The following is a 115,343-nucleotide window of genomic DNA, read 5'->3' as shown; positions in this document are numbered from 1 at the left end:
CGGAGCCGATTCGCGGAGACAATCCGCTGCTGAAAGCGAAGAACTGCATCATTACCCCGCATATCTCCTGGGCGGCACAGGCGGCGCGTCAGCGCATCATGGATATTACGGTGGGCAATGTGAAGGCATTTATTGAGGGGAAGCCGGTCAATGTGGTGAATCTCTGAGCTGCCCTGGAGACGGCAGGACTATGCAGTCAAAGACTGCCTGATACAGTGCAGCTGTAGTTTTGACGACAAAATCCATCGAGCGGCAGCGAGATGGTATCAGGTGTTTTAGAAAAGCTTGGATTATCAATTGCAGCGGCAGTTTTTGGGCACAGAGCTGTGCTTATGAAACTGCCGCGATATTTTTGCGCAGCGATGAAAGCCAAACGGAATAATATGCTATATTTATAGAATTGGTATAGAATAAGCGGTACAGAGTGATATCTGACAGCCGGGATATCTGATATGACAGAGAAAGGCGGGTTCGGCATGAAATTTTTGTTTGCGAGCGATTCCTTCAAGGGAACACTCACGAGTGAGCAGACAATTGCGCTGCTTAAGAAGGCGGCGGGGGAAATATTTCCGGGCTGCGAGACAGGCGGGGTTCCGGTGGCAGACGGCGGTGAGGGAACGACAGAGGCAGTCGTGAAGGCGCGGCAGGGACAGCTCGTTCCGGTGAAGGTGCAGGGCCCTCTCGGCGAGGAGACGGAGGCGTTTTACGGCATGCTCTCGGAGCGGGAAGCCATACTCGAGATGGCGGCGGCTTCCGGGCTGCCTCTGCTGCCGGAGGAGCGCCGCGATCCGCGCATCACGACGAGCTATGGCACAGGAGAGCTGGTGCATGCAGTGCTCAAGGCGGGCTTTCGCGATATCAGCATTGCGATTGGCGGTTCCGCGACGAATGACGGTGGCATGGGCTTTGCGCGTGCGCTGGGAGTGCGTTTTCTGGATCAGGCGGGACATGAACTCATGGGCCGGGGCGAGGATCTGGCGAAGGTTTCGCATATTGATGTGACGGGGCTCGATCCGCTTGCCCGGGAGGCACACTTCATCGTGATGTGCGATGTGACGAATCCGCTCTGCGGGCCGGATGGCGCGACCTGGACCTTCGGAAAGCAGAAGGGCGGGACGCCGGAGATGCTTGAACAGCTGGAAGCCGGAATGCAGAATTACCGCGATGTGATCCGGAGAGAGTTTGGCATAGATCCGGACAGGATCAAAGGCGGAGGTGCTGCCGGCGGTCTCGGGACGGCGCTCATGGTATATCTGGGAGCGGAGATGAAATCCGGAATTGAGACAGTGCTGGATCTGATTCATTTTGATGAGGAGCTCATCGGAGTGGATGCGGTGATTACCGGAGAGGGACGAACAGACTGGCAGAGCTGCTTCGGCAAGGTGATTCAGGGAGTTGGTGACAGAGCAAAGCGGCACGGGATACCGGTTTATGTGCTGAGCGGCTCGCTGGGACAGGGCTATGAGCAGATTTATGAGCATGGAGTAAATTCTGTTATGACGACGGTAGACGGGCCCATGCCGCTCTCGGAGGCATTGGAGCGGGCAGAGGAGCTGTACTACAGAGGTGCGGTGCGACTGTTCAGATTTTTGAGCAGGCCGCAGGCGCAGCTTAAGCTCTGGAGAGAGCCACACCCGGAGCCTTCGTGAGTACGGGCTTTGCGAAGCACGGGCAGAGCCGGAGTGGTATAATGGCGGCGGAGGAAGCATATGAATATTCCAGAGTCAGTAAAAGATATCTTGGCTGTGCTGAACACAGCGGGATTTGAGGCCTATGCGGTCGGGGGCTGCGTGCGGGACTCTGTGCTCGGAAGAGAGCCGGAGGACTGGGACATTACGACAAATGCCTCGCCACAGGAAGTAAAGAAACTGTTCCGGCGGACTGTAGATACAGGAATTGCGCATGGCACAGTGACGGTGCTGCAGGGGGGACAGGGGTTTGAGGTCACGACTTACCGTCTGGATGGGAGCTACAGCGATGGCAGACATCCGGATTCTGTGACATTTACCCCTGAGCTCTGTGAGGATTTAAAGCGCCGGGATTTCACGATTAATGCGATGGCCTGTGCCGCAGATGGTGAAATTGTGGATCTGTTTGGCGGCAGGGAGGATCTCAGGCGGAGGCTGATACGCTGCGTGGGCAATGCGGATGAGCGCTTCCGGGAGGATGCGCTTCGCATACTCCGGGCGCTGCGCTTTGCCGCGCAGCTGGATTTTCACATCGAGGAGGGGAGCTGGGAGGCGCTGAAGCGTCACGCACCGAATCTCATCCATGTCAGCAAGGAGCGTATTCTGACAGAGCTGAACAAACTGCTGCTATCGCCTCACCCGGAGCGCATCTCTTTGATTTACGAGGCGAAGCTTTCGGCCTATCTCGCGGAAAGCTTTCCGCGGCTCTGCTGTGCGCCCTGGGCGGCGGAGCTTCCGGAAAAAAAGCATCTTCGCTGGGCGGCTGCCGCGAAGGCGCTTGACGTGACAGAGCTCAGAGAGCTGCTTCGGGAACTGAAGAGCGATCTTGATACAGTAGACTGCGCATCGCTCCTTCTGCAAAAGTGGAAGAAGCCGCTCCCGGACACAGCGGCGGGGGTGCGGGTGCTGCTCTCGGAGATAGGCGCTGAGCGCTTTGATGAGCTGCTGCTCTTAAAACAGCATGAAGCGGCTGATGCAGCCGCGCGCGCCGCAGAGCTCAAGGCGGCAGTGATGGCGGCGGGAGACTGCATCAGTCTAAAGACGCTCGCGGTCAGCGGTCGCGATCTGATTCAGGCGGGAGTACAGCCCGGGCCGGTACTGGGACAGAAGCTTAAGGAGTTGTTTCAGAGCGTGCTGGAGCGGCCGGAGCTGAATCAAAGAGAGATTTTGCTTGAAATGCTGGAAAAATAAAAAGGAGCATCCGCTGCGAGTCGGATGCTCCTGTCCGGCCAGGGGATGACCGGAACCGTCAAAGATCAAAAAGAGGGGGTCTCATGATCTGAAGATGGTAAGGGGGGGGCGGACAGCCCGAGGACTGCCCGGTATGAGTATGAAAAAGCTTTTTGCAGTTCCGTTGTATTGGAACTCTGGTGGTCTCTGTCACCTGCTCTTTCCTAGTGACAAGTACATCATAGCGGATATTTGTGTCGAAAATATGGCGCCCTTCTAAAAAAAAGATAAAGATAATGAAGCCTGAATGAAGAAAAAAGGGCTTTCATTCGTCTGTGCTTTTGGCTATAATAATTCTGCACTATGTCTTATAACAGGAAACGCGGAGAGGTACTCCGCTGGAGGATAAATATGTTTGGCTTCTTCGGTATGAGCTCCAATGATATTGGTATTGACCTCGGTACGGCCAGTATCCTTGTTTATATTAAGGGAAAGGGCGTGGTTCTAAAGGAGCCGAGCGTCGTGGCGATAGACCGCGACTCAAACCGCATCCTTGCAATCGGTGAGGAAGCGCGGCTTATGATAGGCAGGACGCCGGGAAATATCATTGCGATACGTCCCCTGCGTCACGGCGTCATCTCGGACTACACTGTCACCGAGAAGATGCTGAAATATTTTGTGAATAAGGCAGTTGGCAAGAAGACGCTGCTTCGCCCCCGCATCGCAGTCTGCATTCCGTCCGGCGCCACAGAGGTGGAGCGCAAGGCGGTTGAGGATGCGACCTATCTGGCGGGTGCCAAGGAGGTCTCCATTATCGAGGAGCCGGTCGCGGCAGCCATCGGCGCGGGTATCGATATTTCCAAGGCATGCGGAAACATGATCGTCGATATCGGAGGCGGTACGACGGATATTGCTGTTATTTCTCTCGGCGGTCCGGTGGTATCCACCTCAATTAAGGTCGCGGGAGATGATTTTGACGAGGCACTGGTTCGTCATATGCGGAAGAAGCACAATCTCCTGATCGGTGAGCGCACCGGTGAGGATATCAAGATTCAGATCGGAGGCGCGTACCGCCGCCCCGAGGCGCTCACCATGGAGGTGCGCGGACGCAATCTGGTCACAGGTCTGCCGAAGACCATCGTTGTGACCTCGGACGAGACGCTGGAGGCGCTGCAGGAGCCGGCGATGCAGATCGTGGACGCGGTGCACAATGTTCTGGAGCGCACCCCGCCGGAGCTGGCTGCGGATATTTACGACCGGGGCATTGTCTTCACAGGCGGCGGTTCTCTGCTCTACGGCCTGGATCAGCTCTGCCAGGAGAAGACAGGCATCAACACAGTGATTGCGGATGCTCCGCTCACCGCTGTGGCGATCGGAACCGGAAAATTTATCGAATTCCAGAATGGAGACAGTCAGGAAGCCAGAAGAGAATTTTGACTGAAAGGCAAGAGGTGCGGCACGCTTCATGGCAGTGGTTGCAGGCTTTGTTGAGAAAATAAAATACCGGAATGAGGAGAATGGCTACTCGGTGCTCGATGTATCGGGCGAAGGCGAGGAGTATATTCTGGTGGGGAATTTCCCTGTGATTTCAGAGGGAGAGTACATCCGCGCAGAGGGCAGCATGAAGGTCCATCCGGTATACGGCGAGCAGCTTGCCGTCGAGACATATGAGATCAGGACACCGGAGGACAGTGTTGGCGTAGAGCGCTACCTGTCCTCCGGTGCTGTGAAGGGGGTTGGGGAGACCCTCGCGCGGCGCATCGTGAAGAAGTTCAAGGCAGACACGCTGCGCATTCTGGAGGAGGAGCCGGAGCGGCTTGCAGAGATCAGGGGGATCAGCGAGCGCATGGCCGCAGAGATCGGTGCGCAGATAGAGGAGAAGCGGGAGCTTCGCAGCGCCATGCTCTTTCTCGCGGGCTATGGCATCAGTATGAATCTCGCGCTGCGTCTCTACCGTCAGTTCGGTGACGGGATATACAGCATTATCCGCGATAATCCGTATCAGCTCGCGGATGATGTCAGCGGGATCGGTTTTAAAATCGCGGATGAAATCGCGGCGAAGGCGGGCATCCGCGTGGATTCGGAGTACCGCATCCGCAGCGGAATACTCTATGAGCTCTCTCGCGCGGCGGGACAGGGGCATCTCTATCTCCCGGAGGAGCTGCTCATGGCGTGCACCTCGGAGCTGCTGGGTATCCCGATTGAGGGGATGCGCATGGTGCTCTCCGACCTGCAGATGGACCGGCGCGTCGTGGTGAAGCGTCTCTCTGCGGAGGAGGATCACTATGCGGTGTATCTCTCTTCTTATTATCATGCGGAGCTTCGAACCGCCGCTATGCTGCATGATTTGGATCTCCGCTCCTCAGAACAGCCGGAGCGCATTGAGGCAGTGCTCTCCGAGATGGAGGAAGAGGAGGGCATCGCTTTTGATGAGCTGCAGAAGCGTGCAGTTATGGAGGCGGCCCACTCGGGACTTCTGATTGTTACGGGCGGTCCCGGTACGGGAAAGACGACGACGATCAACGCCATCATCCGCTACTTTGAGCATCAGGAGGCGGAGATTCTGCTGGCGGCGCCCACGGGGCGTGCGGCAAAGCGGATGGAGGAGACCACAGGCTATGAGGCAAAGACCATTCACCGGCTGCTGGAGATAAACGGCGCACCGAAGGGGCAGGAGAAGGGAGGGGCTGACTTTGGAGACGGCGAGTGGAATGGAATGTATTTTGAGCGAAACGAGACCATGCCGCTGGAAGCGGACTGCATTATCATCGATGAGATGAGCATGGTGGATCTCAGACTGATGCATGCATTGCTCAAGGCTATCAGCGTCGGTACACACCTCGTGCTGGTGGGCGACAGCAATCAGCTGCCGAGCGTGGGGGCGGGCAATGTGCTTCGTGATCTGATCGATTCCGGCTGCTTTAATGTGGTGCGGCTGAACCGGATCTACCGACAGGCAGCGGAGAGCGATATTGTCATGAATGCGCACCGCATGATTTCCGGAGAGAGTATAGACCTCGGGAAGCGAAGCAGAGATTTTCTCTTCATCCGGCAAAACTCTCCGGAGGGGATACTTCACACGATGCTGACGCTTGTGCGGGATAAGCTCCCGAACTATGTGGGGGCGGAGGTGAATGAGCTGCAGATTATGACGCCCATGCGGAAGGGGCCGCTCGGCGTGGATAGTCTGAACCGCAGCCTTCAGGCGGTGATGAATCCTGCGGACCCGCGGCGCGCGGAGCGGGAGCTGAACGGAACTCTGTTCCGGGTGGGCGATAAGGTCATGCAGATACGGAACGACTACAATCACGGCGTCTACAACGGTGATATAGGCATACTCTGCGGGATCAATACCTTCGCTGAGACGCTGACTGTACGCTTTGATGACGCGCGCGAGGTGGAATATGCGTTTGGGGACGCCGAGGAGCTGGAGCTTGCCTACGCGATTACCATTCATAAATCGCAGGGCAGTGAGTATCCCGCGGTGATCATTCCGGTCTGGCAGGGGCCCAGGATGCTGCTCACGAGGAATCTGATCTATACCGCGGTGACCAGAGCCAGGAAATGTGTCGCTATGGTGGGGATCCCGGAGAGCTTTTTTGATATGGTTGGAAATACCGCGGAGCTGCGGCGTTACACGGGGCTTGCAGAGCGCGTTCGGGAGATATACTCCGCGCCTCAGGCGGATGGCGAACTCTTCTGATCCGTCTTTTTCTGCACTTTTTACTGATATATGAGCTTCTCGATTCATTTCATGCTTCGCTCTGTCTTCCTGCGCGCTGCGCAGGAAGACCGTCTGCATTTCTCTCTCAATTTTCCGGAAGAAATAAAAGGATATCATGATGAATATGACAAAGATGATGGCTGCGACGATGGCAAAGTGGCTGCCTGTCCTGATCGACGCCGCTTTTCCGCGGCGCTGCCCGGTCTGCGGAGAGCCTGTGAGGCCGACGGGGCATACGATCTGCACAGACTGTCTTCCGCGTCTGGATCTTGTCCGGGAGCCGCGCTGCATGAAGTGCGGGCGGGAGCTATCTGACGAGACAGAACGGCTGTGCGCAGAATGCACTGTCCGGGAGCGGAGCTTTGTGCGCGGGCTTGCACTGCTGCATTACGATGATATCATGCGCCGCACGGTGGGGCAGATCAAATACGGAAACCGGAGAGAGTACATAGAGCCGCTTGCGAGACTCATGTACCTGAAGTTCTGCAGAGAGCTGCAAAGCATGGATCCTGATTGCCTCATTCCGGTTCCGGTACATCGCTCGCGACTCAGGCGCCGGGGCTTCAACCAGGCAGCACTGCTTGCGCATGCACTGGGAGCTCAGGCGGGACTTCCTGTCCGCGAGGACATCCTGTTTCGCAGCAGGCGGACAGAAGCCCAGAAGGAGCTGAGTCCGGATGAGCGCATCCGGAATCTCAGCGAGGCGTTTTCAGCCTGCATTGCGGATGAGGGCTCCACTCCCGGCAGGGTGGTGCTTGTGGATGATATCTACACGACCGGCAGTACCATTGAGGCGTGTGCAAGGGCGCTGCGCGCGGCGGGAGTAGGACAGGTGTATTTTCTTGCACTCTGTATTGTTCCGGTGGAGTAAAATGTTCCTCATTATGAACTTCTTCACGTTACTACTGCAATTGGAAGAAGTACATAAAAAAGGCAATACTAACTTATGCGATTTTAAAGCAGGAAAGTGCTTTGATAGACTGCGGTATAGAAGATTTAACTTTAATTTGCCCCTATTTTGGCTAAAAAATATAAAAGATATACATAAAACTGTGAAAATTAACAATACTTTAGAATTGAAGTTCTGTGGATTTTATTATATACTTGTAAAGTACAAAACCGGATATGCTTTACAGAACAAAGCCGGTAAAAGAATAGGGAGGATTTGGCGATGAGAAACAGATTTATGGCATTTACTGCACTTGCACTGGCGTCTGCAATGGTTCTTGGCGGATGCGGCGGTTCCGGAACAGCTTCCACGACCGCAGCTCCCGAGACAACTGCGGCGGCAGAGGGCGCTGCGACCGTTGAGACCACTAAGGGCGGCATGGAGGGCGGCACGAGCCTGAACTTCACCACCGGTGGCGATCAGGGTACTTACTACGGCTTCGGCGGCGTGATCGCAGGAAAGGTCGGAGAGAGCACCAGCACGACTGTTACGGCTATCACCTCGGGCGGTTCCCAGGCTAACATCGAGGCTATGGACGCGGGCGATGCACAGATCGGCTTTGTGCAGTCTGACGTCGAGGCTTATGCCTACAATGGAACGCGTCTCTTTGAGGAGGCGGGCAAGGTTGACAATTTCTCCACGGTCTGCGACCTCTACATGGAGCAGGTACAGATCGTTACGCTTGATGAGAATATCAAGACTATCGCTGATCTGAAGGGCAAGAACGTCTCCATCGGCGCTGCGGGCTCCGGCGTTTATTTTAACGCAATGGACGTTCTGAATGCCTATGACCTCACTGAGGCGGATATCAACCCGACTTACCAGTCCTTTGGCGATTCCGCAGAGGCTCTTCAGGACGGCAAGATCGACGCTGCATTCCTTGTTGCGGGTGCTCCGACCACAGCTATTACCTCTCTCGCTGCTACGAAGCAGGTTTACCTCGTAAGCCTTGACGACGAGCACGTAGAGAAGCTCATCGCGGAGTCTCCGTACTACAGCAAGACCTCCATCCCGAAGGATGCCTACAACACTCCGGATGATATCCAGACTGTTGCGGTCGGCGCCGTTGTGATCGCGAGAGATGATGTATCTGAGGCAGATGTTTACAACTTCCTCTTTGGTGTCTATGAGAACCTCGATGCGATCACCGCTGCACACGCAAAGGGCGCAGAGCTGAATCTCGAGTTCGCAGCTTCTGTTACGGCTGTTCCGTATCACCCGGGTGCTGTGAAGTACTTCAAGGAGAAGGGAATCGACGTTCCTGCGAAGTAATTCAGCTCAATCCTGAGTGAGGACAGGCGGCTGTCCAAAGCTTCTTCCGCGGCGGAGCTCTCCTCCGCCGCGATTTTATGGTAATTTTTTGAACTTTCCGGAGGGGAATGAACAACATGAGTAAAGAAGATAAGATCAAAGAAGAGGTGAGTACCGCACAGATCGACATGTCTACCGGGACGGCAGAAGATGTCGAGGCGGTAATGAAAAAATACGATCGTGAGTCCAATACCCGTGTCTGGGAGGGAAAGCCGAAGACCGCGATCCGTTTTCTTTCCGTAGCTTTTTCTCTGTACTGCATCTGGGTGACACTGTTCAGTACGGCGATGCCGGAGATCAGACTGAATGTGTTCCTTGGCCTGATCCTGATTCTCGGCTATCTGAACTACCCGCTTAAGAAGGGCAGTGAGAAGGTCAACTATATTCCGTGGTATGACATTATCATTATGGTTGCAGGCTCTGCGCCGTTCTTCTACTTTGCGGCAAATGCAGAGCGCATCATCAAGATGGCCACCCGCGTCACCAAGAATCCGATCATGGTTGTGATGGCTGTGATTGCAGTTCTGGCGTTTATGGAGCTGTGCCGTCGCTGCGTGGGTATCCCGATACTCTGTGTGGTTGGCACGCTGCTGGTCTATACCTTTGCAAATGTTCGCTTCGGAAAAGTGATCTATGACCTTTTCTATACGACTACGGGACTGATGAACACCCCGATCAATGTCTGCGCAAAATATATCGTTGTCTTCATTATATTCGGCGCCTTTCTGGAGAGGACCGGTATCTCGGCCTTCTTCATTGATCTCGCAAACTGTGTTGCCGGAGCATCTGCCGGCGGCCCCGCAAAGGTTGCTGTTATCTCCTCCGCACTCTGCGGAATGGTTTCCGGTTCCTCTGTCGGTAATACGGTTACAACCGGTTCTGTCACCATCCCTATGATGAAGCGCACCGGCTATAAGCCTGAGTTTGCGGGTGCAGTAGAGGCGGCAGCTTCCACCGGCGGACAGATCATGCCTCCGATCATGGGTGCTGCGGCATTCCTGATGGCAGAGTACATGGGTATTCCCTATGCACAGGTCGCGCTGAAGGCAGTGCTTCCGGCAGTGCTCTATTTCACCGGTATCTATATCGCAGTACACCTTGAGGCGAAGAAGCTCGGTCTCCGCGGCATTCCGAAGGAGGAGCTCCCGAAGGCGTCCAAGCTTCTGCCGAAGATCTATCTTCTGCTTCCGCTCATTGTTCTGGTTGTGCTTGTTTCTACCAATATGTATACGATGCAGTTCTCCGCGACCGTTGCGATCTTCATCACGATCGCGGTCGGTATTATCAACAAGGACAACCGCATCACCCCGGAGAAGATACTCGATGCGCTTGAGGCTGGCGGAAAGGGCGCTATCACGGTGGCGGTCGCCTGCGCTATGGCGGGTCTCGTTGCCGGCTGCATCACCTCTACGGGACTTGCTTCCAAACTGATCACTGTTATCGTAAGTGTTTCCGGCGGACGTGCGATCATAGCCCTCTTCCTGACCATGCTCTGCTGCATTGTCCTTGGAATGGGCGTTCCGACCACCGCAAACTACTGCATCATGGCGGCGACCTGCGCACCGATTCTTATGAGCCCGGAGATCGGAATTCCGCGCGTATGCGCACACTTCTTCGTGTTCTACTTCGGTATCGTTGCGGATATCACACCGCCGGTTGCACTGGCTGCCTATGCGGGATCTGCCATCGCAAAGGCTCCGCCCATGAAGACCGCCTTCAACGCGACGAGACTTGCAATCGCAGCATTCGTGGTTCCTTATATCTTTGCTTTCAGCCCGCAGATGCTCTTTGAGTTCGCGGCCGGCAGCAGCGGCGCTGTGATTGCCTTTGAAGTGGTTCAGATCATCGTTACCTCTCTGCTGGGCCTGTTCCTGATCGCAGCGGCCCTGAACGGCTTCTGGATGTGCATGATCAATCCGCTGATCCGTGTACTCATGATCGCCGGAGGACTGTGCATGATGATTCCGGGAACACTGACCGATGTCGGCGGACTGGCGATCTTTGCGCTGGTTCTGGTGTTCCAGAAGGGGATGGCAAAAAAGAAGGCTGCACAGGCGGCCTGAATATAGTCCGTGACGGATCATCAACTGTGAAATAAAACCTGAACTTACGGGTCGGAGAACTCCGGTGTTACTGCTGCCGGAAGACTCCGGCCCGTTTTTATGCCGCTTTACAGGCTGCATTTACGCTCCTTTTTGGAGCGGTATTTACGCTTTTTCTATTTGACAGCTTGACAGCGGCATGCTATAGTAGTCTAGCGACAAAAGATGAAGAGGTCTTTTTTTTTTGACTTCAAGGCGACAAAAAAGATATATCGGAGGTGGAGACCATGCGTACTAGAATCACTCTTGCCTGCACGGAGTGCAAGCAGCGCAACTACAATACGACGAAGGATAAGAAGACGCATCCGGATCGTATGGAAGTTAAGAAGTATTGCAAGTTCTGCAAGCAGCACACGGTTCACAAGGAAACTAAGTAATGACTGAAAGGAATTGACGATGGCTGAGTCTGATAAGACGAATTCTAAGATTCAGGAGTTCTACAAGGGCCTGAAGGCCGAATTCAGAAAGATCGTCTGGCCGACGCAGGAAACTCTGACGAAGCAGACCATTTCGGTGGTTTCCGTGTCCGTATTTCTTGGCTTGGTGATTGCACTCTTCGACTGGGCATTTCAGCTGGGACTGACCCGCTTATTTCAGTGAGATCGGGGGAGCGCATGGCTGAAGCAAACTGGTATGTAGTCCATACCTACTCGGGATACGAGAATAAGGTGAAGGTCGATATCGAAAAGACGATTGAGAACCGCCAGCTGGAGGATCAGATTCTGGAGGTTTCTGTTCCCACGCAGCCGGTGGTGGAGCTGAAGAACAATGTCGAGAAGACGACAGAGCGCAAGCTGTTCCCCGGCTATGTACTCATTCGTATGATTATGAACGATGAGACCTGGTATGTAGTCAGAAACACGCGCGGTGTCACAGGCTTCGTGGGCCCGGGCAGCAAGCCGGTTCCGCTGTCTCCAGAGGAAATGGCAAAGCTCGGCTTTGGTGTTCCGGAGGGCACAGTGCTTCATGAGAAGAAGCTGGTGCTGGACTTCGAGCTCGGAGATACTGTTTCCGTAGTCAGCGGCCCGTGGAAAGATACAGTCGGAAAGATCATTGAGCTCAATGAGAAGAAAAAGACTGTTTCCATGATGGTCGAGATGTTCGGGCGCGAAACAAAGGTGGAGCTTGACTTCGCCGAAGTAAAGAAGTTGTAAGCATACTCCTCGCGGAGTGTGATTACGTGGAAGGGTATAAACCCGCGATTACCACATAGGAGGTGCCACTATGGCAAAAAAAGTAACAGGTTTTATTAAATTACAGATCCCTGCAGGCAAGGCAACCCCGGCTCCACCCGTAGGTCCCGCTCTTGGCCAGCACGGTGTGAACATCGTAGAGTTCACAAAGCAGTTCAACGCAAGAACTGCGGATAAGGGAGATCTCATCATCCCCGTCGTTATCACTGTTTACGCAGACAGAAGCTTCAGCTTTATCACCAAGACCCCGCCGGCTGCGGTTCTTCTGAAGAAGGCCTGCAAGCTGCAGAAGGCTTCCGGTGTTCCGAACAAGGAAAAGGTCGCTACGATCTCCAGAGCAGAGGTTCAGAAGATCGCAGAGATGAAGATGCCGGATCTGAACGCAGCAAGCATTGAGGCAGCTATGAGCATGATCGCCGGCACAGCCCGTTCCATGGGTATCGTAGTCGAGGACTAATGGGGAGGAGATGAAATAATGAAGCACGGAAAGAGATATGCAGAGGCGGCGAAGCTGATTGATCGCAGCCAGTATTATGATGTAGCAGATGCAGTTGCGCTGATCAAGAAGACTGCAAGTGCCAAGTTCGACGAGACCGTTGAGATGCACATCCGCACCGGCTGCGACAGCCGCCATGCAGACCAGCAGATCCGCGGCGCAGTTGTCCTCCCGCACGGAACCGGCAAGAAGGTGCGCATCCTCGTATTCGCGAAGGGACCGAAGGAGGAGGAGGCCAAGGCAGCCGGCGCAGATTATGTTGGCGGGCAGGAGCTCATTCCGAAGATTCAGAATGAGGGATGGCTGGACTTTGATGTCGTTGTGGCAACCCCGGACATGATGGGCGTTGTCGGACGTCTCGGTAAGGTGCTCGGACCGAAGGGCCTCATGCCGAACCCGAAGTCCGGAACTGTTACCATGGATCTCACGAAGGCAATTGCGGATATCAAGGCCGGTAAGGTTGAGTACCGTCTGGATAAGACCAATATTATTCACTGCCCGGTCGGCAAGGCTTCCTTCTCTGAGGAGGCGCTCACGGAGAACCTTCAGACTCTTCTGGATGCACTGAATAAGGCGAGACCCAGCACGCTGAAGGGCGCCTACATGAAGAGCGCGATTCTCACCAGCACCATGGGCCCGGGCGTAAAGCTGAATACTGCAAAGATCACCAACTGATCAAAGCTGTATAAAGCTGTTGACAGCTCCGCTCCGGAGTGATAAATTTTATGGGTCAGTATTGTTTTGCCGAAGACAGCAGGTGCCGAGAGGCGTAAGAATTCCGCCTGCCGAGGGAAAGCATTCACATCGTGTGAATCTTTGAACTCCGTCTGTCTTTGGACAGGCGGAGTTTTTTCGACAACAATACTCCTGCTTCCGGGTCACCGGAAGAACTATTTAAATACTGGAAGAAGGAGGAAAAAAGATGAGAGATTCAAAAATCGCTGAGAAGCAGCCTGTGATCAAAGAGATTGCAGAGCTTCTGGACGGCGCGCAGTCTGCGGTTGTTGTTGACTACCGTGGTCTCACTGTTGAGCAGGATACCCAGCTCAGAAAGCAGCTGAGAGAAGCTGGCGTTGTCTACAAGGTCTTCAAGAATACGATGGTGCGCATCGCAGCGGAAGGAACAGATTTCGCACAGTTCGATCCCTATCTTGAGGGACCGACCGCACTTGCAGTCAGCAAGGAGGATGCAACTGCTCCGGCAAGGCTGCTCGCAAAGTTCGCGAAGACTGCTCCGAAGCTTGAGATCAAGGGCGGTGTCGTCGAAGGCACTGTCTATGATGCAAAGGGCATGGCTGCAATTGCTATGGTTCCGTCCAGAGAGGAGCTTCTCGGAAGACTCTTTGGCAGCATGCAGAGCCCCATCACCAATATGGCGAGAGTGCTCAAGCAGATTGCGGAGAAGGATGCCGCTCCGGCGGAGGCCGCAGAGGCCGGCGCAGCAGAGTAAGCTGCAGAAGCTTCACACAGTGTAATATCCCGCGGTACAGGCCGCGCAGACAGGAAGTCACAGATGGCTGCTGTCCGATTCTGAAAATGATCAGAAATATGAATTTAAGCTTAAACAGGAGGAAAATACAATGGCAAAGTTAAGCACCCAGGAATTTATCGATGCGATTAAGGAGCTCTCCGTACTTGAGCTCAACGAGCTTGTAAAGGCTTGCGAGGAGGAGTTTGGTGTATCCGCAGCAGCAGGTGTTGTTGTGGCTGGTCCGGCTGCCGGCGCTGCTGCAGCTGAGGAGGAGAAGACCGAGTTTGATGTTGAGCTGACCGAGGTTGGCGCAAACAAGGTTAAGGTTATCAAGGCGGTCCGTGAGGCTACCTCCCTCGGACTCAAGGAGGCGAAGGAGCTGGTTGACGGCGCTCCGAAGATGGTTAAGACCGGCATTTCCAAGGAAGAGGCTGAGGCTCTTAAGAAGGCTCTTGAGGAAGTTGGCGCGAAGGCGACTCTTAAGTAATTCAGGTGATATTCATACAGAAGGCTCCTGCCCTGCGGCGGGAGTCTTTGTGCTATTCTATAGGAAATCCCTTTGGACTTTCTATAGGACGAAACCCTCCGGACGCTCTCTTTTCTTGACACTGCTTTGGAAAGCCGATAAACTGGATTCAGACGGCAGAGGGGCCCGCAGTGCTTCCTGCCTGAGGGCTGAAATGAACAGAGGGAAAGGCGGAGTGCAGTATGTATCAGACAGAGTATAAGCGTTGGCTGGAGGCGGAGCTCATAGATTTTGATCTGAAAAAGGAGCTTCAGGATATTGCCGCGGATGATGATGCCATCAGGGAGCGCTTTGCGGTAGCGCTGAAGTTTGGCACGGCAGGACTCAGAGGAACTCTGGGCGCGGGAACGAACCGTATGAATATCTGGGTGGTGCGCCAGGCGACCCAGGGGGTTGCGGACTGGGTGAAGACCCAGGGCGGAACACAGACGGTGGCGATCAGCTATGACAGTCGCTTAAAGGGCTGGAATTTTGCACGGGAGGCGGCGGGGGTGCTCGCGGCCAATGGCATCGCGGTGAGAATCTATGATGAGCTCATGCCGGTTCCGGCCCTGAGCTTCGCGACGCGCTACTATCACTGCAATGCGGGAATTATGGTCACAGCCTCGCATAACCCGGCGCAGTACAATGGCTATAAGGCCTACGGACCGGATGGCTGCCAGATGACGGATGATGCGGCCTCTGTGGTTTATCAGTCTATTCAGAAGACGGATGTTCTGAGCGGCGCGAAGTATATGCCCTTCCCGGAGGGTGTCGAGAAGGGGCTTATACGCTTTGTGGGCGAGGACTGCAAGGAGGCGCTCTATGAGGCGATTGAGAGTTGCCAGGTGCATCCGGGCGTCTGCAGAAGCGCGGGACTGAAGCTTGTCTACTCGCCTCTGAACGGCACCGGACTGGCTCCGGTGACGCGTGTTCTGAAGGATATTGGAATCACAGATATCACCATTGTTCCGGAGCAGGAATATCCGAACGGTTACTTCACGACCTGTTCCTATCCCAACCCGGAGATATATGCGGCATTGGAAAGAGGGCTGAAGCTTGCAGAGGAGACCGGAGCGGATCTCATGCTTGCCACAGACCCCGATGCAGATCGCGTCGGCATTGCGATGAAGTGCCCGGACGGAAGCTATGAGCTCGTATCCGGAAATGAGATGGGGGTGCTGCTGCTGGATTACATCTGCGCGGGAAGAAGAGCGCGCGGCACCATGCCGGAGCACGCAGTGGCTGTAAAATCGATCGTATCCACCCCGCTTGCGGATGCCGTTGCGGCGCACTACGGCGTGGAGCTGAAGAGTGTGCTCACAGGCTTCAAGTGGATTGGAGATCAGATTGCCCGGCTGGAGGAGAAAGGGGAGACGGAGCGCTTTATCTTTGGCTTTGAGGAGAGCTATGGCTATCTCGCGGGGGCCTATGTGCGGGACAAGGACGCTGTGGTCGGCTCCATGCTGATCTGCGAGATGGCGGCCTACTTGAGGAGCATCGGCTCCTCTATCAAGCAGCGCCTGGAGGAGATCTATCAGCAGTATGGGCGTTACCTGAATCAGGTCGACAGCTTTGAGTTCCCGGGTCTCTCCGGCATGGACAAGATGGCTGCGATCATGGAAGGGCTTAGAGAGAACCCGCCGCAGGAATTTGCGGGGCGTAAGGTTGTGAAGACAACAGATTATGAGAAAACCGGGGAGACGGGACTTCCGCGCGCGAATGTCCTGATTTACAGTCTTGAGGATGGGGCGACTGTGGTCGTGCGTCCCTCCGGAACAGAGCCGAAGATCAAGACCTATTTTACGACGCTTGGAAAGGATCTTGCGGAGGCCAAGGAGGAGAAAGATGCGCTTGCAGAGGCGCTGAAGCCGATGCTTGCCTGAGAAGAGAGCTCTTGGTATTTGTGACAGTAGAATAAGCGGTATTCCGCCTCAAAAAGATGCTTTTGTGCAATGCCACCAGAGCGGCTTTTAAATTGCACAGAATTATGCGGATAAACATAAAAATAAATGTGAAAAAAGCTAAAAAAATAATTGAAAATTGATTGACAGACGAAAAACGGTTTGCTATACTCGCAATGTGATTTGAGTGGACTCTGATTCGCGTATCGGCAGATCGTGCGGTTCCATCCATGCTCTGTAGGTATGCGTATTTTTTTGCACCGAATCACCGAACATTTTTTTATATTTTTATGGAGGCACAACAAATGCACAACGGAACAGTTAAGTGGTTTAATGCAACTAAGGGATACGGCTTCATCACGGACGATGCTGATAAGAGCGAGATCTTCGTTCACTTCTCCGGAATCAATTCCGATGGATACAAGACACTCGAGGATGGCCAGAAGGTTACCTTCGATGTCGCAGATGGCAACAGAGGTCCGCAGGCCGTTAACGTTACCGCTGTTCAGTAATCATATACCGCAAAAGGATACGGAATCTTTGAAATAAGAATCGATGGAACGAGGAGAGCTGCCGGATGGCGGCTCTCTTTTTGTGCGGCAGGCCGCGCAACTGTCTGTTAAAATCCGGAAAACTGTGGTACGATGAGCGTATATCTATCAGAGCTTTGCATATGCATCTTATCTCAGGAGGAGCTTGAAATGCAGGAATACAGACCCGTAAAAGAAGGAAAAGTGCGCGAAATCTATGATATCGGCGGAGAACTCATCATGGTCGCGACAGACCGTATCTCCGCCTTTGACGTGATTTTGAAAAACAGGATCACCAAAAAAGGTGCGGTGCTCACCCAGATGTCACGCTTCTGGTTTGACTTCACCGGGGACATCGTTCCGAATCATATGATCAGCATCGACGGGAAGGATATGCCGGAGTATTTCCGCCAGCCGGAGTTTACGGGCAACAGCATGCTGTGCAGAAAGCTGACCATGCTGCCGATCGAGTGTATTGTCCGCGGCTATATCACAGGCAGCGGCTGGGAGAGCTACAAAAGGGAGGGAACCGTCTGCGGCATTGGCCTCCCTGCGGGGCTTAAGGAGTGCGATAAGCTCCCCGAGCCGATCTTCACCCCGAGCACCAAGGCTGAGATCGGAGATCACGACGAGAATATCAGCTTTGAGCAGAGCGTCGCGGTGCTCGAGAAGGAGTTCCCCGGAAAGGGACAGCAATACGCGGAGCAGATCCGGGACTACACCATAGCTCTGTACAAAAAGTGTGCGGACTACGCGCTGACGAAGGGCATCATCATTGCGGATACAAAGTTTGAGTTCGGCATCAATGAGCGCGGCGAGGTGATACTTGCGGACGAGATGCTGACCCCAGATTCCAGTCGTTTCTGGCCGCTGGAGGGCTATGCGCCCGGGCGCAGCCAGCCCTCCTTTGACAAGCAGTTTGTCCGCGACTGGCTCAAGGCGCATCCGGACAGCGATTATCTGCTGCCTGATGAGGTGATAGAGAAGACAATAGCAAAATATAAGGAAGCATATTTTATGCTGACCGGAAAGGAGATTGTCTGAGACACGCTCCGCATGGAGCATGTTTCAGCTGTTATGGACTGTAATCAATCAGGAAAAAATGCATTTACCTTTCGCCCGTTACTGGCAAAGGATCTGGAGCACTATGCGAAGTTCTATAATCTTCGCCCCAACAAGACTGCGGATTCCGTGCCGCTTGAGAGCTTCCTGTGGAAGGATTATTTCCATGCGCGGGCGGCTGTGACCTGCAGGAACGGAGAGCAGGTGGGCCTGCTGTGGCTCTATGGGACGGAAAAGGAGCCCTTTGCGGCGATGCCGCTCTGCTCGGACGAAAATCTGGATTTCTGCTTTTACGAGATGGAGAGCTATTTCAATGAGGTGCTGAGAAAGCCGCTTGTGATAAAGCTTGCAGATGAAGAGGCGGTTCGGGTTCTGAATCTGAAGCCGGAGAAATATCTCGTCAGAGAAGAGGCGGATGCGAAGGATTATCTCTATGAGGGGGAGGCGCTGCGCACGCTTGCGGGCAAGAAGCTGCATAAGAAAAAGAACCACTACAACAGCTTTATAAAGACCTATGGGGAGCGCTATGAGTACCGCACTTTGACGCCGGCATATCGCGATCAGATCTTTCGTTTTCTGGATCGCTGGCGCGAGACCAAGGGTATGGAGGTGGAGAAGCATCTGGATCCCGAGGTGGAAGGGATTCATGAGATACTGAAGAATCTGGAGATTCTTCCGATCCGCATGGGCGGTGTCTTTATCGACGGTGAGCTGGAGGCCTTCTCCATGGCGAGCTATAATGCCGCGGAGGACATGGCGGTGGTGCACATCGAGAAGGCAAATCCCGAGATCAACGGGCTGTATCAGGTTATTAACCGCGATTTTTTGAATCATGAATTTCCGGCGGTTGGGCTGATCAATCGTGAGGACGATCTGGGGCTTGAAGGACTGCGCCAGGCAAAGCTCAGCTACTATCCCAGCAGCTATGCGCGAAAATATCTGGTGCGACAGCACTGGAAGCCCTGATCCGGCATATGATACCCCGGCGGACGGATGCGTCTGTCGGGGTTTGCGCTATAGGGAAAGATAAGTTTCCACAGAACAAAGCTTCAGAGATGCGAAGAAGCAGCAAATGACAATGCAGGCAGGGCCTGCGCGAATCTGTGAGAGGCACCGGGCTGAGGCGGGGCCTCGGGAGTGGAAAGCAGGCGGAAGAGGTACGAGAGATGGAGATACGAAGGCTGGAGGGAGCAGAGAAGCTGCTCACAAGACCGCTGTATGAGGAGGCTTTTCCGGAGGATACGCCTCCGCTGGTAGACTACTACTATCAGTGGAAGATGGCGGAGAATGAGGTCTGGGCAGCGCTGGATCAGGGGCGAGTGGTTGGAATGCTCTGCCTGAATCCCTACCGTGTGATGCTGCGTGGGCGGGAATATGTGCTCTCCTATATCGTGGCGGTCGCGACGGCAGGGACGCATCGGCGGCAGGGCGTGATGCGCGCGGTTCTCTCTGCTGCACTCCGGGCGGAGCGCGCGAAGGGAAGACCGTTTACCTTTTTAAAGCCGGCCAATGTCGCCTACTATGAGCCCTTTCAGTTTGCTCTGGCTTCAGGGCGAAGGCACAGACGCCTGCGCGCCGATTTGCGCCTTTTTACGCGGCCGCTGCATTCGGATGATGTGGAAGCATTGGCGTTTATGAACCGCATTCTGGAGGAGAGCTACGACATTTACTGCTTTCGGGACAGAGCCTATATGGACTGCCTGTTGGCGGAGCTTTCTGCCGGGAGCGGAAGTGCAGAGCGCATTTGCCTCATAGAGAGTGGGGAGCTTGCCGGCATCAGGGTGCGGGATCTCCCGGAATTTGCGGATGAGGACTGCCGCCTCATCTCGGAGGAACGCTATACGGAGCCCGCGCGGGATGCATCGGGTGTACTGCGCCCGGATACGCCCTTTATTATGCTGCGCGTGCTGGATCTGCCGGAGCTTTTACGGAATGTTTTTCTGCGGAGGGATGTCGCCGCAGAGCAGAGAGAGCACTGTTTTTACTTTGCAGACCCCCTGCTGCCGGAAAATGATGGTGTGTGGCGCTGGACGCTGACCCATCAGGGCTCAAGGCTCTGCCGGGCGGAGGGGATATCCCCGGAGGGGCTGTTTTGCTTCACGCCGGAGCTTGTGACGCGCTGGCTCTTTCGCTATGGCGCCGCACAGGAGCTTCCGGCGTGGTGCGCGGAGCTGGAAGCCTTTCGCGGAGCTTACTTTGATGAGGAAACCTGAGGAAAGGAAGGTGCACGATGGCATTTGAGAGAGAAATCGATACCCTGAAACGCTGGATTGAAGAGAGCGGCAATATCGTCTTTTTCGGTGGCGCGGGCGTATCCACGGAGAGCGACATCCCCGATTTCAGAAGTCAGGACGGGCTGTACAGCCAGAGCTACCGCTATCCGCCGGAGCGTATCATCTGTCACAGCTTTTTCCTTTCAAATACAGAGGAGTTTTATCGCTTCTACAGAGATCGCATGATATATCCGGATGCGCGGCCGAACCGCGCACATCTGGCGCTGGCGGAGCTGGAGAGAAGCGGAAAGCTGCGAGCGGTCATCACCCAGAATATAGACGGCCTGCATCAGGCGGCGGGCAGCCGTGAGGTGCTGGAGCTGCACGGCTCAGTGCAGAGGAACCACTGTCAGCGCTGCGGGAAGTTCTATCCGCTCTCCGCGGTGGTTTCCTCTGAGAGCACAGTTCCGCGCTGTGCATGCGGCGGCATCATAAAGCCGGATGTGGTGCTGTATGAGGAGAGCCTGGACGAGGCAGTCATGCGGCGAGCCCTGGAATATATCAGTCGGGCCGATATGCTCATCATAGGGGGGACCTCTCTCGTGGTGTACCCGGCGGCAGGTCTGGTGCGCTACTATCAGGGGAAGAGGCTGGTGCTGATTAACCGCTCCGCGACCTCGATGGACGACGAGGCGGATCTCGTGATTGGCGGCAGGATAGGGGATGTGCTCGGACGGGCTGTGTTTCGGGAGTAATCAATAAAGCGGCGGTGAGGCGCATGTTCCGCCTGAAGAAAAGCGGCGCAGCGGAGCATTCACCGCACGAGCCGAAGCTTATGGGTGAGGAATGGCGGAGCTCTGCGAGAGAGGGGAGAAGATGGATATTCGTGTCGGAGATGTGGTCAGGCTGAAGAAGCCGCATCCCTGCGGGGCCTCACAGTGGGAGGTGCTGCGGATCGGGCAGGATTTTCGCTTAAAGTGTCTGGGCTGCGGGCACCAGCTCATGGTGAAGCGCAGCCTGGTGGAGAAGAATCTCAGGGAGCTCATGCGTCCCGGAGAGGTGGAAGTGCAGCTGCCCGGGACAGAGGGCGCTGTGTGCGCTTCTTCCCGTCTGAAGGGCCGGAGCTGAGAGTGCTTGGTTGAGAAGAAGAAAGAAATGCAGCAAAACTGTGTACAGGCCCTTGCAAATGCTGAACTTATCGGGTAGAATATATTACCGTGACACATTTTCCTTGCTTCCGGCACTGAACCCGGAGGCCAGAGACCAAAAGGAGGACAAGAGCAGATGAACAAATACGAATTAACGCTTGTTCTGAACGGAAAGCTCGAGGAAGACGCGAAAGCGGCGGCGCTGGAGAAGGTGCAGGGCTACATCACCCGATTCAACGGAGCTGTTGTGAACGTCGATGACTGGGGTAAGAAGAGATTTGCCTACGACATCCAGAAGATGAAAGAGGGCTTCTATTACTTCATCAAGTTCGAGACTGAAGATTCGGCCTGCGCGAATGAGCTGGAATCCAGACTTCGCATCTATGAGCCGGTCGTCAGGTATCTGATCGTTGCAGACGAAGCTGAATAATCAGAAAGAGTGAGAGTATGAACAGAGTCATTTTGATGGGCAGACTGACCAGAGATCCCGAAGTCAGATATTCCAGCGGCGAGCGCTCCATGGCAATTGCGCGCTATACTCTGGCCGTGGACAGAAGAGGCCGGAGGAATCAGGGCGGAGACCAGCAGACGGCGGATTTCATCCCCTGCGTTGCCTTCGACAGATCGGGCGAGTTTGCGGAGCGCTATTTCCGTCAGGGCATGCGCGTCCTCGTCTCCGGTCGTATACAGACCGGCAGCTATACCAACCGAGATGGACAGAAAGTTTATACGACAGAGGTCATCGTAGATGACCAGGAGTTTGCTGACAGCAAGGGTGCCGGAGCACCGGCGGGCGGCGCGCCTTCCAGTTACGGAGGCGGGCAGACGGGCGGTTACGCGGGAAGCGAGAAGCCGAGCCCCCAGAGTGCGAGCACCGAGGGATTTATGAATATCCCGGACGGAGTCGAGGACGAAGGACTTCCGTTCAACTAAACTGATTGAAGGGGGACAAGATCATGGCTTTTACCAAGAGTGAAAGACCCGATGGCCAGAGAAGCAGAAGACCGGGCGGGATGCGCAGAAGAAGAAAAGTCTGTGTGTTCTGCGCGCAGAATGCGAAGCCGATTGACTATAAGGATGTCGCTACACTGAAGAAATATATTTCCGAGAGAGGAAAGATTCTTCCGCGCCGCATCACCGGCAACTGCGCCAGACATCAGAGAGCGCTGACCGTTGCGATCAAGAGAGCACGTCACATCGCGCTGCTTCCGTACCAGGTAGATTGATCTGCCTGCATATGGCGGGAAAAGAATAGAGACAAGAAAAAAGAAGCTCGTCTGAGCTTCTTTTTTTGACGGACAAACAGTGTTTCAACTGTTTCGCGATAGCCCCTTACTCGCTCGATAAATATGCAAAAATCAGAAATCTTCAAAATCAGGACCGCCGGGCTCTATATCAGGAGCTGTGGGGTGCGGGGCGGGGGCAATGGTGGCGGAAACACTGGGTCCATCGTCGCGATGCTCCTCTGGGGGCGGATTGATGTAGTCCGGATCGTCGTAGATCTCGCTGGTTCTGTGCTCTGTCGGCGCTGCCGCGGCAGAGACCTCCGCTGTGGTAGAGGGGTGCCTGGGCGAGACGCCCGGGCCGCCGTCTACGCCGGTGATTGGCTCATAGTCATAGTCCGGGGGCAACTCCTCAGGAAGCGTATCTTCCTCGCTTGAGGCGCTTTCGGGGAGCGTATCCTCCTCCCGCCAGCGGTAGGCGTTCGGATCGTATTCGCTGGTTCCGTTGACCGCCTCATAGGCAGACTTTGCAGCCGGATTGACTGCGGTATTGAAGTAGTCGCGGATGCCGCTGTTATAGCTCACCTGTGCTCCGGTGTCGTAGTCTACCCATGCCTCTATGACAGAGGAGGGCTGGCGCCAGTCCTTTTCGGGGAGACCTTCATGGATCTCACTCATGATACGGTTCCAGATGCGGCCGGATACCGTGGCGCCATAGATGCCCGGCATGGCGCGGGGGGTGTCGTAGCCGATCCAGACGGCTGTGGTGTAGTAGGGAGTATAGCCGCAGAACCAGGTGTCCTTGGAGTCGTTTGCGGTGCCTGTCTTGCCGGCTGCCTGCTGACCGGAGATATCCAGCCCGCGACCGGTTCCGTAGGGCATGTCCATGGTGCCCTTCAGGACATCGGTAATCATATAGGCGGTGCCCTCGGTGTACACCTGTACCTTTTTTAAGTTGTCCTGCAGAAGTTCATCGCCGCTTCTGTCGTAGATGAGGCTGCGCAGGCAGCTGCGCTCGTCGTAGACGCCGCCATTTGCCAGTGTGGCATAGCCCTTGGCCATATCGACGACACGTGTGCCGTAGGTGAAACCGCCGATTGACACGGCAGCAGCACTGCTGTCCTTCCACGAGAGGGAGGAGAATTCCATCTTACCCAGGTAGGCAAGACCGTTTCGGATGCCGACCTTCTGCAGCAGCTGCCACGCGACGGTGTTCAGCGAGCGGTTCAGCGCCTCGCGTATGGGCAGGTAGCCGTGGTAGCGGCCCCCTGAGTTTTTGGGGCCGCCCTCGAACTCATGGTCGTCGATGACGTAGGAGGGATAGAAGTAGCCGGTCTCAAAGGCGGGCGCATAGTCCAGGAGGGGCTTGATGGAGGAGCCGGGCTGACGCTTTGCCAGAAAGCCGCGGTTATAGACATCCTCTGTACCTCTGCCGCCGACGATCGCCGTCACGGTGCCGGAAGCATTGTCCACAACGACAGCGGCGCCCTGCAGGGCGTATTTTCCGTTCTCCTGCCGCTCATCTGAGCGCGCATCCAGCGCATCGTCGAGCTGCTGCTGGGCGATTCGCTGTATGGAGGAGTCTAGAGTGGTGTAGATCTTGTAGCCGCCGGAGCGCACTGCTTCGCTCTTCTCGGCGAAGGCTTCTTTGTAGCTCGCCTGATATGCCTCGTACTCGTCCTTGGTGTCGAAGGTATATTGAAATTCAAAGCCGTCGTTCTTTAAGAGCTGCTGTGCGGCGCAGTAGATGGCGTAGCTCGTCTGATAGTTCTCCGGAACGCTCTCCTCGGCGACCGCGTAGATCTCCAGCGGTTTTGCCTGATATTCCTTCAGCTCGGCCTCGGTGAGATCCCCGCACGCATACATGCTGTTCAGGATCTCATTCCGCTTCCGGAGGGAGTTTTTGCTGTGGTTTACGGGCTCGTAGCTCGCCGGGCGGTTGCTGATTCCGACCAGCACGGCGGCCTCCCAGGGCTCCAGCTCGGCCGCGGTCTTGTTGAAATAGTAGCGGCTTGCCGCGCCGACACCGTAACAGCCGTGGGCATAGAAATTTCCGTTGCAGTAGAATTCAAGAATCTGATCCTTGCCGAATTTCTGTTCCAGCTGCGGAGCGATCAGTATTTCGGTGAGCTTTCGCTCGAGGGTGCGCTCCTGCGTCAGGTAGGTGTTTTTTATGACCTGCTGGGTGATGGTGGAGCCTCCCTGCGTCACCCGGCGGTTCTTCAGATAGGAGAGCGAGGCGCGGGCCATCGCCACCAGATCCACGCCGTTGTGCGAGTAGAAGCGGCGATCCTCCTGATCGATATAGGCCTTCTTGAGCCAGGGGCTTATCTCGTCGAAGGGAACATAAATATAGTGTCCGGTGTTGATGACGCCGACAAGCTGATTGTCCCTGTCGTAGATCTCTGTATCGGTGACAAGACGGAAATCCTCCTCACTCATGTGAGAGTAGGTCTCCAGCGCGCGCTCCTGCAGTCTGCGGAATTCTGGAAAAACCTTGACGAAAATGATGATGCCGATACTGAGAAGGAGCAGCATCAGGATGAGAAGCAAAAGCTTGAAGAAATGGACGATGGGATGGCGCCTGCTCTGTTTTCTTCTGGCTGTTCTTCTGTTTGCTGTATTGTTCATGGCTGCCTCCGGCTGTCACTTGATGAGATCACAGAGCTCAAAGCGTATCATCTTCTCAAGACCGTCGAGGGACAGCTCTACCTGATAACCGATCTTTCCTGCGGACATAATGATGGTTGGAAATCCGGCCGCGGTTTCGTGGATGACGGTGCGGAAATACTTTTTCATGCCGATGGGGGAACATCCTCCGTGGATATAGCCGGTGAGACCGAGCAGATCCTTGGATTTCAGCATCTCAACGGACTTCTCTCCCACTGCGGCGGCGGCTTTTTTCAGATCCAGCTCCTCCGGGCCGGGAATGACAAAGACATAATTGCGGCCGCTTTTTCCGACAGTGACGAGAGTCTTGAACACACGCTGGGGATCCTGCTGCAGAGAGGCTGCCACCTCAGTGGCGCTGACGGCCTCATCCGGGGAGTAGCGATGCTCCACATAACTCACTTTTTTGCCGTCCAGAAGGCGGCATACATTGGTTTTTTCGCTGTTTTTAGACATAACTGTAATATAGCATATCGGGAATTAATTGTGAAGGCGTGGGAAGCTGCGGAGATGGTGCGGAATCAGGGAATCTATGCTATAATTAATTTTATCTTTACATCCATTGCGCATTTGCGCAACAGGGGAGAAAAAGCAGATGAAAGAAGAAAAAAAGGCACAGGAGCTATTGCAGAGCTACCTTCGATGGGCGCTGATTCCGGCTGTGCTCTCTGTTGCCGCGGCCATTGCGCTGCTCCTTCCTGGCCGGCACGGACGAAGAGGGGCAGCCTTCATGCTCCTCGTCATTCTGGTGTTCTGTCTGCGGCTCTACTTCGGATCCAGAAAGCATATTCTGAGAGCTATGGTGAGCTATGCGGTCGCAACGGATGCGCTGCAGAAGCGTCTCTCGGACGATCTCGATGTGGCCTATGCGCTGATGGACCGCGGGGGCACTCTGGTCTGGCAGAACCGGGCGTGGAAGCGGCTGCTGAAGGGGCGGCGCCTGCATATGGGAAGGCTGGAGGAGCTCTTCCCGGAGCTCATGGCGACGCGGCTCACAGAGGTCGGGGAGTGCGAGGATTTTCACCTGAAGCTGGATGAGCTCCGGCTGCGCGTCCGGGTGACGCGCACAGGTGAGGCGATGGACCGCATCTTTGCAGTGTACCTCTATGACGAGACAGCGCTGCTCGCCCTTCAGGAGGAAAATGACAGCAGGCAGATGGTTGCGGGTCTTTTGTATCTCGACAACTATGAGGAGGCCATGGAGAGCGTCGATGAGGTGCGGCGCTCGCTGCTCACGGCGATGATAGACCGGAAGATCGTGCGCTGCTTTGACGCGCTGCATGCGATCATCCGGAAGCTGGAAAAGGACAAGTATTTCTTCGTGATTGAGCGGCAGTATCTCTATACGCTTCAGGAGAGTCAGTTCGATATACTGGAGCAGGTCAAGACAGTAAATATCGGAAATGAGATGCGCATCACTCTGTCAATCGGTATCGGAGACGGCGGCGAGAGCTACGATCAGTGCTATGAATTTGCGCGTCAGGCGATTGATATGGCGCTGGGGCGCGGCGGCGATCAGGCAGTGGTGAAGAACGCGGAGGGAATACGCTATTACGGCGGAAAGTCCAATTCCAAGGAGAAGACAACCCGCGTCAAAGCCAGGGTCAAGGCACACGCCTTCCGCGAGCTGCTGGAGAATAAGGACAGACTGTTTATTATGGGCCATAAGATGATGGATATCGACTCTCTGGGCTCGGCTATCGGTGTGTGGCGCATCGCACAGACCATGGAGAAGCGGGCGCACATCGTCGCCTCGGTGGTGAATTCCTCAGTTGGGCCTATGATGAAGCGGTTTACGGGCGGAGAGTACCCGGAGGATATGTTCATTTCGGAGGAAAAGGCGCTGGAGCTTCTGGATGAGGGCTCCGTGCTCGTTGTGGTCGATACGAACCGTCCCTCTATCGTGGAGGCCCCGAAGCTCCTTGAGGCGGCAAAGACCGTCGTGGTGCTGGATCATCACCGTCAGAGCCAGGACTACATAAAAAATGCGCAGCTCTCCTATGTGGAGACCTCCGCGTCCAGTGCCTGCGAGATGGTCTCGGAGATCGTGCAGTATATCTCGGATAATGTGAAGCTGCGCGCGGCGGAGGCGGATGCCATGTATGCGGGCATCGTGATCGATACGCATAACTTCATGAATCAGTCGGGGGTGCGCACCTTTGAGGCGGCGGCTTTCCTGCGCAGAAACGGCGCAGATGTGACGCGTGTGCGGAAGCTGTTCCGTGAGAAGCTTGAGGACTATCGCGCAAAGGCGGAGGCCATACACAATGCGGAGATCTACAGGGAGCACTTTGCTATAAGTATCTGTCCGTCAGAGGGACTTGAGAGTCCCACGGTGATCGGTGCGCAGGCGGCAAATGATCTCTTGGATATTGTGGGAATCAAGGCGAGCATCGTCCTGACCGAGTATGAGGAAAAAGTCTATGTCAGCGCTCGCTCGATTGATGAGGTAAATGTTCAGGTTATGCTGGAGAAGCTTGGCGGAGGCGGTCACAGAACCATCGCAGGCGCGCAGCTCCCCGGTGTCACAGCAGAAGATGCTGCCGCGAAGATACGGGCAGTGATAGATGAAATGCTTGAGAAAGGTGAGATATAAATTATGAAAATAGTACTTTTACAGGATGTGAAGTCACTCGGCAAGGCGGGCGCGCTGGTGGAGGTCTCTGAGGGGTATGCAAGAAATTTTCTGCTGCCGAAGAAGCTTGGTGCACCAGCAACGGCAGAGAATCTGAATACACTGAAACTCAAAAAGGCGAATGCCGACCGGATCGCGGCGGAACAGCTGGCGGAGGCGCAGGCCCTCGCGAAGCGGCTTGAGGCGGCAGAGGTGAAGCTTGCGATCAAGGGCGGAGAAAATGGAAAGACCTACGGCTCTGTCTCCACAAAGGAGATTGCAGAGGCGGTGAAGCAGCAGCTTTCTCTTGAAATTGACAGAAAGAAGATCGTGCTGGCGGAGCCGATCAAGAGCTTTGGAAGCTTTGAGACAGCGGTGAAACTGCATAAGGATGTGCAGGCGAAGCTGAAGGTTCAGGTAGTGGAGGCGTAATGGCCGAGGAAACTCTCTTAAAACGTGTGCTTCCGCACAATCTTGAAGCGGAGCAGTCCGTGATCGGCTCTATGCTGATGGATAAGGAGGCGGTTGCTGCGGCGCTGGATATCTGTGCCGCAGACGATTTCTACTCCAGACAGTATGCGGCTGTGTTCGAGTGCATGGGCGAGCTCTTTAATGAGGGAAAACCAATCGATCTGGTGACAGTGCAGGAGAAGCTGAAGGAGAAGGATGTTCCGCCTGAGGTTGGCAGCATTGATTTTGTGCGGAGCATCGTGGAAAATGTTCCTACCTCCGCGAATATCAAGGCCTATGCCCGCATCGTCCACGACAAGGCGGTGAAGCGCCGGCTGATCCGGGTCAATGAGGAGATCGAGAACAGCTGTTATGCGGACAGGGACGAGGTGGATGTGCTCTTGCAGGAGACGGAGGAGAAGATATTCCGGCTTCTGCAGGCAAAGGGCGCGTCGGAATTTGTTCCAATCGATCAGGTGACGATCAATGTCATGGAGAAGATTCAGGAGGCTTATATGAGCGGGGCGGCGGTGACCGGTATTCCGACGGGCTTTCTGGATCTGGACAGCAAGACAAGCGGTATGCAGCCCTCAGATTTGATTCTGATTGCGGCGCGTCCCTCCATGGGAAAGACGGCCTTTGTTCTGAATGTGGTGGAGCACGCCGCAGTGAAGAAGGGGCTCTCCTGCATGATCTTCTCTCTGGAGATGAGCAAGGAGCAGCTGGTGAATCGTATACTCTCCATGGAATCCGGGATTGATGCGCAGAAGATGCGCACCGGTTCACTGACGCCGACAGATTTTGACCAGCTGCTGGCGGCAGCGGTTCGCGTGTCGGGCAGCAGCAATCTGCTGATCGACGACACCCCCGGCATCAGCATCGGGGAGCTGCGGAGCAAGTGCAGGAAGCGCAAGCTTGAGAGCGGACTGGATCTTGTGATTATCGACTATCTGCAGCTCATGAGCGGCAGCGGGCGCTCCGGGGAGAACCGTCAACAGGAGATATCGGAGATCTCGCGAAGCTTAAAGGCACTGGCCCGTGAACTCAAGGCGCCGGTCATTGCGCTCTCGCAGCTGTCGCGCGCCTGCGAGACGCGTCCGGATCATCGTCCCATGCTCTCTGATCTCCGAGAGTCGGGGGCAATTGAGCAGGATGCCGATGTCGTGATGTTTCTGTACAGGGACGATTACTATAATAAGGATACGGAGCACCCGAATGAGGCGGAGGTCATCATTGCCAAGCAGAGAAACGGCCCGATTGGGACGGTGACGTTGCTCTGGAAGCCGGACACGACGAGATTTGTAAATATTGCGAGGTGAAGCAAAATAGTGTTCAGATGATTTTCCAAACTGCGCATAGAACGAACCGGCGCGGCAGTATGAAGACTGCCGCGCCGGTTCGTTCTCTTCAGAGAAGGGATATCTTTTTCGCACTTCTCCCAGAGTGACTGTATTCAGTTTGCGCTCGCCGCGAGCTCGTTCTGGAGCTGCCGCTCCTCCGCGGAGAGCGTTGCGGTGCCGGCTGCGACTGCCGCGGCCTTCTCCTGCTCCGCGGCGGCAGCAGCTGCGATGGCTGCCTGTGCCTCCGGAGAGGAGGGATCGGTCGGATCCCAGGTCTGCTCGCGCGGGATGGGCATCTCAATCGCATCCTTCTCCACCGGGCCCTTGTCCCATTTGTCCTCATAGATATGGACTCTAGTTCCCTTCGGGCAGTTCTGGTAGACCCAGTAGGAGTTGCCGGTCAGGAGGCGGATACAGCCGCCGGAGGCCGCATCATCGATATAGTTGTAGGTGATTGCGTCGAGCTCCAGCCTGGAGCTGTAGTACAGGATCGAGTGAATGATGAAGCCTTTGAAGAAGCGGCTTAAGTACTTGCAGTAGATATCGTCGTGCATGAACTTCACATCATACTTCACATAGGTGTTGTAATCTCCCAGCGGGGTGTCCGGCCCGCAGGTGGAGTTGAAGGTCTTGAACGGGATGATATAGCCGTTGTCCCCATCCTTCGCAAGCACATACATGGTGCGGGTCGCCTTGTTGTAATTGATCTGATAGCTGGGCTGAAGTCCCATGACGGGCTCCAGGTCCGTCACGACGCTGCCGTCAGAGTTGAAGTAGTACTTGTAGCCGTTGATATACTGCCAGCCCTGTGCGGGCGCGCTGTCGATGAAGTAGTACTGTGTGTTGTCGATAAAGCCCCAGCCGGTGTAGGGCTGGCCGTTGTGGCTTGAGTAGTGTACGCCGCTGCCGTCAAGGTATGCGCCCTCATAGGCGGAGCCGGCCATGAGATTCTTTGAGGCGTAGGGGAAGTGCTCTGTGTTGTGCCAGAAGCCCACACGGATTCCTACGATGTAGCGGTCGGAACCCATGGTGCCGGCGGTCTGGCCGTTCTTTGCCCAGTCGAGCACGGTTCCGTCGCTCAGCATGACCTTGTAGTAGATGTCGTTCAGCGTGTGTGCATAGCCCTTTGCGCGGATCTGGATGGCCTGTACCTTGGAGCCGTCCTCGTTGTAGGGGGTGAGCTCCTTTGAGGTGGCCCAGGGGCTCCAGCCGTGCGCATCGGTGTAGGTGCGGTAGTAGAGCCGCGCGACGCCGGTGTGTACCATGTAGAACTTGGAAAAGCCGCCGGCGTTAAAGAGCCCCTTGCCCGCATCGTTCGTTGCAGTGTAGTTAATCTGATTGCCGTTCTGATCCATCATTTTATAGGTCGCGATGTGCACCTGCCCGAGGATGGGGTCGGCGGGCGTGTTTCCGGTGCCGAGCGCGTCGAAGCCGGCGCCGTCAAAGATCGCCTGAAGGTCTGCGCCGCTCGCGGATTCTGCGAGCGCTACGGTGCCGGGAAGGCTGTAGTCACTGTTCACCGATCTTGTGCTGAAGCTGGAGACTGGGGAACTGCTCTCGGTCGCGGCGTCGGACTCCTCGATTGCTGTCGCGCCGATTTGCGGTGCGCCGCTCTCCTGAGATGCGCTCTCCTGCGCCGCAGGAGCCGCCGTGTCTCCGGAAACAGCAGTCTGCGGGACAGTCTGCTCGCCGGGGGCGCTCACGACTCCGTCCGCTGTGGGCGCGCTGTTGTCACGGGGCGTCAGGGAACTGGTCTCCGTGTCGCCGCGGTTCACGCGGTGCACGACGCCCGCCTGTGCCGCGGAGGGAAGGGATAAACACATGGAGGCAGAGAGCAGCAGAGCTGCCGCGCCTCGAATGGAAAGCTTCATACTATCATTACCTCCTGATAAAAGCTGATCTGTTGTCACTATAAACTCTATTGTATCATAGCACTCCTGCCGGTGAAGCGGTTCTTACAGTTTACTTACAAAGCATCCAGCAGGGGTAGCTTAAGATTCCTCTGCTTGGCGGCGAAGTCATCACGCTGTCCTTATTCCGGGTAATGCAGGCGATCGGGCGCGGGGTGCGCGAGCACCTCTTCCAGGTAGCGCTTCGCGATCCACTTCGCCATGGGGAGATTCATATCCAGATAATTACCGCAGTCGTGCGCGGACGCGCCCGGAACCTCACCCTCAAAATCCCGGACGAAGGTAAAGAGGGCGCGCACCAGCGGCAGCACCTCCTCGGAGCTCAGCTTTCCTGCAAGAAGCATATAGAAACCGGTGCGGCAGCCCATCGGGCCGAAGTAGATGGTTCGCTCCGCCCAGTCGGGGTGATTTCTCAGAAAGCTGGCCCCGAGATGCTCGATGGTGTGTATCTCTGCGGTGTTCATGACCGGCTCGCAATTCGGTCGTGTGATGCGCAGATCAAAGGTAGATATGACGGCGCCGCCGGCGTGATCCCTGCGGGAGAGGTACACGCCGGGGAGCAGCCTCAGATGATTTACGGTAAAGCTCGCTATTTTTTTCATGGGACCTCGTTTTCTGCAAAGCGGGGGCGCGAAAAGGCGCCTTCATTGACTTTTGGAACTGCCGATGCTAAAGTGTAACATTAACATAAGTAGAAACACAATTCAAGCAGGGAGAGATACAGAGCATGAAGACAGTGATAGTGACGGCGATCGGGTCATTTTCCGCGGCGGCCGTGATTCGCGGCTGCCGGGAGGCGGGCCTTCGCATCGTCGGGACGGATCTTAACGCGCCGGAGCTGCTTGCGGAGAGTGTGGAGCTGGATCGCTTTGTGCAGCTGCCGCGCTATGACGCGGGGCGCGCTTATCTGGACGGGATGCTTGCGCTCTGCAGGGAGGAGGGAGCGGCAGCCATCTTGCCGCTGACCGACGCAGAGCTGGATATCCTGAATGCAGCGAGAGAGGAGCTGCTGCCGACGGAGCTCTGGAGCCCGGCGCCCGCCGCAGTGCTCGCCGCGCGGGACAAGCGGCGCAGCAGAGAGGCGGCGGAGCGCGTGTTTGCGAAGCCGCAGTTTGCGGAGCGCTTCTCTGCAATTCCGACATTGACTTTTCAGGACGCGGAAAATGCGCCCCTCCCGCTGGTCCTGAAGCCCTTTGACGGCAGAAGCAGCGAGGGGCTCTACCGGGTGACGACGGAGGCAGAGCGTCAGGCCTGTCTTGAGGGACTGCGGGCGCAGGGCAGAGCGGAGCGCTATCTCGCACAGCCGCTGATCTCCGGATCGGTGGTCTGTGTGGATACCGTGCGGGATATGGCGGGCCACTGTATCGCACTGCCGCGGGAGGAATATCTCCGGACGCCGAACGGCGCGGGACTATCTGTCCATGTGTTTCGGGACACACTGCTTGAGGCGCTCTGCGGGGCTCTCTCCGAGGAGCTCGGAATCTGCGGCTGCGTCAATTATGAATTTATCCATGCAGAGGACGGCCGTTACTTCTTCCTGGAGTGCAATCCGCGCTTCTCCGGCGGGGTCGGCTTCAGCGCTGCGGCGGGCTGCGATATGGTGCGAATGCATCTTAATATCTGCTCCGGAGGGGCGGTGGATTCGGAGAATCCAGCGAAAGACTGCTGGATTGTCAAGAAATATATAGAAGTAGTTACGAAATAATGTTAAAATAATCTGTACTTTTATGCGCTTGAATGGAGCAACTGAATGAAAAAAATTACGAGAAGGCACGCGCTTCTGCTTCTGCTGATCGCAGTGCTTGCGCTGCTCTGCGGTCTGAAGCTCGCAGAGCGTGCCGCGCATATCAGAAAATATGAGGCGCTGTCAGAGACGGTGACACGCACAGAGGAAGAGGCCGCCCCTGTGGATCAGGCAAAGAGCGGTGTGATCGATCCGGACGCGGAGCGCATCATTGATTTTGCTGCGCTGAAGGAACGAAATGAGGACGTCGTGGCCTGGCTCTACATCCCCGGTACGGTGATCAACTATCCCATACTCTGGAAGGAGGCGGACAATGACTACTATCTCCGCCGGGATATCGACAGAACGGAGGGCTCCTACGACGGCGTCTATCTGGACGGGGACGATCTGCCGGATTTCTCAAAGCTTCAGAATCTGTTCTACGGGCATCACATGAAGAACAAGACCATGTTCACTGCGATCTGTGATTTTAAGGACGAGCGGTTCTTTCAGGAGCACAGCAGAGCATATCTCTACACGGAGGAGAAGACCTTTATCCTGCGGCCCATCGCCTGCCTCTACACGGATGCAGGTGCGGAGAAGCGCCGCATAGACTTTGCGGACCGCATGGAGTTCGACGCCTATGTGGATGCTATGACGGCGGGCTGCAGCTTTCGGGACATTCCGGCGCAGGGGGTGGACAGGCTCTTCAGCTTTGTCACCTGCTCCTATGAGTTTGACAATGCGAGAACCATACTGTACTGCTGTGAGACAGACGCCGCGGGCCATCCGGTGAAGCCGGGGGAGATCACGCCGGCGGTGCAGACGGCAGAGGGGATGAAAGGAGATATGGAGCAATGAAGGGAATCGTACTTGCCGGGGGCTCCGGCACGAGACTGTATCCGCTGACGAAGGTCACGAGCAAGCAGCTGCTTCCGGTCTATGACAAGCCGATGATCTACTATCCGCTGTCGGTGCTGATGTCTGCGGGCATACGGGAGATACTCATCATCTCCACTCCGGAGGACACGCCGCGCTTCCGGGAGCTGCTGGGAGACGGGCATCAGTTTGGGCTGGAGCTCTCCTACAAGGTGCAGCCGAGCCCGGACGGGCTGGCGCAGGCCTTCATACTGGGAGAGGAGTTCATCGGAGCGGACAGCGTCGCTATGATACTGGGAGACAATATCTTCGCGGGACACGGACTCGGCAAGCGCCTGAAGGAAGCTGCGGCGCGGGAGCGCGGTGCGACGATATTCGGCTATTACGTGGACGATCCGGAGCGCTTCGGCATCGTGGAATTTGACCAGAACGGCAGGGCCGTCTCCATCGAGGAGAAGCCGGAGAAGCCGAAGTCCAATTACTGCGTGACGGGGCTCTACTTCTATGACAATCGCGCGGTGGAGTTTGCAAAGAGCTTAAAGCCGAGCGCCCGGGGAGAGCTGGAGATCACCGACTTAAACCGCATCTATCTGGAGCGGGGAGAGCTCGAGGTGACGCTGCTCGGGCAGGGCTTCACCTGGCTGGACACGGGCACACACGCCTCTCTGGTCGAGGCGACGAATTTTGTCTACACCATGGAGACGCATCAGCACAGGAAGCTCGCCTGCCTCGAGGAGATCGCCTATCTGAACGGCTGGATCAGCCGGGAGGCGCTGGAGGAGGCCTATGAGAGCATGAAGAAGAACGAGTACGGACGCTACTTAAGAGATGTGCTGGACGGTAAGTATCTGGTGCGCTGAGAGCGGCAGAAAGCGGTGGCGGCATGCCCCGCATGAAGCTTAAGGCGGGAGGCCGGCATCAACCGCGTCCTGACATGCAGAGCGGCGGCAGGAAACAGGGATTGCACTATCAAGAAAAGCAGAGGAAAAACAGATGAAAATAATCGTGACGGGCGGCGCGGGCTTTATCGGGAGCAATTTCGTGCAGTATGAGGTGAATAAATATCCGGAGGACGAGATCATCAACCTCGATCTTCTGACCTACGCGGGGAATCTGGAGAGCGTGAAGCCGGTGGAGGACAGGCCGAACTACCGCTTTGTCCGGGGAGATATCGCGGACCGGGATTTTATTTTTGCGCTCTTTGAGAAGGAGAGGCCGGATATTGTGGTGAATTTTGCGGCGGAATCCCATGTGGATCGCTCGATCACGGATCCGGAGATCTTTGTGCGCACAAATGTCGTCGGAACCACAACGCTTCTCGACGCGTGCAGGAAGTACGGAATACGACGCTATCATCAGGTCTCAACGGATGAGGTGTACGGAGATCTGCCGCTGGACAGACCGGAGCTTTTCTTCACGGAAGAGACACCGATTCACACCTCCAGCCCCTACTCCAGTGCAAAGGCGAGTGCAGATCTCTTTGTGATGGCCTATCACAGAACCTACGGACTGCCGGTGACGATCAGCCGCTGCTCGAATAATTACGGGCCCTACCACTTTCCGGAGAAGCTGATTCCGCTTGTGATAAGCCGCGCGCTGAATGATGAGGAGATCCCGGTGTACGGAAACGGGGAAAATGTCCGCGACTGGCTGTATGTCACAGATCACTGCTCGGCGATAGATCTCGTGGTGCGAGAGGGAAGAGAGGGAGAGGTCTATAACATCGGAGGACACAATGAGCGCAGCAATCTGGAGGTCGTGAAGACGATCCTGAAGGCGCTCGATAAGCCGGAGAGCCTCATTCAGTATGTGAAGGACCGTCCGGGACATGATCTGCGCTACGCGATGGATCCGACGAAGATCGAGACAGAGCTTCACTGGAAGCCGGAGTATACCTTTGATACGGGGATCCCGGTCACAATTCAGTGGTATCTCGACCACAAGGACTGGTGGGAGCATATCGTGAACGGAGAATACCGGTCTTATTTTGATAAGATGTACGGCGACAGACTGTGAGTGTGTGAGAGTCGGGAGGGGTTTGATGAAGGTATTTGTGACAGGTGTCGCAGGGCAGCTGGGACATGATGTGATGAATGAGCTCGCAGAGCGGGGCTTTGAGGCGGTCGGCTCCGATCTCGCGCCGGAGTACAGCGGGATACAGGACGGGACGGCAGTGACCTTTCTTCCGTATGTCTCTCTGGATATCACAGATGAGACAGCGGTGATGGCCGTGCTCGGAGAGCAGAGGCCCGACGCGATCGTGCACTGTGCGGCGTGGACTGCGGTGGACGCTGCGGAGGATGAGGACAAGAAGGACAGGGTCTACGAGATCAATGCGGGCGGCACGGAGCATATCGCCCGTGCGTGCAGGCTGCTCGGCTGCAAGATGATCTACATCAGCACGGACTATGTCTTCAACGGGAAGGGCACTGCGCCCTGGGAGCCGGATTGCAGAGACTTCTCTCCGCTCAGCACCTATGGCAGGAGCAAGCTGGACGGGGAGCTCGCGGTCAGCGGTCTACTGGAGAAATATTTTATTGTCCGCATCGCTTGGGTTTTCGGCGTAAATGGGAAGAATTTCATCCGCACCATGCTCTCGGTCGGAAAGAATCACGACACGGTGCGCGTGGTCTCGGATCAGATCGGAACGCCGACCTATACGCTGGATCTCGCGCGGCTTCTGGTCGATATGCTGGAGACCGAGAAGTATGGCTGCTACCACGTCACAAACGAGGGCGCTTATATCTCCTGGTATGACTTTACCTGCGAGATTTACCGTCAGGCGGGGCTTCAGACGAAGGTCGTGCCGGTGACGACAGAGGAGTACGGCCTCTCGAAGGCTGCAAGGCCGGAGAACAGCAGACTGGATCGCTCCAAGCTGGTCAGGGAGGGCTTCACGCCGCTTCCGGACTGGAAGGACGCGCTGCGCCGGTATCTGGAAATTTTAAGAGCAAATGGAGAAATTTAATGGGTAAATATTTTGGGACGGACGGCTTCCGCGGGGAGGCAAATGTGACGCTCACGCCGCGCCATGCATTTCTGGTGGGAAGGTTTCTGGGCTGGTACTACGGACAGAAGCCGAAGGGCGAGCGCTGCTGCGTCGCGATCGGCAAGGACACGCGGCGCTCCAGCTACATGCTGGAGGATGCGCTGTCTGCGGGTCTCACGGCGAGCGGCGCAGATGTGTATCTGCTGCATGTGACGCCGACCCCGAGCGTGGCCTATGTTGTGCGGACGGAGGATTTCGACTGCGGCATCATGATCAGCGCGAGCCACAATCCCTTCTACGACAACGGAATCAAGCTGATCAACGGCAGCGGAGAGAAGATGGAGGAGTCTGTGATCCGGGAGATCGAGGCCTGGATCGACGGCACGCCGGCGGAGCTGCCGCTCGCAAGGCGGGACGGAATCGGCCGTACCGTCGATTTCTCCGCGGGTCGGAACCGCTATATCGGCCATCTCATCGCACTCGCAACGCGCTCATTTAAGAATAAGAGGATTGCGCTGGACTGCGCAAACGGCTCCGCGTCCTCCATTGCAAAGCATGTCTTTGACGCGCTCGGCGCGCAGACTGTGGTGATCCACGATGAGCCCAACGGCACGAACATCAATCAGAACTGCGGTTCCACCCATATGGAGGAGCTCATTGAACTTGTGAAGCGGGAGCACTGCGATGTCGGCTTTGCCTTTGACGGCGATGCGGATCGCTGCCTCGCAGTGGACGATCTGGGACGCGAGGTCAATGGCGATCTGATACTCTACGTCTGCGGAAAGTACATGAAGCAGTGCGGAGAGCTCGCAAACAACAAGGTGGTCACGACGGTGATGTCGAATTTCGGTCTCTACAAGGCCTTTGACCGCGCAGGCATCGCCTATGAGAAGACGCAGGTCGGAGACAAGTATGTCTACGAGAATATGCAGGCGCAGGGCAACCGCCTGGGAGGCGAGCAGTCCGGACACATTATTTTCTCCAAGTATGAGACGACGGGAGACGGTATGGTCACGGCGCTGAAGCTTATGGAGGTGCTGCTGGAGCTGAAACAGCCGCTCTCAAAGCTTGTGTCGGAGGTGCATATCTACCCGCAGCTTTTGAAGAATGTGCGTGTCGCGGACAAGGAGGCGGCACAACAGCATCCGGAGGTGCTGAAGGCGGTTGCTGCGGCGGAGCAGAGGCTCGGCGGCGACGGACGCATACTGCTTCGCGCGAGCGGGACTGAGCCGCTGGTGCGCGTGATGGCAGAGGCGGCGACAGATCAGCTGTGCTCTGAGAGCGTCGCATCCATCATTGCGGTGATGGAGCGCGAGGGCCTTGTCACAGCGGACTGAAGGAGATCAGAATGTATCACATCGAGAGATATAGGAGGAACCCGGTCGTAGACTATCCGGAGCGCAGCTGGCCGGACCGGGAGATCGGAAAGGCGCCGGTCTGGTGCTCTGTGGATCTCCGCGACGGAAACCAGGCGCTGGTCGAGCCCATGGTTGTCGAGGAGAAGATGGAGATGTTCAAGCTCCTCCTAAAGCTTGGCTTCAAGGAGATAGAGATCGGCTTTCCGGCTGCGTCACAGCTGGAATTTGACTTCCTGCGTCAGCTCGCCTTCCGGAAGATGATACCTGAGGATGTCCACGTGCAGGTGCTGACGCAGTGCCGTGAGCATCTGATACGGCGCAGCTTTGAGGCGATAGAGGGCATCGCGAATCCGATCATACATATCTATAATTCTACAAACACGCTTCAGCGCGACGTCGTGTTCCATGCCTCCCGCGAGGAGATCAGACAGATCGCGGTGGACGGCGTTCGCATGGTGAAGCGCTACATGAAGGAGTTCGGGCGGAGCGACATCATCCTCGAGTACTCCCCTGAGAGCTTCATGGGGACGGAGCTTGACTTCTCTCTGGAGGTCTGCGAGGCGGTGCTCGATACCTGGGGCATGGCCACGCCGGAGCGTAAAGTGATTCTGAATCTGCCGCTGACGGTGGAGATGAACACACCGAACGTCTATGCCGATCAGGTAGAGTGGATGATACGAAACCTGAAGCAGAGAGAGTCCGTGATTGTCAGCGTGCATCCGCACAACGACAGGGGTACGGGCGTCGCGGCGACGGAGCTCTCCATCCTTGCGGGGGCGGACCGCGTGGAGGGGACGCTCTTCGGAAACGGGGAGCGCACCGGAAATGTGGACATCCTGACGGTCGCCTACAATATGTTCTCACAGGGGATAGACCCGGGGCTGAATCTCTCCAACGAGCAGGAGATCGCAGAGGTCTATGAGCGCTGCACGAAGATGAAGATACCGCCGCGTCATCCCTATGCGGGCGAGCTGGTATTCACCGCTTTTTCGGGCTCGCATCAGGACGCGATCAATAAGGGCATTCAGGCCATGCGGGATCGAAACAGTGCCTACTGGGCGGTACCCTATCTGCCCATAGATCCGAGTGATATCGGGCGGAGGTATCAGCCGGTGGTCCGGATCAACTCGCAGTCCGGAAAGGGCGGCGTCGCCTTCATCATGGATACCTTTTACGGCTTTCATCTCCCGAAGGGCATGCACAAGGAGTTCGCGGATATCATCCAGCGCATCTCCGAGCAGCAGGGCGAGGTGGCGCCGGAGCAGATATTCTCCGAATTCCATCGGCATTATATAGACTGCAAGGAGCCGATGCACTTCAGAAAGTGTCAGATCACAGATACGGAGCTGGAGGACGGAAGCTTTGCGACTCTGGCCAAGTGCAGCTTTACAGATCACGGCGAGGAGCGTCGCTTTGAGGGCGTCGGAAACGGCCCGATCGATGCAGTGCGCCACGGAATCGAGACTGCGCTCGGCATAGAGATAAGGGTTCTGGACTACTCCGAACACGCGCTGCGGCAGGGATCGAATGCGCAGGCGGCCTCCTATATCCACATTTTGGATATGGAGAGCGGCAGAACCACCTACGGCGTCGGGATTTCGAGCAATATCACGAGAGCCTCTCTGCGGGGGGTCTTCTCCGCGGTGAACCGTCTGTTCTATGCGAAGGAGCAGGACGGGGAGCATCCGGAGGAAGCGCATGAAGAGAAATAAACGCGTTGGTTCTTTATAAAAGGTGATGCGCAGCCCGAAGCCGCGCCGGCTGAGCCGGATCGGAGCCGGGCTGCGCGCGTGCGTCAGAGCAGGAAAGGAAGCCATATGAATGTCGCCTACGTCTCCAATGAAAACTATGCGAGACATCTCGCAGTTTCGCTCTGCTCCCTCTGCGACAGCAACGCGGATGCGGAGGAGCTGAATATCTATGTGATTTCAACCGGTATCGGGGAGCGCTCGAAGGAAAAGATACGGAGAACTGCGGACGCCTTCGGCCGGACGGTGGAGTTCCGGGATTTCTGGAATCTCGGGGCGCGCTTTGAGCGGTGTCCGGACACGGGAAGCTTTGATATCAGCACCATGGGGCGGCTCTTTCTGGGAGAGCTTCTGCCGGAGACGGCAGAGCGCGTGCTCTATCTGGACTGCGACACAGTGGTGCTGAAGCCGCTTGCAAGGCTCTGGGACACAAAGCTTGCGGGCTGCGTGCTCGCTGCGGTGCAGGAGCCGACCATCTATCCGGAGGTGAAGCGCTATCTCCATATGGAGGCGGAGGAGCCGTACTTCAACGCGGGGGTGCTGCTGATCGACTTAAAGCGCTGGAGAGAGGAGCGCATCACAGAGCAGCTGCTAAGCTACTACAGCGCGATCGAGGAGGAGAGCCTCTTCAACGATCAGGATGCACTGAACGGCTGCCTCGCGGGGCGCATACGGAGCGTCGCGCCGAAGTGGAATTTTTTTACAAACTACCGCTATTTCCGCTACGACACGCTCTGCAGGATGCAGCCCTCCTACCGGGTACATTCGCGCGAGAGCTTTGCCTTTGCGCGGCGGAAGCCCTCGATTGTCCATTTCGCAGGGGATGAGAGACCGTGGAAGGCGGGCGCGCTGAATCACTATGGAAAGGCCTATGAAGCCTATCTTGAGATGACGCCCTTTGCGGGGACGGAGAAGGAGAGGGGCAGTGAGTGGAAGCTCCTCATGTATCACGGTATGGATCTCATCACACCGGTGCTGCCGGGACTCAGAGCGAGAATCGGCCACCATTATGTGACGAAGCTCATTCGGGAGCGCAGCGCCCGGAGAAGGGAGAGGTGAGGCCTGTGAGGACAGTCTGTGTGATAGTGAATTACAATGACGCGGACACGACGATCGCACAGATCGAGCGGATACGGGAGTACAAAAGTCTCGATGCGGTCATTGTTGTGGATAATGCCTCCACGGACGCGAGTGCGCTGCGCCTGCGCTCCATGGTGCGGGACAAGGTGATTTTCGTCACCGCAGAGAAAAACGGCGGCTACGGCGCGGGCAATAATCTCGGCATACGCTACGCCTCGGAGGTGCTGCGGGCGGAGCGTGCGCTGATCGCAAATCCGGACGCGGAGTTCACGGACGCCTGCGTCGCCGCGCTCACGGAGACGATGGAGCGCCATCCGGAGCTTGCGGCGCTCGCCCCGGTGCAGCAGAACCCATCGCTCCCTGCGGAGGCCGGCATTCCGGGCAGCCGTCAGAATGTGCTCTCCGGCGCGGCGGCCTGGCCGCTTCGTCCCTGGCTCTACGATCTGCTGGAATCGGGCCCGCTCATGCGGCGCATCTTTGCACATATCCTGCATTATCCGCGCTGGCGCTACATCGGCAGGGAGCTGGTGCATGTGGACTGCGTGCCGGGCTCTCTTCTCATGGTGGATATTGATAAATTCCGTCAGAGCGGCGGCTATGACGAGGAGATATTTCTCTATGAGGAGGAGTATGTCCTCGGCTGGAAGCTGCGCTTCCATGGCTTTCGGACCGGACTTCTTATGACGGAGCACTATCTCCACAGGCACGCGGTGAGCATAAGGCGGAGCTATCAGCGGCTTCTGGAGCGGCAGCGGCTCAGGGAGGCGGCAACCCTTCAGTATTACAGGCGCTACCTCGAGGTATCGGGAGCGCAGCTTCTCGTCACGAGACTCTTTCACGCGGTGGTGAAGCTCGAGGCGCGTTTCCTCGGCAGGTTCCTATGAGGGAGCAGGAGCTGCGGGCTGCCGTTCGAAGCCGGGCGGAAATGAATTTGTGGAGTCGCCTGCTCTTCGGCAGCGATCAGCGGATCGGGGAGAGAAATATCCTCTGGAATATGCTTGGGAGCGCCGTCTACGCACTGACCAGCATGCTGCTCGGTGCGGCGGTGACGCGCTGCCTCGGAGCGGATGCGGGCGGGATATTCTTTTTCGCCTTCTCGACCTTCGGACAGCAGATGTTTATTGTCGCCTACTTCGGGATGCGGCCTCTGCAGATCACGGATGCCGCGGGGCGTTTTAGCTTTGCGGAGTACCGGCACTTTCGCTGTCTCAGCTGCCTTGCGGCCGCTGTGCTCTCTCTGGGCTACGCCCTGATATGCACGGAGGCGGGGATGGCGCGAAGCGTTCTGCTTCTCATGGCGCTCTACAAGGTGCTGGACGGCTACGCGGACTGCTATGACTCCGAATTCCAGCGGCAGGGAAGGCTCTATCTCGCGGGAAAGAGCAATGCCTTCCGCACGCTCCTCTCCGTGCTTCTCTTTACGGGGGCGATGCTTAAGACGGGCGATCTCGTCTTAAGCTCTGCTGCGGCGGTGCTGGGGCAGGGACTCTCGCTGCTTCTGTTCTGCGTGCTGCCGCTCCGGGAATTCCGGGCAGTCTCCTTCCGGCGGCAGCGGGGCAGTGCATGGGCGCTGTTTCAGAGGAGCAGGTGGCTCTTCGTGTCCAGCTTTCTGGATCTCTACATCTTCGCGGCGTCCAAGTATGCGGTGAATCGGCATATGAGCAGCGCGGACAATGGCTACTACACCACGATATTCATTCCGACCTCGGTCATCAACCTCATGGCGAATTTCGTGATACGTCCGGTGCTGACCGGGCTCTCAGAGAAGCGGGAGCGCGGAGATCGCGCGGGCTTTCTCGGGCTCCTGCAAAAGATCGCGCTGCTCATCGCGATCTTCACGCTGCTGGGGGCCGGCGCAGCCTGGCTGCTGGGCATTCCTGTGCTCTCGCTCCTTGTGGGGGCGGAGGCAGGGGCGGCGCTCCGCCCGTACCGGGGAGCGCTGATCGAGGTGATTTTCGGCGGAGGCTTCTATGCGCTGCTGAATCTGTTATACTATGTACTGGTTATTCTTGAGGCGCAGCGGAGCATCTTCCTGATCTACGGAGGGACGACGGTCTTCGCCTGGCTCATTTCGGATGTGATGGTGCTGCGGCGGGGCATTCCCGGCGCGGCGGAGGCTTACCTCCTCACCATGCTGCTGCTCACGCTGTGCTTTCTTTTCAGTGCGGCGCAAAGACTCAGGCGTGATGAGAGGCTGAATGTAGAGGAGAGGGCATGAACAGGGAGAAGCTGCGGGTAGATGTCATCATCCCCGCCTACAGACCGGACGCGCGTTTTCTCCTGCTGATGCGGCGCCTGTTCCGCCAGAGCGTGAGGCCGCAGAAGGTCATCATCATGAACACGGAGCGGGAACTCTGGGAGCGCTCCGGTGTGGAGGCAGAGCTCAGAAAGCTGGGCGTCCTTTCGCACTGTGAGCTTCACCACATCCGGAAGGCGGAGTTCGACCACGGACACACGCGGAATCTCGGCGTGCGGTACTCGGATGCCCCCTGCTTTATCATGATGACGCAGGACGCGGTTCCGGCGGACGAGTATCTCATTGAGCGACTTCTGGAACCGCTGCTTCCGGAGAAGGCAGCTTCACCGGGGGGCGATGTGCGGAACCATAAGGAGGCCTGTGCGGCCTTGCAGGGCGCAGAGCGAGGGGGCGGCAGAGTGGCGCTCTCCTACGGGCGTCAGCTTCCGAACCGCGACGCGGACGCGATCGAGCGTCTCACGCGGGCGTATAATTACCCTGCGAAGAGTTTTACGAAGGGAATTGAGGACCTCCCGCGGCTCGGGATCAAGACCTTCTTCGCCTCAGATGTCTGTGCGGCCTATGACCGGGCGGTCTTTGACAGGCTGGGCGGCTTCACGGACCGGGCCATCTTCAATGAGGACATGATCTACGCCGCGGGGCTGCTTCGCGCAGGCTACCGCATCGCCTATGCGGCGGAGGCGCGCGTGCGTCACTCGCATAATTACAGCCCGGCTCAGCAGCTGCACCGGAACTTTGACCTGGCAGTCTCGCAGGCGGAGCATCCGGAGGTCTTCTCCGGCATCCGGAGCGAGGGCGAGGGCATACGCATGGTGCTTCGCACCGCAAAGGGGCTGTGCAGAGAGGGACATGCGGGATTGCTGCCCCGTCTTGTGCTGCTGAGCGGCGCGAAGTATCTGGGCTATCGCCTCGGAAAGAGCCACCGGGCGCTGCCGCGAAAGCTCACGCGGCGGCTCAGCATGAGCCCCGGATACTGGGACAGGAGATCAGGACAGGAGAGAGCGGATGAATGACATCCTTGTGATAATACCTGCTTACAATGAGGAGGCGAATATCGCCGGAGTCGCGGAGCGCCTCATCCGGGAGCATCCCGGGCTGGATTACCTCATTGTGAACGACGGCTCCGTGGACGGGACGCAGGAGATATGCAGACAGCGCGGGTTTCACACCCTGAATCTGCCGGTGAATCTCGGATTGGCGGGGGCCTTCCGCGCGGGGATGCGCTATGCAGACCGAAGGGGCTACCGCTACGCCGTGCAGTTCGACGGAGACGGGCAGCACCGGGCGGAGTATATCCTTCCCATGCGGGAGAAGATGGACGATGGCTACGATATCGTGATCGCATCCCGCTTTGTCACGGAGAAGAAGCCGCACTCGGCGCGCATGCTGGGAAGCCGTCTCATCTCCGCTGCGCTGCGGCTTGCTTCCGGCGCGCGGATTCAGGATCCGACCTCTGGGATGCGGATGTACAGCCGAAGGATGATAGAGCTCTTTTCGGATCACATCAACTATCCGCCGGAGCCCGACACACTTTCCTGGCTCGTGAAGAACGGGGCGCGGGTCGCGGAGATTCAGGCGGTCATGGACCTTAGAGTCGCGGGGGTGAGCTATCTCACACCCCTGAATGCGGTAAAATATATGAGCCGGACGCTGCTCTCTATCCTGTTCATACAGAGCTTTCGCAGTAAGGACAGGGACAGGACGGCGCGGAGAGAGAGTGAGGGGAGGCTATGACCTGGACACTGAGGCTGATACTGATCGTTGTTTCTCTGGCGGCCACCGCCGGAGTGACAGGGCGCATACGGAAGGCGAAAATGCAGATCGAGGACGCGGTGTTCTGGGTGCTCTTCTCCTTTCTGCTCATCCTGCTGGCGCTCTGCCCGCCGCTGCTCTACTTCTTCACCGGGCTTCTGGGCATGCAGTCTCCGGCGAATCTTCTGTTTCTGGTGATCATCGGGCTGTTGATTTTAAAGGTCTTCTCCATGAGTGTGCGGCAGTCTCTCCTTGAGGAAAAGCTCTCGACGCTCGCGCAGGAGCTGGCTCTGAAGGAGCTTGCTGAGGAGGAGAGAGAGAGCCTATGACTGAGCTGCTGCTATTTCTGCCCCTGCTGCTTGCGGGAGGCTATCACGGTCTGAATGTGCTGGATGCGGTGAGGCAGAGCGGGGACAGGCTCCCTCTGGAGCTCTACGGCTTTCTGTTGCTCATGACATTTGGCTTTGCGGGCAGACTTCTGTATCTGCTCCCGCAGCAGAGGGAGCGTATGCACCGCGTGTTTTTTGTGAGCGGCCTCTCGCTGGGGCTTCTCTTCATGTTTGCGATGCCGGGGCTCTCCGCGCCGGACGAGATGAGTCACTACAGCAGTGCCTATCGCCTCTCCTCGCGGCTGCTCGGCGCGCCGGAGCTCACAGAGGCGGGACTTCTCGCGGTGCGGGCGGGGGACTATCCGCTGGAGGATCTTAGCGGCGTGAAGACGCCGGAGATCGGGGATGATGTCGAGCCGGTGCCGGAGGTGCTGGGGAACCCGCTGCGCCTCTCGACCTATCGCGCGATCCGCGACTGGGACCGGCGCTATGCGGGCGGAGAGGAGCTCGTCTCCTCGGCGCTCCCGGACGTGCGGACTACTCCTGTGATGTACCTTCCGCAGGCGCTCGGCTTTGCGGCAGCGCGTCTCCTTAAGCTGAACGCACCGACTCTTTTGGCTCTCGGAAAGCTGATGAATCTCCTCGTCTACCTGCTGCTCACCGCGGCGGCGATACGCCTCCTTCCCTTCGGGAAGGAAGCGCTGTTCGGTGCGGCCCTGCTCCCGATGAGCCTGCACCTCGCGGGCTCGCTCTCCTATGACGCGGGGATACTCGGGACCTCCTTTCTCCTGACTGCTGAGATTCTGCATCTTCGCTATGGCGAGGCCGAGCTTAAGGGGCGGGATATGCTTCTTCTCATCCTGCTCACTGCGGCCCTCGGCCCATGCAAGATGGTGTACGCGCCACTGGTGCTGCTCTTTTGTCTCGTCCCCGCGGAGCGCTGCGGCGGGAGAAAGAAAAAGCTGCTCTGCTTCGCGGCGCTGCTTGCGGCGCTGATGCTCGCGATGCTCTTGGTGAATGCGGAGATCATCCGGGCCTATGCGTCCGCGGGACGGGAGCTGTCTGCGGCATCAGGGGCAGCGGAGGACGCTGCTCCGGCGCTGGTGGATGCGCGCGCGGGCTACACGGTGTCGGAGCTCATTCGCCGGCCGGTCTTTATAGCCCGCATGGTTCTGAACAGCTTCTCCCTGCAGAGCGGCATGCTGCTCACAGGTATGATCGGGATGCAGCTCGGCAACATGGATCCTCTGCTCGGCGCGCCCTTCTTTGCGGTGCTGCTCTACATGGGCGGGCTCCTGCTCCTCTCACTTCGGGAGGAGTGGGAGGCAGAGCGCCTGAGCCTTAAGACACGCGGCGCGTTTGCCGGCATTTCCCTCGTCGTGATCCTGCTCATCGCGGGCGCGATGCTCATCTCCTGGACTACGAGGGAGGCGGCAATGATCGAGGGCATACAGGGGCGCTATTTTCTTCCTCTGCTGCCGCTGCTGCTCGCCGCGGTGGGAACGGGGGGAATACGCCTTCGGCGGGGGCTTAAGCTCCGCGTGCTTCAGTGCTTTATCATTCTGGACAGCTACGTGGCGCTGCGCATCTTTGCGCTCGCCTGCATGAGACTGTAGGATGCAACCACACATTCACTCGCCGGGTACATCTTTTGCCCGCCGGCATGAGACTGTCGTGATATTGGAGAATATGGAAAAACTATGAGAATGATCGTTCAATTTCTGGGGGAGACCCTGAGAGCCAGGCGGCTCATCTGGGATCTCGCCAGGGCGGATTTCAGGAAGCGCTTTGTCGGCTCCTACTTCGGCGTGGTCTGGATGTTTGTGCAGCCGGTAGTCACGGTGCTCATCTACTTTATGATATTTCAGCTCGGCTTCAAGAGCGCGCCGCCGATTCCCGGCGTTCCCTATGTGCTATGGCTGGTACCCGGCATCGTCCCCTGGTTCTTCTTCAACGAGGCGCTGAATGCCGGAACCGCCTGTCTTCAGGAGTACCACTATCTCGTGAAGAAGGTAGTTTTCAACGTGGAGGTGCTGCCGGTGATCAAGCTGGTCTCCTGCGCGGTGGTTCACGCGATCTTTGTTGCGATCATGATCGGGATGTTCTTCTGCTACGGGCGGCTGCCCATGGCGACCTGGGTGCAGCTTCTGTACTATAGTTTCGCGCTCTCGGTGAACATACTGGCGGTGACGCTCTTCACGACTGCGATCAATGTCTTTTTTAAGGATATGGCGCAGATTGTGAGCATCTGCCTGCAGTTCGGGATGTGGCTCATCCCTATCATGTGGGCGCCTGAGATGTTTCCGGGCTTTCCGGCGCGGCTTCAGCAGCTGCTGAAGCTGAATCCCGTTTACTATGTCGTGACGGGCTACCGCGACAGCATGCTCGCCGGGAACTGGTTCTGGGAGCGCCCCATGCAGAGCGTCTATTACTGGGTGGTGACGCTTCTGCTTCTGTATATCGGTCTCCGGGTGTTCCGGAGGCTGCGCCCGCATTTCCCGGATGTGCTGTGAGGAAAGGAAAGTATGGATAAGGATCTGGCGATCTCCGTGCAGGAGGTCAGTAAGATATACCGGCTCTACGACCGGCCGATTGACCGGCTGAAGGAGTCGCTGAGTCTGTCGCACAAGTCGTACCACAGGGATTTCTTTGCGCTGGACAAGATCTCCTTTGAGGTGAGGAAGGGGCAGACGGTCGGCATCATTGGCACGAACGGCTCGGGCAAATCGACGATACTGAAGATCATCACCGGCGTGCTGAACCCGACCACAGGGAAGGTGGAGGTCGCGGGAAATATCTCTGCGCTTCTGGAGCTCGGCGCCGGCTTCAATTCCGACTACACCGGCATCGAGAATATCTACATGAATGGCACGATGATGGGCTTCTCGCGGCAGCAGATGGATGAGAAGATGCAGGATATTCTGGACTTTGCGGATATCGGCGACTTCGTGAACCAGCCGGTGAAGACCTACTCCTCCGGAATGTTTGTGCGTCTCGCCTTTGCGCTGGCCATCAACGTGGAGCCGGAGATACTCATCGTGGACGAGGCGCTCTCCGTCGGTGACGTCTTCTTTCAGGCGAAATGCTACCGCCGCATGGAGGAGATGATGAAGAACGGCACGACCATACTTATGGTGAGCCATGACATGGGAAGCATCATCAAGTACTGCGACAAGGTGATACTCTTAAACCGCGGGAGCTTCGTCGCGGAGGGAGAGGCCGGAAAGATGGTCGATCTCTACAAGAAGATACTGGCAAACCAGATGGACGAGCTCGCCGAGGCGCTGTCGGAGGGAGAAGAGCCACGGGGCGCAGGGGAGGGGCAGGACGCGGATCATGCCTCCCTCCCCGGGGAGCCCGCCGGAAATGAGGGTATTGGGGCGGCGGAGTGCGGAGGAAGCTCTGCTTTGCCGCAGGAGGCCAAGGCTATAGACGGCAGACGCATGCGGGATCGCATGACCCTGAATCCGGAGGTGCAGGAGTACGGGGACGGGAGAGCGGAGTTTCTGGATTTCGGGACTCTCGACCAAAACGGCAGCGTGACAAACCTCCTCCTGAAGGGGGAGATGTTCAGCATCCGCGAGCGCATCCGCTTCCATGCGGCGCTGGAGGCCCCGATCTTCACCTACACGATCCGGGATAAGAAGGGAACGGATCTGAGCGGGACGAACACGCTCTTCGAGGGGAGCGAGGTTCATTCCGTGAAGGAGGGGGATTGCTACGAGGTGGAGTTCAGGCAGAAGATGAGTCTGCAGGGCGGGGAGTATCTGCTCTCCATGAGCTGCACCGGCTTTGAGAACGGCGAGCACGTCGTGTATCACCGCCTCTACAATGTGGCGAGTCTCACCGTAATCTCCAACAAGAACACAGTGGGCGTTTACGACATGGATTCCCAGGTCGCACTGAAATATACGCCCGCGGAAAGCAGTGAAGCATGAGCGAGAGAACAGCAGAATTACGAAGACTCTATGAGCACTTTGGAGGCGATACGGGGAGGCTGCTTTCAGAGTATCCGGAGCTCTCGAATCTCTGCGTCTTTTCTGACCGGAGAGAGGGCCTTCTGGAGTGGTTTTCATTCCGGGCGCACGCCTCGCTCCTAAGCGTGGGCAGCGGCCTGGGCGCGCTGCTGCCGCTGTACTTAAGACGGGGACTCTCCGTCACGCTTCTGGACAGCGACAGGGAGGCGCTGGAGTTCAGTCTCCTCCGGGCGCAGAATAAAGGTGGAGAGAGCAGGGAGCAGCCCGCGGTGCGGACCCTCTGCGGCACGATTTCAGAGCTCCCGGACACAGCGCGCTACGACTATATCATCTTTGACGGGACGCTTCACAGAGAGGACAGCGCGGCAGTGGAGCGCGCGAAGCAGCTGCTCACGCCGGAGGGGGTGCTCATTGTCGCCGTGGACAATGCCTACGGCGTCCGCGCCTTCACGGGTGCAGAGACGGAGGAGAACGCCATGGGGCGGGAGAGCCTCTGCCGCCTGCTCTCCGCGGGAGAGCGCGGCGCTGTGAGCTGCTACTATCCGGAGCCGCTCCGCACCCTGCCGAATGAGCTCTACTCTGAGCGACGTCTCCCAGGGGAGGGCGAGCTGTCCCGCGTGATTCCCGCCTACGGTTTTCCGCTCTACACGGCGATCAATCCAGGTGAGAAGTACGACGCCATATGCAGGGAGGGGCTGTTCCCACAGTTTGCGGATGCCTATCTCTGCTTCTGGCAGCGGGAGGACGCAGCCGGAGCCCGCTTCGCGGATACGGCGATCTATGTGAAGTACAACCGGAACCGGAGAGCAGAGTATCAGCTGAAGACTGTGATCCGCGAGGACGGGGGCAGGCGCTGGGTGGAGAAGGTGGCGCTCTCTGAGGCCGGACGGCAGCATATTCAGGATTTCCGGAGGCGGAGAGAGCTTCTGCTCTCGGAGGGCAGCGGCATTCGCTACGCGGAGGCAGAGCTCTCGGAGGACGGCATGTGCGCGCGCTTCCCGTGGGTGGAGGGCGAGAGCCTCACGGCGCTTCTGCTCCGGGAGATCCACAGCGGCAGAGCTGTGACAGAGGTGCTTTCCGAGGCGCTGCAGCGTGTGCTCGGTGCGGGGGAGGTTCATAACCTCGATTCCATCTTTGACAATTTTCTGGTGCAGGAGAGAGCGGAAGGCATCGCGGAGGCAGAGCTGAGCGGCATCGACTACGAATGGGTGTCGGAGACGCCCGTGGAGCGGGGCTTTGTCCGCTACCGCGCGCTGCGCGCATTCTATGAGTCCCAGCGGGAGAGTCTGAAGCTCCCGGAGAAGGAGGTCTTTTTCCGGAGCTTTGGAACAGACGCGGCAGAGCTCAAGCGCTTTGAGGAGCAGGAGGCAGCGTTTCAGAGGCGCATCGCCGGAGAGGAGCAGGCGGTCTATCTGGATCGCTTTGTCTCGGAGCTCCGGAGCCGGGAGACCATTGAAACGACCGAGCGCGATCTGAGGATTGCGAATGAGCGGCTCTCCGGCTTCCGCGCGGAGCTGAAGGAGAAGGATGCCGCGATACGGAAGATGACGGAGGTGAAGCGTCTCACGGACAATCATGTCACGAATCTTGAGATCATGATTTCGGATCTCCGGCGGGAGGCACAGGCCGCTGGCGAGCTGATGCGCTATCTTGGCAGGCACCAGACTCTTCTGTCCCGCATCCGCAGAAGGCTCGGAGACAGCTTCAACGCAAGGTATCCGCGCGGCTCAAGAGAGCGGAAGCGTCTTGCCTATCGGAAGCAGGCACTGCTGCATCCCATCCGGCACTACCGGCTCACATCCACGGAGGAGGGGCGAAACCTCATAGAGGGAGATTTTGCGATCGGCGACATTTACCGCGAGCACGGACGGCTGCACTTTCCGCACCAGGACGCACCGCTGGTGAGCATTGTCATCCCCTGCTACAACCAGATCGAATACACCTACGCCTGCCTGCTCTCGATTCTTCAGCATACGCAGGGGATCCCGTATGAGATCATCATCGCGGATGATGTCTCCACGGACGAGACGCGACATCTGGAGCGCTTTGCCGGGGGACTCATCATCAGCCGCAACAGCGTGAATCAGGGCTTTCTGCGGAACTGCAATCAGGCCGCTGCAAAGGCGCGCGGGGAGTATATTTTCTTCCTGAACAATGACACGAAGGTCACGGAGGGGTGGCTCGACTGGCTTTTGAAGCTCATTCAGTCGGATGCGCGCATCGGCATGGTCGGCTCGAAGCTCGTCTACCCGGACGGGAGACTTCAGGAGGCGGGCGGCATCATATGGAGCGACGCCTCCGGCTGGAATTACGGGCGGCTTCAGGATCCGGACGCGCCGGAGTATAACTACGTGAAGGATGTCGACTATATGTCCGGGGCGGCCATACTCATACGGCGCCCGCTCTGGGAGGAGATCGGCGGCTTTGATGAGCGCTATGCGCCTGCCTACTGTGAGGACAGCGATCTCGCCTTCGAGGTGCGGCGTCACGGCTACCGCGTGGTCTATCAGCCGAAGTCCGTGGTGATCCACTTCGAGGGAGTGTCCAACGGCACGGATGTGCAGGGCACGGGTCTGAAGCGCTACCAGATCGAGAACACAGAAAAGCTGAAGGAGAAGTGGAAGGAGGAGCTGCAGCAGCAGTTTGAGAATATCGGCAGCCCGGATCCCTTCCGGGCGAGAGAGCGAAGCCGCGGGAAGAAGATTGTCCTTGTCGTGGATCACTATGTGCCGACCTTTGACCGGGATGCGGGCTCCCGCACGACCTGGCAGTATCTCCAGATGCTGGTGAAGCAGGGCTTTCAGGTGAAGTTTCTCGGCGACAATTTCGCGCACGAGGAGCCCTATACCACGGCGCTGCAGCAGCTCGGCATCGAGGTGCTCTACGGACAGGAGATGCAGGTGGGTATCTGGGAGTGGATTGAGCGGCATGAGAGGGATATTCACCTCGTGTACCTGAACCGCCCGCACATCGCGTCAAAGTATATTGACTTCATTCAGTCGCGCACAGGGCTCAAGGTGCTCTACTACGGGCACGATCTGCACTTTCTGCGGGAGCGGAGAGAGTATGAGCTCACCGGAGATCCGGAGAAGAGAGAGTCCTCGGACTACTGGAAGTCAGTGGAGCTCTCGCTCATGCACAAGGCGGATATGTCCTTCTACCCCTCGGAGGTGGAGTGTGAGGCGATCCGCAGGCTAGACCCGGGGATTCGGGTGAAGGCGCTGACCGCCTATCTCTGGGACAGCTTCCCGGAGGATATAGAGACGGACTATGAGAGGCGCGAGGGCCTGCTCTTCGTGGGTGGCTTTGCGCATCCGCCGAATGCGGATGCGGTGCTCTGGTTTCTGGATGAGGTCTGGCCGAAGCTTCAGGGCGGGAAGAAGCTGAATTTTTATATCGTCGGGTCAAAGGCCCCGGAGGAGATCTCCGCGCGCCACGATCCGGAGCACGGTGTTCATGTGCTGGGCTTTGTCTCCGACGAGGAGCTGCGTTCACTCTATAACCGCTGCCGTCTGGTGGTGGTTCCGCTCCGCTATGGCGCGGGGGTGAAGGGAAAGGTGATAGAGGCGCTCTACTACGGCGCAGCTGTGGTGACGAGCTCCGTCGGCGCAGAGGGGATTCCGGGAGCAGAGGAGGTGATGTGCATCGCAGATCACGCCGACGCGCTCGCGGAGGCGATACGCTCCCTCTACCCGGACAGCGCTGCGCTGCGCGCCCTCTCTCTGCGGGCGCAGCTGTACGTGCGGGAGCACAACAGCATGGAGGCGGCGTGGAAAGTTGTGGCGGAGGATTTTCTGAGCTGAGTATTGAATGCGGAGCCGGGAGAGGCGGTGTGACCGTCATTCCGTGTGGCACGCCTCTCACAGAATCTGCTCCTGCCGGGACAGAAAGCCGGAGCTTCGCAGTGCGGGAGACTCTCTTTCTGCGTCTTCCTGCGGGTTGGAAAACTTTGCGCGGAAAGCACTTGCGAAAACAGCGCATTTGCGGTACAATCGGATTCGTTGAAGCGATCTTTAAGATCGCTTCTTACGGGGGCGTAGCTCAGCTGGGAGAGCACCACGTTCGCAACGTGGGGGTCATGGGTTCGAATCCCACCGTCTCCAGCAAAGCAATATAATCCGAACCTTTATCCAATCGGAAACGGGTTCGGATTTATTGTTTATTTCGAAGAAATTGAAGATTGGTAAACGCAAAAACGGGAGGCTGCCGCGCATGGCAATCCTCCCGCTGTCTTTATGCAGTGCCGCTTTTCTCAGCGCCTTTCTTCTCTTTCCATTCGGTGAAAGCCCGCTGACCTGCGTCGCTTTCGTAATACTTCTGAATGACCGGAAGAAGACTTCTTGCTAAAGATTTATATACAAACTCCGGAATTTCGGCAGTGTCGATTTCGTTTGCCTCAATGGCGTTTCTTTTATCCATTCGTTTCCTCCCTTCACGGCCTACAGGCGCGTTTTGCAGCGCGGATAAGTAAAAATATATGCCCACCGCGTTTGCAGCGCTTACAGGGCACAAAACATTTGATTTTCGACCTTTATCCCGACAGTATTTCGCCTGTCTTCTTTGGCTGAATCAGCTTTGCATTGGATGGGTAATTGAGTGTGATCAGCGCGGGCTTGTCAAGCCCCTGCTTCTTTCTGAAGATCAATCCACAAGATTCCAGTTCCCTGAATATCCGCGTCGCGCATTGTCGGCTGCGGTGCAGTTTTTTCTGTGCCTGTTCAACAGTGAAGTACAGACGTACCGTGCCGTCCGACTGATAAAGCCGTTGACCTTTGAAATACTGGCTCTGTCCAGCATGAGCGCATACAGCACCTTTGCGTCGTTTGAAAGATCCGCGAGGCTGTCCTCCATGAGAAACCGTGGAAACGGTATGTAAGATGCTGAGAGGCTTTCGACAGTAAAGCACAAAAAGTTCTCTGCCATTGTGACCTCCTATCCAATCTTATCTATCCTCGAATTGTATTGATAGATTGATGGATGACTATATTAAGAGCTAATTTATTTCTTGTTGAATTGAGTATGAATTTCATCCTCTGTGACCGTTTGGAAATCGACTGTCCTGCAATCCAATAACGGAACGGGCTGGGCAGTCAGGCTACCCACTGTCTGAAAACCCAGAGACGGAAAATCCATATGTGAAAAATCCCGATGTGGTTATAACTTGTTCTTTTGACATTGCTTCAACAGCTCCCATATCTCAGATTGCTTGGCTTTCAGATCGGCTATATCGTCCTCGTAGAAATGTCCTGTACTGTTGATGCGGCGGCATATCTGATTGATATTTGCGCCCACCTTACTGACAGCGGCGGCGAGTTTCTTTTGTTCGGTGTAATCCACCTTTATGATGTAGCCGTCAATCGCCATCTTCCGGAGATATGCTCCTCTGTTGCGGGTGCCAAGCTGCGCCATCTTGCTTTTGATTAGCTGGTTTTCATGTTCCGACACACAGAACTCAATGCGTATCGGGCGGGTGCGGTCTGCCATATAATCACTCCTTTTTGTGCTGCCTCTTACACTACAACGGACATGGATTGTAAGTTTTTGGGGGCAGCGAAAATTCTTTTTTTGAAATGAGCCTGTCACTATCCAACGGACAATTTTTGTAGGAAACTTGGTAGTCGAACTGAAAAATATCTCCCTACTTTAGAGCGGTGCCCGTAAAATAGGAAAAAATTAAAAGTCCCGATTTTTGGGGAGAGTACGGCGTGACTTCGGTCACGCCGTTTCTCTTTGCATCAATAAGCTTAGAGAAAGCTGTTATACAGCGTCCGGCAACCCCGGAGGAAATTCTGGAGGATAAACAACTGCGGGATCGGCTCTATACTGCGGTGATGGTTCTGCCCGACAAGCAAGCCAAAAGAATCTACGCAAAGTATTACCTGGGTATGAGCGCCAGGGAAATTGCTCAGGCCGAGGGCGTTGATCCCCACCGAGTGCGTGACAGTATCCATCTTGGCCTAAAAAAGTCGGCTAAATCCTTTTAACAGGCGTCCGCATTATGCCGTTTTTGTCAGTACCTATACACTTTAGCGGTTTGGCAAAATGGAACCTATTCTTATTCCATTAAATCTTCTGTGTCACTTTCAGAAGAAGAATGGGCGAAAGTTTTTGAAAAGAACGATCAGTATGAAACTATAGATGAATAACTCTGCTGAATTGACAAAATCTCAATTTACAGCACAAATCAAAATAAAACTCGGTATCCTGCTAACTGCAGTCGCATAAAACAGGATACCGGGTTTTGATTATTTATATTCTGACATCTGTCTGTGGGATTGTAGGCAGTGTCTGCAACACCATAGAACGCTACCGTAAAGGCCCGGAGGACAAGACAAAGTGGGTCGTAGATGAAGCAGCAGCATTGGTAGTCAAGCGCATTTTCAAGCTGTGCATGGAAGTGCGAGGCCCGATGCAGATAGCAAAGCTCTTGCAGGAGGAAAAGGTGCTTAATCCCACCGCTTACAAGAAGCGCGAGGGCATCAAGACACCCAGCCCGGAAACCGCTGATCCGTTGGCAGCATCTGGAACCGCCCACGGCGCAAGCGATACGTGCGCTTTCTGCCGGTTACCCGGACCAGAAAGCAGGTTCAAAATCCAATTGTTGCAAATACGTCGCCGGATTCATATTTTCCTTAGCAGAGTCTTAGTTGGTCCCCAGTTGCTGCCCGAAAATATCTCTCGCTTTAAGCGCGATGGATACTTTTTCAATAAATTCATAGTCATCTAAATTCAGCAGGTTTTTTGCCTGACCGATTCGAAATCGGACTGTATTTTCATGCTTCCCCACCTTGCCTGCCGCTCTTTTGACATCTCCATTGCATTCAAGATATACAGAAACTGTTTCCAAGAGATCTTGCTTTATTAGCGGGTCAAGAATGCTGCTGCAAAAATTCCTCAGGATTTGATGATTTTTCAGCGGCAGCAGCAACTGATAGACAGACAGCGCATCATATCCCATTGGAGATTTTCCCAATACTCCTCCTATTTCGTCCGCCGAAAGGGCCTGGCGAAATGCAGAAGAAAACTGCTTTACGCTCACCGCAGCCGAGCTGTAGCCCATGGAATGCTCTGGCGCATAATAGGAAAAAATGGGCATCATCTGCTGCAGCATACTGTTGATTTCTCTCCGCCCCTGACAAGGCAGCACAAAAAAGGCTCCTTCCAAATATTTAAATAAGGGAACTTTAAATTGTATCGCCACATCTTTCTTCAGCATTTGAAGCCGCCGATGACTCAGCCCCTGAAAGGTCGCATGCACAACGGTGTAGTCAGATTGAATATGCGGTGCAAGGTGCCGGTAAATGTTCCGCTGCTCAGCATCAGAAAGTTCTTTGCTCAGCAGGTGGAAAATTTTATTTTCCAGTAATAACTCTGATTGATCTGATATGATGAGTTCGGAAATGTCATGTATGAGCGCACCATAAGGAACTGTCCCGTCAATGTGAATAATCGGAAAATCCCGCGAATCGGCAAGTTCGATCACACTTTGTGGAAACTGCGGCAGAAACTCATTCAGCGCAATGCAACAAGCACTTCCCATCTGAATATAAAACGAAATTGCATCATATATCTTTGCCTCCATATCTTTATTCATATAGAAGCTACAGATAAAAGCATCTCCACTTAAAATCAAGTCTGCATCCACAAGGGGATTGATCGGACAATCTGTAAAGTTGATCCGCAAAACCTCCCGGTCAAGTCCATTCTTCCCTGCAATTACCTTGGCAGAGTTAAGAATATCCAGCTGCAAAACATCGCTTACCGTAACGCTCACAACAAGCACCTCCTTGTCATTAATTATGCAGCCATGAGCAAAACGCAAGAAACGCAGTAACTGCAATGGTTCCCGGCCATGGCTGAAATCGAAAATCACTCATATGGTATAGAAAGCGGAGCCCCTTTTTGGTAAAATTGACTTGAGAGAAAACCAACCGGAAAGGGGCTGGCCGCTATCTACCGACAGGAAATCATTCAGGATGTGACGCTGTTCACATCCCAAAGCGCCGCCATGTTTTACGACAAGCTTTTCAGCAGTCTGGACTTCACGCTGCCCAGGGCGGCAACCGGGCGGCGGGGCTTTCCGAAGGAAGCCATGGTCTGCGCTTTTATCGTTATGAAATGCGAGGGTTTCACGCAGATCACAGATTTGATGGATTATCTGGACAACAACCGCATCATCGCCCACTATTGCGGGTTCAATATCATGGAGCCGCTGTCGTCCTATTGGACGTATGACCGCTGCCTGCGGCAGTTGGACAACGGTGCGTTGAAAGCGATCATGGCTGACCTGGTATGGCAGCTGTATGAATTGGGGATCGTGGACGCATCCTTCATCGGTCTGGACTCTACACCCGTTGCAGCAAATACAAAGCAGAACAACCCGAAATCCTTTGCAAAAAACAAGTTCTCCAAGGAAACCCACCCGAAAAGCGACCCGGATTGCGCCTTGGGCGTCCACTCGGCCTCCAACCAGCACAATGAGCGGCGGTATGAGTTCTACTGGGGCTACAAAAGTCATGTGCTGGTGGACTGCATCTCTGGGCTGCCGCTCTACGAGCTGACCACGCCGGGCAATATCGCCGATTCTGCCGTCGCCGCTGAGATCCTCGCGGCCGCGGATCAGACGATTTCTTTGAAGGAATGCGCCTTCCTTGCCGACAAGGGCTACGATGTGAAAAACATCTACAACACCGTGAAAACGGTCTATGAGGGCGAGGCATTTATCCCCCTCAATCCGCGTGGTACGAAGGTTCTGAAAACGCTTCCTGCCGGCAATCCGGTCTGTGAGGCCGGGTTGGCTATGCACAAGGATGGCAAGACCACCGACAATAATCGTACCCGGCAGAAATACTGCTGCCCTTTCCGCCAGTCCAAGACCAGCGTTTGCCCCTGTAACCACAAAAACTGGAACAACGGCAAGAAAAACAGGGGCTGCACGAAATACAAGACCGTTCCAAACGATTACAGGCTTTCCATTGACAGGGAATGCCGATGGAGTAAACCTGTTGTCAGTTGGAAAAGAATAGAATTAACCTATGATACTTTGACTCGACTTTTATTTTCATCATTTTACAGTTCTACTTATGAGCTGTCAAAATCAAATCAGCCTTAGATGCCCCCTTATTGAAGCCGCCTTCCTTGCGCTTGTTCCGGGAATACTTGCCTGTATCAGCTCAATGTAACTTTTCGCCTTATTATAATGCTCTTTCCTTATTTCCCTTAATGCTACTTCTCTGACAGGCACGCAGTCCGTTCCTATAGCTTTGATAATTCGCTGCTTTCTGCTGTATCGTACAAGGTCTATAAGTTTGCCTCTACCGTGGTTTCTCTCATAACATCTAAGCTTACTCATTCTGTCTGCACCAACCTGGCTCCATCCCATAGGTCTTGAACTCAACCGGTCTGATAAAACATGGCTCTCATGGCTCTCTGCACTACATCCGTTCAGCATACTGTTTCGCATTGTCCTTCTTATCGCAGACCAGTTTTGGATAACGTATGTCTGCAATTTTTCAATGCTGTCTGTATTTCTTGCCGACCTGAGCATTTCATTTGTGTACGCTATAAATCTTTCCTTTGTTTTCGTGATTTCCTGCTTTGAAGGCAATACTCTTGTTGCTTCCCTATAGCTTGTTTTGAGTGCTTCTGTCAGAAGCAAGACCTCAGCTTCTTCGGTAAATCTTTCGTTCCTTGTAAGACCTGTCAGTGCCTCCAAAAGATAACTGTAGCTTCCATCTGCTTTCTTCTTAAAATACGTACAATCAAAGGAAACATCTCCAACGGAGCTTATCACAGTGCGCCTGTCATTCCTCTGAATACTGTAGTGCTCATTCCTCCATGGGCATTCACATATCTGCTTATTAACGCTTGTAAGAACTTCTCCCAGAAATCCTGCCGAGAATGCCTCTGTTGATGCCTTGGTCGCCTTCTCCAAAGCATGAAAGTCTTTAGGATTCTTAAAAAATTCATCCTCAGCTTCAATTAAGCGATTAACCAATGTCTCCAGTAATGATACAATGTTCATGAGAGTAGTCTCCTTTGATATATAGTTTTTTAGGCGAAACCATTATATCAAAGGTTATGACTACTCTCATTTTTTATTACTTATTCAACTGACAAAATCTTTACTCTATTGGGAATGCCTGCGTTTTAAGCGTATCTATGCCTTGCGTACAGAGTGTGAGCGTTACAATTCCCGTTTCAAATCCACAGGTCAGGAACGGCTGTGGGTGCGTAACGGAAACAGCGCGGCAAACCTCAATACGCTGGCCCACATCTCCGCTTTAGCGGTCGCGCTGGCCGCCGTTCTGCACGGCTCTCACTCCTACCGTTCTGCCAAACAGCTTCGGCGTTCCGCCTGATCTGTCTTTTCCATACCTTTTGCAGGCGCGGAGTTTACCGCGCTATGGTTTTTGCGCCCTTGAGATGCCCTAATCTCTTTTGCTTCCCATTTGCCTGTTTGCAGGCCGCTCCTTCCGCCTGTTTTGCTCATCTCTATTAATTATGCATTAGTATAATCAAGCCTTCTTAAGATGTCAAATTATACTTGCAGAATAAATGGAAAATTATAAAAATTACAGAAATTTAAATCAAATTTTGTACTATGTACATTGAAGTGCTTTTGCACATACCTTATAATTTTGTCAAGCAATCCGCAAGGTAATTATTCAAAATAGACAAATTTTTGGAGGTGCTTTTTTATGAAAAAACTAACGCTTCAGGAAATTAAGGACACTTTGGTTGGCTGCACCATTCTTGGTACAGGCGGCGGCGGCTCCTTAGAGAGCGGGTTAGAGGCCATCGAAAAAGCTTGGAACGCCGGGCACGAGTTCAAATTGCTCTCCTTCGATGAAATCAACGATGACAGCTACTATGCCAATCCTTATTATTGCGGTTCTATCGTTCCCAAGGGCGATAACAGCCAGAAACGCGGAGACGAGATCGCCACCTCGGTGAAGGCCCTGGAAGAGTACATGGGCGTTCAGTTTGAAGGCCTTGTTTCGATTGAGTATGGTGGCGGAAACACCGGAGCAGTCATGGCCGCCGCAGCTCGTACGGGTAAATACATTGTCGATGCAGATGCAGCCGGCCGCGCAGTGCCGGAGCTTCAGTTTTCCACTTATTATGTGACGGAAAACCCCATCACGCCTTTCTCTGTCGGTACTTCATTCGGCGACATGGCAATTGTCACAAACGTTGAAAATGATGCTCGCGCAGAAGCGCTCTCCCGCTATATGGCAATCGGATCCGGCGGGTTGGTTGGTATGACCGATCACCCGATCAAGGGCGACAAGCTGCGTCACGCGGTCATTCCCAATGCATTAACGTATGCAGCTACTGTCGGTCGTGCCCAAAGAGAAGCCGTTGAGCGCGGTTCCGATCCCATTCAGGCGATCTTGGACACAGGAAAGGGTAAGCTGCTTTTCCAGGGAACTGTCACCGGCGAGTCCGAATGGGGCATCAAGGAGGGCTTTACCGTTGGCACGATTCACATTGCCGGCGAGGACGCTTTTGCGCACCAGACCGCGAAAATCTGGTACAAGAACGAGAACATGGTAATGTGGATCGACGACAAGGTAAATCTCACTTGTCCGGACCTCATTTGTGTGGTGGAAAAAGCTACCGGCTACCCCATCACCAATCCGAACTGCGTCGAGGGAATGGAGGTTGCCGTTCTCGGCTTCCACTGCCACGAGCTCTGGAAGCGTGAACGCGCATTGGAGATCCTTAATCCCCGATTCTTTGGATTTGATATGGATTGCGTCTTCCTTCAGGACTGATCGCACAAACCTGCAACGAACTCTTGTGATTTAGGGAATGAATCTGTACCGAAATAGACAAGTACTCTTTTTACGTCAACATCTTGCAGAGGGCGGCCTATTTCGGTACAATTCAAACCCAAGCAGTAGATTCGATCACAGTAGGGAAGAACCATCATATGAGACAGAAATAGCCAAATGACATATTACGGGAGGCAAAAATATGAGCAATAATACTGCAACCAAGGCTCCGTTGGAAGAAAAGTACAACGACTACGAAAAAACTCCAGTCCCCGAAACCGCCAGACAAACTTGGTATCAGCAGGGCATGGTATGGCTTGGCGCGGGATTTGGCCTGAGCGGATTAGCTACCGGCGGTGTGCTTGCCGACGGTCTCACTTTCCGGGACATGCTTTTAGTCAGCATAATCGGATCTATTATTATCACCATCATCGGTACGCTCAATGCTCTTGTTAGCGAGCATACCCATCTTTCTACTTCTTTTACCTGCCGCCGCTCCTTTGGTATACAGGGGGCCAAGATTATCGGTATTATTCTCTGCATCTCCAACTTTGGTTGGTACGCATTCCAGGCAGACCTGTTCGGTACGACGATTGCTTCTGTCATCAAGCATGTTAGCGGAAGCTCTGTCAATCCTGTGATTTTTACAATTATCGGCGGTATCACTATGTCGCTGACCGCTATTTTCGGGTTTAAGGCAATCAAGCTTCTCAGCGAAGTGGGCTTGCCGCTGCTTGCGGTTCTCTGCGTCGTTGCCGTTTGGAAAACAAGCTCCATGATTTCTTTCAGCGACATCTGGAACGCTGGGCCGGTCAGCACGCCGATCACCATTCCCATGGGCGTCGCCACCGTCGTCGGTTCCTTTGCCGTAGGCGTTACAATGGTAGGTGACTTCAGCCGCTTCTCTAAGTCCAAGCGGGACTGCATGATCGGCGTGAGCATCGGACATTGCTGGGGATACATTCCCATCTTGATGTGCGGCGCATTCTTCAACTACGCCTTCCACAACTGGAATATCGTGGAAGTTATGATTCTGTCCCTCGGCTTGGGCCTGTTTGGCGCTCTTGTGTTGATCATCGGTCAATGGACCACGAACGACAACAATCTGTATACCAGCGTACTGGGCCTTATGAATACTCTGGACGGCATCAGTAAAGTCCCCCGCATGCGCCTGACCCTCATTGTCGGTTTGATCAGCACTGCAATTGCTGCAGTTGGCTTGTATAAATACTTTGTGACTTTCCTCTCGTTGTTAGGCGTGTTCATTACCCCAATTGGCGGTATCCTGATCGCTGACTTCTATATCTGCAACCGGAAAAACTATGATGGAGGCGACGCTCCTCAGGGAATCAAGTGGGACGCCATTGTGTCGTGGGCTGTGGCCTCGTTTGTCGGTGTTACCATGACAGCTCGCCCTGTGGGTCTTGGTTGGTTTGTCGCGGTGGGTGATGTGATCCCCGTTCCCCTGATCTGCATTGCAGTTGCTATGGTGCTGTACGTGGTAAGCCAGAAGATCCAGAATAAGGCTGGTGCAGTTTAATGGATAGCATGCAGCGCGTTCTTTCTTACTTCCGTGAAATCTGCAGCATTCCCCGGCGCTCTGGCGATGAATCAAACGTAGCGCAGTATTTAATCGAAACAGGAAAGCGCCTCGGTTTGTGTGTTGATCAGGATAACCGCGGAAATGTGGTTCTCCGTAAAACAACTTCCAGAACAACGCCGCCTACAATTCTCCAGGCTCATATGGATATGGTATGGGAATCGACGGGAGCTGCTTATCAAAAGGGCGTATCATTGCACGAAACTGATGAATGTCTTCATGCAGTCGATTCGACCTTAGGCGCAGATAACGGAATCGGGATGGCCTTGATTCTCGCACTGATGGAAGACGACACGGTACATAATATCGAGGGCCTTTTTACAATAGATGAAGAAACCGGTATGACCGGTGCCAAAGAATTGGACGCATCCCTTGTTTCCGGTACCCGGCTGATCAATTTGGATAGTGAAACAGAAGGGACATTCACTATTAGCGCCGCAGGCGGTCTAAATATCATTTTGAATGCCTCCGTTGAATGTCACAAGCAGTCACGGTTTCATAACCCCAAAGTTCTCAAGCTCTCTGTATCCGGCCTAAAGGGCGGCCATTCCGGTCTTGATATTGGAACCCCACATCTCAATGCCATTCAGATTTTGGTTCGCTGGCTTCGCAGCTGCCCCGCTTCAAACTGGGAATTGCTCGAACTGCGCGGCGGTACACGTTCCAACGCGATTCCGGTTTGCGCAGAAGCTCTCATTCAGGTCGGCGATACATCTTCAGAAGAAGAATGGAAGCTTGCCGCCAGCGCAATCACCGCTCAGACAGAATCTGTGGATCACGGAATTCTTCTTCAGACTTCATTTGAGGCACCGATCTGCAAGCAAGCGTATACGGATTCTTTCCGCGATCAGCTGCTCTCTACGCTTGCCACCTTGCCTCACGGTGTATTGCAGCGTACCCCAGAAATAATCCAGCTTTCCAGTAATTTAGCCACTGTCCGCCAGCTTGACGATAATATTGAAATTGTGGAAAGCCTGCGTGCTTCTTCTCAGGCATTGCTCAGCGAAGGAAGAGACCTTGTCGTTCGCACCGCTGACCGCGCTTCGTTCCGATCTTCTCAGCAGGATTACTATCCGCCCTGGGAATCTGAAAAAGATGTTCCGCTGCACGCACTGTTTGCACAAACCTATCAATCATTATTTCAGCAGACCTGCATTATGGAAAATGTTCATGCCGGTGTTGAATGCAGTATTCTCCAGGAACGCTGTCCCTTCATTCGGGAAATGATTTCTATCGGACCAACCATTCGCCATGCGCATACAGTTCAAGAAAACGTAAATCTTTCCTCGATCGACAGGGTATACCAGCTGTTAAAAGCAGTGCTGCAGCAGCTTCCTAACTAAAGTAAGGAGAGCAAGCCTATTTCGTGCTTGCTCTCCTTGTGCGTTTTCTCATGGGCTTGTTGAAGAAGGGAAAGAGAAAGGCTATATAGACGATGCGGACCTGACTGATGCAAATATTGATAGCTTTTTGAAATCTGTATTATTTGTAATAGATGACGATAAGCAACCACGCGAATATGTAAAAGCCATCATAAAGCAGCATCCCAATATCATTCCTGAAGACAAAGTACTCGATGCAAAGGATAAAACAATCCGTTTGCTCAATGAACTGATTGCAGATGAAATGATCAGGAAAACCGGTAATGGCAGGGGAACGAAATATCTTATTAAATGCTAGTGGATAAGTGCTTCCTAGGCGGGCTGAACAGCCCGCCCGGAATGCTTCTGTCTCTGTGACAGCCGCTATGATATGGATCAATCGCTGTGCTTACAGCGCGCCGACCAGCTCGAGGCTGGGCTTCAGAGTCTTTGCACCCGGCTTCCAGCGGGCGGGGCAGACCTCGTTTCCGTACTCACGCACGAATTGGCAGGCCTGAAGCTTTGGGAGCAGCTCCTCGGCGTTTCGGCCGACATTACCCGCGTTCACCTCATAGGAGACGATTCTGCAATCCGGGTCTACGATGAAGCTGCCGCGCTCTGCGACTCCCTCATCTTCGATCAGCACCTCGAAGTCCCGGCTGAGTGTGTGGGTCGGGTCCGCCAGCATAGGGTAGCTGAGTCCTGAGATGCTCTCAGAGTGGTCGTGCCATGCCTTGTGGACGAAGTGGGTGTCACAGGAGACGGCGTAGATCTCACAGCCGGCCTTTTGAAAAGCTTCGTAATGCTCCTGGAGATCCGAGAGCTCTGTCGGGCAGACGAAGGTGAAGTCCGCGGGATAGAAGAAAAAGACGCTCCATTTTCCCCGGATATCCTCTTTACTCACTGTCTTGAAGCTGTTGTCGTGGAATGCCTGTACGCTGAACGCGCTGACTTCCTTGCCTATCATAGACATAAAAAGACTTCCTTTCTTTGAAAATTCTTTGAAACCGGGATTCGGATACCGCCCCCTGTAATCTTCCTTCTGTAAAGGTTTTATATGACTAACAAAGGGGCTTTTTGAAAGCGGAAATTGTTTCCGCTGTTTTTAATATACAGTATTTGGGGATATGTCAATTTAAAATCGATAAAAATGGTAGAAAATGAGTGAGAGCAAATTTCTTCCGGATACGTGCGGGATATCGCTTAGAGAGGAAAACTGAAACTGCTGTTTGAAAGAGAGAGAATAAAAGCTATAATAGAGTGGTATCTCAGAGAGACGGAGGAGCGCCATGTTTTTCTTTATCGGTATGCACAGCACGCGGAAGGACTGCGGGATTGAGGGCTATCACCGCTGTACGCGCTGCGGCCATGTGGGGGACTGGCATCTGTATAAGGAGACGAGCTGGCTGATTCTGCTCATTATTCCGATTCCGGTCCGGGTGCGCTACTACTGTGCCTGCCCCGGCTGCGGCGGAACTGCTAAGATGAGCAGGGAGGCGTTTCAGGCGGCGCTGCGGGAAGCGGAGCACTGAGGCCGGAAACACGGGGGCTTTCGGGGCAAGACTGAGACGGATGTCGGGCAAGTGTAACGGTAAATCTCTTTGAAGAGATTGTCCGGGAAGCGCCGACAAGGGAGACAGAGTCGGCGGCGGGAGTATGTGCCGCTGTATCAATGGCAGAAGGAAGAGCCTTCAGGCGAAAGGAAGAGAGATGGAACAGGATTATATTGCGCAGCTCACGGAGCGCTATCCGGAGCTGAAGACGATCGAGGCGGAAATAAGAGAGGCATACCGCGTACTGGAGCGTTGTTACGAGGGCGGAGGCAAGGTGCTCGCCGGAGGGAACGGCGGCAGCGCCGCAGACTGCGAGCACTTTGTGGGTGAGCTGATGAAGAGCTTTGTGAAGCGGCGTGCGGTTCCGGAGGACTTTGCGCGTTCTCTTCAGGATCTCCATGCGGAGCGCGGTGTCAGTCTTGCCGCGGGACTTCAGGGGGCGCTGCCCGCGATTGCCATCTGCGGACATGAGGCGCTGACCTCTGCCTACGGAAATGATGTGGACTGGATGCTGGCCATGGCGCAGCAGGTGTATGGCTACGGGGAGGAGGGCGATGTGCTCCTCGCGGTGACGACCTCGGGGAACTCCGAAAATCTGCTCTACGCGGCGGATGTCGCGCGGGCAAAGGGAATGAAGATCATCGCGCTGACCGGAAAGACCGGAGGAAAGCTGGCTCCGCTCTCGGATGTCGCGCTCATCGTCCCGAAGACGGAGACCTATCAGATTCAGGAGCTGCATCTGCCGATCTACCATGCGCTCTGCCTGCAGCTTGAGGAGCATTTCTTCTCATGATGCGGCAGGGAGATGGTATGGAGGCGGGAGCAGGACAGCCGGAGCGCTTCAGCCACAGCTTTGCGGTCTGTGCCTACGGGGACTCCCCCTATCTGGAGGACTGCCTGAGATCACTCCGGAGACAGACGCTGTCCTCGGAGCTTCTCATCTGTACCTCGACGCCGAGTGATCACATTGCGTTGCTCGCAGAGAAATATGCCGCGCGGCTCTGCGTGCGGGACGGCGTTCCGGGGATAGGAGCGGACTGGAACTTCGCTTTTTCCAGAGCCTCAGGTATGTTTGTGACGCTGGCGCATCAGGACGATGTCTACGGGCGGCACTACACGGAGCGCCTTCGGGCGGCGGCGGAGCGCTGGGAGGATCTCGCGCTCTTCACGACGCAGTCCGCGACTCTGAGGAACGGAAAGATACAGCGGGCGGGCGCGCCGGAGCTGGTGAAGCTCCTGCTCCGCATGCCGCTGCGGCTTGAGGGGCTTGCAGACAGGACGGCGCTGAAGCGGCTGGTGCTGCGTCTCGGGAATCCGGTGATATGCCCCTCCTGCGCCTACAGAAAGTCGCTCTGCGGCGCGGCACCCTTCTCGGAGCGGCATAAGTTCATACTTGACTGGGAGTTCCTCTATGAGCTCGCCGCCCGCGGCGGGCGCTGGATCTGCGAGGAGCGCCCGCTCCTTTTGTACCGCGTACACGCGGACGCGGCAACCGCTGTCTGCATCGGCGATCACGTGAGGGAGCAGGAGGAGGCGGAGATGTTCCGGAGGCTTTGGCCCGCAGCAGTTGCAGACGGGATACTGCATTACTACAGGAGAAGCTATGAGGCATACACGAAGTAGAGGGGGAGTGGTGCTGTTTCCCGCCGCGCTGTGCGGGAGTGTGCTGTCTGTCCTCCTTCTCTGGAGGAGCGGCTTTCTGCCGGAGCAGTTTGCGGACTGGCGGACAGGCGCGTTGTTTCTGGAATTGTTTTTGCTGCTGGCGCTCTTTCTGTTTGCAGACCGGGCGCTGCCGGAGGGGAGTGTGAAGTATGGAGGCTTTCTCCTGATTGGCAGCGGATTTCTGTGGGTACACAGGGCTTTTCTTCCGCTGCTTGTAAGTCTCCTCTGGATGCTCGCTCTGCTGCTGCTCGGAGAGCTGCTGCTGATCCCGGGGCGGAGGAGAGGTGCGCCGGTGTCCTTGGATCTCACACACGTTTCGCAGAATTTTCTCACGGGCGCGGCGCTCTGGATCTGTCTGGTCTGCTTTTTTTCTCTCTTCGGTTTTGGCGGACCGGGCTTTATACGCCGCATGGCCCTGTCTGTCGCATTGCTTTCAGTGCTCGGTCTCTTTCTCTTCCGGCGTGCGGGGCTGCTGCCGCTGACGGCTGTGGAGCTTCCGGCGGAGCGCGCTTCACAGGGGAGGGAGAGGACGGTCTGGCTGCTTGTCTTCACCCTGCTCCTGCTTCACGCGGGGCGCATGAATATCACCCTCGATTACGATTCTCTGCACTACGGCCTGCGCTCCTTCTATGTGCTGGATAATGGCCGCGGGATCTATGAGAACCTCGGCGCGGTGAATGCGGTCTACTTCTATCCGAAGGGGATGGAGCTGCTCGTGCTGCCGCTCTCCGGCACGGCGAGCTACGGATTCGTGCTGGGCTTCTCCTTCTGGTGCGGGGTATTTCTACTGCTGTTGATCCGCAGCGCGGCAGGGCGCTGCTTCGGGAGAGAGGCGGGAACGGCAGCTATGTTGTTCACTGCCTGCATTCCGGGGGTTATGAATCTCACGAGCTCAGCGAAGACGGATATTTTGACGCTGCTGGCGCAGTTTATGTTTGTGGATCTCTTTCTGCGGGGCGTCTCGCCGGAGGCGGGACGCGGGGAGCGGAGAGGAGTGGCGGCGGTGCTGCCGCGCTGGAGTGCCTTCTTCTGGGGACTCTGTATGCTCATGCTCACGCTCACGCTGAAGCCGACCGCACTGGTCTTCTCCGGCGGTCTGGTGATCGCGGCGCTCCTGTTTCAGCTCTTCACCCCTGCGGCGCGCTTTCAGCTTCCGCTGACCGTGGCTGCGGGAGAGGAGGAAGAGACAGAGAGCGCCGGGGCGACCGCGGCGCGGCGCGGCGCTGTGCGCGCACTGAGGAAGCGGCTGCGGTCGGAGCTTGCGCTGCCGCTGCTCCTCTCGGCGCTTGCCCTGCTGGGGGTGACGTACCGCAGCTTTCTTCTGAGCGGCTATCCGCTGGTTACGGTCTTTACGGGGCTCTGGGAGCAGCTCGGCATGCGGGGACATTATCCTCTGCTGACACAGACCCTTCCGAACGCGGCCTCAGGGCTCTGCGGACACGCGGCGCTCCGGCATCTTCTGGAGCGGATATTTGCGCTCTGTCTCGCGCCGGTCACGGAGGAGGACGTACATATCCTGATTGCGTGGGGCACGGTGCTATTTCCCCTTCTGCTGCTTGCTGCTTTGCTGCGCCCGCAGAGGCGGAGGGCGGAAGCCATCGGTGCTGCGGAGGCAGCGGGGAGTGCAGAGCTTTCTATGGCGGCGGGGCCGGGGGAGCAACGGGCCAGGACAGCGCTCCGGGCGCTCTGCTTCCTGCTGGGCGTGCTGCTGCTTCTCGACTGCATTTCCCTCCTCATGCTCTATCAGGTGGACGGGAACTACTACAATCTGAGCTATGTGCTCGCCGTATGTGCCGCGGTCGGCGCGTGGAGGGAAGAGGAGCGGACGCTGTGCCGCGCTCTGTCGCCTGCGCTCCTCGCAGCGGTCTTCTTTATGGGGCTCACGAACTGGGCGGGGGCGCGAGGGCTCACAGAGCCGAAGCTCAATCACTATGGTTTCTACGATCATCGCTCGGATGTGCGGGACTGCATGATACGGGAGGGAAATGAGCCGATCTACCGCTATCTTAAGAATAACCCGCGGCTCCGCGTGATGGTGATGGAGTGGGAGCCGGAGTGCTATCTCCTGCCGTGCAGCGTGCAGAGCTACACGGATCTGGAGGGGAGCGGGGGCAATGTGCGGCTCGTGAAGACGCTGAATGCGTTCAGGGACTATCTGGAGTATGCGGATATCAGCCTGCTCTGCGCGGAGGAGAGCTTCCTCTCCGCGCACAGCCGGGCGGAGGAGATGCTTCGCTATATGCAGGAGGACGGGAGCATCACGACGCTGATCTGTCAGGAGGGACACACACTGTATGAGTATCATCCGGGAATCAGAGACTAGGATCAGAGAGCTGCAGACGGATCTTTTGCTGGCTGCGGCGCTCTTTGCGTGGACTTTTTTTGTGAACCGCGGCTTTCGCATCTCAGGGCTCTACATGGACGATCTCTACATGTGGTCCTGCTGGGGAGAGCAGAGCTTTCTGGAATATGTCTTTCCGCTGAACTCCACGCGCTGCCGCTTTGTGTACTGGATGGCGGCGTGGGCGGAGCTCGCGCTGGTGAAAAACCATCTCGGCTGGATTGTCCCGATCAATCTGCTGCTGAACGCGGCACTCGGCGTATTTCTGTACGGCTTTGCGCGGAAGCTCTCTAAAAGCCGCGTCGTGGGAATCTGGGCTGCACTTCTCTTTCTCAGCTCTCCCTTTGCCTATTATCAGGTCGGACAGCTGCTTGGGCTGATGGAGACCATGGGACTGTGCTTTGCCCTCGCGCAGTGCTGGTTTTTGTACCGATACCGGAAGGAGAGACAGGGACACAGCTTTTATCTCGCGCTGCTCTTTTATTTTCTGAACTGCTTCACGCATGAGCGCTACATGGTGCTGCTGCCGATGTTTTTCTGCTGTTTCCTCTTAAAGCGGGAGAGGCGCTGGCAGCGCTGGCTCTCGCCGCTCGTGACCTTCCTCGCGGTGATGGGGCTGCGCGTGCTCATGATCGGGACGCTCTCCCCGGCGGGAACAGGGGGGACGCAGGTTACGGACACCTTCACAAAGCGCGGCGCGCTCATGAATCTGCTCTCGGAGCTCTTGTACTGCATGGGGGTGAATGCCGGACCGGAGCATCTGAACGGACTGCCATGGGAGCTGACTCCCTTCCCTGTGAAGCTGCTGGTGCTCTTTGCAAATCTTCTCATGCTGCTCTTCCTCGCGATGGCAGTCTTTGATCTGCGGCATATGAAGCGCTATGGTATCTCCGCGGGCGCGCTGCTCGGCGATCTGGTCTTCTTTCTGGGCTTTGCGCTCGGCTGTGCGGCTGCGGCTGCAGTGACCATACGCGTGGAGCTCCGCTGGGTCTATGCGGTCTATACCTTTCTGCTGCTGCTTGCCGCCATGCTCTTCGGCGTGCGGCGGCGCGTGCGCCTCAAGCGGGACGCAGACCCAGAGGCGCAGCAGCGCTACAGCATCTCGGATCATCTTCCGCTTCTGGTGCTGTGTGCCTTTCTGCTGCTCATGCTTCCGGTGCAGCTCTGCTACCGGAATCATGCGGGGAAGATATACCTCTTCCCCAACCAGGCGCGCTACAATTCCCTCGCGGATGTGAGCTACGGGAAGTACGGGGATGCGATCTTCGGAAAGGAGATCATCATCATCGGAAACAGCTATGAGATGAGTGAATTTACCGCGGAGACCTTTTTTAAGACCTTTGATCCGGCGCGCAGGGCGGCGGGAACCACTGTGCGGCATGTGGACTCCGCGCTGGATTTCGGACAGGTCACGGACTCCATGCTGGTCTACATGGAGGATCCGGCACATGATGGTTTCCTTGATGCGACGGAGCTCGTCAGGAGCATGAAGCTCTCTGCGGAATACGGATACTATCGGGACGGATGGATGGACGAGCGCGCAAAGCTCACGCTCCTCACAGGCGGGAGCGGAGAGATCGTGCTGCAGCTCATGTACCCCGGAAATCTGCGGGGAGACGAGCGCATTTTTGTGCAGCAGGACGGCGGAGAGGTACAGGAATACCCGCTGGAGGCAAATGTATCGGAGCTTCGGCTTGCGGCACCGCCGCGGCAGCTCGTGACACTTTCGTTTTCACAGAATTTTTATGTGGAGAATGCCGCGGAGCAGCGCGGAGAGGACAGGCTTTCGATGATCGTAAGCTTTGTCACGGACTGAGGAGGGCGCAATGGGTAGAAAAACAGCGGCGCGTCTCCTGCCGGTCTTCGGTTTCCTCTTTCTGACGGCGTACATACGCTCCGCAGCGCTGAATGTCGTCTACACAGACTACATACGCCTTGTGAACAGCTATCTGGCAGATGTGCTCAGTCCCGCGCCCTACCTGCACGGCGATATTCTGACCCGGATTCCGGCGAACTATCCGGAGCGCATCCTGAATGTGCTGCTCTTTCACTACAGCACGAGCTTTGATATGATGCTCGGCGCACTGGGGCTCGCGCTCTCCGCCTTCGTGCTGGGAGCCTACTGCCTGAAGCGCGGTATCTCTGCGCCGCTCACCGGTGGGCTGGTACTGCTTCTCTTCTCCCTGAACAAGTGGGAGATGCTCTTAAACGGCTCGGGCTGGGTTCACTTTGCGGCCTTTGCGCTCTTCTGGTACCACTATCTGGTCTACGACCGCTATCTGGCGGGAGAGGGGCGCAGAGGAGACGCGCGGCGGCTGCTCGTGCTTCCGTGGCTCACGATACTCTGCTTTGCGGGGCCCTACTGCGGCGTCTATGCGGTGACGCTGCTGCTCGCAGACGGCTTTATGCTGTGCTTCATGCGGACGGACAGGCGCGCGGCGCTCTGTCGCATGCTCTGCACGCTGCTGCCGCTGCTTCTGTATCTGATGAGCCGGGCGCTGTCCGTCGAGGAGCGCGCAGGGGCCACCACGGAGCCCATTCAGCTGGTACTGCAGACGTATCCGCTGTTGCTGCCGCGCTTCTTCCTCCGCTCCTTTGCGTCCCCGGTGCTGGGGCTTGAGACCGCGGAGGATATGGCGCTTGCGGGGCTGCCCATGACGCTGCTCGGCGCGCTGGTGTTTGCAGGCTATGTCCGGGCTTTCTGGCTGAATTTCCGCGGGAGGCTCTACCGGCGCACGAGCTTTCCCCTTCTGCTGCTGACAGCGGGCTTTCTGAACCATGTGCTGGTGACGGCGGCGCGCTGGATCTTCCTAAACGAGAGCTACGGTATGAGCTCCCGCTATGCGCTGCAGTACCAGATCGGCATTGTGGGCGTGCTTTTAAGCTTTGCGCTGTCTCTCCAGGCTGCGGAGGAGGAAGCGGGAGATGCAGGCGGCGGGCCGGGAGATGCGGCGCGCTGCAACAGTGCGCTGCGGCGGGGCAGGCGTCTTTTGCTGCTCGGCTGTGCGCTGGTCTTTTTTGGAAATATTCTGACGACAGCCCGGGAGATCCGCGTCGCGCCGTACCGTCAGGAATATTTTTACAGGATGCGTGAGGTCGCGCTGGATTTTGAGAACAGGAGCGACGAGGAGCTGAAGCAGGTGTTGCAGTATCATGATCCGCAGCGGATCAGAAAGGCACTGACGCTACTGAAGGAGCGCAGGTTGAATATATACTATGAATAACGCATATGGATTGCAGGCAGTACAGGAAGCAAATTTGAAGGTGCTGAAGGAGATCGACAGGATATGTGAGAAGTATCGCATCTCCTATGCGCTCGACGCGGGGACGCTGCTCGGAGCCATACGGCACGGCGGCTTCATTCCCTGGGATGATGACGCGGATATTGTGATGACGCGGAACAGCTGGGAGGCGTTTCGGAAGGTGGCTGCCCGTGAGCTCCCGGAGGGAATGCGCCTTCTCCTGCCGGAGGATTTTGCGGGCGGGCGCCGCTTCTATGACTTCACGCCCCGCGTGCTCTACGAATATTCCCGGCGGAGACAGCCGGATGAGGAGAGCGCCTATTACGAGGAGAAGCTGAATCACCTCTGGGTGGATATTTTTATCCTGGATCGGCTTCCGGACGGAGCGGCGGCCTCGCGCGCGACTCTGCTTCAGCAGAAGGCGCTCTATGCGCTCGCAATGGGACACCGCCGGAGAGTGGAGATGAAGAAGTACACGCTGCCGCAGAAGCTTCCGGTATTTGGCGGGAGCAGTGTGGGGCGGGCGCTGCCCATGCGTCAGCTGTTCCGGCTGCAGAACCGGCTCGCAAAGGCGGCCAATAAGCGCCGCACCGCGGAGTGGTACTACAGCAACTATGATCCGGGCTATATTGATATCCGCCTGAAGGATATCTGGGTCTCGGAGCGCATACACATCCGCTTTGAGGACACGGTGCTCAGCATTCCGGCGCATTACGACGAGATACTGAAGTGTATTTACGGGGACTACATGAATCTGCCCCCGAGGGAGGAGAGAGTGCCGTCCCACGGGAGCACGGATATAGAGATCTATGGATGAGAAGAGATTGCTTTCGCTTGTGGTGTCGGTGTACAACGAGGAGGCGGCGCTCCCCCTCTATTACCGCGCGGTACAGCAGGTGCTGGAGAGCTGCGGCTGGGAGTATGAGCTGATCTTTGTGAATGACGGGAGCAGGGATGGAAGCAGAGAGCTGCTGCGAAGGCTGGCGGAACAGGATGCGAGTGTCCGTGTGATCAGCTTTTCCAGAAATTTCGGACATGAGGCCGCGATGATCGCAGGCATCGACGCGGCGGCAGGAAGTGCTGTTGTCTGCATGGATGCGGATCTGCAGCACCCGGTAGAGAGCATACCGGAGCTGCTCCGGCTCTTCTCGGAGGGCTACGACGTGATCAGCATGGTGAGAACCGAGAACCGCTCCGCGGGTATCATCAAAAATATCACCTCAAGCGGCTTTTACGCGGTGATGAATGCGATGAGCGGAACAGATTTTCAGAAGAATGCGTCAGATTTCTTCGGGCTCTCCGCCCGGGCGGCGGCGGTGCTGCGCTCGGATTACCGGGAGAAGGTGCGCTTTCTGCGGGGCTACGTGCAGAGTCTCGGCTTCCGGAGCACCGTGCTGCGCTACGCGGCGGGAGAGCGCGCCGCGGGACACAGCAAGTATTCAATCCGGAAGCTGTTCCGCTTCTCTATGAACACGATCATGAGCTTCTCCGAGCTGCCGCTGCGGCTCGGCATCTATGCGGGCGTGGGCTCTGCGCTGCTCGGCATGGCGATACTCGTGTATTCACTGATTATGAAGGTGAAAAACGGCGCGCCGGACGGCTACACCACGCTGATTGTGGTGATCTGTTTTATGTTTGCCGTGCTCTTTCTGCTGCTCGGAATCATTGGGCAATATATCGGTGTGCTCTTTCAGGAGATCAAGGGGCGGCCCATCTATATTGTGGAGGAGAGACTGAATTTTGAGGGCAAATCAGAAGAACTCCTCGTCGAAGAGCGCGGAATCAAAGAATTCCCGCAGGGTCAGCTGAAAGCCGGAGGCGATGCGCTCCAGGGTGGAGAGAGAGGGATTGCCCTTTCCCTCGGAGAGCGCGGAGAGCAGCGTTGATTTCGGGAGGCCGGCGCGCTTTGCGAGCTCGTAGAGCGAGAGGTTCTGTTCATCGCAGAGCTCATGGACACGGAGCAGGAGTGCACGGGAGGCGATCAAGCGTGCACCTCCTGCTTCGCCTTTTTTTCTCCTTCACCTGTCTCGTTGCACTGCGGCGCCGGAGCCTTGGTGCGCTCCTCTTTGAGATAGTGCTCCGCGTCTTTGAAGAAGGAGGCGATGATCACAAGCATGATGATACCGACAGGGAAGGCGGCGATGATGGAAACGGTCTGCAGATTTGCCATGGAGCTCTCAGAAAAGAGCAGGGCGATGGGCAGGAGGATGAGGAGTATGGACCAGAAGAGCTTCACTCTCCGGTCAGGCTCCTCGTTCTCCTGCATTTCCTTGTAGGAGTAGTCGCTCGCCACGATGGCGATGGAGTCGAAGGAGGTCGCATAGAAGGCAATCATAGTGAGGGAGAGGAGGATCAGCACCAGGCGGTACAGGGGGAGCGTCTCCAGCATGGCGATGACTGCGGCGTAGAGATTGCCGCCTGCTGTATAGACAGAGAGCAGATCCAGCTTTCCGAACATCTGGAGCCCCAGACCGTAATTTCCCAGTATGATGAAGGAGGTCCAGGTTCCGGTGAGCCCGAAGAAGTAGCCGCCCAACACCAGCTCCCGCACCGTGCGGCCGCGGCTGATCGAGCCGATGAAGAAGGGAGTCGCCACGCACCACACCATCCAGTAGGCCCAGTAGAAGATGGTCCAGTTCTGCGGGAAGCTGTTCGTCCGGAGGGGGTCGGTGTAGGTGCAGAGGGAGATAAAGTTCTGCGCGACTGTGCCGATGGCGCTAAGCCCCGTCTCAAGGATGTAGCGCGGCATCCCTCCGGCGAAGAGCACAAAGGCGAGCAGCGCGAAGAAGAGCCAGCTGCAGGAGGCGGCCATCCAGGAAACACCGGAGATCCCGAACCAGGCGCAGATGGTGTAGAGCAGGCAGATCACGATGAGGATCGCGATGGTGAGTGCGGTGGTGTTCGGAACGCGAAGGACAGTGGAGACAGCCTCTGCGAGGAGCGGAGCGGAGACGGAGAAGGTCGTCGCGGTTCCGGCGATGAGGGCGAAGACAGCGATGAGGTCTATGAGCCGTCCCGCCAGTCCGTCCGTGTGCCTGCCCAGCAGCGGGCGGCAGGCCTCGGAATACTTCTGTTTGCTGCGCTTCCGCACGTGAATCATAAAGGCGAAGGCGACAGAGAGCGCCATGTAGAAGGCCCACGGCACAGGACCCCAGTGGAAGAGCGGATAGGCGCTGGCCCAGTCCTGCATCTCCCCCATGACGAGCACATGCGGCTCCGTCGCATAGATCATCCACTCGCCGAGGGAGTAGAAGAGGATATCCGCCGCGAGCCCGGCGGTGAACATCATTGCGCCCCAGCGGAACGCGCTGTACTGCGGTCTGCTGCCGCCGAGGCGTATACTCCCGAAGCGGGAGAAGGCCATGTAGAGTGTCATGAGGAAGATGCCGAGTCCGAGAATCAGATAGTACCAGCCGAACTCCTCACCAAGAAAGCTGCGCATGCTTCCGAGCAGGGTTGCGGAGCCCTGTGGGTCTATAAAGAAAGTCAGGCAGAGCGCCAGAATTGAAAAAAGGGGGAGCAGAGTCACCAGCCAGTCGATGCGTCGATGTAAGGGAATGTTCATTTTTTGTAAAATCCTCCTAATATTGAACAATTTACCATCCTTTTGTGTCGACTGCAAGACAAAGTTTTTAAACTTTTTATAACCTTTCCGAAAAAAGCTGTTAAAACGGAGTTGCTTCTTATATAATCCCAGATGTGCCGGAGAGGCACCCTTTATTCAGAATCTATATGCATGAGGTGAAGAGAATGAGCAAGCGAGGCTTCAGAGGGAGCAGAGGTATGGCAGCAGCACTTGCGGCGCTGCTCGCTGTTGGAATGGCGGGCTGTGTGCCGAAGCGCGGCACGCTTGCCGAGCAGGCGGCTGCGTCTGCTGCGGCGGAGAAAGGCCCCAATATGGCGATTCACGGAGGGATCACGCTGGACTTTGATGAGGCGCAGGACAGCTGTGAGGAGATACTGGCAGATGAGGAATATACCCTCAGCAGCTACATCGACAGCTTTGTGGATGAAGACACGAAGACTGTGAATCTGATCTGGCCGCTCAGAGCGGAGGCCACGGAGGAGGATGGGGTGCGCTACGCCAATGCGATTATCCGTGCCTTCAACGACGCCTGCGCGGAGCAGGATTTTTCGATTGCGGCCTCCACGGAGGACTCCTGGGGCGGACTCTACGAGAAGTACGCCGTGAATGTACAGGTTTTCAGAGAGGGCGATATCCTCACTCCGCAGAACTATCTTGTCAGCATGACTGTGCCGGCGGGGCAGCAGGTGGAGCTTGTGCCCTTCTCTCAGTATGACGGTGTGAACGAAGTGATACTGAGCGACGGTCCGTCTCTGATCCCGGGCGGGAAGTACAGCGGAGATCTCGAGGCACTGGAGAAGCAGAACGAGGAGAATGCAGCGGCCCGCGAGAGCCTCGCGGCGGAGAAGCGTGCGGCGGCTGAGGCTGCCGCCGCTGAGTCTGAGGCGCAGACGAAATAAGAGGGGGACGGGATATGAGAGCTTTCAGAAGGAGAACAGGGGCACTGGCACTGGCGCTCTGCATGGGGTTCAGTGCCGCACTGATGGCCCCGGGGGCAGTATCGGCCGGCGTTGTGAAGCGCAGTGCGCGGCAGAGCAGCGCAGCAGCTGTGCAGGAGAGCACGGCGGGGAATACTGCACTGAGCTCCGGGAACACGGGGAGAGTCGTGGACACGAGCCTTGTCTCGGTGGACGGCGGCGCAAAGGAAGAGACACGTCCGGCGGCGCTGGATCAGGAGACGAAGGATGCCGTCGCCGCGACGACTGCGGTCGGTGAGAGCCAGGCGGCCGTGGCTGCTGCGGGGAGCCGAGGGACCGAGGCCAAGGTGGTGATGAGCAGTCTCTTCGGCGGTGATGAGCTGATGATGGTGGCGCCGCGCACGGTGGGCCAGCAGATGAGCTTTATTATTACGACGAAAAACGGAAGCCTGATTGTGATCGACGGCGGTGTCCCGGGGGATGCTCCGCACATGAAGCAGCTGCTTCAGCAGAAGGGCGGCCATGTTGCGGCCTGGTTCATCTCCCATCCGCACTCCGACCATGTGGGCGCTCTGACGGCAATCCTGAATGATACGGAGTCCGGTATCACGATAGACAATGTCTACTATCACTTCACAACGCAGGATTGGTACGAGGCAAATGAGGCCTACCGCGCGGATGTTGTGCGTCAGTGCACGGAGGCGCTCTCAAAACTCAGTCCGGCGGCGCGGCATCCGCAGGTGCACAAGGGGGAGCAGATTCAGATCGACGATGTGAAGATCACGGTTCTGAACGATCCCTACTTCTTCCAGACCAATGCGATCAATAACTCCACGGTGGTATATCGCATGGAGATGGGCGGAAAACGCCTCCTCTTTCTCGGCGACCTGGGCGTCGAGGGGGGCAACCGCCTGCTGAATGAGTACAGAAATAATCCGGGAGAGCTCCGGGCGGATATTGTCCAGATGGCACATCACGGTCAGAGCGGCGTGGACAGAAATGTCTACGAGGCGGTGCGTCCGACCATATGCCTCTGGTGTGCGCCGGCATGGCTCTGGAACAATGACAACGGCGGAGGCGTGAACAGCGGAAACTGGAAGACGCTGGAGGTCAGAAACTGGATGCGTCAGCTCGGAGCGAAGACCCATGTGGTCGCAAAGGACGGAGATCAGGTGCTGCGCTGATGGAGAGAATGCATGAAGCGGGAAGCCTGAGGGCGCTTCTGAAGGGAAGAAGGGTGGTTTTAGCCTCCGCCTCTCCGCGGCGGAGGGAGCTCCTAAAGCAGATCGGGATCACAGCGGAGGTGCAGCCGAGCCGGAAAGAGAAGAGCGCGGCAGCGGCGACATCAGCCACGTTCGTGAAGGCGCTTTCCCGAAACAAGGCAGAGGATATTGCCGCCGGACTGCCGGAGGGGACGCTTGTGATTGCTGCGGACACCATTGTGGTGCGTGACGGCGAGCGGCTCGGGAAGCCGAAGGACAGGGAGGAGGCAGTCGCGATGCTCCGGAGCCTCTCCGACAGGGAGCACAGCGTGTACACCGGTGTGACGCTTCTGCTCTGCGGGGAGCGGCGCGTGAGCTTTTATGAGAGAACCCGCGTGCAGGTCTATCCGCTCTCAGAGGAGGAGATCCGCGAGTACGTGGACAGCGGAGATCCCATGGATAAGGCCGGGGCCTACGGCATACAGGGGCCCTTTGGCGCATATATACGCGGAATACGCGGAGATTATACAAATGTCGTCGGCCTGCCGCTCGGCAGGACGGTACAGGAACTGAAGAAACTGCTGCGTGAAGCAGTGAGCTGCTAGTCAGCGCTGCGTTCGTTGCGCGTGCTTTGCGCTGTCACAGCACTGCTGCGTTCCGCACCTTGGTGCCGCTATGGCGTCACGGCATATGCTGTGCAGGGCGTGTCAAAAATACAGATAGGAGAAAAATATATGAAGAACCCGGTTGTCACAATTACAATGGAAAACGGAGATATTATGAAGGCGGAGCTCTATCCGGAAATCGCGCCGAACACGGTGAATAATTTCCTGAGCCTCGCGGGAAAGGGCTTCTATGACGGGCTCATCTTTCACCGCGTGATCTCCGGCTTTATGATTCAGGGCGGAGACCCGGAGGGGAGCGGCATGGGCGGCCCGGGCTATGAGATCAGGGGAGAGTTCCGTCAGAACGGTTTTCAGAACGAACTGAAGCACCTGAGAGGCGTGCTCTCCATGGCGCGCGCCATGGATCCGGATTCCGCGGGCAGCCAGTTCTTCATCATGCACGCAGACGCGCCTTATCTCGACGGACAGTACGCGGCCTTCGGAAAGCTGATCGAGGGTGAGGAGACGCTGGACAGAATCGCGGGAGTGAAGACGGACCACAGCGACCGTCCGCGCAGTGAGCAGAGGATGAAGAGCATGACCGTGGAGACCTTCGGGGAGAGCTATCCGGAGCCGGAGAAGGCGAGATAAGTGAAGCGAAGCTTTTATGTCCGGGTCACGGAGAGCCGCGGCTGTACGGTCACAGTTTCGGATGAGCCTTGGCAGGGGGAGCTCGCGGTTACGGGAGAGGATGCCGTGACACCGGAGCGCATTGTCGCTGCGGCGCGGCGGAAGCTTAAGCTACCTCTCATCATCGCAGAGACGGAGCGGCTGCTTCTGCGGGAGCTCTGTATGGAGGATCTTGCCGCGCTCTGCGCGCTGCGTCTCACAGAGGCGGAGCGGGAGCTGCTGGGGCCGCAGGCTGCGGGACTCTTTGAGGAATCCTGTCTCCGGAGCTATATAGAATATCAGTACAGCTTCTTTGGCTATGGGATCTGGGCTGTGCTGCGCAGGGATACAAGGGCGCTCGCGGGGCTCTGCGGCTTCTCACCCGGGGAGCCTCCGGAGCTCGGATATTGCATTGGGAGAGACTACAGGCGGCTCGGCTACGCGACGGAAGCGTGCAGGGCCGCGTTTCGCTATGCAGAGCAGGAGCTCGGCTTTACGGAGGTCTGCGTGCGGATACGGCGGGACAATACGGCCTCTCTCGCGTTCTGTGAAAAACTGCGTCCGGCTCTGCGTGACGACAGCCCCTCTTTACAGAGCCGTTTTTTTATCTTATAATTTTGTATACAAAAAACGGGGGTAGTACAATCCTATGCAGGCTTTCATTTCCGAGAGGGCATACGCAAAAATAAATCTGGGGCTCGATGTGCTGAGGCGAAGGAGCGACGGCTACCATGAGCTCCGCATGGGAATGCAGACTGTGAGTCTCGCGGATGAGCTGACAATCGAAAGAAGCGGGAGAGGGGACGGCGGGATCGAGCTGCTCTGTGACCGTCCGGATCTTCCGACGGACGGCAGAAATCTTGCGTATCGTGCGGCGGAGGTCTTTTTGCAGCACTTAAAGATCACAGAGGGCGTCAGCATCAGCCTCCAAAAGAATATTCCGGCGGCAGCGGGACTCGCGGGGGGCTCGGCGGACGCGGCGGCAGTGCTGCGCGGGCTGAACAGGCTCTTTGAGACGGGGCTCTCTGTAGAGACGCTGCGGGAGCTCGCCCTGCCGCTCGGCGCGGATATTCCCTACTGTGTCACGGGGGGAACTATGCTTGCAGAGGGAATCGGGGAGCAGCTCACAGCGCTGCCGGCGCTTCCCGGATGCAGCATCGTGCTGGTGAAGCCGGAGTTTGATCTCTCAACCGCCTTTGTCTACGGGAATCTTCATGTCGGAGAGCTGCCGTCAGAGGCGCATCCCGACATGGATGCGGTGATCGCAGCGCTTCGGGCGGGGGATTTGAAGCGGCTCGGTGCAGTGATGAGGAATATACTTGAGCTTCCTGCCGGAAGAGAGCATTCGGAGATACAGGACATAAAAGATACACTCACGGAGGCCGGCGCCTGCGCGGTGTCCATGAGCGGCAGCGGCTCGGCGGTATTTGGAATTTTTGAGGATGGGCAGATGGCGGAGCGCTGTCCCGCACGGCTCCGGGCGAGGGGGTTCACCGCGGCGGAGATCTGTCTCACGACGCCGGTCGGAGCCTGCTCCGGTCCCGGATATGGAAATTCACACAGAACAGGAGGAAAAGATGCCGGATGATCTCAAAATCACAGTAAATGAATACATGCCGCTTCGCGATGTGGTTTTTCACACCCTGCGGCAGGCGATTCTGAAGGGAGAGATGGAGCCCGGGGAGCGACTCATGGAGATACAGCTCGCCAAAAAGCTCGGAGTCAGCCGCACGCCGATCCGCGAGGCGATACGGAAGCTGGAGCTTGAGGGGCTGGTGCTCATGATACCCCGGAAGGGCGCGGAGGTCGCCGGGATCACAGAGAAGAACCTGCGCGACGTGCTGGAGGTGCGGCGCTCCCTTGAGGAGCTTGCCATCGAGCTCGCAGTGCAGCGCATGGACGAGGCTGATATCGCCCGGCTTGAGGAGGCGCGCATCAGCTTCCGGGAGGCGCTGAATACAAACGACATGATACGCATTGCGCAGGCAGATGAAATGTTTCATGACGTGATTTATGCCGGAACCTACAATGACAGGCTGGTGCAGATGCTGAACAATCTGCGGGATCAGATGTACCGCTATCGTCTCGAGTATATCAAGGACACCGGAAAGCGGCAGATCCTCATGATAGAGCACGAGAATATTCTCAGTGCGGTGAAGACAAGGAACTTGGAGCTCGCGAAGCGCGCCATGCGTGAGCATATCGACAATCAGGAGATCACGATCTCCAGAAATCTTGCGCAGGATCTGAGTCAGAGGCAATATCTTAAGTAAAAGAAGGGACAAGATGAGCAAACAGATTATCGCTGTATTATTCGGAGGGCAGTCCTCGGAGCACGAGATCTCCTGCCTCTCCGCGGCCAATATCATAGAACAGATCGACACGGAGCGCTACGAGCTGGTGCTTGTCGGCATCACTAAGGAGGGACACTGGGTCAGGACGGATTCGGTCGCGTCCATACGGGACGGGAGCTGGAGAGAGTCGAAGACCGGCGCGGTGCTCTCTCCGGATGCGACGGAGCGCTGCCTCATCATTCATGAGAAGACCGGCTATATGAGAGTTGCAGTCGATATGGTGTTTCCGATTCTGCACGGTCTGTACGGTGAGGACGGAACGGTGCAGGGACTCTGCGCGCTCGCGCGTCTCCCCTTCGTGGGCTGCGGCGTTGCGGCGTCCGCGGTCGGCATGGATAAGGGACTCGCAAAACAGGTTGTATCGACTCTCGGTGTGGATCAGGCAGACTTCCTCCTCTTTACGGAGGCAGATATGATGGATATGGTGACCGTGCTGGACAGCATAGAGGCGCGCTTCTCCTATCCGGTGTTTGTGAAGCCCTGCAACGCAGGCTCCAGCTGCGGCATCACGAAGGCACATGACAGAGGGGAGCTGGCGCTCTCCTTCCGCGAGGCGGCGCGCTATGACCGGAGAATTCTGGTGGAAGAGACCATAAAGGGCCATGAGATCGAGTGCGCGGTGCTCGGCGGCGGAGCACACCCCGTGCAGGCGAGCGGCGTGGGGGAGATACTCGCTGCCGCGGATTTCTATGACTACGACGCGAAGTACTATAATCCGGAGTCAAGAACCGTTGTGGATCCGGAGCTGCCCGGAGATGCGGCGGAGCGGGTGCGCGAGGCGGCGGTGAAGATATTCCGTGCGATCGATGGCTACGGCTTTGCCCGGGTCGATTTCTTTGTGACAGAGACGGGACGTGTGGTGTTCAATGAGATCAATACGATTCCGGGCTTCACGGCGATCAGCATGTATCCCATGCTCTGGGCGGCACGGGGAAAGGACAAGAGGCAGCTGGTGCAGGAGCTGATAGACCTCGCCTTTGAGAGGCAGCACTGAGATGACAGAGAACCAGGGCTTTGATGAACAGGATCCGGTGAAGCTGTACGTGCCGCACCGCAGGAGGCTTGAGACCGTCAGGGATCCGAGGGCTCCGGTCGGTGTCTTTGATTCCGGCGTCGGCGGACTCACGGTGGCGCGCGAGATCATGCGGCAGATTCCGGAGGAGCACTTGGTTTACTTTGGCGATACCGCGCGTCTTCCCTACGGAGCCAAGTCCCGGGAGACGATCATACGATTCTCCAGGCAGATCGTGCGTTTTCTTCGCTCAAAAGGGGTGAAGGCCATCGTGATCGCCTGCAACACGGCGAGCTCCCATGCGCTTCGCACGCTTGCGGCGGAGAGCGACATTCCGGTGATCGGTGTGATCTACGCGGGCGCCCTGTCTGCAGTGAAGGCCACAAAGAATGGCCGCGTCGGTGTGATCGGCACCAGCGGAACGGTGTCGAGCGATATCTACCCCCATGTGATTCAGAATATGAATCCGGAGATTCAGGTCTTTCAGAAGGCGTGTCCGCTCTTCTGCCCGCTGGTGGAGGAGGGGCTGCTGCACGATTCCGTGACGGATGAGATCGCCTCCCGCTACCTTCAGGAGCTGAAGGGAAAATACATCGACACACTGGTGCTCGGCTGTACGCACTATCCGCTCATCCGCTCCACGCTGCGGCGTATCATGGGCGAGGAGGTGACGCTGGTGAATCCGGCCTATGAGACGGCGCTGGAGCTGAAGGAGATTCTGGCCCGCGAGGGGCTTCTGAATCCGGGAGCGGACGCGGGCGATGCAGACTGCCCGGAGGAGAAATATCAGTTCTACGTCAGCGATCTCGCGGACAATTTCCGTGATTTTGCGAGCTCTATCCTGCCGGAGGAGGCGAAAAACACCAAAAAAATAGAGATTGAGGAGTACTGAGTCTATGACCAGAGATGTGCTCGTGACCATCAGCGGAAAGCGACTGATGGGGAGCGGGGATGAGGATATCGAGTTTGTGATGCCCGGGACGCATCTGGAGCGGAACGGAATACATATGGTGCGCTACGAGGAACCCGCCGAGGGCATGGATGGGAAGACGGAAAATACCATCGTGATCGGCGGCGGCTGTATGAAGATACGGAAGAAGGGCCTGTCCAACGTGGAGCTGCGCTTCCTGAACCGGGCGGAGCGCAGCATGAGCTGCTACAGCACGCCCTACGGGGATTTCCTGATCGGGATCTCTACACGGGACATCTCGATCCGCGAGGAGAGCGATCGTCTGAGAGTCTCGGTGGACTACGCGATGGATATCGGGGCGGAGCATCTCTCGGACTGCTCCATTCAGCTGGAGGTCCGCTCCCGCAGCGCTGCGGCGCAGTGAGGCGGAGGCAGTACAGCGTTAGCGCAGGCTCAGCATGTTGACGCTGTAATCAAAGATCCCGGATGAGCAGCTGCTCATCCGGGATTATTTTAAAATTATATTTTTCTTATTTGTTTCTGCCGAGGATGCGGTCCATCAGGCTCCTCTTCTTTGCGACTGTGGGAATGCCGCCGCGGACGCTCTTCAGCTCGGCGATATAGATGCCGCTCACCACTACCTTGCACTCCTGCTTCATCGGAAGCTGCTGGAAGACCTTCTCATCGGACATGAGCGTGAGGATCTTCGGGCCGACCTTTGCCTTTACAACCGGAACCTTCATCCAGCGCATGTACCAGGGGGTCTGCTCGGACACGATCTTCGGAAAACCGGCCTCGGAGATGCGGAGCTTCTTTTTGTCGATCACCAGCATGGAGACGGTCTGCTTGGCTGCCTCAAATGCGGGCTGCTGCGCTGCCTGACGCTCCTGAAGCTTTCTTCCGTAGAAGTAAAATGCGACGAGCGCGACAATCAGTATTGCCAGGATCACAAGTAGCACCTTGGTTATAATCATCCCGAAACCCTCCGTAATATCAGATATGTTTTGCGCTCCGGGGAATCCCGGAAACACGCTAGAAAATTATAGCAGAAGCGAAATAAAAACGCAAGAACTATTGCTTGACAGCTTGAAAACGCGATGATATTATGAAATTTGCACTATTGTGGATTCGTAGGCCCTGAGGGGAAGCTATGCCCTTTTGGCAGAAGCCACAGGAGTAACTGTCGGTCAGTATTCAAAACAGGGGTGATAACGTACATGGAAAAAAGCAATATGCGTCCGATTAAAGCCGGCAAGGGCATTCGCATGAGCTTCTCGAAACAGAAGGAAGTTCTGAAGATGCCGAACCTCATAGAGATCCAGAAGGATTCCTATGAATGGTTCCTCGGCGAAGGGCTGCGGGAAGTGTTCCACGATATTTTCCCGATCGAGGACTTTGCCGGACACCTCAGCCTGGATTTTGTTGATTTTCAGCTCTGCCGCGACGATGTGAAGTATTCGATTGCGGAGTGCAAAGAGCGCGATGCGACCTACGCCGCGCCGATGAAGGTCAGAGTCAGACTGTACAATAAGGATAAGGACGAGCACAAGGAGCATGAGATCTTCATGGGCGATCTGCCGCTCATGACGGATACCGGTTCCTTTGTGATCAACGGCGCAGAGCGCGTTATCGTCAGCCAGCTTGTCCGTTCCCCCGGAATTTATTATACCATTGAGCACGATAAGCTTGGTAAGGAGTGCTACTTCTGCCAGGTGATTCCGAACAGAGGCGCATGGCTCGAGTACGAGACGGACTCGAACGATGTGTTTAATGTACGTGTGGACCGCACCAGAAAGGTGCCGGTCAGTGTTCTGCTGCGCGCACTCGGTCTCGGGACGAACTCTGAGATCGTGGATGTGTTCGGTGACGAGCCGAAGCTTCAGGCGAGCTTTGCGAAGGATTCCTCCGACAACTATACGGACGGCCTGCTGGAGCTCTACAGAAAGATACGCCCGGGCGAGCCGCTCTCTGTGGAGAGCGCGGAGAGCCTGCTTCACTCCATGTTCTTTGATGCGCGCCGCTATGACCTCGCGAAGGTCGGCCGCTACAAATTTAATAAGAAGCTGCACTTTAAGAGCCGCATCGTCGGACACACGCTCGCGGAGGATGTCGTCGACATCAGCACGGGAGAGATCCTTGCGGAGGAGGGCAGCACGGTGACTGCCGAGATGGCGACGCGGATTCAGAATGCCGGAACGCCCTATGTCTGGGTAAACGGCGTGAGCCGCAGAGTCAAGGTGCTCTCCAACCTGATGGTCGATATCGGACATTATATTGATCTGGAGGATCCGGCGGAGTACGGCATCACGGAGCCGGTGTTCTATCCGGCGCTCATGGAGCTCATGCAGGGCGCGGAGAGCGACGAGGCGCTGAAGAAGTCGCTCCGCAGACATGTGGACAGGCTCATTCCGAAGCATATTACAAAGGAGGATATCTTCGCCTCCATCAATTACAACATGCATATCGAGGAGGGCATCGGCAGCAACGACGATATAGACCACCTCGGAAACCGCCGCATCCGCGCGGTCGGAGAGCTCCTGCAGAACCAGTACCGCATAGGCCTCTCCCGCATGGAGCGAGTGGTGCGCGAGCGCATGACGACGCAGGATATGAGCGAGATCACGCCGCAGTCTCTCATCAACATCAAGCCGGTGACCGCGGCGGTGAAGGAGTTCTTCGGCTCCTCCCAGCTGTCCCAGTTCATGGATCAGAACAACCCGCTCTCCGAGCTGACGCACAAGAGAAGACTCTCCGCACTGGGACCGGGCGGCCTCTCCAGAGACCGCGCGGGCTTTGAAGTGCGAGATGTTCACTACACGCACTACGGAAGAATGTGCCCGATCGAGACGCCTGAGGGACCGAACATCGGACTGATCAACTCTCTGGCGAGCTATGCGCGCATCAACCAGTACGGCTTTATTGAGGCGCCCTACCGCATCGTCGACAGAGTCGCGGACCCGGAGAATCCGACTGTCACGGACGAGGTCGTCTATATGACTGCGGATGAGGAGGATGTCTATGTCGTCGCGCAGGCCAACGAGCCGCTGGACGATGACGGACATTTTATGAACAATTATGTCTCCGGTCGCTATAAGGAGGAGACCTCCGCGTTCCCGAAGAGAACCGTAGATCTGATGGACGTCTCTCCTAAGATGGTGTTCTCCGTTGCGACGAGCATGGTTCCCTTCCTTCAGAACGACGACGCAAACCGCGCCCTCATGGGCTCCAACATGCAGCGTCAGGCGGTGCCGCTGATGATCACGGACACGCCTGTAGTGAGCACGGGCATCGAGGCGAAGGCCGCGGTCGATTCCGGCGTGTGTCAGGTGGCGAAGCACGCGGGCACCGTTGTGATGAGCTCCGGTAGCGAGATCACGGTGCGCAGAGACGACAACGGAAAGATCGACGACTACCGTCTGACCAAGTTCCAGAGAAGCAATCAGTCGAACTCCTATAACCAGAAGCCCATTGTGTTTGCGGGCGACCACGTGGAGGAGGGAGAGGTGATCGCGGACGGACCGTCCACCGCGAACGGTGAGATCGGCCTGGGCAAGAACCCGCTGATCGGCTTCATGACCTGGGAGGGCTACAACTACGAGGATGCGGTTCTGCTCTCCGAGCGACTGGTGAGGGACGATGTTTTCACCTCGATTCATATCGAGGAGTATGAGTGCGCCTCCAGAGACACGAAGCTCGGACCGGAGGAGATCACGAGAGATGTTCCGGGCGTCGGCGACGAGGCTCTGAAGGATCTGGACGAGAACGGAATCATCCGCATCGGCGCGGAGGTTCGTGCCGGGGATATTCTGGTCGGCAAGGTGACTCCGAAGGGCGAGACAGAGCTCACTGCGGAGGAGAGACTGCTCCGCGCGATCTTCGGTGAAAAGGCGAGAGAGGTGCGCGACACCTCCCTGAAGGTGCCGCACGGCGCCTACGGAACTGTGGTGGAGGCGCGTGTCTTCACCAGAGAGAACGGCGATGAGCTGCCGCCGGGCGTCAATCAGAATGTAAGAATCTATATCGCGCAGAAGAGAAAGATCTCTGTCGGCGATAAGATGGCGGGACGCCACGGAAACAAGGGCGTCGTGTCCCGCGTGCTTCCGGTGGAGGATATGCCCTTCCTGCCGAACGGCCGTCCGCTGGATATCGTGCTGAATCCGCTGGGCGTTCCGTCCCGAATGAATATCGGACAGGTGAAGGAGATTCATTTCTCCCTTGCGGCGAAGGTTCTGGGCTTCAATGTCTCCTCTCCGGTCTTTGACGGTGCGGACGAGAACGACATCATGGATATGCTAGAGATGGCGGACGACTACGCAAACGGAAGCTGGGAGGATTTCCAGAAGAAGTATAAGGATATTCTTCTGCCGGATGTCATGGAATACCTCGGCTCCCACCTCGATCACAGAGAGGAGTGGAGAGGCGTTCCGATCGCGAGGAACGGAAAGGTGCAGCTGCGCGACGGCCGCACCGGTGAGCCCTTTGACGGCCCGACCACCATCGGGTTCATGCATTACTTAAAGCTTCATCATCTGGTAGATGACAAGATCCACGCGCGCTCCACGGGCCCCTACTCCCTCGTCACGCAGCAGCCGCTCGGCGGTAAGGCCCAGTTCGGCGGACAGCGCTTCGGAGAGATGGAGGTCTGGGCGCTCGAGGCCTACGGCGCGGCGTACACGCTCCAGGAGATACTGACAGTGAAGTCGGATGATGTCGTGGGCCGTGTCAAGACCTACGAGGCGATCATCAAGGGTGAGAATATCCCGCAGTCCGGCGTGCCGGAGTCCTTCAAGGTCCTCCTCAGAGAGCTCCAGTCACTCGGTCTCGATGTACGGGTGCTGAGAGACAACGGCGAAGAGGTCGAGCTCAAGGAAAATGTTGACGATGAAAATCTCAGTATGCGTTCCATCATCGAGGGCGACAGAAGATACCGCGATGAGGAGAATTTTGCCGGCGCAGGCTACACCCGGCAGGAGTTCAGGAACGGCGAGCTGGTGGACGCTCAGGATGAGGGCGCCGGCTCTGAGACGGCGGCGGAGGATTCCGAAGGGGAGTTTGTCCCGGAGGACGCAGAGTAAAGGAGGCTGTTCATAGATGCCCGAAACAAAAACAAGCTACGAGCCGATCACATTTGACGCGATAAAGATAGGCCTTGCTTCCCCGGAGAAGATTCTTGAGTGGTCCCACGGCGAGGTGAAGAAGCCGGAGACCATCAATTACAGAACCTTAAAGCCGGAGAAGGACGGACTCTTCTGCGAGCGCATCTTCGGACCGAGCAAGGACTGGGAGTGCCACTGCGGAAAGTACAAGAAAATCCGCTACAAGGGCGTAATCTGCGACCGCTGCGGCGTTGAGGTCACGAAATCCTCGGTGCGCCGCGAGCGCATGGGCCATATTGTTCTGTCGGCGCCGGTCTCCCACATCTGGTACTTCAAGGGAATTCCGAGCCGCATGGGACTGATTCTGGACCTCTCCCCGAGAATTCTGGAGAAGGTGCTCTACTTCGCATCCTACGTGGTGCTGGATCCCGGCACCTCCACCCTCGCCTACAAGCAGATACTCTCTGAGAAGGAGTACCGCGAGGCGCAGGAGCAGTTCGGCTGGGACGGCTTCCGCGCAGGCATGGGCGCAGAGTCCGTGCTGGAGCTTTTGAAGGCGATCGACCTCGATAAGGAATCGAAGGAGATGCAGGAGGAGCTCGAGAATGCCTCCGGCCAGAAGAGAGCGAAGCTCATCAAGCGTCTGGAGGTCGTCGAGGCCTTCCGCAAGTCCGGGAACCGTCCGGAGTGGATGATTCTGAGCATCGTTCCGGTGATTCCGCCGGATATCCGTCCCATGGTACAGCTGGACGGCGGCCGCTTTGCTACCAGTGATCTGAACGATCTGTACCGCAGAATTATCAATAGAAACAACCGTCTCGCGCGTCTTCTGGAGCTCGGAGCTCCGGACATCATTGTCCGCAATGAGAAGAGGATGCTGCAGGAGGCGGTGGACGCGCTGATCGATAACGGCAGAAGAGGCCGTCCGGTCACGGGGCCCGGAAACAGAGCGCTGAAGTCCCTCTCCGATATGCTGAAGGGAAAGCAGGGACGTTTCCGTCAGAACCTGCTCGGAAAGCGCGTCGACTACTCGGGCCGTTCGGTTATCGTCGTGGGACCGGAGCTGAAGATCTATCAGTGCGGTCTCCCGAAGGAGATGGCGATCGAGCTCTTCAAGCCCTTTGTTATGAAGGAGCTGGTGGAGAGCGGCACCGCACACAATGTAAAGAGCGCAAAGAAGATGGTGGAGCGCATGCAGACCGAGGTCTGGGACGTGCTCGAGGAGGTGATTAAGGAGCACCCTGTCATGCTGAACCGTGCGCCTACGCTGCACCGGCTCGGCATTCAGGCCTTCGAGCCCATTCTCGTCGAGGGCAAGGCGATCAAGCTTCATCCGCTTGTCTGCACCGCCTTCAACGCGGACTTTGACGGAGACCAGATGGCGGTGCATCTGCCGCTCTCCGTGGAGGCGCAGGCGGAGTGCCGCTTCCTGATGCTCTCTCCGAACAACCTCTTAAAGCCCTCCGACGGCGGCCCGGTTGCGGTTCCGTCTCAGGACATGGTGCTCGGGATTTACTATCTGACGCAGCAGAGAGACGGAGAGAAGGGTGAGGGCATGTGCTTTAAGAGCCCGAATGAGGCCCTGCTCGCCTACGCAAACCATGAGGTTACGCTGCAGTCGAAGATCCGTGTGCGCATCTCAAAGACGCTTGCGGACGGAAGAACTCTGTCGGAGATTCAGGACAGCTCTGTGGGACGCATTCTCTTTAATGAGATCATTCCGCAGGATCTGGGCTTTGTTGACAGAAGCATTCCGGGGAATGAACTGAAGCCGGAGATTGATTTCCTTGTAAAGAAGAAGCAGTGCAAGCAGATCCTTGAGAAGGTGATCAATGTGCACGGGCTCTCCCGCACCGCGGAGGTGCTGGACGATATCAAGGCGATCGGCTACAAGTATTCCACGCTCGCCGGTATGACGGTGTCTATCTCAGATATGACTGTGCCGGAGTCCAAAAAGCGCCTCATCGCGGAGGCGCAGGCGACGGTCGAGAAGATCTCCCGCAACTACCGCCGCGGACTTGCGACGAATGAGGAGCGCTACAAGGAGGTCATCAAGACCTGGCAGAAGACGGATGAGCAGCTCACGAAAGATCTGATGGCGGGGCTCGATCAGTACAACAACATCTTCATGATGGCGGATTCCGGAGCGCGTGGTTCCGATAAGCAGATCAAGCAGCTCGCAGGCATGCGAGGCCTGATGGCGGATACGACGGGACATACAATTGAGCTTCCGATCACGAGTAATTTCCGCGAGGGACTGGATGTTCTGGAGTATTTCATCTCTGCACACGGCGCCCGCAAGGGACTCTCCGACACGGCGCTCCGCACAGCGGACTCCGGTTACCTGACCAGACGTCTCGTCGATGTCTCCCAGGATCTCATCGTCCGGGAGGTGGACTGCTGCGAGGGCGGAGAGATTCCAAACATGGAGATCAAGGCCTTCATGGACGGGAAGGAGACCATCGAGGGGCTCCAGGACCGCATCACGGGGCGCTATATTGCGGAGACCATCGTAGACCCGGACACCAACGAGGTAGTTGTGAAGGCCAATCACATGGTGACGCCAAAGCGCGCCGAGGCGGTGATGAAGGTGCTCGAGAAGACCGGAAGAAAGACGGTAAAGATCCGCACCATCCTGACCTGCAAGTGCATGAATGGAATCTGTGCGAAGTGCTACGGCGCGAACATGGCGACCGGACAGGCGGTTCAGGTCGGTGAGGCGGTCGGAATCATCGCGGCGCAGTCCATCGGTGAGCCTGGTACGCAGCTGACCATGAGAACCTTCCACACGGGAGGTGTCGCGGGCGGCGATATCACCCAGGGTCTTCCCCGTGTCGAAGAGCTGTTCGAGGCGCGTAAGCCGAAGGGTCTTGCGATCATCACCGAGATTCCGGGTGTGGTGGAGCTTCGCGACACCAAGAAGAAGAGAGAGATCGTCGTCACCAATCCGGATGACGGAAACTCCAAGACCTATCTGATCCCGTACAGCTCCCACATTGTGGTAGAGACCGGAGATGTGCTTCAGGCGGGAGATGAGCTGACGAGTGGCTCTCTGAATCCGCACGATGTGCTGAAGATCAAGGGTGTGCGCGCGGTTCAGGATTATATGCTCCGCGAGGTGCAGAGAGTGTACCGTCTGCAGGGTGTTGAGATCAATGACAAGCACATTGAGGTGATCGTCCGCCAGATGCTGAAGAAGATCCGTGTGGACGAGCCGGGTGAGTCGAGTGTCCTTCCCGGCATCAACATGGACGTGCTGGAATTCAGCGCGATGAATGACAGGCTTTCCCAGGAGGGCAAGGCGCCTGCTGTCGGAAAGCGCATTATGCTTGGTATCACCAAGGCTTCGCTCGCGACAGACTCCTTCCTCTCCGCTGCGTCCTTCCAGGAGACGACCAAGGTGCTCACGGAGGCGGCAATCAACGGAAAGACCGACCACCTGATCGGACTGAAGGAGAATGTCCTCATCGGTAAGCTCATTCCGGCAGGTACCGGCATGAAGCGCTACAGAAATGTAAAGCTGGACACAGATCTCTCCGGCGAGGAGGACTATCCGGAGGAGGAGCCGGAGGTGCTGGATATTCTGGATGAGACTCAGGATGCGGCCGAGTCCTTTGCAGAGGAGCTGCTTCCGGTGACAGAGGACTGAGCGCAGTCTGATGTGCAGAGTAAAGAGCCGCAGCTTCGGCGGGTTCTCACAGGCAGAAAGAAAATCTGCTTGACATGAAATTGTATCGTTTCTATAATGATATGGCGTGCCTCCGGGTATGCCATATCTTTTTATGCTTTGAACGATACTTTGGATGGCAGCCGATGCAGACCGGAAGAGCGGAGAGGGCAGAACGGGAGCACAGAGCAAACTGCAGAACAGCAACCGCAGACAAATATCACAGGAGGTGAACAAAGAATGCCTACATTCAACCAGCTTGTAAAAAAAGGCAGACAGACTTCTGAGCGCAAGCCGAAGGCTCCGGCACTTCTGAGAAGCTTTAACTCGCTTCATAAGAAGGCGGTAGTCGACAACTGCCCGCAGAAGAGAGGTGTTTGCACAGCAGTCAAGACTGCGACACCGAAGAAGCCGAACTCTGCGCTTCGTAAGATCGCGAGAGTGCGTCTTTCCAACGGAATCGAGGTTACCAGTTACATTCCGGGTGAGGGTCACAACCTTCAGGAGCACAGCGTGGTCCTGATCAGAGGCGGAAGAGTCAAGGATCTGCCGGGTACCCGTTACCACATCGTACGTGGAACTCTGGATACCGCAGGCGTCGCAAATCGTCAGCAGGCCCGTTCCAAGTACGGAGCAAAGAGACCGAAGGCGAAGAAGTAATTCAGCGGTGACAGTCGATTCACAGGATCATTGAGCGTTAAGGCGAAATACTCATAAAAGTGAAGTGCACGATTGTGATAGGAAGCTGCAGGTTGCAGAATTATAGATCAGAATCAAGCGCGGACAACCAGTATGGATGAGTACCGATGATCTAATTCACGGCGGGGCAGAGCCCCGGGCCGTATAATTAAGGAGGGAAGCAACGTGCCACGTAAAGGACAGAGAAGAAAAAGAACTGTTCTGGGCGATCCGGTTTACAACAATGTCGTTGTGACCAAGCTCGTCAATCAGATCATGTATGACGGCAAGAAGGGCATCGCACAGAAGATTGTATACGGCGCATTCAACCGTATTCAGGATAAGACCGGCAAGGAGCCGATCGAGATCTTTGAGGCTGCCATGAACAACATTATGCCGGTTCTTGAGGTCAAGGCAAAGCGTATCGGCGGCGCCACCTACCAGGTTCCGATCGAGGTGAAGCCGGAGAGAAGACAGGCCCTGGCACTCCGCTGGATCACCACCTTCTCCCGTGCGAGAGGTGAGAAGACCCAGGAGGAGCGTCTTGCAAATGAGCTGATGGACGCCGCAAACAACACCGGCGCAGCAGTGAAGAGAAAAGAAGATATGCACAAGATGGCAGAGGCAAACAAGGCTTTTGCTCATTACAGATTTTAATTAGGAGGAAACCCAGTGGCTGCTACAAAAGATCGTGAGTATCCTCTTGAGAGGACCAGAAATATAGGAATTATGGCTCATATCGATGCCGGTAAGACGACATTGTCCGAGCGTATTCTGTATTTCACTGGTGTTAACTACAAGATCGGTGAGACCTACGAGGGCACTGCGACCATGGACTACATGGAGCAGGAGCAGGAGCGTGGCATCACCATCACCTCCGCGGCGACAACCTGCCATTGGACGCTGCAGGAGAAGACCAAGACAAAGCCCGGTGCGCTTCCGCACCGCATCAACATCATCGACACCCCCGGACACGTCGACTTCACCATAGAGGTTGAGCGCTCCCTGCGCGTTCTGGACGGCGCAGTCGGAGTCTTCGATGCAAAGGGCGGCGTTGAGCCCCAGTCCGAGAACGTGTGGCGTCAGGCCGACACTTATCAGGTCCCGAGAATGGCCTTCATCAACAAGATGGACATCATGGGTGCGGACTTCTTCATGACGGTTGACCAGATCGAGCATCGTCTCGGAAAGAACCCGGTGTGCATCCAGCTGCCGATCGGCAAGGAGAGCGACTTCCAGGGCATCGTCGACCTGATGGAGATGCAGGCTTATATCTACAATGACAATAAGGGTGAGGACATCTCCGTTGTCGATATTCCGGAAGATATGAAGGATGAGGCAGAGGAGTGGCACACCAAGATGGTGGAGCAGATCTGTGACCTCGATGAGAATCTCATGGAGAAGTATCTCGAGGGTGAGGAGCCGTCCATCGACGAGCTGAAGGCTGCACTTCGCAAGGGAACCTGCCGGAACGAGGCTGTCCCGGTATGCTGCGGAACCGCGCACTTCAACAAGGGTGTGCAGAAGGCTCTGGACGCGGTCGTCGAGTACATGCCGTCTCCGGTTGACATCCCGCCGATCAAGGGAACCACGCCCGAGGGAGAGCCGGATGAGAGAATCTCCTCTGATTCCGAGCCGTTCTCCGCTCTGGCATTTAAGATTATTTCCGACCCGTTTGTAGGTCGTCTCGCGTTCTTCCGCGTCTACTCCGGTACGCTGAACACCGGCTCCTATGTTCTGAACTCCACCAAGGGGAAGAAGGAGCGCGTCGGTCGTATCCTGCAGATGCACGCGAACAAGAGAATGGAGCTCGAGAAGGTTTATTCCGGTGATATCGCCGCAGCAGTTGGCTTCAAGTCCACCACCACCGGCGACACGCTCTGCGACGAGCAGCATCCGGTGATCCTTGAATCTCTCGAGATTCCGAAGCCGGTTATCGACATCGCAATCGAGCCGAAGACCAAGGCGGGCCAGACCAAGATGATCGACGCGCTGGCAAAGCTCGCCGAGGAGGATCCGACCTTCCATGCGACGACCAATGCGGAGACCGGTCAGACCATCATCTCCGGCATGGGTGAGCTTCACCTGGAGATCATCGTCGACAGACTGCTCCGCGAATACAGCGTCGAGGCAAATGTCGGCGCCCCGCAGGTTGCCTACAAGGAGACCTTCACCAAGGCTGTCGATGTCGAGTCCAAGTACGTCAAGCAGTCCGGCGGTAAGGGTCAGTACGGACATTGTAAGGTACGCTTTGAGCCGATGGATGCAAACGCGGAGACCACCTACGAGTTTGTAAATGCCGTCACCGGCGGTGCGATTCCGAAGGAGTATATCGGACCGATCGACGAGGGTATTCAGGAGGCTGCGAAGAGCGGCATTCTGGGCGGATATCCGGTGCTCGGTGTCAAGGCGACGGTCTACGATGGTTCCTACCATGAGGTCGATTCCTCTGAGATGGCCTTCCACATCGCAGGCTCTCTCGCGTTTAAGGATGCCATGCGCAAGGGCAATCCGGTTCTGCTTGAGCCGATCATGAAGGTTGAGATCACCATTCCGGAGGACTATATGGGCTTCGTTGTCGGTGATATCAACTCCCGCCGCGGACGTGTCGAGGGCTTTGAGGATATCTCCGGCGGCAAGATGATCAAGGCATTTGTTCCGCTTTCCGAGATGTTCGGCTATTCCACCGATCTTCGTTCCGGAACGCAGGGACGCGGCAACTACTCCATGTTCTTTGAGAAGTATGAGCCGGTACCGAAGAGCATCTCCGAAAAGGTACTTTCCGACAGAAAATGAATGATGAGGGCGGGGCTCTGAGCCCCGAAAGCCCTTGATAAACCGCCGTTTCTGGGATATAATTCATATCAGTCTATTTTATAAAATCTGAACAGAAAATCAGATTTCATCCAAGGAGGATAGAAAAATGGCAAAAGCAAAATTTGACAGAAGCAAGCCGCATTGCAACATTGGAACAATCGGACACGTTGACCACGGCAAAACCACTCTGACCGCAGCTATCACGAAGGTTCTTGCAACCAGGCTTCCGTCTGATACCAACAAGATTGTCGACTTTGAGAACATCGATAAGGCTCCGGAGGAGAGAGAGCGTGGAATCACGATCAGCACCTCCCACGTTGAGTATGAGACCAAGGCTCGTCACTATGCGCACGTTGACTGCCCCGGCCATGCTGACTATGTCAAGAACATGATCACCGGTGCTGCTCAGATGGATGGAGCGATCCTGGTTGTTGCTGCTACCGACGGTGTTATGGCGCAGACCCGTGAGCACATCCTGCTCGCTCGCCAGGTTAACGTTCCGTATGTTGTCGTATTCATGAACAAGTGCGACATGGTTGATGATGAGGAACTCCTTGACCTCGTTGAGATGGAGATCAGAGATCTTCTGAACGAGTATGAGTTCCCGGGCGATGATGTTCCGGTTATCCGCGGTTCCGCTCTGAAGGCTCTCGAGGATCCGAACGGACCGTGGGGAGACAAGATCATGGAGCTCATGGATGCTGTTGATACCGCTATCCCGGAGCCGGAGCACGAGAACGACAAGCCGTTCCTGATGCCGGTCGAGGATGTCTTCACGATCACCGGTCGTGGTACCGTTGCTACCGGCCGTGTTGAGCGTGGTACCCTGAAGCTGAACGACGAGGTTGAGCTTGTCGGTATCAAGGAGGACAAGAGAAAGACTGTCGTTACCGGTATCGAGATGTTCCGTAAGCTGCTTGACTATGCTGAGGCTGGTGATAACGTTGGTCTCCTTCTCCGCGGCGTCAACAGAGAGGATATCATCCGCGGTCAGGTTCTCGCTAAGCCGGGCACCGTTACCTGCCACACCAAGTTCACCGCTCAGGTGTACGTACTGACCAAGGACGAGGGCGGCCGTCACACTCCGTTCTTCAACAACTATCGTCCGCAGTTCTACTTCAGAACCACTGACGTTACCGGTGTCTGCGTACTTCCGGAAGGCACCGAGATGTGCATGCCGGGCGACAACGTTGAGATGACTGTTGAGCTCATCCACCCGATCGCCTGCGAGCAGGGTCTCCGTTTCGCTATCCGTGAGGGCGGCAGAACCGTTGGATCCGGCAGAGTTGTCAAGATTCTTGACTGATTCTGAATCATAATAAGATATATTCAGAGGGAGAGATGCCTGCATCTCTCCTTTTGCTTTGCTTAAAATGCAGATGCTTGCATTTGGGGTTCCAAGATGCTATACTCTTGATGTTTTATTGGTTTAAACTTTTGCGGGACAAAGCGTTGATTCGCTGAACAATCATGTTTTTACTTAGGGGGTCGGTATGGTGACAATTCTGGTCAATGTTATTGAGGCGGTAAATGCCTTTCTCTGGGGCGATCTGGTGACGATTCCTCTTCCGGACGGCGGCGGTCTGGGGCTGTCTCTCATGGTGCTGCTTCTGATTCCGGCGGGCATTTTCTACACCTTCCGCACGAGACTCATGCCAGTCAGGCTGTTCCGGGAGATGCTTGGTGTCATGCTGGAGAAGCCGAGCGGGAGAGATGCCGGCGATCTGAAGAGCGGGAAGCTCTCAGGCATCCAGACTCTGATTGTTTCCACTGCAACCCGCGTGGGCATGGGAAATCTGGTCGGTGTTGTGGCGGCCATTTCCGCCGGAGGTGCCGGAGCGGTGTTCTGGATGTGGCTCACTGCGATCATAGGCTCCTCCACTGCCTTTGTGGAGGGAACACTTGCACAGATGCATAAGACGGAGGATCCGCTCTATGGGGGCTACCGCGGCGGGCCGGCCTACTATATTCATGACTTTTTTAACCGGGACAAAAAGAAGAGCGGCAGAAATCTGATCGCGGCGCTCTTTGCGCTCTCCGGTCTCATCTGCTGGTGTGGCATCAGCCAGGTGATCGGCAATTCGGTTTCTTCGGCCTTTGAGAATGCCTTTCAGATTCCGCCGCTCTATACGACCATTGCGCTTGTGCTGATCGCAGCGGTGATTGTGCTGCGAAAGTATGCGACGGTGCGGGTGCTGGATCTGGTCGTGCCGGTGATGGCGGGACTCTACTTTGCCCTGACAGTCTTTGTGATTCTTAAGAATGCGGCGCTGCTCCCGGCTGTTTTTCACCGCATTTTTTCAGAGGCGTTTGGTTTCCGGCAGGTCGCTGCCGGCGGCTTTGGCGCAGTTATGATGAACGGTGTGAAGCGCGGTCTCTTCTCCAACGAGGCAGGCTCCGGCTCTGCACCCTGCGCGGCTGCAGCTGCGGATGCGAGTCATCCGGTGAAGATGGGGCTCTTTCAGGCGATGGGTGTCTTTATTGACACCATCGTGATATGCAGCTGCACGGCCCTGATCATGCTGCTTGTGCCGGAGTCGGAGCTCGCGGGACTCGGCGGCATGGATCTGCTGCAGACTGCGATGCAGTATCACTTCGGTCGCTTCGGCGTGCTCTTTATAGCTCTGATCCTGTGGCTGTTCAGCTTCTCGACCTTTATCGGCGTGCTCTTCTATGCGCGCTCAAACGTGGCCTATCTCTTCGGGGACAGCTGGCAGTCACAGACCGCGTATAAGCTGCTGGCGCTCCTGATGCTCTTTATCGGCGGTCTGGCCTCCTACACGGTAGTCTGGGATTTGAGTGATGTCGGCATCGGCCTCATGACGATTTTCAATATTCTTGTGATGTATCCGCTTTCAAGAGAGGCGATTGAGGCGCTGAAGGACTATGAGGCGCACTACTCGCGGAGAGCACAGGGCGGAAAATAAGAGCGCGCGTCTTGCGTGGTACAGCTTTCCTGTGTAAGATGGGAGAGGAGCTTATTTTGCCCTGAGGTGGAACGGAAGCGGAGTGCCTATGAGTGAGGAGCATTTTTGGGATCATGTCGGCTGGGTGAGCTTTGTCTACACGCTGCTGGTGATTTGTGCGCATTCCTACAATGCGGAGCTGTTCCTCGGAGGCGCAGGACCCTACCATTTTGTCGGAAGAGCGGAGAGAGTGATAGGAAGCAGCATCGCGCAAGTTGCGGTGCCGGGCTTCTTTATGCTCTCTGCGCTTCTTTTTTTTCGGGATTTTGAGCTGTCGGATACGCTTAAGAAGTGGAAGCGGAGAGTGCGCAGTCTCCTGATTCCCTATCTTCTGTGGAACAGTCTCTACTATCTGGGCTATGTCATCGCCTCCCGCATTCCGGGGCTCAGCAGAGTGGTGGGGAAGGGCGTAGTGCCGCTGAATCTCCGGCAGCTCACGCGCGCTGTATTTCTGTACGACTATAATTACGGCTTCTGGTATGTCTTTCAGCTCCTGCTGCTGGTGCTGCTCTCACCTCTTGTATACCTGTGTGCGCGAAGCCTCAGGGGCTATCTGCTCACGGCAGTGCCGCTCTCAGTGGTGATCGCCCTCCGACTGAATCCGACCGCGTTGAATTCTGATGCGCTGCTCTACTACCTCACGGCAGCCCGCATGGCGATCGTCTGCCGGGAGAGGGGCAGAAGGAATATCCTGCTGCCTCCCCCAGGGAGAGAGCGTATGCCGGTTTTTCTTTTTATCTCCGCATTGCTGTGGCAGTTTGTTGCCCTGAGAACGGGGAATGATCTGCCCCTGGTGTTCTGCAGAATGAGCGGGGCGGCATCGCTGTGGTGGCTTTGCAGCTGTATTTCCCTGCCGCGCCCGCCGGAGCTGGTGCGGGAAACTTTTCTGATCTATGCGCTTCACTTTGCGCCGGTGCGGCTCATCACAAAGCTCGCGGACAGCATCTGGCATGGCAGAACGGCAGTGAGCCTCACCCTGTATCTTCTGATGCCGGGGTTCATTGTGCTGCTGGCATTTGTCGTGCAGCTCATCGGAAAGAAATATGTGCCTTTCCTGTATCGCTGCTTTACGGGAGGCAGGTAGTTTGCTGGTCATATGGGAGAGTTGGTGTCCGCCTGCGGACTTTGATCAGGAGGAGCGGGGCGATGAACAGAGCTGAGATCTTTCACTATGCTGAAAAGAAGTACGGGACTGCTGCGGAGTATCTCTGGCGCCAGTATCCGGACTGGGGAGTTCTGCGTCACCGGGAGAATCGCAAGTGGTATGCGGTGCTGATGTCGGTCTCGGCGCCGCAGCTCAGACAGAGCGGGGAGGAACCGCTCGATATTCTCAATGTGAAATGCGATCCGATGGAAGGGGATTATCTGAGGCAGAGACCGGGTTTTCTGCCGGGTTACCACATGAATCATCAGAATTGGCTCACGATACTTCTGGACGGAAGTGTTCCGAAGGAGCTGGTACTCAGGCTTCTGGATGCGAGCTATGAGATGACAGGGGAGAAGAAAGCGAGAGCAGAGAAGACAGCGGGAGCAGAGAAGACAGCAACAAAAGGAAAGCAGCCGGCGAAAAGGAAACACACGCGGAAGGACGCCGCAAGGTCTGCAGGGAGAGAAGAACAGGATATAGAAGAACAGCAGAGAGGTGAGAAGTGAGATGAGAATAGAGCACATCGCGATGTATGTAAACGATCTCGAGGGCGCGCGGGAATTTTTTCTGCGCTATCTCGGGGCAGTGTCGAATGAGGGCTATCACAATGTGCGGACAGACTTTCGCTCTTACTTCCTTTCCTTTGCGGATGGCGCGCGGCTGGAGCTCATGCAGAGGCCGGGCATGGAGGACGAGCACAAGGGGCTGAACCGCACCGGTTTCATCCATCTGGCCTTCAGTCTTGGCAGCAGAGAGGCTGTGGACGCGCTCAGTGCGCGCCTGAAACAGGATGGCTATGAGCTGCTTAGCGGGCCGCGCATCACGGGAGACGGCTATTATGAGAGCTGTTTCAGAGTGTTTGAGGGAAATCAGATCGAGCTGACGGTGTGAGCGGCAGATAAAACGACATAAAGCTTCTGAATGAATGGTAAGATATAGACTTTCGCATCACGTGGGGAAATGTGTCTCCCTGCAGAGCAGCTGAGACAAGAATATAGAAAGAAAACAGAACGAAAACTTAACTCAAGCTTACGAATCATTACGAATCAGCGAATTGCCTTGTACGCGCCTGAGATTGCGCTTATAATGCAACCAACAAGAAAAAGAAAGTTAATGTCCGAGGGGACAGTTTATTCAGGAGGATGATTGAATGAAGAAATTTATGACGGTCGTGGCGGCTTCCGCGCTGACTCTGGCTATGAGCTCCACCGCATTTGCGGGCTGGCAGCAGGACGCCAACGGGTGGAGATACATGAAGACCAAGGATACCTGGCTCACAAGTCAGTACACGGAGGACGGCTACTGGGTTGACGTGAACGGCTACTGGGACGGCAAACCGAGCAATGCGACGCAGGTGACAGAGACCAGTACCAATGCGCCGGATGGTCTCGCACAGTATCAGGTGCTCGGAGAGAGAATCCTGAAGGTCACCAATGCGGTGCTCGATGAGAGCAAAGAGAACTACAATGCGACAGTGGATATCTATGACACCGCGTTTATGAGCAATGAGGAGATTAAGGAGATCAAGAAGGGAGATACCTTTGAGCTCCCGGGTCTCGGTATTACGGTTACTGCGCAGAACAAGGCGAACAGAAGTGTGGTGCGCAGCAGCAAGAACAGCAATAGCAGCAAGAGCTCCTCTGAGAGCGGCTACAAGGTACGCCTCATGGATGCGGAGGGCAATAACTATATTCTGTCTGCTTCCCGCCTGAGAAAGGTTTCTGCCGATTCCTCCACGACGGAGACAGTCCTCCGCCCGGTGGTGAGCGGCATACAGGTTGTGGTTCCGGTGTGGCGCGACAGCAGCCGTGTCAACGGTACGAGCCGTTATTCCACGACGAAGAGCCTCATGGAGAAGAAGATGATGTTCCAGGGAACCTTCAGCGGGAATATCCTCACTTCCATTCAGGATACGACCTACAACTACGATACGACCAATACGCCGGTGTACAGCGAGGACGCCGCACACGGACACCTCTACAATAAGGGTGAGTATTGAGGCTCCGGTGCGGACGATGTTGATATCTGCCGTCGTACTGACAGAACGGCTATTGTGATACAGAAGCTCTGCTCCTGCTCAGATAATGAGCAGGAGCATTTTTGACTTTGCGCGCCATGGGCGCGCTCTAACAGAGACCTGTTTCCAGACTGCGTTTTCAACAGAAAAATGAAGCGCAGAAATCAGAAATGCGCAGGATAGAATACTCCCTCCGGGGAGTTGACAGCCTGTCACTTTCCGAGTAGAATTCAGAGATGTGACAGCCTGTCACCTGATGAATCGAAGGAGGAGGAGAGGAATATGCCCTCGGAGCGCTTTTTCAAGTTGGCAAAGGAGAAGCAGGAGCGTATCCTGCGCGCCGGCTTTCATGAGTTCTGCCGGGTCTCTGTTGCAGACGCGAGCATCAACAGCATCATCCGCGAGGCGGATATTTCAAGGGGAAGCTTCTACACTTATTTTGAGGACAAGATGGATCTTCTGCGGCATATCATGACAAAATTCATGAAACAGTATGAGGACTCGGTGCTTGATTTTCTGCGGCAGAGCGGAGGGGATATCTTTCTCTGCGCGCGTATGCTCTACGGTCACTGTCACAGGGAGTTTCGCACGGAGGACGGTCTCCGCTTCATGAGAAATATTTTTTCGGATGCGGAGCTCATGCAGGAGATGACCCAGAGCTGTGATGCTGGCGGCTACAATGAGATGCAGCGCCGGGGCAGAGCCTTCTGCGCGAGAGTCTATCAGGAGCTGGATCACAGGAACTACAGTGTGGACGAGGAGCAGCTCATGTATCTGCTTCCCATGGTATTTACGAGCACCATACGCTGTGCGGCGATCGCGGCAAACTGTCCGGAGCGCGTGGAGGAGGTGCAGAGAAATCTGCGCCATGAGCTTGAGATCCTGAAGTACGGCGTGTTGCGCCGGGAAGACAGAGAGGTAGCGGAGCAATGAAGAAAAAGCTGAAGAAAGGTATTATCGTTCTGGCGCTTTTGGCACTTGCAGCTCTGATCGTGAGCCGTTTTCTGCACAGAGCGGACAGGGCGGAGGAGGAGACGCGCCCCACAGTTACAGTCGCATCGCCGGAGCGCCGGGATATTATAAACAGGACAGAGGCGATCGGCACGGTGGAACCGGAGCAGGAGGTGGATGTGATGCCGAAGATGGCGGGTGAGATCACGGACGTCAGCTTCGCGGCGGGAGATCGCGTCGAGGCTGGACAGACGCTGATCACCATACACTCGGATGCGCTGGATTCCCTGAGGATTCAGCTGGATTCCGCCCGCATTGCGATGAATGACGCTGAGACAGCGCTCGGCCGGACCCAGGCGCTCTTTGCGACCGGGGCGGTGTCCCAGCAGCAGCTTGAGGGAGCGCAGAGCGCGGCAGGCAGCACCCGGCTTGCCTATCAGAATGCCGAGACACAGCTGAAGCTACAGACGGAATACACCACGGTGAAGGCGCCGATCAGCGGTGTGATTGAGACCAAAAATGTGAGCGTGCACGATCAGGCGAGTCCCGCCATGGCAATCTGCACCATTTCCGGAGATGGCGGTATGAGCGTAAGCTTTGGAGTCACGGAGCAGGTGATGCGTCAGCTGAACGTCGGAGACACGATACAGCTGGAGAAGAATGCCGCGCTGGTGAACGGGACTGTGACGGAGGTGAGCGGCAAGGTCTCCCCGGCGACGGGGCTCTACAGCTGCAGGGCGAGTATTGGTGAGGTACAGCCCGCGGAGGATGGAAGCATACCGGGCGTGAACCTCGGCAGCGGTTCCCGCGCGAAGGTGCAGCTCATCAGCGCGCGGGCGGTGCAGGCGCTGACTGTCCCCGCTACAGCCGTGAGCTACGCGGACGCAAAGCCCTATGTGTATCTGTTTTCTGACGGACACGCCGTAAAGCGGGAGATCGTCACCGGTATTTTTGACGAAAGCTTCATGGAGGTGCGAGACGGCCTTCAGGCAGAGGATCTGGTGATCGTCAGCTGGTCCAGTGAAATCTATGACGGCGCGGAGGTTCTCGCAGAATGAAGAATCTCACAAAGTTTGCGCTGATGCGCCCGGTGACCATGCTGCTCAGTCTGGTCACCATACTCTATTTCGGTCTGCAGGGTGTCTTCGGCTCTCCCATGGAGATGACGCCGGATATGAACTATCCGATGATGCTGATCATGACGAGCTACCCCGGCGCGGGCCCGGAGGATATCACGGAGACTGTGGGGAAGCCCATGGAGAACGGGGTGAGCACGCTCTCCGGAATCAAGAGCTACTACAGCTATGCGATGGAGAATATGTCCATACTCATGCTGCGCTATGATTACGGCACCAATATGGACTCCGCCTATCTGGATCTCCGCAAGGAGGTGGATACCATCCGCGGCGGCCTTCCGGAGGACGCAAACGATCCGGTGATCATGGAGATGGATATGAATGCCATGCCTGTGATGCAGCTCATGGTGCAGGGCGGAACGGACGGCAATCTTCGGAGCTACGCGGACGATGCGATCATCCCGGAGCTGGAGAAGATATCCTCGGTTGCAGAGGTCACGCTGAACGGCGGGCGGGAGTCCTACATCCGCATTGAGCTGGACAGGGCGAAGATGGCGCAGTACCACCTCGATATGAACACGCTTGCCTCACTGATCGGCGCGGCAGATTTTACGCTGCCCTCGGGTAAGCTGAGTCACGGAGACCAGGACTTAAATGTCAGCATAGGGGCGGATTACAACAGCATTGAGACAATCAGGAACATCGCGCTGACGCTTGCAAACGGTGAGGTGATCCATCTCAGTGATGTGGCGGAGGTCCACGAGAAGCTGAAGGCACAGGACAGCATCGCCCGCTACAACGGGCAGGACGCGGTGACGATCTCTGTCTCGAAGCAGCAGAGCGCCTCTGCGGTGGATGTCTCCCGCTCTGTGCGCAGGCAGCTCGGAGCACTGGAGCGCGCGAACAGCTCCCTGCACTTCGATATTATCAGTGATTCCGCAAATGAGATTCAGGACAGCCTGCGGGGGGTCTTCCAGACGCTTGGCATGGCAATTCTGCTTGCCATGGCGATCCTCTTCCTTTTCTTTGGAGATATCAAGGCCTCGGTCATCGTCGGCACCTCGATCCCGGTTTCCGTTATGGTGGCGCTCTGCTGCATGAGTGCCATGGGCTTTTCCATGAACCTGATCTCTGTGGGCTCTCTGGTACTGGGCGTCGGCATGGTCGTGGACAATTCCATCGTTGTGCTGGACAGCTGCTTCCGTCAGAAAAAGCTGCATGCGCTGAGCTACTACGACGGCGCCATGCAGGGCGCAGAATACGTGCTCGGCAGCGTTGCAGGTTCCACCGCGACCACCTGTGTCGTGTTTCTGCCGCTTGCGCTCTTAAAGGGAATGTCGGGGCAGCTCTTCCGGCAGCTGGGCTTCACCATTGTGTTCTGTATGATAGCATCGTTGATTTCAGCCTGTACCATCGTGCCTCTGCTCTTTTATTTCCTGCACCCTGAGGAGAGGCGGGAGGCGCCGGTGAACCGGCTGCTGGCGCGGCTTGAGGAAGCCTACCGCGCGCTGGTGCGCCGCATCATGCCGCACAACCGCCTCGCGATCGCGTCCATCGTGGCGCTGCTCTTCGTCTCCCTCGCCATGGCCTCGCGGCTCGGCATGGAGCTCACGCCCGACGTGGACGAGGGGCAGATCACAGTCACGGTGAATCTGAAGCCGAACCAGCACATTGAAGAGGTGAATCATGTGCTCTCCGAGGTGGAGGCCGTGATCACTGCGGATGAGGATGTTAAAAAGTATCTGGTTTCCTACGGCTCAAGCGGGGTAGGAATGAGCCTCGGCGGCTCCAGTGCGACTGTGACCGCGTACTTGAAGGACAGGGGACCCGGCAAGCCGCGAAGCCGCAGCACGAAGCAGGTTATCTCCGACTGGAAGGCTCCCATGCAGCGCATCACCAATGCCTCTGTGACGATGCAGAATGCGAGCTCCATGGGAATGAGCTCCTCCACGACTGCGGATATCCAGACCATGCTGGAGGGATCGGATCTCAAGCAGGTGAAGCGCACGGCGGATGAAATTGTCGCAGGGCTGCGGAAGGAGCCCTATGTCACGAAGGTGCACTCCTCCATGGAGAATGCTGCCCCGGTGGTGAAGGTGGAGGTGGATCCCGTGAAGGCGCAGGCCGAGGGGCTGACACCCGCCGGCGTCGCGGGCAGCATTTACCTCGCCATGAGCGGCAAGGAGGTGCTGAGCTTTACGGTGGATTCCCGTGAATACAAGGTGCGGCTTGAGTACCCGGAGGGAACGCTGGACAGTGTGGACAGGCTGAACAGCTGGCTCATCACAACGCCGAAGGGCAGCCAGTTGCCGCTCTCCGATATCGCGCGTGTGAGCTTTGAGGACAGTCCGGAGACGCTGCTCCGAAAGGACAAGCGCTATCAGGTCAGCGTCACCGCAGACATTGTGGAGAGCTATGAGAAGACCGCAGACAGGGATATGAAGGCCTATGTCCAGCGCTTTCAGAAGCCGATGGGGGTGGAGATGGCGCAGAACTCCATGGACGAGAGCATGATGGAGGAGCTCTCTGCGCTCGGCGGCGCACTGATGACGGCGGTATTTCTGGTGTTTATTGTCATGGCGATACAGTTTGAGTCAGTCAAATATTCCTTTATGGTGATGTTTACGATCCCATTCTCACTGATCGGCGCCTTCGGGCTGCTCTTTCTTGCGAACTGTAAGATCAGCATGATTTCCATGATTGGTTTTCTGATGATGGTTGGAACGGTCGTAAATAATGGTATACTATATGTAGATACAGCTAACCACATGCGCACGGAGAATGCAGATCTGGATGTCGCGCTGGTGGAGGCGGGGGCAGTTCGCCTGCGCCCCATTCTCATGACCACGCTGACTACGATCATCGCGATGATTCCGATGGCGCTGCGCTACGGCACCGCCGGTCAGTATATGCAGGGGCTGGCGCTGGTGGATATCGGCGGACTGGTGGCCTCTACTCTGCTCTCGCTTCTGCTTCTGCCGACGCTCTACAAGATGACGGATCGGAAGCGGAAGGGCGGAATAGACGAGTTTGCGGATGTGGATTGAGTGGACTTTACGGGCGGCCCTGACGGGCCGGGAAAGGAATGCCTTGAAGAACAGAATGAGGGTCATGCAGGCAGAGCGGGAAAGTGCGGGGTGCGCGGTGCTCCGTCGGGGAGCAGCGCTGCTGCTCGTGCTTCAGCTCTCCGCTTTCGGGGCGGGGACGATATTTGCCTCCTCGCCGCAGTTTGCGCGGACAGAGGAGGAGTGGGCGGCACTCCGTGACAACCGCATGGAATACACGGAGATTGAGGGACTGATTCAGGAGTACAACCCGACAGTGCAGCAGAATCAGTTCAGCTACCGGAAATTCAGGAAGGACTACGGCAGCAGCCGTGACGATGTGGCCTCAGAGTACCGGAGACTTGCGGACGAGCTGCTTGCGGACATCAGCTATCCCGATGAGGGAGATGCGAACTACGCGGCCGCGATGACGGCGGCGCTCACCTCTGAGATGCAGGCGAAGAACCTTCAGAAGCAGGCGGACGATACGCTTGAGGACGCGGAGATCATACGGCTGAACTATGAGAGCGCAGAGAAGGCGCTGGTGCAGACTGCGCAGAACAGTATGATCGCTTACTATGCGGGGCAGTACCGCACGGAGGCGGATGCGCTCTCGAAGCAGCTCGCCGAGCTGCAGCTCTCTGTTGCTGAGGCGCAGAAGGCTGTGGGAGCCGGGACGGAGATCCAGCTGCTCACAACGCAGCAGGCAGTTCAGAATGCGGAAAAGACGAAAATCAGTGACAGTGCGGCGAGAGATGCGACGCGGCAGAAGCTTCAGGTGATGCTCGGCTGGAAGGCGGACAGTGAGGCAGAGATCGCACCGCTGCCGGAGCTTCAGCTCTCCCGGATTGACAGCATGAATCCGGAAGCGGATCTTGAGCATGCGAAACAGAATAACTACACGCTTCGCGTGAATCAAAAAAAGCTTGAGAATGCGGTCGGAGAGACAGATATCAATACTCTGAAATCCACCATTGCGGATAATGAGGCCCGCATAGCTGCCAGTCTCAATGCGGCGTATCAGACGGTGCTCAGCGCGAAGAGCAGCTATCTCTACAGCGTATCAAATGCGGAGCTCAGCGCGCAGACTGCCGCACAGAGCGCGCAGCGCTATCAGCTGGGACTTTTAAGCCGGGTGGAGTATGAGACGGCAGAGCTGAACGCAAAGCAGGCAGAGCTTGGAAGAAAGCAGGCGGAGCTCACGCTCTTTCAGGCGATGGAGGCCTATGACTGGGCAGTTAGGGGGCTTGCCGGCGCCAGCGCGGCGAGCTGAGGCGAGGTGACAGCATGAGGAGAGAGAGGAGAGCCGCGGCACTGGCGCTTGCGGCTGTACTGGCGGGGACGGCGGCATTTCCCGCATCGGCGGCCGTGCAGGCAGCGAGAGAGCCCGCGGAGGCGGGAAAAAGTGCGGCGGAGCTGAACGGTTACACGGAGGAGCGCTGGGCTGCGCTGATGGACAACCGGCTGGAGTACGATGAGATTGATGAGCTGGTACACAGCTTCAATCCGGCAATTGTCTCTGCCTGGTCAGGCTTTACGGACAACATCCGGCTTATGCAGACGATACGCGATAATTTACACGCGCGGCAGCGGGATATGCGGCAGCTGAAGGAGAACGCGAAGGCGGCGGGAGATCAGGCGGACTATGGAAACTATGCCATGCAGGAGGCGATACTCTCCGCTACGGCGAAGGGAATCGGGGCTTCAGCGGATAAGCTCTCGCGGGAGGTGAGCGCCTCAAACCGGCCGCTCCGCGTGGCGGAGCGTCAGGTCTCTGTCGCGGCGAAACGGCTGATGATCTCCTACAACGGACTGAGAACCCAGCGCGCCATCGCGTCAGAGTCCGCGACGCTGTACCGGAGACTTCGGGACGACGCAGCGCAGCGTCTCTCGCTGGGGCTTGGCACCGCACTGGATCTTAGCTCTGCGGAGACAGCGCTCATGCGGGCGGAGTCTCAGCTTGTCTCACTCGATGCGGGAGCGGCGAAGCTTAAGAAAAGCCTCATTCTGCTCTGCGGCTGGAAGGAGGATGCGGACCCGGAGATCGGGGAGACGCCGGCGGCGGATGCTGCGCGCCTTGAGGGCATGGATCCGGAGACAGATCTCAGGGCGGCGATTGCCAAAAACGGAACATTGATTGACTTCCGGAATGCCTCTCATGTGAAGTCAACGACATCCTGGGAGCTTCGCGCGGACAGCGAGGAGGCTATGAACCAGAATCTGCTGGTGAATCTCCGGGAGATGCAGCAGGACGCGCTGGCGAAGCAGGCGGGGCTTGACGCGGCGCAGAGCGGGATGCAGGCTGCGGAGCTCAGCAAAGACGCGGCAGAGCTTCAGTACCGGATGGGGATGCTCTCCGTCTCGGCCTATCTGGGGGCGCTGAAACAGTATCAGGCTGCACGGACGGAGCTGAACACGGCGGACAGCAGCTTTTTTGAGGCTCTTGAGCTCTATGACTGGGCACTTCAGGGCAATTCCTCTGTGGAGTGAGTGCGCCTCAGGCCATACCGCGGGCGTGCTTCATACGGAAGTCTGCTGGGGCAGAGCTTACGGCCATGCCGGATGATCCGGGGAGGATTTGAGTTTCAGGCTTGCGCGAATGGGCGCGCTGGAATAAGATAGAAGGCACGACAGCGACAAGCAGGACAGAAAGGAAATCGGAATGTCAAAAATAGGGTTTATCGGTATGGGACATATCGGGACTGCAATTATGAACAGCCTGATTGAGACACATAAAAAAGAGGATCTTCTCTTTACCTGTGCGCATCCGGAGCGCGGGGTGAAGATCAACGAAAAGACTGGTGTGCGCTTTGTGAGCTCCAATCAGCTCTGCGCGAGAGAGGCGGATATTCTGATTCTTGCGGTGAAGCCCGTGGTCTATGACAGAGTGCTGGAGGAGATTCGCCCGGAGATCGGCGGATCGAAGCTGGTGATCTCTCTCGCGCCGGGTATCACCATCGCGGAGGTCTCGGAGAAGCTCGGCGGCTTTAAGAGAATCGTCCGCGCGATGCCGAATACGCCGGCACAGATCCGGGAGGGGATGACAGGCATCTGCTATGACGACAGCAGATTTACAGACGGCGACAGGGAGGAGCTTGCGCAGCTCTTTCTCTCCTTCGGGCGCATGAAGAAGCTGGATGAGCAGCTCATGGATGCCGTCACGGTGATCAGCGGCTCCTCTCCGGCCTTTGTCTACATGTTTATCGATGCGCTCTCCGATGCGGGGGTCCGCTACGGCATGAAGAAGACGGATGCGCTGGAGATGGCGGCGCAGGCTCTGCTGGGCAGCGCGAAGATGGTGCTGGAGACGGGGGAGCACCCCTCGCTCTTAAAGGATGCTGTCTGCTCTCCCGGAGGCACAACCATCGAAGCCGTGGCGGCGCTGGAGGAGACCGGCTTCCGCAATGTCGTGCTGAAGGGCGCCGAGGCCTGCTACCGCAGATGCAGAGGTGAGATATGAACGAGGTACGGCGCCTAAAGCGTGAGCTCGCCTATGAGGGAACCATACTGAAGGTATATCGGGATCTCGTGGAGATCGGCGGTCATCAGGCGAGCTGGGACTATATTCATCACAACGGTGCGGCGGCCGTGCTTCCGCTGACTGCGGAGGGGAAGCTTCTCATGGTGCGGCAGTACCGGAACGCGCTGGATCGTGCCACTCTGGAGATTCCCGCGGGCAAGGTCGATTCCCCGGACGAGCCGCGGCGGCTCTGTGCCTTTCGTGAACTGGAGGAGGAGACCGGTTACCGGGTGGAGAGCCCGGACAAGCTGGAATTTCTCATGCGCATCGATACGACTGTCGCCTTCTGCGATGAGGAGATCGATATCTTTCTCGCGCGGGAGCTTCTTCCGGGACAGCAGCATCTGGATCAGGATGAGTCGATTGAGGTGGAGGAGTGGGAGCTCCGCGATCTTCTGCAGATGATCTATCGCGGTGAGCTGCGGGACGGAAAGACCGTTTCTGCGATTCTGGGCTACGCGGCAAAAATATTTTCTGAAGGAGAAAAGGGCAAGATATCCCCGCAGTGACAGACATATATCCACATCTTGTATTTTTTTAAAAAAAGGCCGCGCAAGCGGTCTTTTCAGCTGTTCCGGGGCGTTTGATTTTACATAATCTTGCGGGTATACTGTGAACTGACCGTCCGGTGCCAAAGGGCGGGAGCACAGAGAGCACCGGACAGAGAGTTGAAAAACGGGGGAACGAGATGGAAGAGGAACTGCTTCGCTTCGCAGAGTTTTTGAGGGATCAGCGGCATATGGCGGAAAATACGCTGGTGTCCTACCAGAGGGATCTGCGCCAGATGGCGGAATGGCTCTCCGGCTATGGAATACGGAGACCCGGTGAGATCAGCGCAGAGATGCTGAGCGCTTATGTACTCTGGCTTGAGCGCAAGGGAAGGGCGACAACTACGATTTCGAGAGTTGTGGCCTCCATGAAGGCCTTTTTTTCGTTTGAGGAGAGATACGGGGATATTCCGCTGAATCCGGCCAAGGAGCTGAAGGCGCCGAAGGTGGAGAAGAAGCTTCCGACGGTGCTCACCGCAGATGAGGTGGAGCGCTTTCTTCAGCAGACGGAGGGAAAAACGCTCAAAAAGCTCAGAGACCGCGCTATGCTGGAGCTGCTCTGTGCGACAGGGCTTCGCGTATCAGAGGTGATAGAGCTGACGCTCTCGGATCTGGACTTTGCGCGGGGCTGTGTCAGCTGCAGGAGGAGCGGCGAGCGGGTGCGCGTGCTGCCCTTCGGGGAGGATGCGCGCGAGGCACTCTGCAGCTATCTGGAGGATGCGCGCGAGGCGCTCCTAAAGGGCAATGAAACGGAGCTGCTGTTCGTGAATATCAGCGGGAAGGCAATGAGCCGTCAGGGCTTCTGGAAGATCATCAAATATTATGGAGACAGGGCAGATATCCGGAAGGATATTACGCCGCAGTCCTTGAGAAACAGCTTTGCGGCGCATCTCTTAAAGAGCGGCACGGATCTGCACTCCGTGCAGACGATGCTGGGTCACGCGGATATCTCTGTCACACACGCCTACGTGAGCTACATCAGCAGCGCGGGCAGCAGACGGAGAAGCACGGCGAGAAGACGCTAAAGTGCAGCCGGGAGACCGCGCACAGAGGAGATAACAGGAAAAGGGCAGTTCCGGAAGAGGGGAGCAGCCCTTCCTTTATGGAAGGGATGCAGCTGCGGGGACTCTGGATGATCCCGCAGCATATCAGACTGAGAGGCAGAATATGGAATTTAAGCTGCACAGTGAGTATCAGCCGACGGGAGATCAGCCGCAGGCAATCGAGCGACTTTCGAAGGGCTTTTCGGAGGGGAATCAGTTTGAGACGCTGGTGGGCGTCACAGGCTCCGGGAAGACCTTTACCATGGCAAATGTAATCCAGAAGCTGCAGAAGCCGACGCTCATCATTTCTCACAACAAGACGCTCGCGGCGCAGCTCTACAGTGAGATGAAGGAATTCTTCCCGGAAAACGCGGTGGAATATTTCGTCTCCTACTATGATTACTATCAGCCGGAGGCCTACGTGCCGCAGACAGACACCTATATTGAGAAGGACTCCGCGACCAACGATGAGATCGATAAGCTCCGAAACTCGGCGACGAGCGCGCTGCTGGAGCGGAGAGACGTGATTGTCGTGGCGAGTGTATCCTGTATTTACGGACTTGGAAGCCCGGTAGATTATAAGGACATGATGGTGAGCTTAAGACCGGGACAGGAGAAGGACAGGGACGAGGTGATCTCCCGCCTGATCGACATTCAGTACACGCGGAATGACATGGACTTTCACCGCGGAAGCTTCCGGGTGCGGGGGGACACGCTGGAGATATTTCCGGCGGATCAGGACAAGCTCGCGTACCGGGTGGAGTTCTTCGGGGACGAGATCGAGCGGATCACAGAGATCGACGTGCTGACCGGAAGCCCCACGGCGGAGACCATGCACATCTCTATATACCCGGCCTCCCATTATGTCGTGCCGAAGGAGAAGATTGAGAAAGCCTGCCGGGAGATACTTGCGGAGTGCGAGGAGAGAGTGGCGTATTTAAAGAGCGAGGGCAGGCTCCTCGAGGCACAGCGCATTGAGGAGCGCACACACTACGATGTGGAGATGCTGCGGGAGACGGGCTTCTGCTCCGGCATTGAGAACTACACGCGCTTTCTTACCGGGCAGAAGCCGGGAGAGCCGCCCTTCACGCTCATGGACTATTTTCCGGAGGACTATCTGACCATCGTGGACGAGAGCCACATCACCATTCCGCAGATCGGTGGGATGTTCAACGGAAATCTGTCCAGAAAGAACACGCTGGTGGATTTTGGTTTCCGCCTGCCGAGTGCGCTGGACAACCGTCCGCTGAATTTTCAGGAGTTTGAGCAGAGGATAGACCAGATGCTCTTTGTCTCTGCGACGCCCTCCGACTATGAGGCGGCGCACGAGATGCTCCGGGCGGAGCAGATCATCCGGCCGACCGGCCTTCTGGATCCGGAGATCTCCGTGCGCCCGGTGGAGGGGCAGATCGACGATCTGATCTCCGAGGTGCGGAAGGAGACGGAGGCAAAGCATAAGATCCTGATCACCACACTCACAAAGCGCATGGCGGAGGATCTCACCGACTACATGCGGGAGGTCGGGATCCGCGTGCGCTATCTGCACTCGGACATCGACACGCTGGAGCGCGCGCAGATCATCCGCGCGATGCGCCTCGACGAATTTGATGTGCTTGTCGGCATCAACCTCTTAAGAGAGGGGCTGGATATTCCTGAAATTACGCTGGTGGCGATACTGGATGCGGACAAGGAGGGGTTTCTGCGCAGCGAGACCTCGCTGATTCAGACCATAGGGCGCGCCGCGCGAAATGCTGAGGGGCATGTGATTATGTATGCGGATACCATCACGGACTCGATGCGCCGGGCAATTGATGAGACGGAGCGGAGGCGGAAGCTTCAGGAGGAGTACAATGCGCTGCACGGCATCACGCCGACTACCATAAAGAAGGCGGTGCGCGATGTGATCACGATGACGAAGGCAGTGATCCGGGATGAGGAGAGTTGGAAGAAGGATCCGGAGTCCATGAGCGATGCAGAGTTGAAAAAGCTCTCAAAGGAGCTGGAGAAGAGTATGCTCCGGGCGGCAGCAGAGCTGAACTTTGAGGAGGCTGCAAGGCTGCGTGACCGCATGAGCGAGGTTCTGAGGATGCTTGGCGATCCGGGCAGCAGGAAAAAATAATCCCTCACTTGTAAAACGAGATGCAACCCCTCTCACCCTGACCTGAGTCCATAGTTGCTTATAAATGAATACCCTCCGGGAGGTTGCATTCCGGT

The 115,343-nt window shown here is 56.4% G+C and carries 100 protein-coding genes, 1 tRNA gene, 2 pseudogenes and 1 other annotated feature (1 of these 104 running past the window's edge); of the genes and pseudogenes, 90 read left to right on the top strand and 13 right to left on the bottom strand.

What is annotated here, in order from left to right; translation table 11 throughout:
- From J2S20_RS07660 to rpsR, 25 genes are all read left to right on the top strand, one after another.
- Positions 1 to 167, top strand: partial view of a D-2-hydroxyacid dehydrogenase gene (locus tag J2S20_RS07660; RefSeq protein WP_307254730.1) — the final stretch only. It extends 799 nt beyond the left edge of the window; the window shows 167 of its 966 coding nt (coding positions 800-966); its start codon lies off the left edge, out of view; its stop codon occupies positions 165 to 167.
- A 309-nt stretch (positions 168 to 476) separates the two neighbouring features.
- Entirely contained in the window at positions 477 to 1,649 is a 1,173-nt protein-coding gene (locus J2S20_RS07655; RefSeq protein ID WP_307254728.1) for a glycerate kinase family protein, read from the top strand.
- A 60-nt stretch (positions 1,650 to 1,709) separates the two neighbouring features.
- Complete coding sequence (locus J2S20_RS07650; protein ID WP_307254726.1) at positions 1,710 to 2,879, top strand: CCA tRNA nucleotidyltransferase; 1,170 nt, start codon at positions 1,710 to 1,712, stop codon at positions 2,877 to 2,879.
- A 390-nt stretch (positions 2,880 to 3,269) separates the two neighbouring features.
- Entirely contained in the window at positions 3,270 to 4,295 is a 1,026-nt protein-coding gene (gene mreB / locus J2S20_RS07645) for a rod shape-determining protein (RefSeq protein ID WP_170065376.1), read from the top strand.
- Between the two features lie 28 nt (positions 4,296 to 4,323).
- Complete coding sequence (recD2, locus tag J2S20_RS07640; protein ID WP_307254725.1) at positions 4,324 to 6,561, top strand: SF1B family DNA helicase RecD2; 2,238 nt, start codon at positions 4,324 to 4,326, stop codon at positions 6,559 to 6,561.
- Positions 6,562 to 6,697: 136 nt separating this feature from the next.
- Positions 6,698 to 7,453 (top strand): ComF family protein, encoded by a 756-nt coding sequence (locus J2S20_RS07635; protein WP_211292191.1) that lies wholly within the window; start codon positions 6,698 to 6,700, stop codon positions 7,451 to 7,453.
- A 300-nt stretch (positions 7,454 to 7,753) separates the two neighbouring features.
- Entirely contained in the window at positions 7,754 to 8,803 is a 1,050-nt protein-coding gene (locus J2S20_RS07630; RefSeq protein WP_172463642.1) for a TAXI family TRAP transporter solute-binding subunit, read from the top strand.
- Between the two features lie 116 nt (positions 8,804 to 8,919).
- Positions 8,920 to 10,905, top strand: coding sequence for a TRAP transporter permease (locus tag J2S20_RS07625; protein ID WP_307254719.1), 1,986 nt, complete (start codon positions 8,920 to 8,922; stop codon positions 10,903 to 10,905).
- 266 nt (positions 10,906 to 11,171) lie between these two features.
- On the top strand, positions 11,172 to 11,321 hold the full coding sequence (rpmG, locus tag J2S20_RS07620) for a 50S ribosomal protein L33 (protein ID WP_307254716.1): 150 nt from the start codon (positions 11,172 to 11,174) through the stop codon (positions 11,319 to 11,321).
- Between the two features lie 19 nt (positions 11,322 to 11,340).
- Positions 11,341 to 11,544, top strand: a complete 204-nt coding sequence (gene secE / locus J2S20_RS07615) for a preprotein translocase subunit SecE (protein WP_106612123.1) — start codon at positions 11,341 to 11,343, stop codon at positions 11,542 to 11,544.
- 14 nt (positions 11,545 to 11,558) lie between these two features.
- Positions 11,559 to 12,098, top strand: coding sequence for a transcription termination/antitermination protein NusG (gene nusG, locus J2S20_RS07610; protein WP_106612122.1), 540 nt, complete (start codon positions 11,559 to 11,561; stop codon positions 12,096 to 12,098).
- A 70-nt stretch (positions 12,099 to 12,168) separates the two neighbouring features.
- A complete protein-coding gene (rplK, locus tag J2S20_RS07605; protein WP_106612121.1) occupies positions 12,169 to 12,594 on the top strand; it encodes a 50S ribosomal protein L11 in 426 nt (141 codons plus the stop codon).
- A gap of 18 nt (positions 12,595 to 12,612) precedes the next feature.
- A complete protein-coding gene (gene rplA / locus J2S20_RS07600) occupies positions 12,613 to 13,308 on the top strand; it encodes a 50S ribosomal protein L1 (RefSeq protein WP_106612120.1) in 696 nt (231 codons plus the stop codon).
- A gap of 51 nt (positions 13,309 to 13,359) precedes the next feature.
- Positions 13,360 to 13,495: a sequence feature (ribosomal protein L10 leader region), on the top strand.
- A gap of 60 nt (positions 13,496 to 13,555) precedes the next feature.
- The gene (gene rplJ, locus J2S20_RS07595) at positions 13,556 to 14,083 is read left to right on the top strand and encodes a 50S ribosomal protein L10 (protein WP_307254712.1); all 528 of its coding nucleotides are present in this window, start codon (positions 13,556 to 13,558) and stop codon (positions 14,081 to 14,083) included.
- 130 nt (positions 14,084 to 14,213) lie between these two features.
- A complete protein-coding gene (gene rplL / locus J2S20_RS07590; protein ID WP_106612118.1) occupies positions 14,214 to 14,591 on the top strand; it encodes a 50S ribosomal protein L7/L12 in 378 nt (125 codons plus the stop codon).
- Positions 14,592 to 14,812: 221 nt separating this feature from the next.
- Positions 14,813 to 16,495, top strand: a complete 1,683-nt coding sequence (locus J2S20_RS07585) for a phospho-sugar mutase (RefSeq protein WP_106612117.1) — start codon at positions 14,813 to 14,815, stop codon at positions 16,493 to 16,495.
- 323 nt (positions 16,496 to 16,818) lie between these two features.
- Positions 16,819 to 17,025: a cold-shock protein gene (locus tag J2S20_RS07580; RefSeq protein ID WP_106612116.1), complete on the top strand. Its 207-nt coding sequence runs from the start codon at positions 16,819 to 16,821 to the stop codon at positions 17,023 to 17,025.
- 189 nt (positions 17,026 to 17,214) lie between these two features.
- On the top strand, positions 17,215 to 18,087 hold the full coding sequence (locus J2S20_RS07575) for a phosphoribosylaminoimidazolesuccinocarboxamide synthase (RefSeq protein WP_307254709.1): 873 nt from the start codon (positions 17,215 to 17,217) through the stop codon (positions 18,085 to 18,087).
- Positions 18,088 to 18,099: 12 nt separating this feature from the next.
- Positions 18,100 to 19,071, top strand: coding sequence for a DUF2156 domain-containing protein (locus J2S20_RS07570; RefSeq protein WP_242934005.1), 972 nt, complete (start codon positions 18,100 to 18,102; stop codon positions 19,069 to 19,071).
- Positions 19,072 to 19,208: 137 nt separating this feature from the next.
- The gene (locus J2S20_RS07565) at positions 19,209 to 20,318 is read left to right on the top strand and encodes a GNAT family N-acetyltransferase (protein ID WP_307254706.1); all 1,110 of its coding nucleotides are present in this window, start codon (positions 19,209 to 19,211) and stop codon (positions 20,316 to 20,318) included.
- Positions 20,319 to 20,335: 17 nt separating this feature from the next.
- Entirely contained in the window at positions 20,336 to 21,073 is a 738-nt protein-coding gene (locus J2S20_RS07560; protein WP_307254704.1) for an NAD-dependent protein deacylase, read from the top strand.
- 91 nt (positions 21,074 to 21,164) lie between these two features.
- Positions 21,165 to 21,446, top strand: a complete 282-nt coding sequence (locus J2S20_RS07555) for a DUF951 domain-containing protein (protein WP_330692790.1) — start codon at positions 21,165 to 21,167, stop codon at positions 21,444 to 21,446.
- Positions 21,447 to 21,602: 156 nt separating this feature from the next.
- On the top strand, positions 21,603 to 21,896 hold the full coding sequence (rpsF, locus tag J2S20_RS07550) for a 30S ribosomal protein S6 (protein WP_106612112.1): 294 nt from the start codon (positions 21,603 to 21,605) through the stop codon (positions 21,894 to 21,896).
- Positions 21,897 to 21,913: 17 nt separating this feature from the next.
- A complete protein-coding gene (locus J2S20_RS07545; protein ID WP_106612111.1) occupies positions 21,914 to 22,399 on the top strand; it encodes a single-stranded DNA-binding protein in 486 nt (161 codons plus the stop codon).
- 23 nt (positions 22,400 to 22,422) lie between these two features.
- A complete protein-coding gene (gene rpsR / locus J2S20_RS07540; RefSeq protein WP_106612110.1) occupies positions 22,423 to 22,692 on the top strand; it encodes a 30S ribosomal protein S18 in 270 nt (89 codons plus the stop codon).
- Positions 22,693 to 22,824: 132 nt separating this feature from the next.
- On the opposite strand, the gene J2S20_RS07535 is transcribed toward rpsR, so the two are convergent.
- Positions 22,825 to 25,320 (bottom strand): transglycosylase domain-containing protein, encoded by a 2,496-nt coding sequence (locus tag J2S20_RS07535; protein WP_307254701.1) that lies wholly within the window; start codon positions 25,318 to 25,320, stop codon positions 22,825 to 22,827.
- A 15-nt stretch (positions 25,321 to 25,335) separates the two neighbouring features.
- Entirely contained in the window at positions 25,336 to 25,815 is a 480-nt protein-coding gene (gene ybaK / locus J2S20_RS07530; protein WP_106612108.1) for a Cys-tRNA(Pro) deacylase, read from the bottom strand.
- A 139-nt stretch (positions 25,816 to 25,954) separates the two neighbouring features.
- On the opposite strand from ybaK, the gene J2S20_RS07525 reads away from it, so the two are divergent.
- From J2S20_RS07525 to dnaB, 3 genes are read left to right on the top strand one after another with little or no spacing between them, the layout of a single operon-like run.
- Entirely contained in the window at positions 25,955 to 27,955 is a 2,001-nt protein-coding gene (locus J2S20_RS07525) for a DHH family phosphoesterase (RefSeq protein WP_307254699.1), read from the top strand.
- 3 nt (positions 27,956 to 27,958) lie between these two features.
- Complete coding sequence (gene rplI / locus J2S20_RS07520) at positions 27,959 to 28,405, top strand: 50S ribosomal protein L9 (RefSeq protein WP_106612106.1); 447 nt, start codon at positions 27,959 to 27,961, stop codon at positions 28,403 to 28,405.
- On the top strand, positions 28,405 to 29,742 hold the full coding sequence (gene dnaB / locus J2S20_RS07515) for a replicative DNA helicase (protein ID WP_106612105.1): 1,338 nt from the start codon (positions 28,405 to 28,407) through the stop codon (positions 29,740 to 29,742). The genes rplI and dnaB overlap by 1 nt, the downstream gene beginning before the upstream one ends.
- Before the next feature lie 134 nt (positions 29,743 to 29,876).
- Here dnaB and J2S20_RS07510 read toward each other — a convergent pair whose 3' ends face one another.
- A complete protein-coding gene (locus J2S20_RS07510; protein WP_307254694.1) occupies positions 29,877 to 31,634 on the bottom strand; it encodes a L,D-transpeptidase family protein in 1,758 nt (585 codons plus the stop codon).
- Between the two features lie 161 nt (positions 31,635 to 31,795).
- The gene (locus tag J2S20_RS07505) at positions 31,796 to 32,275 is read right to left on the bottom strand and encodes an S-ribosylhomocysteine lyase (protein ID WP_307254692.1); all 480 of its coding nucleotides are present in this window, start codon (positions 32,273 to 32,275) and stop codon (positions 31,796 to 31,798) included.
- Positions 32,276 to 32,400: 125 nt separating this feature from the next.
- Here J2S20_RS07505 and J2S20_RS07500 point away from each other — a divergent pair, with 125 nt between their 5' ends.
- The 18 genes from J2S20_RS07500 to J2S20_RS07415 all read left to right on the top strand — a co-directional run bounded on the left by J2S20_RS07500 (position 32,401) and on the right by J2S20_RS07415 (position 53,868).
- On the top strand, positions 32,401 to 33,378 hold the full coding sequence (locus J2S20_RS07500) for an ATP-grasp domain-containing protein (protein ID WP_307254690.1): 978 nt from the start codon (positions 32,401 to 32,403) through the stop codon (positions 33,376 to 33,378).
- Positions 33,379 to 33,423: 45 nt separating this feature from the next.
- Positions 33,424 to 34,257, top strand: a complete 834-nt coding sequence (locus J2S20_RS07495; protein ID WP_307254688.1) for a class B sortase — start codon at positions 33,424 to 33,426, stop codon at positions 34,255 to 34,257.
- A complete protein-coding gene (gene rfbA / locus J2S20_RS07490; protein WP_106612100.1) occupies positions 34,254 to 35,135 on the top strand; it encodes a glucose-1-phosphate thymidylyltransferase RfbA in 882 nt (293 codons plus the stop codon). Before J2S20_RS07495 ends, rfbA begins: the two co-directional genes overlap by 4 nt.
- Before the next feature lie 133 nt (positions 35,136 to 35,268).
- Positions 35,269 to 36,291: a dTDP-glucose 4,6-dehydratase gene (gene rfbB / locus J2S20_RS07485; RefSeq protein ID WP_307254683.1), complete on the top strand. Its 1,023-nt coding sequence runs from the start codon at positions 35,269 to 35,271 to the stop codon at positions 36,289 to 36,291.
- A 25-nt stretch (positions 36,292 to 36,316) separates the two neighbouring features.
- Positions 36,317 to 37,243, top strand: coding sequence for a dTDP-4-dehydrorhamnose reductase (rfbD, locus tag J2S20_RS07480; protein WP_106612098.1), 927 nt, complete (start codon positions 36,317 to 36,319; stop codon positions 37,241 to 37,243).
- The gene (gene glmM, locus J2S20_RS07475) at positions 37,243 to 38,601 is read left to right on the top strand and encodes a phosphoglucosamine mutase (RefSeq protein ID WP_106612097.1); all 1,359 of its coding nucleotides are present in this window, start codon (positions 37,243 to 37,245) and stop codon (positions 38,599 to 38,601) included. Before rfbD ends, glmM begins: the two co-directional genes overlap by 1 nt.
- A gap of 11 nt (positions 38,602 to 38,612) precedes the next feature.
- On the top strand, positions 38,613 to 40,334 hold the full coding sequence (gene leuA, locus J2S20_RS07470; RefSeq protein ID WP_106612096.1) for a 2-isopropylmalate synthase: 1,722 nt from the start codon (positions 38,613 to 38,615) through the stop codon (positions 40,332 to 40,334).
- Between the two features lie 78 nt (positions 40,335 to 40,412).
- Positions 40,413 to 41,429 carry a glycosyltransferase family 8 protein gene (locus tag J2S20_RS07465; RefSeq protein ID WP_307254678.1) on the top strand — a complete coding sequence of 339 codons (1,017 nt, stop codon included), beginning with the start codon at positions 40,413 to 40,415 and terminating at the stop codon, positions 41,427 to 41,429.
- A 5-nt stretch (positions 41,430 to 41,434) separates the two neighbouring features.
- Positions 41,435 to 42,334 carry a glycosyltransferase gene (locus tag J2S20_RS07460; RefSeq protein WP_307254676.1) on the top strand — a complete coding sequence of 300 codons (900 nt, stop codon included), beginning with the start codon at positions 41,435 to 41,437 and terminating at the stop codon, positions 42,332 to 42,334.
- A gap of 41 nt (positions 42,335 to 42,375) precedes the next feature.
- Positions 42,376 to 43,668, top strand: coding sequence for a lipopolysaccharide biosynthesis protein (locus J2S20_RS07455; protein ID WP_307254674.1), 1,293 nt, complete (start codon positions 42,376 to 42,378; stop codon positions 43,666 to 43,668).
- Positions 43,665 to 44,720, top strand: a complete 1,056-nt coding sequence (locus J2S20_RS07450) for a glycosyltransferase family 2 protein (protein WP_106612092.1) — start codon at positions 43,665 to 43,667, stop codon at positions 44,718 to 44,720. Before J2S20_RS07455 ends, J2S20_RS07450 begins: the two co-directional genes overlap by 4 nt.
- On the top strand, positions 44,713 to 45,441 hold the full coding sequence (locus J2S20_RS07445; RefSeq protein WP_106612091.1) for a glycosyltransferase family 2 protein: 729 nt from the start codon (positions 44,713 to 44,715) through the stop codon (positions 45,439 to 45,441). Before J2S20_RS07450 ends, J2S20_RS07445 begins: the two co-directional genes overlap by 8 nt.
- On the top strand, positions 45,438 to 45,788 hold the full coding sequence (locus J2S20_RS07440; RefSeq protein ID WP_106612090.1) for a DUF2304 domain-containing protein: 351 nt from the start codon (positions 45,438 to 45,440) through the stop codon (positions 45,786 to 45,788). Before J2S20_RS07445 ends, J2S20_RS07440 begins: the two co-directional genes overlap by 4 nt.
- Positions 45,785 to 47,404, top strand: a complete 1,620-nt coding sequence (locus J2S20_RS07435) for a DUF2142 domain-containing protein (RefSeq protein WP_307254669.1) — start codon at positions 45,785 to 45,787, stop codon at positions 47,402 to 47,404. Before J2S20_RS07440 ends, J2S20_RS07435 begins: the two co-directional genes overlap by 4 nt.
- An 84-nt stretch (positions 47,405 to 47,488) precedes the next feature.
- Entirely contained in the window at positions 47,489 to 48,301 is an 813-nt protein-coding gene (locus tag J2S20_RS07430; RefSeq protein ID WP_334307394.1) for an ABC transporter permease, read from the top strand.
- A gap of 12 nt (positions 48,302 to 48,313) precedes the next feature.
- Positions 48,314 to 49,726, top strand: a complete 1,413-nt coding sequence (locus tag J2S20_RS07425; RefSeq protein ID WP_106612088.1) for an ABC transporter ATP-binding protein — start codon at positions 48,314 to 48,316, stop codon at positions 49,724 to 49,726.
- Complete coding sequence (locus J2S20_RS07420) at positions 49,723 to 53,568, top strand: glycosyltransferase (RefSeq protein ID WP_307254664.1); 3,846 nt, start codon at positions 49,723 to 49,725, stop codon at positions 53,566 to 53,568. Before J2S20_RS07425 ends, J2S20_RS07420 begins: the two co-directional genes overlap by 4 nt.
- A gap of 227 nt (positions 53,569 to 53,795) precedes the next feature.
- Positions 53,796 to 53,868 (top strand) — tRNA-Ala (locus J2S20_RS07415).
- A 130-nt stretch (positions 53,869 to 53,998) separates the two neighbouring features.
- Here the strand turns inward: J2S20_RS07415 and J2S20_RS07410 are convergent.
- From J2S20_RS07410 to J2S20_RS07400, 3 genes are all read right to left on the bottom strand, one after another.
- Positions 53,999 to 54,184, bottom strand: coding sequence for a hypothetical protein (locus J2S20_RS07410; protein ID WP_307254661.1), 186 nt, complete (start codon positions 54,182 to 54,184; stop codon positions 53,999 to 54,001).
- A gap of 222 nt (positions 54,185 to 54,406) precedes the next feature.
- Entirely contained in the window at positions 54,407 to 54,688 is a 282-nt protein-coding gene (locus J2S20_RS07405; protein WP_307254659.1) for a replication initiator protein A, read from the bottom strand.
- Positions 54,689 to 54,919: 231 nt separating this feature from the next.
- Positions 54,920 to 55,249, bottom strand: a complete 330-nt coding sequence (locus J2S20_RS07400; RefSeq protein ID WP_307254657.1) for a plasmid mobilization protein — start codon at positions 55,247 to 55,249, stop codon at positions 54,920 to 54,922.
- Positions 55,250 to 55,533: 284 nt separating this feature from the next.
- Here J2S20_RS07400 and J2S20_RS07395 point away from each other — a divergent pair.
- Positions 55,534 to 55,749: pseudogene (locus tag J2S20_RS07395) on the top strand (sigma factor-like helix-turn-helix DNA-binding protein); the annotation flags it as partial.
- A gap of 659 nt (positions 55,750 to 56,408) precedes the next feature.
- On the opposite strand, the gene J2S20_RS07390 reads toward J2S20_RS07395, so the two are convergent.
- Positions 56,409 to 57,539: a PucR family transcriptional regulator gene (locus J2S20_RS07390; RefSeq protein WP_307254655.1), complete on the bottom strand. Its 1,131-nt coding sequence runs from the start codon at positions 57,537 to 57,539 to the stop codon at positions 56,409 to 56,411.
- A gap of 204 nt (positions 57,540 to 57,743) precedes the next feature.
- Here J2S20_RS07390 and J2S20_RS07385 point away from each other — a divergent pair, with 204 nt between their 5' ends.
- On the top strand, positions 57,744 to 58,877 hold the full coding sequence (locus J2S20_RS07385; protein ID WP_307254653.1) for a transposase: 1,134 nt from the start codon (positions 57,744 to 57,746) through the stop codon (positions 58,875 to 58,877).
- On the opposite strand, the gene J2S20_RS12345 is transcribed toward J2S20_RS07385, so the two are convergent.
- Entirely contained in the window at positions 58,863 to 59,789 is a 927-nt protein-coding gene (locus tag J2S20_RS12345) for a UPF0236 family transposase-like protein (RefSeq protein WP_416389001.1), read from the bottom strand. The genes J2S20_RS07385 and J2S20_RS12345 overlap by 15 nt on opposite strands.
- 676 nt (positions 59,790 to 60,465) lie before the next feature.
- Between J2S20_RS12345 and J2S20_RS07370 the strand changes: the two genes are divergently transcribed.
- From J2S20_RS07370 to J2S20_RS07355, 4 genes are all read left to right on the top strand, one after another.
- Positions 60,466 to 61,545: a DUF917 domain-containing protein gene (locus J2S20_RS07370; RefSeq protein WP_307254651.1), complete on the top strand. Its 1,080-nt coding sequence runs from the start codon at positions 60,466 to 60,468 to the stop codon at positions 61,543 to 61,545.
- Positions 61,546 to 61,747: 202 nt separating this feature from the next.
- Complete coding sequence (locus tag J2S20_RS07365) at positions 61,748 to 63,085, top strand: cytosine permease (RefSeq protein WP_307254649.1); 1,338 nt, start codon at positions 61,748 to 61,750, stop codon at positions 63,083 to 63,085.
- Positions 63,085 to 64,488 (top strand): beta-Ala-His dipeptidase, encoded by a 1,404-nt coding sequence (gene pepD, locus J2S20_RS07360; protein WP_307254647.1) that lies wholly within the window; start codon positions 63,085 to 63,087, stop codon positions 64,486 to 64,488. Before J2S20_RS07365 ends, pepD begins: the two co-directional genes overlap by 1 nt.
- A gap of 127 nt (positions 64,489 to 64,615) precedes the next feature.
- The gene (locus J2S20_RS07355; protein ID WP_307254645.1) at positions 64,616 to 64,825 is read left to right on the top strand and encodes a hypothetical protein; all 210 of its coding nucleotides are present in this window, start codon (positions 64,616 to 64,618) and stop codon (positions 64,823 to 64,825) included.
- Positions 64,826 to 64,915: 90 nt separating this feature from the next.
- Here J2S20_RS07355 and ahpC read toward each other — a convergent pair whose 3' ends face one another.
- A complete protein-coding gene (gene ahpC / locus J2S20_RS07350) occupies positions 64,916 to 65,479 on the bottom strand; it encodes an alkyl hydroperoxide reductase subunit C (protein ID WP_307254643.1) in 564 nt (187 codons plus the stop codon).
- A gap of 316 nt (positions 65,480 to 65,795) precedes the next feature.
- Between ahpC and J2S20_RS07345 the strand changes: the two genes are divergently transcribed.
- The 8 genes from J2S20_RS07345 to J2S20_RS07310 all read left to right on the top strand — a co-directional run bounded on the left by J2S20_RS07345 (position 65,796) and on the right by J2S20_RS07310 (position 75,190).
- Positions 65,796 to 66,038, top strand: a complete 243-nt coding sequence (locus tag J2S20_RS07345; RefSeq protein ID WP_307254641.1) for an SIR2 family NAD-dependent protein deacylase — start codon at positions 65,796 to 65,798, stop codon at positions 66,036 to 66,038.
- Between the two features lie 178 nt (positions 66,039 to 66,216).
- The gene (locus J2S20_RS07340; RefSeq protein ID WP_307254638.1) at positions 66,217 to 66,852 is read left to right on the top strand and encodes a D-sedoheptulose-7-phosphate isomerase; all 636 of its coding nucleotides are present in this window, start codon (positions 66,217 to 66,219) and stop codon (positions 66,850 to 66,852) included.
- Positions 66,849 to 67,682, top strand: coding sequence for a glycosyltransferase (locus J2S20_RS07335; protein ID WP_307254636.1), 834 nt, complete (start codon positions 66,849 to 66,851; stop codon positions 67,680 to 67,682). Before J2S20_RS07340 ends, J2S20_RS07335 begins: the two co-directional genes overlap by 4 nt.
- A complete protein-coding gene (locus tag J2S20_RS07330; protein ID WP_307254635.1) occupies positions 67,663 to 70,044 on the top strand; it encodes a hypothetical protein in 2,382 nt (793 codons plus the stop codon). Before J2S20_RS07335 ends, J2S20_RS07330 begins: the two co-directional genes overlap by 20 nt.
- Complete coding sequence (locus J2S20_RS07325; protein WP_106612083.1) at positions 70,016 to 71,878, top strand: ArnT family glycosyltransferase; 1,863 nt, start codon at positions 70,016 to 70,018, stop codon at positions 71,876 to 71,878. Before J2S20_RS07330 ends, J2S20_RS07325 begins: the two co-directional genes overlap by 29 nt.
- A gap of 10 nt (positions 71,879 to 71,888) precedes the next feature.
- Entirely contained in the window at positions 71,889 to 73,286 is a 1,398-nt protein-coding gene (locus J2S20_RS07320) for a hypothetical protein (RefSeq protein WP_106612082.1), read from the top strand.
- A complete protein-coding gene (locus tag J2S20_RS07315) occupies positions 73,279 to 74,121 on the top strand; it encodes a LicD family protein (protein WP_106612081.1) in 843 nt (280 codons plus the stop codon). Before J2S20_RS07320 ends, J2S20_RS07315 begins: the two co-directional genes overlap by 8 nt.
- A complete protein-coding gene (locus tag J2S20_RS07310) occupies positions 74,114 to 75,190 on the top strand; it encodes a glycosyltransferase family 2 protein (RefSeq protein ID WP_106612080.1) in 1,077 nt (358 codons plus the stop codon). Before J2S20_RS07315 ends, J2S20_RS07310 begins: the two co-directional genes overlap by 8 nt.
- Here J2S20_RS07310 and J2S20_RS12340 read toward each other — a convergent pair.
- Together J2S20_RS12340 and J2S20_RS07305 are read right to left on the bottom strand one after the other, a co-directional pair.
- Positions 75,149 to 75,289 (bottom strand): annotated as a pseudogene (locus tag J2S20_RS12340) (helix-turn-helix domain-containing protein); the annotation flags it as partial. The gene J2S20_RS07310 and the pseudogene J2S20_RS12340 sit on opposite strands and share 42 nt — an antisense overlap.
- Positions 75,286 to 76,869 (bottom strand): BCCT family transporter, encoded by a 1,584-nt coding sequence (locus J2S20_RS07305; protein WP_307254628.1) that lies wholly within the window; start codon positions 76,867 to 76,869, stop codon positions 75,286 to 75,288. The gene J2S20_RS07305 and the pseudogene J2S20_RS12340, both read right to left, overlap by 4 nt.
- Positions 76,870 to 77,087: 218 nt before the next feature.
- Here J2S20_RS07305 and J2S20_RS07300 point away from each other — a divergent pair, with 218 nt between their 5' ends.
- The 10 genes from J2S20_RS07300 (at position 77,088) to J2S20_RS07255 (ending at position 84,983) form a co-directional block, all read left to right on the top strand.
- Positions 77,088 to 77,789 carry a hypothetical protein gene (locus tag J2S20_RS07300; RefSeq protein ID WP_146137136.1) on the top strand — a complete coding sequence of 234 codons (702 nt, stop codon included), beginning with the start codon at positions 77,088 to 77,090 and terminating at the stop codon, positions 77,787 to 77,789.
- A gap of 14 nt (positions 77,790 to 77,803) precedes the next feature.
- Positions 77,804 to 78,991, top strand: coding sequence for a ComEC/Rec2 family competence protein (locus tag J2S20_RS07295; protein WP_106612076.1), 1,188 nt, complete (start codon positions 77,804 to 77,806; stop codon positions 78,989 to 78,991).
- A complete protein-coding gene (locus J2S20_RS07290; protein ID WP_307254625.1) occupies positions 78,991 to 79,614 on the top strand; it encodes a nucleoside triphosphate pyrophosphatase in 624 nt (207 codons plus the stop codon). The genes J2S20_RS07295 and J2S20_RS07290 overlap by 1 nt, the downstream gene beginning before the upstream one ends.
- A 129-nt stretch (positions 79,615 to 79,743) precedes the next feature.
- Positions 79,744 to 80,265 (top strand): peptidylprolyl isomerase, encoded by a 522-nt coding sequence (locus J2S20_RS07285; protein ID WP_106612075.1) that lies wholly within the window; start codon positions 79,744 to 79,746, stop codon positions 80,263 to 80,265.
- Positions 80,266 to 80,898: a GNAT family N-acetyltransferase gene (locus J2S20_RS07280; protein ID WP_106612074.1), complete on the top strand. Its 633-nt coding sequence runs from the start codon at positions 80,266 to 80,268 to the stop codon at positions 80,896 to 80,898.
- 34 nt (positions 80,899 to 80,932) lie between these two features.
- Positions 80,933 to 81,871 carry a 4-(cytidine 5'-diphospho)-2-C-methyl-D-erythritol kinase gene (gene ispE / locus J2S20_RS07275; protein WP_106612073.1) on the top strand — a complete coding sequence of 313 codons (939 nt, stop codon included), beginning with the start codon at positions 80,933 to 80,935 and terminating at the stop codon, positions 81,869 to 81,871.
- A complete protein-coding gene (locus J2S20_RS07270; protein ID WP_106612072.1) occupies positions 81,861 to 82,556 on the top strand; it encodes a GntR family transcriptional regulator in 696 nt (231 codons plus the stop codon). Before ispE ends, J2S20_RS07270 begins: the two co-directional genes overlap by 11 nt.
- Before the next feature lie 13 nt (positions 82,557 to 82,569).
- Positions 82,570 to 83,631 carry a D-alanine--D-alanine ligase family protein gene (locus J2S20_RS07265; RefSeq protein ID WP_307254618.1) on the top strand — a complete coding sequence of 354 codons (1,062 nt, stop codon included), beginning with the start codon at positions 82,570 to 82,572 and terminating at the stop codon, positions 83,629 to 83,631.
- A 1-nt stretch (position 83,632) separates the two neighbouring features.
- Positions 83,633 to 84,541, top strand: coding sequence for a glutamate racemase (murI, locus tag J2S20_RS07260; RefSeq protein WP_307254616.1), 909 nt, complete (start codon positions 83,633 to 83,635; stop codon positions 84,539 to 84,541).
- A gap of 4 nt (positions 84,542 to 84,545) precedes the next feature.
- Entirely contained in the window at positions 84,546 to 84,983 is a 438-nt protein-coding gene (locus J2S20_RS07255) for a YwiB family protein (RefSeq protein ID WP_307254614.1), read from the top strand.
- Positions 84,984 to 85,089: 106 nt separating this feature from the next.
- On the opposite strand, the gene J2S20_RS07250 is transcribed toward J2S20_RS07255, so the two are convergent.
- Positions 85,090 to 85,533, bottom strand: coding sequence for a hypothetical protein (locus J2S20_RS07250; protein ID WP_106612068.1), 444 nt, complete (start codon positions 85,531 to 85,533; stop codon positions 85,090 to 85,092).
- A gap of 243 nt (positions 85,534 to 85,776) precedes the next feature.
- Here J2S20_RS07250 and rpoB point away from each other — a divergent pair, with 243 nt between their 5' ends.
- The 20 genes from rpoB (at position 85,777) to uvrB (ending at position 115,248) form a co-directional block, all read left to right on the top strand.
- Positions 85,777 to 89,634: a DNA-directed RNA polymerase subunit beta gene (gene rpoB / locus J2S20_RS07245; RefSeq protein ID WP_307254611.1), complete on the top strand. Its 3,858-nt coding sequence runs from the start codon at positions 85,777 to 85,779 to the stop codon at positions 89,632 to 89,634.
- Between the two features lie 16 nt (positions 89,635 to 89,650).
- Positions 89,651 to 93,304, top strand: coding sequence for a DNA-directed RNA polymerase subunit beta' (gene rpoC / locus J2S20_RS07240; RefSeq protein ID WP_307254609.1), 3,654 nt, complete (start codon positions 89,651 to 89,653; stop codon positions 93,302 to 93,304).
- A gap of 258 nt (positions 93,305 to 93,562) precedes the next feature.
- The gene (gene rpsL, locus J2S20_RS07235) at positions 93,563 to 93,982 is read left to right on the top strand and encodes a 30S ribosomal protein S12 (RefSeq protein WP_106612065.1); all 420 of its coding nucleotides are present in this window, start codon (positions 93,563 to 93,565) and stop codon (positions 93,980 to 93,982) included.
- A 204-nt stretch (positions 93,983 to 94,186) separates the two neighbouring features.
- A complete protein-coding gene (gene rpsG / locus J2S20_RS07230; RefSeq protein ID WP_106612064.1) occupies positions 94,187 to 94,657 on the top strand; it encodes a 30S ribosomal protein S7 in 471 nt (156 codons plus the stop codon).
- Between the two features lie 15 nt (positions 94,658 to 94,672).
- Positions 94,673 to 96,796: an elongation factor G gene (gene fusA / locus J2S20_RS07225; protein ID WP_307254605.1), complete on the top strand. Its 2,124-nt coding sequence runs from the start codon at positions 94,673 to 94,675 to the stop codon at positions 96,794 to 96,796.
- A gap of 127 nt (positions 96,797 to 96,923) precedes the next feature.
- Positions 96,924 to 98,123, top strand: a complete 1,200-nt coding sequence (gene tuf, locus J2S20_RS07220) for an elongation factor Tu (protein WP_307254603.1) — start codon at positions 96,924 to 96,926, stop codon at positions 98,121 to 98,123.
- 187 nt (positions 98,124 to 98,310) lie between these two features.
- A complete protein-coding gene (locus J2S20_RS07215) occupies positions 98,311 to 99,744 on the top strand; it encodes an alanine/glycine:cation symporter family protein (RefSeq protein ID WP_106612061.1) in 1,434 nt (477 codons plus the stop codon).
- Between the two features lie 88 nt (positions 99,745 to 99,832).
- Entirely contained in the window at positions 99,833 to 100,867 is a 1,035-nt protein-coding gene (locus tag J2S20_RS07210) for an acyltransferase family protein (protein ID WP_307254600.1), read from the top strand.
- 62 nt (positions 100,868 to 100,929) lie between these two features.
- Entirely contained in the window at positions 100,930 to 101,436 is a 507-nt protein-coding gene (locus J2S20_RS07205) for an MmcQ/YjbR family DNA-binding protein (RefSeq protein ID WP_307254598.1), read from the top strand.
- Between the two features lies 1 nt (position 101,437).
- The gene (locus tag J2S20_RS07200) at positions 101,438 to 101,821 is read left to right on the top strand and encodes a VOC family protein (RefSeq protein ID WP_106612058.1); all 384 of its coding nucleotides are present in this window, start codon (positions 101,438 to 101,440) and stop codon (positions 101,819 to 101,821) included.
- Positions 101,822 to 102,080: 259 nt separating this feature from the next.
- A complete protein-coding gene (locus J2S20_RS07195) occupies positions 102,081 to 102,929 on the top strand; it encodes a hypothetical protein (RefSeq protein WP_106612057.1) in 849 nt (282 codons plus the stop codon).
- Between the two features lie 324 nt (positions 102,930 to 103,253).
- Positions 103,254 to 103,880, top strand: coding sequence for a TetR/AcrR family transcriptional regulator (locus tag J2S20_RS07190; RefSeq protein WP_307254591.1), 627 nt, complete (start codon positions 103,254 to 103,256; stop codon positions 103,878 to 103,880).
- Positions 103,877 to 104,956, top strand: coding sequence for an efflux RND transporter periplasmic adaptor subunit (locus J2S20_RS07185; RefSeq protein WP_307254589.1), 1,080 nt, complete (start codon positions 103,877 to 103,879; stop codon positions 104,954 to 104,956). Before J2S20_RS07190 ends, J2S20_RS07185 begins: the two co-directional genes overlap by 4 nt.
- Entirely contained in the window at positions 104,953 to 108,021 is a 3,069-nt protein-coding gene (locus J2S20_RS07180) for an efflux RND transporter permease subunit (RefSeq protein WP_307254587.1), read from the top strand. The genes J2S20_RS07185 and J2S20_RS07180 overlap by 4 nt, the downstream gene beginning before the upstream one ends.
- A 43-nt stretch (positions 108,022 to 108,064) precedes the next feature.
- Positions 108,065 to 109,291, top strand: a complete 1,227-nt coding sequence (locus J2S20_RS07175; RefSeq protein ID WP_307254585.1) for a TolC family protein — start codon at positions 108,065 to 108,067, stop codon at positions 109,289 to 109,291.
- Between the two features lie 14 nt (positions 109,292 to 109,305).
- The gene (locus J2S20_RS07170) at positions 109,306 to 110,508 is read left to right on the top strand and encodes a TolC family protein (RefSeq protein ID WP_307254583.1); all 1,203 of its coding nucleotides are present in this window, start codon (positions 109,306 to 109,308) and stop codon (positions 110,506 to 110,508) included.
- 172 nt (positions 110,509 to 110,680) lie between these two features.
- Positions 110,681 to 111,478 carry a pyrroline-5-carboxylate reductase gene (gene proC, locus J2S20_RS07165; RefSeq protein WP_106612051.1) on the top strand — a complete coding sequence of 266 codons (798 nt, stop codon included), beginning with the start codon at positions 110,681 to 110,683 and terminating at the stop codon, positions 111,476 to 111,478.
- Positions 111,475 to 112,047 carry an NUDIX domain-containing protein gene (locus J2S20_RS07160; RefSeq protein WP_106612050.1) on the top strand — a complete coding sequence of 191 codons (573 nt, stop codon included), beginning with the start codon at positions 111,475 to 111,477 and terminating at the stop codon, positions 112,045 to 112,047. Before proC ends, J2S20_RS07160 begins: the two co-directional genes overlap by 4 nt.
- 179 nt (positions 112,048 to 112,226) lie before the next feature.
- A complete protein-coding gene (locus J2S20_RS07155; protein WP_106612049.1) occupies positions 112,227 to 113,111 on the top strand; it encodes a tyrosine-type recombinase/integrase in 885 nt (294 codons plus the stop codon).
- Between the two features lie 142 nt (positions 113,112 to 113,253).
- Positions 113,254 to 115,248: an excinuclease ABC subunit UvrB gene (gene uvrB / locus J2S20_RS07150; protein ID WP_307254579.1), complete on the top strand. Its 1,995-nt coding sequence runs from the start codon at positions 113,254 to 113,256 to the stop codon at positions 115,246 to 115,248.
- Positions 115,249 to 115,343 lie beyond the last annotated feature (95 nt).

Source organism: Moryella indoligenes (assembly GCF_030812885.1).
In the GTDB taxonomy this organism is placed as follows: domain Bacteria; phylum Bacillota; class Clostridia; order Lachnospirales; family Lachnospiraceae; genus Moryella; species Moryella indoligenes.
The sequence above is the reverse complement of the archived record's forward strand: the minus strand, read 5'-3'. Positions and strand labels throughout refer to the sequence as shown.

Excerpts from the sequence above, each read along its gene's own strand:
- ispE (WP_106612073.1), top strand. The coding sequence starts at position 80,933 with ATGCAGGCTTTCATTTCCGAGAGGGCATACGCAAAAATAAATCTGGGG.
- J2S20_RS07210 (WP_307254600.1), top strand. The coding sequence starts at position 99,833 with ATGAGTGAGGAGCATTTTTGGGATCATGTCGGCTGGGTGAGCTTTGTC.
- glmM (WP_106612097.1), top strand. The coding sequence starts at position 37,243 with ATGGGTAAATATTTTGGGACGGACGGCTTCCGCGGGGAGGCAAATGTG.
- J2S20_RS07580 (WP_106612116.1), top strand. The coding sequence starts at position 16,819 with ATGCACAACGGAACAGTTAAGTGGTTTAATGCAACTAAGGGATACGGC.
- J2S20_RS07330 (WP_307254635.1), top strand. The coding sequence starts at position 67,663 with ATGAGGCATACACGAAGTAGAGGGGGAGTGGTGCTGTTTCCCGCCGCG.
- J2S20_RS07635 (WP_211292191.1), top strand. The coding sequence starts at position 6,698 with ATGATGAATATGACAAAGATGATGGCTGCGACGATGGCAAAGTGGCTG.
- J2S20_RS07170 (WP_307254583.1), top strand. The coding sequence starts at position 109,306 with ATGAGGAGAGAGAGGAGAGCCGCGGCACTGGCGCTTGCGGCTGTACTG.
- J2S20_RS07575 (WP_307254709.1), top strand. The coding sequence starts at position 17,215 with ATGCAGGAATACAGACCCGTAAAAGAAGGAAAAGTGCGCGAAATCTAT.
- J2S20_RS07205 (WP_307254598.1), top strand. The coding sequence starts at position 100,930 with ATGAACAGAGCTGAGATCTTTCACTATGCTGAAAAGAAGTACGGGACT.
- dnaB (WP_106612105.1), top strand. The coding sequence starts at position 28,405 with ATGGCCGAGGAAACTCTCTTAAAACGTGTGCTTCCGCACAATCTTGAA.
- J2S20_RS07505 (WP_307254692.1), bottom strand. The coding sequence starts at position 32,275 with ATGAAAAAAATAGCGAGCTTTACCGTAAATCATCTGAGGCTGCTCCCC.
- J2S20_RS07560 (WP_307254704.1), top strand. The coding sequence starts at position 20,336 with ATGGCATTTGAGAGAGAAATCGATACCCTGAAACGCTGGATTGAAGAG.
- J2S20_RS07155 (WP_106612049.1), top strand. The coding sequence starts at position 112,227 with ATGGAAGAGGAACTGCTTCGCTTCGCAGAGTTTTTGAGGGATCAGCGG.
- J2S20_RS07295 (WP_106612076.1), top strand. The coding sequence starts at position 77,804 with ATGAGAGCTTTCAGAAGGAGAACAGGGGCACTGGCACTGGCGCTCTGC.
- J2S20_RS07545 (WP_106612111.1), top strand. The coding sequence starts at position 21,914 with ATGAACAGAGTCATTTTGATGGGCAGACTGACCAGAGATCCCGAAGTC.
- J2S20_RS07435 (WP_307254669.1), top strand. The coding sequence starts at position 45,785 with ATGACTGAGCTGCTGCTATTTCTGCCCCTGCTGCTTGCGGGAGGCTAT.
- rpsR (WP_106612110.1), top strand. The coding sequence starts at position 22,423 with ATGGCTTTTACCAAGAGTGAAAGACCCGATGGCCAGAGAAGCAGAAGA.
- rfbD (WP_106612098.1), top strand. The coding sequence starts at position 36,317 with ATGAAGGTATTTGTGACAGGTGTCGCAGGGCAGCTGGGACATGATGTG.
- J2S20_RS07405 (WP_307254659.1), bottom strand. The coding sequence starts at position 54,688 with ATGGCAGAGAACTTTTTGTGCTTTACTGTCGAAAGCCTCTCAGCATCT.
- J2S20_RS07335 (WP_307254636.1), top strand. The coding sequence starts at position 66,849 with ATGATGCGGCAGGGAGATGGTATGGAGGCGGGAGCAGGACAGCCGGAG.
- J2S20_RS07655 (WP_307254728.1), top strand. The coding sequence starts at position 477 with ATGAAATTTTTGTTTGCGAGCGATTCCTTCAAGGGAACACTCACGAGT.
- J2S20_RS07585 (WP_106612117.1), top strand. The coding sequence starts at position 14,813 with ATGTATCAGACAGAGTATAAGCGTTGGCTGGAGGCGGAGCTCATAGAT.
- ahpC (WP_307254643.1), bottom strand. The coding sequence starts at position 65,479 with ATGTCTATGATAGGCAAGGAAGTCAGCGCGTTCAGCGTACAGGCATTC.
- J2S20_RS07215 (WP_106612061.1), top strand. The coding sequence starts at position 98,311 with ATGGTGACAATTCTGGTCAATGTTATTGAGGCGGTAAATGCCTTTCTC.
- rfbA (WP_106612100.1), top strand. The coding sequence starts at position 34,254 with ATGAAGGGAATCGTACTTGCCGGGGGCTCCGGCACGAGACTGTATCCG.
- leuA (WP_106612096.1), top strand. The coding sequence starts at position 38,613 with ATGTATCACATCGAGAGATATAGGAGGAACCCGGTCGTAGACTATCCG.
- J2S20_RS07495 (WP_307254688.1), top strand. The coding sequence starts at position 33,424 with ATGAAAAAAATTACGAGAAGGCACGCGCTTCTGCTTCTGCTGATCGCA.
- J2S20_RS07160 (WP_106612050.1), top strand. The coding sequence starts at position 111,475 with ATGAACGAGGTACGGCGCCTAAAGCGTGAGCTCGCCTATGAGGGAACC.
- J2S20_RS07270 (WP_106612072.1), top strand. The coding sequence starts at position 81,861 with ATGCCGGATGATCTCAAAATCACAGTAAATGAATACATGCCGCTTCGC.
- J2S20_RS07185 (WP_307254589.1), top strand. The coding sequence starts at position 103,877 with ATGAAGAAAAAGCTGAAGAAAGGTATTATCGTTCTGGCGCTTTTGGCA.
- J2S20_RS07570 (WP_242934005.1), top strand. The coding sequence starts at position 18,100 with ATGGAGCATGTTTCAGCTGTTATGGACTGTAATCAATCAGGAAAAAAT.
- J2S20_RS07370 (WP_307254651.1), top strand. The coding sequence starts at position 60,466 with ATGAAAAAACTAACGCTTCAGGAAATTAAGGACACTTTGGTTGGCTGC.
- J2S20_RS07525 (WP_307254699.1), top strand. The coding sequence starts at position 25,955 with ATGAAAGAAGAAAAAAAGGCACAGGAGCTATTGCAGAGCTACCTTCGA.
- J2S20_RS07285 (WP_106612075.1), top strand. The coding sequence starts at position 79,744 with ATGAAGAACCCGGTTGTCACAATTACAATGGAAAACGGAGATATTATG.
- rpsL (WP_106612065.1), top strand. The coding sequence starts at position 93,563 with ATGCCTACATTCAACCAGCTTGTAAAAAAAGGCAGACAGACTTCTGAG.
- J2S20_RS07325 (WP_106612083.1), top strand. The coding sequence starts at position 70,016 with ATGAGTATCATCCGGGAATCAGAGACTAGGATCAGAGAGCTGCAGACG.
- nusG (WP_106612122.1), top strand. The coding sequence starts at position 11,559 with ATGGCTGAAGCAAACTGGTATGTAGTCCATACCTACTCGGGATACGAG.
- rplK (WP_106612121.1), top strand. The coding sequence starts at position 12,169 with ATGGCAAAAAAAGTAACAGGTTTTATTAAATTACAGATCCCTGCAGGC.
- J2S20_RS07410 (WP_307254661.1), bottom strand. The coding sequence starts at position 54,184 with ATGGATAAAAGAAACGCCATTGAGGCAAACGAAATCGACACTGCCGAA.
- proC (WP_106612051.1), top strand. The coding sequence starts at position 110,681 with ATGTCAAAAATAGGGTTTATCGGTATGGGACATATCGGGACTGCAATT.
- J2S20_RS07510 (WP_307254694.1), bottom strand. The coding sequence starts at position 31,634 with ATGAAGCTTTCCATTCGAGGCGCGGCAGCTCTGCTGCTCTCTGCCTCC.
- J2S20_RS07200 (WP_106612058.1), top strand. The coding sequence starts at position 101,438 with ATGAGAATAGAGCACATCGCGATGTATGTAAACGATCTCGAGGGCGCG.
- uvrB (WP_307254579.1), top strand. The coding sequence starts at position 113,254 with ATGGAATTTAAGCTGCACAGTGAGTATCAGCCGACGGGAGATCAGCCG.
- J2S20_RS07265 (WP_307254618.1), top strand. The coding sequence starts at position 82,570 with ATGAGCAAACAGATTATCGCTGTATTATTCGGAGGGCAGTCCTCGGAG.
- J2S20_RS07300 (WP_146137136.1), top strand. The coding sequence starts at position 77,088 with ATGGCAGCAGCACTTGCGGCGCTGCTCGCTGTTGGAATGGCGGGCTGT.
- J2S20_RS07345 (WP_307254641.1), top strand. The coding sequence starts at position 65,796 with ATGTTTTTCTTTATCGGTATGCACAGCACGCGGAAGGACTGCGGGATT.
- J2S20_RS07420 (WP_307254664.1), top strand. The coding sequence starts at position 49,723 with ATGAGCGAGAGAACAGCAGAATTACGAAGACTCTATGAGCACTTTGGA.
- recD2 (WP_307254725.1), top strand. The coding sequence starts at position 4,324 with ATGGCAGTGGTTGCAGGCTTTGTTGAGAAAATAAAATACCGGAATGAG.
- rplJ (WP_307254712.1), top strand. The coding sequence starts at position 13,556 with ATGAGAGATTCAAAAATCGCTGAGAAGCAGCCTGTGATCAAAGAGATT.
- J2S20_RS07305 (WP_307254628.1), bottom strand. The coding sequence starts at position 76,869 with ATGAACATTCCCTTACATCGACGCATCGACTGGCTGGTGACTCTGCTC.
- murI (WP_307254616.1), top strand. The coding sequence starts at position 83,633 with ATGACAGAGAACCAGGGCTTTGATGAACAGGATCCGGTGAAGCTGTAC.
- secE (WP_106612123.1), top strand. The coding sequence starts at position 11,341 with ATGGCTGAGTCTGATAAGACGAATTCTAAGATTCAGGAGTTCTACAAG.
- J2S20_RS12345 (WP_416389001.1), bottom strand. The coding sequence starts at position 59,789 with ATGAACATTGTATCATTACTGGAGACATTGGTTAATCGCTTAATTGAA.
- rplL (WP_106612118.1), top strand. The coding sequence starts at position 14,214 with ATGGCAAAGTTAAGCACCCAGGAATTTATCGATGCGATTAAGGAGCTC.
- rfbB (WP_307254683.1), top strand. The coding sequence starts at position 35,269 with ATGAAAATAATCGTGACGGGCGGCGCGGGCTTTATCGGGAGCAATTTC.
- J2S20_RS07290 (WP_307254625.1), top strand. The coding sequence starts at position 78,991 with ATGGAGAGAATGCATGAAGCGGGAAGCCTGAGGGCGCTTCTGAAGGGA.
- J2S20_RS07535 (WP_307254701.1), bottom strand. The coding sequence starts at position 25,320 with ATGAACAATACAGCAAACAGAAGAACAGCCAGAAGAAAACAGAGCAGG.
- rpmG (WP_307254716.1), top strand. The coding sequence starts at position 11,172 with ATGCGTACTAGAATCACTCTTGCCTGCACGGAGTGCAAGCAGCGCAAC.
- J2S20_RS07625 (WP_307254719.1), top strand. The coding sequence starts at position 8,920 with ATGAGTAAAGAAGATAAGATCAAAGAAGAGGTGAGTACCGCACAGATC.
- rplI (WP_106612106.1), top strand. The coding sequence starts at position 27,959 with ATGAAAATAGTACTTTTACAGGATGTGAAGTCACTCGGCAAGGCGGGC.
- J2S20_RS07310 (WP_106612080.1), top strand. The coding sequence starts at position 74,114 with ATGGATGAGAAGAGATTGCTTTCGCTTGTGGTGTCGGTGTACAACGAG.
- J2S20_RS07365 (WP_307254649.1), top strand. The coding sequence starts at position 61,748 with ATGAGCAATAATACTGCAACCAAGGCTCCGTTGGAAGAAAAGTACAAC.
- J2S20_RS07425 (WP_106612088.1), top strand. The coding sequence starts at position 48,314 with ATGGATAAGGATCTGGCGATCTCCGTGCAGGAGGTCAGTAAGATATAC.
- J2S20_RS07440 (WP_106612090.1), top strand. The coding sequence starts at position 45,438 with ATGACCTGGACACTGAGGCTGATACTGATCGTTGTTTCTCTGGCGGCC.
- J2S20_RS07500 (WP_307254690.1), top strand. The coding sequence starts at position 32,401 with ATGAAGACAGTGATAGTGACGGCGATCGGGTCATTTTCCGCGGCGGCC.
- ybaK (WP_106612108.1), bottom strand. The coding sequence starts at position 25,815 with ATGTCTAAAAACAGCGAAAAAACCAATGTATGCCGCCTTCTGGACGGC.
- J2S20_RS07455 (WP_307254674.1), top strand. The coding sequence starts at position 42,376 with ATGAATTTGTGGAGTCGCCTGCTCTTCGGCAGCGATCAGCGGATCGGG.
- J2S20_RS07555 (WP_330692790.1), top strand. The coding sequence starts at position 21,165 with ATGGCGGAGCTCTGCGAGAGAGGGGAGAAGATGGATATTCGTGTCGGA.
- tuf (WP_307254603.1), top strand. The coding sequence starts at position 96,924 with ATGGCAAAAGCAAAATTTGACAGAAGCAAGCCGCATTGCAACATTGGA.
- rplA (WP_106612120.1), top strand. The coding sequence starts at position 12,613 with ATGAAGCACGGAAAGAGATATGCAGAGGCGGCGAAGCTGATTGATCGC.
- J2S20_RS07430 (WP_334307394.1), top strand. The coding sequence starts at position 47,489 with ATGAGAATGATCGTTCAATTTCTGGGGGAGACCCTGAGAGCCAGGCGG.
- J2S20_RS07195 (WP_106612057.1), top strand. The coding sequence starts at position 102,081 with ATGAAGAAATTTATGACGGTCGTGGCGGCTTCCGCGCTGACTCTGGCT.
- J2S20_RS07180 (WP_307254587.1), top strand. The coding sequence starts at position 104,953 with ATGAAGAATCTCACAAAGTTTGCGCTGATGCGCCCGGTGACCATGCTG.
- pepD (WP_307254647.1), top strand. The coding sequence starts at position 63,085 with ATGGATAGCATGCAGCGCGTTCTTTCTTACTTCCGTGAAATCTGCAGC.
- mreB (WP_170065376.1), top strand. The coding sequence starts at position 3,270 with ATGTTTGGCTTCTTCGGTATGAGCTCCAATGATATTGGTATTGACCTC.
- rpoC (WP_307254609.1), top strand. The coding sequence starts at position 89,651 with ATGCCCGAAACAAAAACAAGCTACGAGCCGATCACATTTGACGCGATA.
- J2S20_RS07340 (WP_307254638.1), top strand. The coding sequence starts at position 66,217 with ATGGAACAGGATTATATTGCGCAGCTCACGGAGCGCTATCCGGAGCTG.
- J2S20_RS07320 (WP_106612082.1), top strand. The coding sequence starts at position 71,889 with ATGGGTAGAAAAACAGCGGCGCGTCTCCTGCCGGTCTTCGGTTTCCTC.
- J2S20_RS07400 (WP_307254657.1), bottom strand. The coding sequence starts at position 55,249 with ATGGCAGACCGCACCCGCCCGATACGCATTGAGTTCTGTGTGTCGGAA.
- J2S20_RS07650 (WP_307254726.1), top strand. The coding sequence starts at position 1,710 with ATGAATATTCCAGAGTCAGTAAAAGATATCTTGGCTGTGCTGAACACA.
- J2S20_RS07315 (WP_106612081.1), top strand. The coding sequence starts at position 73,279 with ATGAATAACGCATATGGATTGCAGGCAGTACAGGAAGCAAATTTGAAG.
- J2S20_RS07250 (WP_106612068.1), bottom strand. The coding sequence starts at position 85,533 with ATGATTATAACCAAGGTGCTACTTGTGATCCTGGCAATACTGATTGTC.
- J2S20_RS07630 (WP_172463642.1), top strand. The coding sequence starts at position 7,754 with ATGAGAAACAGATTTATGGCATTTACTGCACTTGCACTGGCGTCTGCA.
- rpoB (WP_307254611.1), top strand. The coding sequence starts at position 85,777 with ATGGAAAAAAGCAATATGCGTCCGATTAAAGCCGGCAAGGGCATTCGC.
- rpsF (WP_106612112.1), top strand. The coding sequence starts at position 21,603 with ATGAACAAATACGAATTAACGCTTGTTCTGAACGGAAAGCTCGAGGAA.
- J2S20_RS07450 (WP_106612092.1), top strand. The coding sequence starts at position 43,665 with ATGAACAGGGAGAAGCTGCGGGTAGATGTCATCATCCCCGCCTACAGA.
- J2S20_RS07445 (WP_106612091.1), top strand. The coding sequence starts at position 44,713 with ATGAATGACATCCTTGTGATAATACCTGCTTACAATGAGGAGGCGAAT.
- J2S20_RS07255 (WP_307254614.1), top strand. The coding sequence starts at position 84,546 with ATGACCAGAGATGTGCTCGTGACCATCAGCGGAAAGCGACTGATGGGG.